The 113,932-nt window shown below is 71.4% G+C and carries 104 protein-coding genes and 2 pseudogenes (1 of these 106 cut by a window edge); 53 read left to right on the top strand and 53 right to left on the bottom strand.

Features of this window, described 5'->3' with window-relative positions:
- The 3 genes from G127AT_RS06485 to G127AT_RS06475 all read left to right on the top strand — a co-directional run.
- Positions 1-182: the 3' portion of a hypothetical protein gene (locus G127AT_RS06485; RefSeq protein ID WP_210901203.1), read on the top strand. Its footprint begins 64 nt before the window's first position; the window shows 182 of its 246 coding nt (coding positions 65-246); its start codon lies beyond the left edge, outside the window; the stop codon is at positions 180-182.
- A 97-nt stretch (positions 183-279) separates the two neighbouring features.
- Positions 280-1,050 (top strand): hypothetical protein, encoded by a 771-nt coding sequence (locus tag G127AT_RS06480; RefSeq protein WP_210901201.1) that lies wholly within the window; start codon positions 280-282, stop codon positions 1,048-1,050.
- Entirely contained in the window at positions 1,047-2,318 is a 1,272-nt protein-coding gene (locus G127AT_RS06475; RefSeq protein WP_210901199.1) for a hypothetical protein, read from the top strand. The genes G127AT_RS06480 and G127AT_RS06475 overlap by 4 nt, the downstream gene beginning before the upstream one ends.
- Here G127AT_RS06475 and lpdA read toward each other — a convergent pair.
- Complete coding sequence (gene lpdA, locus G127AT_RS06470; protein ID WP_210901197.1) at positions 2,308-3,705, bottom strand: dihydrolipoyl dehydrogenase; 1,398 nt, start codon at positions 3,703-3,705, stop codon at positions 2,308-2,310. The genes G127AT_RS06475 and lpdA overlap by 11 nt on opposite strands.
- Before the next feature lie 78 nt (positions 3,706-3,783).
- Here lpdA and G127AT_RS06465 point away from each other — a divergent pair, with 78 nt between their 5' ends.
- The 9 genes from G127AT_RS06465 (at position 3,784) to G127AT_RS06425 (ending at position 11,470) form a co-directional block, all read left to right on the top strand.
- On the top strand, positions 3,784-4,143 hold the full coding sequence (locus G127AT_RS06465; RefSeq protein WP_210901195.1) for a GntR family transcriptional regulator: 360 nt from the start codon (positions 3,784-3,786) through the stop codon (positions 4,141-4,143).
- On the top strand, positions 4,140-5,045 hold the full coding sequence (locus G127AT_RS06460) for an ABC transporter ATP-binding protein (protein WP_210901194.1): 906 nt from the start codon (positions 4,140-4,142) through the stop codon (positions 5,043-5,045). Before G127AT_RS06465 ends, G127AT_RS06460 begins: the two co-directional genes overlap by 4 nt.
- Positions 5,042-5,809: a hypothetical protein gene (locus G127AT_RS06455; protein WP_210901192.1), complete on the top strand. Its 768-nt coding sequence runs from the start codon at positions 5,042-5,044 to the stop codon at positions 5,807-5,809. Before G127AT_RS06460 ends, G127AT_RS06455 begins: the two co-directional genes overlap by 4 nt.
- Positions 5,810-6,136: 327 nt before the next feature.
- Complete coding sequence (locus tag G127AT_RS06450; protein ID WP_210901190.1) at positions 6,137-6,508, top strand: chorismate mutase; 372 nt, start codon at positions 6,137-6,139, stop codon at positions 6,506-6,508.
- On the top strand, positions 6,505-7,434 hold the full coding sequence (locus tag G127AT_RS06445; RefSeq protein ID WP_210901188.1) for an SDR family NAD(P)-dependent oxidoreductase: 930 nt from the start codon (positions 6,505-6,507) through the stop codon (positions 7,432-7,434). Before G127AT_RS06450 ends, G127AT_RS06445 begins: the two co-directional genes overlap by 4 nt.
- A complete protein-coding gene (locus G127AT_RS06440) occupies positions 7,431-7,973 on the top strand; it encodes a hypothetical protein (RefSeq protein ID WP_244857785.1) in 543 nt (180 codons plus the stop codon). Before G127AT_RS06445 ends, G127AT_RS06440 begins: the two co-directional genes overlap by 4 nt.
- Before the next feature lie 117 nt (positions 7,974-8,090).
- Positions 8,091-8,747, top strand: coding sequence for a dihydrofolate reductase family protein (locus G127AT_RS06435; RefSeq protein WP_210901186.1), 657 nt, complete (start codon positions 8,091-8,093; stop codon positions 8,745-8,747).
- 864 nt (positions 8,748-9,611) lie between these two features.
- A complete protein-coding gene (gene erm, locus G127AT_RS06430; RefSeq protein ID WP_210901882.1) occupies positions 9,612-10,370 on the top strand; it encodes a 23S ribosomal RNA methyltransferase Erm in 759 nt (252 codons plus the stop codon).
- Positions 10,371-11,083: 713 nt separating this feature from the next.
- The gene (locus G127AT_RS06425) at positions 11,084-11,470 is read left to right on the top strand and encodes a DUF3021 domain-containing protein (RefSeq protein WP_244857781.1); all 387 of its coding nucleotides are present in this window, start codon (positions 11,084-11,086) and stop codon (positions 11,468-11,470) included.
- 60 nt (positions 11,471-11,530) lie between these two features.
- Here the strand turns inward: G127AT_RS06425 and G127AT_RS06420 are convergent, their stop codons facing one another.
- The 3 genes from G127AT_RS06420 to G127AT_RS06410 all read right to left on the bottom strand — a co-directional run bounded on the left by G127AT_RS06420 (position 11,531) and on the right by G127AT_RS06410 (position 14,568).
- Positions 11,531-11,785, bottom strand: a complete 255-nt coding sequence (locus tag G127AT_RS06420) for a hypothetical protein (RefSeq protein WP_210901184.1) — start codon at positions 11,783-11,785, stop codon at positions 11,531-11,533.
- 64 nt (positions 11,786-11,849) lie between these two features.
- Positions 11,850-14,132, bottom strand: a complete 2,283-nt coding sequence (gene purL, locus G127AT_RS06415; protein ID WP_244857924.1) for a phosphoribosylformylglycinamidine synthase subunit PurL — start codon at positions 14,130-14,132, stop codon at positions 11,850-11,852.
- A 163-nt stretch (positions 14,133-14,295) separates the two neighbouring features.
- Positions 14,296-14,568 carry a hypothetical protein gene (locus G127AT_RS06410; RefSeq protein WP_244857779.1) on the bottom strand — a complete coding sequence of 91 codons (273 nt, stop codon included), beginning with the start codon at positions 14,566-14,568 and terminating at the stop codon, positions 14,296-14,298.
- Between the two features lie 161 nt (positions 14,569-14,729).
- Here G127AT_RS06410 and G127AT_RS06405 point away from each other — a divergent pair, with 161 nt between their 5' ends.
- Positions 14,730-15,269, top strand: a complete 540-nt coding sequence (locus tag G127AT_RS06405) for a hypothetical protein (protein ID WP_210901179.1) — start codon at positions 14,730-14,732, stop codon at positions 15,267-15,269.
- A 40-nt stretch (positions 15,270-15,309) separates the two neighbouring features.
- On the opposite strand, the gene G127AT_RS06400 is transcribed toward G127AT_RS06405, so the two are convergent.
- Complete coding sequence (locus tag G127AT_RS06400; RefSeq protein WP_244857777.1) at positions 15,310-15,771, bottom strand: DUF3817 domain-containing protein; 462 nt, start codon at positions 15,769-15,771, stop codon at positions 15,310-15,312.
- A 377-nt stretch (positions 15,772-16,148) separates the two neighbouring features.
- On the opposite strand from G127AT_RS06400, the gene G127AT_RS06395 reads away from it, so the two are divergent.
- Positions 16,149-16,688: an adenine phosphoribosyltransferase gene (locus G127AT_RS06395; protein WP_244857776.1), complete on the top strand. Its 540-nt coding sequence runs from the start codon at positions 16,149-16,151 to the stop codon at positions 16,686-16,688.
- A 273-nt stretch (positions 16,689-16,961) separates the two neighbouring features.
- On the opposite strand, the gene G127AT_RS06390 is transcribed toward G127AT_RS06395, so the two are convergent.
- Genes G127AT_RS06390 through G127AT_RS06375 form a run of 4 tightly spaced genes read right to left on the bottom strand, consistent with a single transcriptional unit; the run spans position 16,962 to position 20,620 of the window.
- Positions 16,962-17,813, bottom strand: coding sequence for an ABC transporter permease (locus tag G127AT_RS06390; RefSeq protein ID WP_210901178.1), 852 nt, complete (start codon positions 17,811-17,813; stop codon positions 16,962-16,964).
- On the bottom strand, positions 17,810-18,610 hold the full coding sequence (locus tag G127AT_RS06385) for an ABC transporter permease (RefSeq protein ID WP_210901177.1): 801 nt from the start codon (positions 18,608-18,610) through the stop codon (positions 17,810-17,812). The genes G127AT_RS06390 and G127AT_RS06385 overlap by 4 nt, the downstream gene beginning before the upstream one ends.
- Complete coding sequence (locus G127AT_RS06380; RefSeq protein WP_210901176.1) at positions 18,610-19,419, bottom strand: ABC transporter ATP-binding protein; 810 nt, start codon at positions 19,417-19,419, stop codon at positions 18,610-18,612. The genes G127AT_RS06385 and G127AT_RS06380 overlap by 1 nt, the downstream gene beginning before the upstream one ends.
- A 19-nt stretch (positions 19,420-19,438) precedes the next feature.
- Entirely contained in the window at positions 19,439-20,620 is a 1,182-nt protein-coding gene (locus G127AT_RS06375) for an ABC transporter substrate-binding protein (protein WP_244857774.1), read from the bottom strand.
- Between the two features lie 159 nt (positions 20,621-20,779).
- On the opposite strand from G127AT_RS06375, the gene G127AT_RS06370 reads away from it, so the two are divergent.
- From G127AT_RS06370 to G127AT_RS06360, 3 genes are all read left to right on the top strand, one after another.
- Positions 20,780-21,280 (top strand): Fur family transcriptional regulator, encoded by a 501-nt coding sequence (locus G127AT_RS06370; RefSeq protein WP_210901175.1) that lies wholly within the window; start codon positions 20,780-20,782, stop codon positions 21,278-21,280.
- 44 nt (positions 21,281-21,324) lie between these two features.
- Positions 21,325-22,794: a catalase gene (locus G127AT_RS06365; RefSeq protein ID WP_210901174.1), complete on the top strand. Its 1,470-nt coding sequence runs from the start codon at positions 21,325-21,327 to the stop codon at positions 22,792-22,794.
- Between the two features lie 309 nt (positions 22,795-23,103).
- Complete coding sequence (locus tag G127AT_RS06360; RefSeq protein ID WP_210901173.1) at positions 23,104-23,619, top strand: hypothetical protein; 516 nt, start codon at positions 23,104-23,106, stop codon at positions 23,617-23,619.
- A 42-nt stretch (positions 23,620-23,661) separates the two neighbouring features.
- Here G127AT_RS06360 and purQ read toward each other — a convergent pair whose 3' ends face one another.
- From purQ to G127AT_RS06325, 7 genes and pseudogenes are all read right to left on the bottom strand, one after another.
- Positions 23,662-24,360 (bottom strand): phosphoribosylformylglycinamidine synthase subunit PurQ, encoded by a 699-nt coding sequence (purQ, locus tag G127AT_RS06355; RefSeq protein WP_210901171.1) that lies wholly within the window; start codon positions 24,358-24,360, stop codon positions 23,662-23,664.
- Between the two features lie 101 nt (positions 24,361-24,461).
- Positions 24,462-24,695 (bottom strand): annotated as a pseudogene (purS, locus tag G127AT_RS06350) (phosphoribosylformylglycinamidine synthase subunit PurS); the annotation flags it as partial.
- A gap of 92 nt (positions 24,696-24,787) precedes the next feature.
- Positions 24,788-26,047: a kynureninase gene (locus tag G127AT_RS06345; protein WP_210901167.1), complete on the bottom strand. Its 1,260-nt coding sequence runs from the start codon at positions 26,045-26,047 to the stop codon at positions 24,788-24,790.
- Entirely contained in the window at positions 26,044-26,802 is a 759-nt protein-coding gene (locus G127AT_RS06340) for an amidohydrolase family protein (RefSeq protein WP_210901165.1), read from the bottom strand. The genes G127AT_RS06345 and G127AT_RS06340 overlap by 4 nt, the downstream gene beginning before the upstream one ends.
- A 312-nt stretch (positions 26,803-27,114) precedes the next feature.
- Positions 27,115-27,984, bottom strand: a complete 870-nt coding sequence (kynA, locus tag G127AT_RS06335) for a tryptophan 2,3-dioxygenase (RefSeq protein ID WP_244857772.1) — start codon at positions 27,982-27,984, stop codon at positions 27,115-27,117.
- A 108-nt stretch (positions 27,985-28,092) separates the two neighbouring features.
- Positions 28,093-29,637, bottom strand: a complete 1,545-nt coding sequence (locus tag G127AT_RS06330) for a YncE family protein (RefSeq protein ID WP_210901161.1) — start codon at positions 29,635-29,637, stop codon at positions 28,093-28,095.
- A gap of 123 nt (positions 29,638-29,760) precedes the next feature.
- Entirely contained in the window at positions 29,761-30,702 is a 942-nt protein-coding gene (locus G127AT_RS06325) for a VOC family protein (RefSeq protein ID WP_210901872.1), read from the bottom strand.
- Between the two features lie 240 nt (positions 30,703-30,942).
- Here G127AT_RS06325 and G127AT_RS06320 point away from each other — a divergent pair, with 240 nt between their 5' ends.
- Complete coding sequence (locus tag G127AT_RS06320; protein ID WP_210901159.1) at positions 30,943-31,125, top strand: hypothetical protein; 183 nt, start codon at positions 30,943-30,945, stop codon at positions 31,123-31,125.
- Positions 31,126-31,135: 10 nt separating this feature from the next.
- Here G127AT_RS06320 and G127AT_RS06315 read toward each other — a convergent pair whose 3' ends face one another.
- Positions 31,136-31,924, bottom strand: a complete 789-nt coding sequence (locus tag G127AT_RS06315) for an Rv1352/Rv1906c domain-containing protein (RefSeq protein ID WP_210901157.1) — start codon at positions 31,922-31,924, stop codon at positions 31,136-31,138.
- A 197-nt stretch (positions 31,925-32,121) separates the two neighbouring features.
- On the opposite strand from G127AT_RS06315, the gene G127AT_RS06310 reads away from it, so the two are divergent.
- The 6 genes from G127AT_RS06310 to G127AT_RS06285 all read left to right on the top strand — a co-directional run bounded on the left by G127AT_RS06310 (position 32,122) and on the right by G127AT_RS06285 (position 40,331).
- Entirely contained in the window at positions 32,122-33,615 is a 1,494-nt protein-coding gene (locus G127AT_RS06310) for a type I restriction-modification system subunit M (protein ID WP_210901155.1), read from the top strand.
- Positions 33,616-34,093: 478 nt separating this feature from the next.
- The gene (locus G127AT_RS06305) at positions 34,094-34,756 is read left to right on the top strand and encodes a restriction endonuclease subunit S domain-containing protein (RefSeq protein WP_210901153.1); all 663 of its coding nucleotides are present in this window, start codon (positions 34,094-34,096) and stop codon (positions 34,754-34,756) included.
- A 106-nt stretch (positions 34,757-34,862) separates the two neighbouring features.
- Entirely contained in the window at positions 34,863-35,156 is a 294-nt protein-coding gene (locus G127AT_RS06300) for a type II toxin-antitoxin system RelE/ParE family toxin (RefSeq protein WP_210901151.1), read from the top strand.
- A 32-nt stretch (positions 35,157-35,188) separates the two neighbouring features.
- The gene (locus tag G127AT_RS06295) at positions 35,189-36,271 is read left to right on the top strand and encodes an ImmA/IrrE family metallo-endopeptidase (protein WP_210901149.1); all 1,083 of its coding nucleotides are present in this window, start codon (positions 35,189-35,191) and stop codon (positions 36,269-36,271) included.
- Positions 36,272-36,435: 164 nt separating this feature from the next.
- Positions 36,436-36,894 (top strand): hypothetical protein, encoded by a 459-nt coding sequence (locus G127AT_RS06290; protein ID WP_210901147.1) that lies wholly within the window; start codon positions 36,436-36,438, stop codon positions 36,892-36,894.
- A gap of 35 nt (positions 36,895-36,929) precedes the next feature.
- Positions 36,930-40,331 (top strand): DEAD/DEAH box helicase family protein, encoded by a 3,402-nt coding sequence (locus tag G127AT_RS06285; RefSeq protein ID WP_210901146.1) that lies wholly within the window; start codon positions 36,930-36,932, stop codon positions 40,329-40,331.
- A gap of 421 nt (positions 40,332-40,752) precedes the next feature.
- Here G127AT_RS06285 and G127AT_RS06280 read toward each other — a convergent pair whose 3' ends face one another.
- Both G127AT_RS06280 and purD read right to left on the bottom strand, forming a co-directional pair.
- The gene (locus tag G127AT_RS06280) at positions 40,753-41,691 is read right to left on the bottom strand and encodes a phosphoribosylaminoimidazolesuccinocarboxamide synthase (protein WP_210901144.1); all 939 of its coding nucleotides are present in this window, start codon (positions 41,689-41,691) and stop codon (positions 40,753-40,755) included.
- Positions 41,692-41,714: 23 nt separating this feature from the next.
- Positions 41,715-43,022 carry a phosphoribosylamine--glycine ligase gene (gene purD / locus G127AT_RS06275; RefSeq protein WP_210901142.1) on the bottom strand — a complete coding sequence of 436 codons (1,308 nt, stop codon included), beginning with the start codon at positions 43,020-43,022 and terminating at the stop codon, positions 41,715-41,717.
- A gap of 80 nt (positions 43,023-43,102) precedes the next feature.
- Here purD and G127AT_RS06270 point away from each other — a divergent pair, with 80 nt between their 5' ends.
- On the top strand, positions 43,103-43,525 hold the full coding sequence (locus G127AT_RS06270) for a sterol carrier family protein (protein ID WP_210901140.1): 423 nt from the start codon (positions 43,103-43,105) through the stop codon (positions 43,523-43,525).
- Between the two features lie 98 nt (positions 43,526-43,623).
- Positions 43,624-44,004, top strand: coding sequence for a hypothetical protein (locus G127AT_RS06265; RefSeq protein WP_210901138.1), 381 nt, complete (start codon positions 43,624-43,626; stop codon positions 44,002-44,004).
- A 30-nt stretch (positions 44,005-44,034) separates the two neighbouring features.
- Here the strand turns inward: G127AT_RS06265 and G127AT_RS06260 are convergent, their stop codons facing one another.
- The 3 genes from G127AT_RS06260 to G127AT_RS06250 are packed head-to-tail and all read right to left on the bottom strand — an operon-like array spanning position 44,035 to position 47,302.
- Entirely contained in the window at positions 44,035-44,928 is an 894-nt protein-coding gene (locus G127AT_RS06260) for a heme ABC transporter ATP-binding protein (protein ID WP_210901136.1), read from the bottom strand.
- Positions 44,925-46,106 (bottom strand): FecCD family ABC transporter permease, encoded by a 1,182-nt coding sequence (locus tag G127AT_RS06255; protein WP_210901134.1) that lies wholly within the window; start codon positions 46,104-46,106, stop codon positions 44,925-44,927. Before G127AT_RS06255 ends, G127AT_RS06260 begins: the two co-directional genes overlap by 4 nt.
- Positions 46,103-47,302: a heme/hemin ABC transporter substrate-binding protein gene (locus G127AT_RS06250; protein WP_210901132.1), complete on the bottom strand. Its 1,200-nt coding sequence runs from the start codon at positions 47,300-47,302 to the stop codon at positions 46,103-46,105. The genes G127AT_RS06255 and G127AT_RS06250 overlap by 4 nt, the downstream gene beginning before the upstream one ends.
- 126 nt (positions 47,303-47,428) lie before the next feature.
- Here G127AT_RS06250 and G127AT_RS06245 point away from each other — a divergent pair, with 126 nt between their 5' ends.
- Both G127AT_RS06245 and G127AT_RS06240 read left to right on the top strand, forming a co-directional pair.
- The gene (locus G127AT_RS06245) at positions 47,429-50,791 is read left to right on the top strand and encodes an HtaA domain-containing protein (protein WP_210901130.1); all 3,363 of its coding nucleotides are present in this window, start codon (positions 47,429-47,431) and stop codon (positions 50,789-50,791) included.
- Positions 50,792-50,944: 153 nt separating this feature from the next.
- Entirely contained in the window at positions 50,945-51,352 is a 408-nt protein-coding gene (locus tag G127AT_RS06240; RefSeq protein WP_210901128.1) for a hypothetical protein, read from the top strand.
- Between the two features lie 179 nt (positions 51,353-51,531).
- On the opposite strand, the gene purF is transcribed toward G127AT_RS06240, so the two are convergent.
- Positions 51,532-52,989 (bottom strand): amidophosphoribosyltransferase, encoded by a 1,458-nt coding sequence (gene purF / locus G127AT_RS06235; RefSeq protein WP_210901126.1) that lies wholly within the window; start codon positions 52,987-52,989, stop codon positions 51,532-51,534.
- Positions 52,990-53,161: 172 nt separating this feature from the next.
- Between purF and purM the strand changes: the two genes are divergently transcribed.
- Complete coding sequence (gene purM / locus G127AT_RS06230; protein WP_244857771.1) at positions 53,162-54,259, top strand: phosphoribosylformylglycinamidine cyclo-ligase; 1,098 nt, start codon at positions 53,162-53,164, stop codon at positions 54,257-54,259.
- 85 nt (positions 54,260-54,344) lie between these two features.
- Here purM and G127AT_RS06225 read toward each other — a convergent pair whose 3' ends face one another.
- A complete protein-coding gene (locus G127AT_RS06225; protein ID WP_210901868.1) occupies positions 54,345-54,545 on the bottom strand; it encodes a DUF3073 domain-containing protein in 201 nt (66 codons plus the stop codon).
- A 170-nt stretch (positions 54,546-54,715) separates the two neighbouring features.
- Between G127AT_RS06225 and G127AT_RS06220 the strand changes: the two genes are divergently transcribed.
- Positions 54,716-55,891 (top strand): FAD-dependent oxidoreductase, encoded by a 1,176-nt coding sequence (locus tag G127AT_RS06220; protein ID WP_244857770.1) that lies wholly within the window; start codon positions 54,716-54,718, stop codon positions 55,889-55,891.
- On the opposite strand, the gene G127AT_RS06215 is transcribed toward G127AT_RS06220, so the two are convergent.
- Entirely contained in the window at positions 55,875-56,381 is a 507-nt protein-coding gene (locus G127AT_RS06215) for a GNAT family N-acetyltransferase (protein WP_210901122.1), read from the bottom strand. The genes G127AT_RS06220 and G127AT_RS06215 overlap by 17 nt on opposite strands.
- 134 nt (positions 56,382-56,515) lie before the next feature.
- Between G127AT_RS06215 and G127AT_RS06210 the strand changes: the two genes are divergently transcribed.
- Both G127AT_RS06210 and G127AT_RS06205 read left to right on the top strand, forming a co-directional pair.
- Positions 56,516-56,989, top strand: coding sequence for a hypothetical protein (locus G127AT_RS06210; protein WP_210901120.1), 474 nt, complete (start codon positions 56,516-56,518; stop codon positions 56,987-56,989).
- A gap of 81 nt (positions 56,990-57,070) precedes the next feature.
- A complete protein-coding gene (locus G127AT_RS06205) occupies positions 57,071-57,382 on the top strand; it encodes a hypothetical protein (RefSeq protein ID WP_210901118.1) in 312 nt (103 codons plus the stop codon).
- 106 nt (positions 57,383-57,488) lie between these two features.
- Here G127AT_RS06205 and G127AT_RS06200 read toward each other — a convergent pair whose 3' ends face one another.
- Together G127AT_RS06200 and G127AT_RS06195 are read right to left on the bottom strand one after the other, a co-directional pair.
- Positions 57,489-58,100 (bottom strand): PadR family transcriptional regulator, encoded by a 612-nt coding sequence (locus G127AT_RS06200; protein ID WP_210901116.1) that lies wholly within the window; start codon positions 58,098-58,100, stop codon positions 57,489-57,491.
- Positions 58,097-59,002, bottom strand: a complete 906-nt coding sequence (locus G127AT_RS06195; RefSeq protein ID WP_210901114.1) for a DUF4097 family beta strand repeat-containing protein — start codon at positions 59,000-59,002, stop codon at positions 58,097-58,099. Before G127AT_RS06195 ends, G127AT_RS06200 begins: the two co-directional genes overlap by 4 nt.
- A 151-nt stretch (positions 59,003-59,153) precedes the next feature.
- Here G127AT_RS06195 and G127AT_RS16050 point away from each other — a divergent pair.
- Positions 59,154-59,501: pseudogene (locus tag G127AT_RS16050) on the top strand (TipAS antibiotic-recognition domain-containing protein); the annotation flags it as partial.
- A 53-nt stretch (positions 59,502-59,554) separates the two neighbouring features.
- Here the strand turns inward: G127AT_RS16050 and G127AT_RS06185 are convergent.
- From G127AT_RS06185 to yczE, 3 genes are read right to left on the bottom strand one after another with little or no spacing between them, the layout of a single operon-like run.
- Entirely contained in the window at positions 59,555-59,875 is a 321-nt protein-coding gene (locus G127AT_RS06185; RefSeq protein ID WP_425305888.1) for a type II toxin-antitoxin system PemK/MazF family toxin, read from the bottom strand.
- Positions 59,872-60,096 (bottom strand): hypothetical protein, encoded by a 225-nt coding sequence (locus G127AT_RS06180; RefSeq protein WP_210901108.1) that lies wholly within the window; start codon positions 60,094-60,096, stop codon positions 59,872-59,874. Before G127AT_RS06180 ends, G127AT_RS06185 begins: the two co-directional genes overlap by 4 nt.
- Positions 60,097-60,136: 40 nt before the next feature.
- Positions 60,137-60,775, bottom strand: a complete 639-nt coding sequence (gene yczE / locus G127AT_RS06175) for a membrane protein YczE (RefSeq protein WP_210901106.1) — start codon at positions 60,773-60,775, stop codon at positions 60,137-60,139.
- A 91-nt stretch (positions 60,776-60,866) separates the two neighbouring features.
- On the opposite strand from yczE, the gene G127AT_RS16045 reads away from it, so the two are divergent.
- Together G127AT_RS16045 and G127AT_RS16040 are read left to right on the top strand one after the other, a co-directional pair.
- A complete protein-coding gene (locus tag G127AT_RS16045) occupies positions 60,867-61,589 on the top strand; it encodes an aminotransferase class I/II-fold pyridoxal phosphate-dependent enzyme (protein WP_244857769.1) in 723 nt (240 codons plus the stop codon).
- Positions 61,507-62,349, top strand: a complete 843-nt coding sequence (locus G127AT_RS16040) for an aminotransferase class I/II-fold pyridoxal phosphate-dependent enzyme (RefSeq protein WP_244857768.1) — start codon at positions 61,507-61,509, stop codon at positions 62,347-62,349. Before G127AT_RS16045 ends, G127AT_RS16040 begins: the two co-directional genes overlap by 83 nt.
- Before the next feature lie 275 nt (positions 62,350-62,624).
- Here G127AT_RS16040 and G127AT_RS06165 read toward each other — a convergent pair whose 3' ends face one another.
- Positions 62,625-64,403: a hypothetical protein gene (locus G127AT_RS06165; protein ID WP_210901104.1), complete on the bottom strand. Its 1,779-nt coding sequence runs from the start codon at positions 64,401-64,403 to the stop codon at positions 62,625-62,627.
- Positions 64,404-64,536: 133 nt separating this feature from the next.
- Here G127AT_RS06165 and G127AT_RS06160 point away from each other — a divergent pair, with 133 nt between their 5' ends.
- From G127AT_RS06160 to G127AT_RS06145, 4 genes are all read left to right on the top strand, one after another.
- Positions 64,537-67,698 carry an efflux RND transporter permease subunit gene (locus tag G127AT_RS06160; RefSeq protein WP_210901102.1) on the top strand — a complete coding sequence of 1,054 codons (3,162 nt, stop codon included), beginning with the start codon at positions 64,537-64,539 and terminating at the stop codon, positions 67,696-67,698.
- A gap of 9 nt (positions 67,699-67,707) precedes the next feature.
- Positions 67,708-68,244 carry a YbaK/EbsC family protein gene (locus G127AT_RS06155; protein ID WP_210901100.1) on the top strand — a complete coding sequence of 179 codons (537 nt, stop codon included), beginning with the start codon at positions 67,708-67,710 and terminating at the stop codon, positions 68,242-68,244.
- Between the two features lie 73 nt (positions 68,245-68,317).
- Entirely contained in the window at positions 68,318-68,614 is a 297-nt protein-coding gene (locus G127AT_RS06150; RefSeq protein WP_210901098.1) for a helix-turn-helix domain-containing protein, read from the top strand.
- Positions 68,615-68,721: 107 nt separating this feature from the next.
- Entirely contained in the window at positions 68,722-69,102 is a 381-nt protein-coding gene (locus G127AT_RS06145) for a VOC family protein (RefSeq protein WP_210901096.1), read from the top strand.
- A 42-nt stretch (positions 69,103-69,144) separates the two neighbouring features.
- Here G127AT_RS06145 and G127AT_RS06140 read toward each other — a convergent pair whose 3' ends face one another.
- From G127AT_RS06140 to G127AT_RS06115, 6 genes are all read right to left on the bottom strand, one after another.
- Complete coding sequence (locus G127AT_RS06140) at positions 69,145-69,882, bottom strand: ABC transporter ATP-binding protein (RefSeq protein WP_210901094.1); 738 nt, start codon at positions 69,880-69,882, stop codon at positions 69,145-69,147.
- Complete coding sequence (locus tag G127AT_RS06135) at positions 69,879-71,717, bottom strand: branched-chain amino acid ABC transporter ATP-binding protein/permease (RefSeq protein WP_210901092.1); 1,839 nt, start codon at positions 71,715-71,717, stop codon at positions 69,879-69,881. The genes G127AT_RS06140 and G127AT_RS06135 overlap by 4 nt, the downstream gene beginning before the upstream one ends.
- A gap of 1 nt (position 71,718) precedes the next feature.
- Positions 71,719-72,594 (bottom strand): branched-chain amino acid ABC transporter permease, encoded by an 876-nt coding sequence (locus G127AT_RS06130; RefSeq protein WP_210901090.1) that lies wholly within the window; start codon positions 72,592-72,594, stop codon positions 71,719-71,721.
- Positions 72,595-72,680: 86 nt separating this feature from the next.
- A complete protein-coding gene (locus tag G127AT_RS06125; RefSeq protein ID WP_210901088.1) occupies positions 72,681-73,853 on the bottom strand; it encodes an ABC transporter substrate-binding protein in 1,173 nt (390 codons plus the stop codon).
- Positions 73,854-74,074: 221 nt separating this feature from the next.
- Positions 74,075-74,860 (bottom strand): alpha/beta fold hydrolase, encoded by a 786-nt coding sequence (locus G127AT_RS06120; protein ID WP_210901086.1) that lies wholly within the window; start codon positions 74,858-74,860, stop codon positions 74,075-74,077.
- Between the two features lie 12 nt (positions 74,861-74,872).
- On the bottom strand, positions 74,873-75,727 hold the full coding sequence (locus tag G127AT_RS06115) for a 3-hydroxyacyl-CoA dehydrogenase (RefSeq protein ID WP_210901084.1): 855 nt from the start codon (positions 75,725-75,727) through the stop codon (positions 74,873-74,875).
- 170 nt (positions 75,728-75,897) lie between these two features.
- Between G127AT_RS06115 and G127AT_RS06110 the strand changes: the two genes are divergently transcribed.
- Positions 75,898-76,224: a hypothetical protein gene (locus G127AT_RS06110; RefSeq protein WP_210901082.1), complete on the top strand. Its 327-nt coding sequence runs from the start codon at positions 75,898-75,900 to the stop codon at positions 76,222-76,224.
- 710 nt (positions 76,225-76,934) lie between these two features.
- Here G127AT_RS06110 and G127AT_RS06105 read toward each other — a convergent pair.
- A complete protein-coding gene (locus G127AT_RS06105) occupies positions 76,935-79,058 on the bottom strand; it encodes a heavy metal translocating P-type ATPase (RefSeq protein WP_210901866.1) in 2,124 nt (707 codons plus the stop codon).
- Positions 79,059-79,267: 209 nt separating this feature from the next.
- Positions 79,268-80,440 (bottom strand): ATP-binding protein, encoded by a 1,173-nt coding sequence (locus tag G127AT_RS06100; RefSeq protein WP_210901080.1) that lies wholly within the window; start codon positions 80,438-80,440, stop codon positions 79,268-79,270.
- A 141-nt stretch (positions 80,441-80,581) separates the two neighbouring features.
- Between G127AT_RS06100 and zapE (G127AT_RS06095) the strand changes: the two genes are divergently transcribed.
- Positions 80,582-81,580: a cell division protein ZapE gene (gene zapE / locus G127AT_RS06095; protein WP_210901078.1), complete on the top strand. Its 999-nt coding sequence runs from the start codon at positions 80,582-80,584 to the stop codon at positions 81,578-81,580.
- Positions 81,581-81,700: 120 nt separating this feature from the next.
- Here the strand turns inward: zapE (G127AT_RS06095) and G127AT_RS06090 are convergent, their stop codons facing one another.
- Positions 81,701-82,114: a hypothetical protein gene (locus G127AT_RS06090; protein ID WP_210901076.1), complete on the bottom strand. Its 414-nt coding sequence runs from the start codon at positions 82,112-82,114 to the stop codon at positions 81,701-81,703.
- Positions 82,115-82,353: 239 nt separating this feature from the next.
- On the opposite strand from G127AT_RS06090, the gene zapE (G127AT_RS06085) reads away from it, so the two are divergent.
- The 5 genes from zapE (G127AT_RS06085) (at position 82,354) to G127AT_RS06065 (ending at position 89,681) form a co-directional block, all read left to right on the top strand.
- Entirely contained in the window at positions 82,354-82,782 is a 429-nt protein-coding gene (gene zapE, locus G127AT_RS06085) for an AFG1/ZapE family ATPase (protein WP_210901074.1), read from the top strand.
- Positions 82,783-82,853: 71 nt separating this feature from the next.
- Complete coding sequence (locus G127AT_RS06080; RefSeq protein ID WP_210901072.1) at positions 82,854-84,125, top strand: ATP-binding protein; 1,272 nt, start codon at positions 82,854-82,856, stop codon at positions 84,123-84,125.
- Positions 84,126-84,233: 108 nt separating this feature from the next.
- Positions 84,234-87,224 (top strand): cation-translocating P-type ATPase, encoded by a 2,991-nt coding sequence (locus G127AT_RS06075; RefSeq protein WP_244857767.1) that lies wholly within the window; start codon positions 84,234-84,236, stop codon positions 87,222-87,224.
- Positions 87,225-87,304: 80 nt separating this feature from the next.
- Positions 87,305-88,417 (top strand): arginase family protein, encoded by a 1,113-nt coding sequence (locus tag G127AT_RS06070; protein ID WP_210901070.1) that lies wholly within the window; start codon positions 87,305-87,307, stop codon positions 88,415-88,417.
- A gap of 412 nt (positions 88,418-88,829) precedes the next feature.
- Positions 88,830-89,681, top strand: coding sequence for a VOC family protein (locus G127AT_RS06065; protein ID WP_210901068.1), 852 nt, complete (start codon positions 88,830-88,832; stop codon positions 89,679-89,681).
- Positions 89,682-89,840: 159 nt separating this feature from the next.
- Here the strand turns inward: G127AT_RS06065 and hutI are convergent, their stop codons facing one another.
- Positions 89,841-91,013: an imidazolonepropionase gene (gene hutI / locus G127AT_RS06060; RefSeq protein ID WP_210901066.1), complete on the bottom strand. Its 1,173-nt coding sequence runs from the start codon at positions 91,011-91,013 to the stop codon at positions 89,841-89,843.
- Positions 91,010-92,752, bottom strand: coding sequence for a urocanate hydratase (hutU, locus tag G127AT_RS06055; RefSeq protein ID WP_210901063.1), 1,743 nt, complete (start codon positions 92,750-92,752; stop codon positions 91,010-91,012). The genes hutI and hutU overlap by 4 nt, the downstream gene beginning before the upstream one ends.
- A 343-nt stretch (positions 92,753-93,095) precedes the next feature.
- Here hutU and G127AT_RS06050 point away from each other — a divergent pair, with 343 nt between their 5' ends.
- Together G127AT_RS06050 and G127AT_RS06045 are read left to right on the top strand one after the other, a co-directional pair.
- Entirely contained in the window at positions 93,096-94,055 is a 960-nt protein-coding gene (locus tag G127AT_RS06050; RefSeq protein WP_210901061.1) for a sugar kinase, read from the top strand.
- A gap of 33 nt (positions 94,056-94,088) precedes the next feature.
- Positions 94,089-95,453: an MFS transporter gene (locus G127AT_RS06045; RefSeq protein ID WP_210901059.1), complete on the top strand. Its 1,365-nt coding sequence runs from the start codon at positions 94,089-94,091 to the stop codon at positions 95,451-95,453.
- Between the two features lie 68 nt (positions 95,454-95,521).
- On the opposite strand, the gene G127AT_RS06040 is transcribed toward G127AT_RS06045, so the two are convergent.
- The gene (locus tag G127AT_RS06040; RefSeq protein ID WP_210901057.1) at positions 95,522-96,532 is read right to left on the bottom strand and encodes a sugar-binding transcriptional regulator; all 1,011 of its coding nucleotides are present in this window, start codon (positions 96,530-96,532) and stop codon (positions 95,522-95,524) included.
- A 195-nt stretch (positions 96,533-96,727) separates the two neighbouring features.
- On the opposite strand from G127AT_RS06040, the gene G127AT_RS06035 reads away from it, so the two are divergent.
- From G127AT_RS06035 to G127AT_RS06020, 4 genes are read left to right on the top strand one after another with little or no spacing between them, the layout of a single operon-like run.
- A complete protein-coding gene (locus G127AT_RS06035; protein WP_210901055.1) occupies positions 96,728-97,720 on the top strand; it encodes a phosphotriesterase family protein in 993 nt (330 codons plus the stop codon).
- Positions 97,720-98,382 carry an orotidine 5'-phosphate decarboxylase / HUMPS family protein gene (locus tag G127AT_RS06030; RefSeq protein ID WP_210901053.1) on the top strand — a complete coding sequence of 221 codons (663 nt, stop codon included), beginning with the start codon at positions 97,720-97,722 and terminating at the stop codon, positions 98,380-98,382. Before G127AT_RS06035 ends, G127AT_RS06030 begins: the two co-directional genes overlap by 1 nt.
- Positions 98,379-99,248, top strand: a complete 870-nt coding sequence (locus G127AT_RS06025) for an L-ribulose-5-phosphate 3-epimerase (protein WP_210901051.1) — start codon at positions 98,379-98,381, stop codon at positions 99,246-99,248. The genes G127AT_RS06030 and G127AT_RS06025 overlap by 4 nt, the downstream gene beginning before the upstream one ends.
- A gap of 20 nt (positions 99,249-99,268) precedes the next feature.
- Positions 99,269-99,937 carry an L-ribulose-5-phosphate 4-epimerase gene (locus G127AT_RS06020; protein WP_210901049.1) on the top strand — a complete coding sequence of 223 codons (669 nt, stop codon included), beginning with the start codon at positions 99,269-99,271 and terminating at the stop codon, positions 99,935-99,937.
- 34 nt (positions 99,938-99,971) lie between these two features.
- Here the strand turns inward: G127AT_RS06020 and G127AT_RS06015 are convergent, their stop codons facing one another.
- The 3 genes from G127AT_RS06015 to hutH form a co-directional block, all read right to left on the bottom strand.
- Positions 99,972-100,592, bottom strand: coding sequence for a hypothetical protein (locus G127AT_RS06015; RefSeq protein ID WP_210901047.1), 621 nt, complete (start codon positions 100,590-100,592; stop codon positions 99,972-99,974).
- 353 nt (positions 100,593-100,945) lie between these two features.
- Positions 100,946-102,370 carry a peptidoglycan DD-metalloendopeptidase family protein gene (locus G127AT_RS06010; RefSeq protein WP_210901045.1) on the bottom strand — a complete coding sequence of 475 codons (1,425 nt, stop codon included), beginning with the start codon at positions 102,368-102,370 and terminating at the stop codon, positions 100,946-100,948.
- 205 nt (positions 102,371-102,575) lie between these two features.
- The gene (gene hutH, locus G127AT_RS06005; protein ID WP_210901044.1) at positions 102,576-104,207 is read right to left on the bottom strand and encodes a histidine ammonia-lyase; all 1,632 of its coding nucleotides are present in this window, start codon (positions 104,205-104,207) and stop codon (positions 102,576-102,578) included.
- A gap of 187 nt (positions 104,208-104,394) precedes the next feature.
- Between hutH and G127AT_RS06000 the strand changes: the two genes are divergently transcribed.
- Positions 104,395-105,156 (top strand): IclR family transcriptional regulator, encoded by a 762-nt coding sequence (locus G127AT_RS06000; RefSeq protein WP_210901042.1) that lies wholly within the window; start codon positions 104,395-104,397, stop codon positions 105,154-105,156.
- 24 nt (positions 105,157-105,180) lie between these two features.
- On the opposite strand, the gene G127AT_RS05995 is transcribed toward G127AT_RS06000, so the two are convergent.
- The 7 genes from G127AT_RS05995 to G127AT_RS05965 all read right to left on the bottom strand — a co-directional run bounded on the left by G127AT_RS05995 (position 105,181) and on the right by G127AT_RS05965 (position 113,881).
- Positions 105,181-107,145: a collagen-binding domain-containing protein gene (locus tag G127AT_RS05995; RefSeq protein WP_210901040.1), complete on the bottom strand. Its 1,965-nt coding sequence runs from the start codon at positions 107,143-107,145 to the stop codon at positions 105,181-105,183.
- A gap of 23 nt (positions 107,146-107,168) precedes the next feature.
- On the bottom strand, positions 107,169-108,530 hold the full coding sequence (locus tag G127AT_RS05990) for an acyltransferase family protein (RefSeq protein ID WP_210901038.1): 1,362 nt from the start codon (positions 108,528-108,530) through the stop codon (positions 107,169-107,171).
- A gap of 167 nt (positions 108,531-108,697) precedes the next feature.
- A complete protein-coding gene (locus G127AT_RS05985) occupies positions 108,698-109,369 on the bottom strand; it encodes a response regulator (RefSeq protein WP_210901036.1) in 672 nt (223 codons plus the stop codon).
- Positions 109,366-110,598 carry a sensor histidine kinase gene (locus tag G127AT_RS05980; RefSeq protein ID WP_210901035.1) on the bottom strand — a complete coding sequence of 411 codons (1,233 nt, stop codon included), beginning with the start codon at positions 110,596-110,598 and terminating at the stop codon, positions 109,366-109,368. The genes G127AT_RS05985 and G127AT_RS05980 overlap by 4 nt, the downstream gene beginning before the upstream one ends.
- A gap of 631 nt (positions 110,599-111,229) precedes the next feature.
- Positions 111,230-112,372 carry an alpha/beta hydrolase gene (locus tag G127AT_RS05975; protein ID WP_210901033.1) on the bottom strand — a complete coding sequence of 381 codons (1,143 nt, stop codon included), beginning with the start codon at positions 112,370-112,372 and terminating at the stop codon, positions 111,230-111,232.
- Positions 112,373-112,449: 77 nt separating this feature from the next.
- Positions 112,450-112,881 (bottom strand): hypothetical protein, encoded by a 432-nt coding sequence (locus G127AT_RS05970; RefSeq protein WP_210901031.1) that lies wholly within the window; start codon positions 112,879-112,881, stop codon positions 112,450-112,452.
- A gap of 505 nt (positions 112,882-113,386) precedes the next feature.
- Entirely contained in the window at positions 113,387-113,881 is a 495-nt protein-coding gene (locus G127AT_RS05965) for a GNAT family N-acetyltransferase (protein ID WP_210901029.1), read from the bottom strand.
- Positions 113,882-113,932: the final 51 nt, after the last annotated feature.

The raw sequence follows: 113,932 nt of genomic DNA, 5'->3' as shown, positions 1-113,932 counted from the left end.
GGCGCGCCCTGCAGGCCCTCTACGATCGCTTCGCCGAGCTCGGCGTGGGCGCCGCGACCTTCGAGGTGGCGGATGCCGGGCCCGCCCGCCTCTACATCAAGCACCGCGAGTCCGTCGCCCCCGACACCGGCGAGATCGCCGCCGCCCTGGCCCGCGCCGGCGACTTCCGCCTCGTCGGCTGAGGGGCCCCCGCGCCGCGCGCTTGCCGCCGCCGCGCCGCGCGCTTGCCGCCGCCGCGCCGCGCGCTTGCCGCCGCCCCGTGCCGCTCCGCCGCACCCTGTGAGTGCCGCGTGTCCCGAAAGCAGGCCACGCGGGCACCACGCATGCCGATTCGGCCTGCTTTCGGCGACGCGCGGTCGCTTCGGCCTGCTTTCGGTGCGGGCGGCCGGCGGATGCCGCGGCACGCCACACAGTTTTCTGGCGCGAACTCTCGCTCGGCGTCGCGCGGGCTGCCATGATGTCCACACCATGATTCGACTGTCCCCGCCGGTGCTGCCAAAATCCATCGGACTCATCATCCTGATGTCGCTGATGACCGGTCTGCTGCTCAGCCGCTTCGTCGCGCCGCTGTTCGCAGCGCGACCGCTGCCGTGGTTATGGGCGGCGCTCACTGTTGCCATGTGCGAGGGCCTGATGCTCTCGGCGATCACCGTGGTGACCTTCCCGCGTGTCATGTGGGTTGAACCCGGCTGCACGGTGCACGTGCGCGGTCGGACGGTTCCGGTGCTCCAGCTCACCCGCATCCACCGCAAGCTCTCGGGCAAAGGCTCGTCGCAATACCTCACGTACACGTTCGTGCCAGAAGGCGGCCCGAAGTTTCGGATGCTTATGACCGGCGAGCCGTTCACTGCGCTGGATGCAGACGGAGTCGCCACGCTCCGCCGGTTCGCCGGCAGCCTCGCGGGTGCGTTCGCTTCGGATTCGGCGGATGCGCCGCTGCACTCCGGTCTTGCCGGGAAGCGAGGGACGACCGAGGCGGGGCCACGCGAGCTGATCGCCGACCTCGCAACGCTCGACGTCCGATCCGCGGCGAGCGGGTCGGCCGCGTGAGCGGACAGACGTCGACCGCGCACAGCGCCGAAGCCGGCGCACATGCGGTCGTCACCAGATTGTCGGGGCCGGGCCTTCGGGGATCCCTGGCAGCGGTGTGGGCCCTCGCGGCGTCGGCCTCCCTGGCGTCCAGTTCATTCGCCGGGCCGATGCTCGCCGCAGGCGGGGTCCCGACGCCATGGCTCTGGTCTCTGTTCGGCGGGGCCATCGTCTGGGCCGCGGTCATTTCGGTCGTCCTTGTGCGCAGGTACCCGCGGGTCGAGTGGAACGAGACCGCGTGCATCGTGCGGGTTCGGGGCCGGGAGGTTCCTGCCGACGAAATCATCGAACTCCGCCGGAGGTACTCGGGCTGGGCGTTCGCTCACGCGCTCGAGTATGCGTTCGCCTCGGAGAGCGGTACCGCATTCCGGTTGCTCGTTTCAGCGAAGCCGCTCCCATCGATGACGCCGGATGGCCTGGCCGGTCTGGCCCGCTTCGTGCTCGCGCTGCAGGTGTCGGGGCATGCCCGGCTCCCGATCGAGCGGAACGCTTCGAACGTCGATCGGGAAGTGCTCCTGTACGAGGTTCGATGCCTGGGGATCCTTCCCTCGATCACCGGAATCCGAGATCCGGAACAACTGGCCTTCGAAGAGAAGTGCCGTGTCGACGACGAGGCCGCAACTCGGCTTCTCGAACCGGTGTCCGAACGCTATCGACGTATCGATTCCCTCTCGCGCGCCGTGATCGCAACGGCGACCGCGGCGGGGTTGCTGTGCGTGCTCGGGTCGATGGTCGCAGAAGCCGCCCACATTGCCGCGCGGCACGTGTTGGGGCCGGCTCTGCTGACGGCGATCGGGGTCGGATTGCTTGCACAACTCGTTCGGGCATCCGCTGTTCGGCGGGCTGACCGTGCGGTCATGCGCATGAGCGATACCTGGTGGGATGAGGCGGATGATCTCGCCCGTCACCGAGGGCAACCGGTGGTGTACACGATGCGAGATGCACGGCATCTCGGTCTCGGCCCGGCGCTTCGGGCGTTGTCCCTCAGCGTCCTGGGTGCAGGAGCCGTCACCGCCATGTTCTTCCTCGGGGACGGTGCTCCGTGGCTCGCGGCCTGGCTGTGGCCGCCTGGGCTCATCGCGGTTTATGCGGGATTCCTGGGAGCCGTCGCGAGTCTCCGTCGCCGGTCGACGGCGTTCGACCGGATACGCCGACGTGCCGGCCGGCGATCCGACCCGCCAGGGCTGCAAGGGCAGGTATCCGCCCTTGCAGATCCCCCTACAGGTTGATCATGTGCCCCGCGAGGCCGTGGATCGCGTCCTGCAGCGCTTCGGAGAGCGTGGGGTGCGTGTGCACGTTGCGGCCGAGTTCGAGGGCGCCGAGGTCCCATTTCTGGGCGAGGGTGAGTTCGGGGAGCAGTTCCGAGACGTCGGGGCCGATGAGGTGGCCGCCGAGGAGTTCGAGGTATTTCGCGTCGGCGATGAGTTTCACGAAGCCGGTGGTGTCGCCGAGGCCGGCGGCTTTGCCGTTGGCCGAGAAGGGGAACTTGGAGACGACGACGTCGTAGCCGGCATCCCGGGCCTGCTGCTCGGTGAGTCCGAAGCTCGCGACCTGCGGCTGGCAGAAGGTCGCGCGGGGCATCATCCGGTAGTCGCCGAGGTCCATCGTCTCGGCGCCGGCGATGGTCTCTGCGGCGACGACGCCCTGGGCCTCTGCGACGTGGGCGAGCATGAGTTTGGCGGTGACGTCGCCGATGGCGAAGATGTGCGGCACGCTGGTGCGCATGTACTCGTCGATGCCGATCGCGCCGCGGTCGGTGAGGGCGACGCCGGTGTGCTCGAGGCCGAAACCGTCGACGTTGGGGGCGAAGCCGACGGCCATCAGCACGCGGTCGACCTCGAGGCTGCCGGTCTGGCCGTCGGAGCCCGTGTAGTCGACGGTGACGGACGAGCCGCGGTCGGTGACGGCATCCACCCGGGTCGAGGTGAGGATCGGCACCCCGAGCTTGCGGTACTGCTTCTGGATCTCCTTCGAGACCTCGACGTCTTCGTTCGGCAGGGCGCGGTCCATGAACTCGACGATGGTGACGTCGACGCCGTAGTTCTTCAGCACGTAGGCGAATTCCATGCCGATGGCGCCGGCGCCGACGATGGCGATGGATCGGGGGAGTTCGCGGGTGAGGATCTGCGATTCGTAGGTGACGACGTTCTCGGAGAGCTCGACGCCCGGCAGCAGCCGCACCTGCGAGCCGGTGGCGATGATCGCGTGGTCGAAGGTGACGGTCTGGGCGACGCCTTCCGGGCCGGTGACGTCGATGGTGCGGTCGTCGCGGAAGACGCCGCGGCCGTCGATCTCGGTGATGGCGTTCTTCTTCATCAGGTAGTGGATGCCTTTGACGCGCCCGGCTGCGACCTCGCGGCTGCGGTCGAAGGCGGCGCCGAAGTCGAAGCTCGCCTCGCCGGTGATGCCGAAGGTGGATGCGTCTTCGCGGAAGAGGTGGGCGAGTTCGGCGTTCCGCAGCAGTGCTTTCGAGGGGATGCACCCGACGTTCAGGCAGACGCCGCCCCAGTAGCGCTCTTCGATGACGGCGGTCTTCAGGCCGAGCTGTGCGGCGCGGACGGCGGCGACGTAGCCGCCGGGGCCGGCGCCGAGGATGACGAGGTCGAAGTGGCTCATGACGTCAGCCTAGGGCTTGACAGACCCCCGGTTAGGTGGTTAGTTAGTCGAGCAACTAACTAATGAACTAAGGCCGGTATGGACGAATCACGACCGATCTTCCAGCAGATCGCCGAGTTGATCGAGAACGACATCATCGAGGGCTCCCTCGCCGAAGGCGCGCAGATCCCCTCGATCAACGAGTTCGCTGCCTTCTATCGCATCAACCCGGCGACGGCGCTGAAGGGCGTCAATCGCCTCGTCGACGACGGATTCGTCGAGAAACGGAGAGGAATCGGCATGTTCGTGGCCATCGGAGCGCGAGGGGCGCTCATCGAACGGCGTCGCGCGGAATTCACCGAACAGTACATCAGGCCCCTCCTGGTCGAAGCCGACAAGCTCGGCATCGACATCGAAGAACTCGCGGCACTCGTCCGCGCGGAAAGGATCGAATCATGAGCCAGATCGTCGTCAAGGCGACCGGCCTCACCAAGCGATACGGGCAGTTCACGGCCGTCGACGCCGTCGACTTCACCCTCGCCGAGAACCGCATCTACGGCCTCCTCGGCCGCAACGGAGCAGGCAAGACCACCATCATGCAGCTGCTGACCGGCCAGCTCTTCCCGAATGCCGGGGAGGCGGAGGTCTTCGGCCGCACGCCCGCCGAGCACTCCGACGTGCTGCGGAACCTCTGCTTCATCGCCGAGTCGCAACGCTACCCCGAGGACTTCGCGCCCCGGCACGTGTTCAAGGCAGCCCCGTGGTTCTTCGAGAACTGGGACCAGGCCTTCGCCGAGCGCCTCATCGCCGACTTCCGGCTGCCGCTGAAGCGCCCCATCAAGAAACTCAGCCGCGGGCAGCTCTCGGCCGTCGGCGTCATCGTCGGGCTCGCCAGCCGTGCCCCGCTGACGTTCTTCGACGAGCCCTACCTCGGCCTCGACGCCGTCGCCCGGCACATCTTCTACGACCGGCTCCTCGAGGACTACGCCGAGCATCCGCGCACGATCGTGCTCTCCACGCACCTGATCGATGAGGTCGCCAACCTGCTCGAGCACATCATCCTCATCGACCAGGGCCGCATCCTCCTCGACCGCGATGCGGAAGAGGTGCGCGGATCGGCGACCACCATCGCCGGCCCCCGCGCCGTCGTCGACCAGTTCGTCGCCGACCGCCCCGTGATCGGCACGGAGGGCATCGGCGGGCTCGCCTCGGTCACGATCGACGGCCGCCTCGAGCAGCCCGATCGCATCCGCGCCGCCGAACTCGGCCTGGAGCTCGCACCCGTCTCGCTCCAGCAGCTCATCGTCCACCTGACCGGCGCAGACCTCGCCGGCTCCACCGAAGGGGAGGCCGCAGCATGACCGCCGTCGCCGACACCCGCGTCGTCACCGACCACCGCCGATTCCGCGTCGGCGAGATCTGGCGCATCGCCCGCCTGCACACCGTGAATTCCAACGTCCTGTTCGGGGTGCCGTGGATGATCCTCGGCGTTGCCTTCGCCGTCAGCGCCGTCATCGCGCTCATCGTCCAGGGCGCAGGCGTTCCGCGCACCGAGATCCAGGAGGGCATGCGCTACAGCTGGGCCGTCATCTCGCCCCAGTGGTACCTCGTCGCCGTGGGCGTGCAGGCCATCGCCTACACCTTCTCCTTCGCGCTCGGCTTCGGCGCGACCCGCCGCGACTACTGGCTCGGCACCGCCCTCATCTTCACGATCGTCGCCACCGAGATGGCCGTCGGCATCGCCACGCTCGTGCAGATCGAGAAGGCCACCGACGGCTGGGGCATCGGTCTGTCGATGTTCAATGCCCTCTGGTACGGGCAGCAGGGCTGGCTCGTCGACTTCTACACGACGTTCGCGTTCCAGTTGCTCGTGCTCTTCATCGGGGCGAGCGTGACCACGGTCTACATGCGCTGGCGCATCAAGGGCATGATGGTCCTGCTGTTCTCGGCGGTCGCGCTGCTGCTCGGCTTCGTCGCCTGGATGACCCTCGCCGACCTCTGGCCCCAGGTGATCGCCTGGCTCGCCTCGATCGGCATCGTCGGCGGCTTCTCGCTCCTGCTGGCCCTCGCGGTCGTGTTCGCGATCACCGGGTACCTCGTGATCCGCTGGGCCACTCCGCGCTGATCGGGCCGCGCCCGGCGGCAGGCCGGGTGCGTGCCGGGCCCCGGCGCCGGCCGGGTCAGCGGGCCGCGGCATCCATTCGGGCGGATGCCGCGGCCCGCCGCATGCCTGGCGGAATCATCCTCTCGGATGACGCCGATGGCCCTCGCGGCCGATGCGCGGGCCGGGGGCCTGCGCGAGACTCGAGGGCAGGGCGGGGGTGGATGCCCGGTACGGAATCGGGTGCCGTGCCGGCATCCGCCCCCGCACACCTTCGTGCCCCGCGGTGGATGCCCCGGCCCGCGCGATCCGGGCTGCCGCCCCGCCGGCGGTCGCCGGTAGGCTCGTCGCATGACCGAACCGGGCGAGAGCTTCGACGAACGTGACGCGGCGATGACCGAGCTGCTCGGCATCCGCTCGAGCATCGACAACATCGACGCCGCCCTCATCCACTTGCTCGCCGAACGCTTCAAGTTCACCCAGCAGGTCGGCCGGCTGAAGGCCGCGCACGGCCTGCCGCCGAGCGATCCCGAGCGGGAGCGGCGCCAGATCGCCCGCCTGCGTGCGCTCGCCGAGGAGGCCCACCTCGACCCGGCGTTCGCCGAGAAGTGGTTCAACTTCGTCGTCGCCGAGGTCATCCAGCACCACGAGGAGATCGCCGGTTCCGCGAACGGCGATGCCCCCGCCCCGGCGGCCGACGGCGGGGCGCCCGCCGCGCCATGACCGCGACGGCGCCCGAGCCGCCCGACCAGACCGGGCGCCGCATCATCGTCACCGGCGCGAGCCGCGGCATCGGCTTCTTCACCGCCGCACGCCTGGCCGCAGCCGGAGCGACCGTCGTGCTGAGCGGCCGCGACGCTGGCCGAGTGGATGCCGCAGCGCGCGCCATCCGCGCCCGCCACCCCGCAGCCGCCCTCGAACCCCACCTCATGGACATCTCCTCACTCGCCTCGGTGCGCGCCGGAGCGGAGCGGCTGGCATCCACCCCCGTCGACGGTCTCATCGCGAACGCCGGCATCGTGCACACCCCCGCCCGCAGGCAGACGAGCCCCGACGTCAACGAACTCGTGCTCGCCACGAACCTCATCGGCCACGCCCTCTTCATCGCCCGGCTGCTGCCGGCGCTCGCCGACTCGCTCGGCGCGGCACCGGCCCGGGTGGTGTCGCTCGGTTCGCTGTCGAGCCGCCTGTCGACCTTCCGTGTCGGCGATCTGCAGCTCGAGCACGGCTACGATGCTTGGCGCGCCTACGCGCAGTCGAAGATCGCCGTGCAGGCCTTCGCCTTCGAACTCGACCGGCGGCTGCGCGCCGCCGGCGTCCCCGTCGCGAGCCTCGTCGCCCACCCCGGGTACTCGATCAGCGGGCGCACGCCCCGCGTGCCGGGCGTCAACGAGCCCGGCCGTGCCGACCGCTTCGCCGACGCACTGCAGGCCCCCATCGCGCAGGGCAAAGACGTCGGCGCGCTGCCCGTCGTGCACGCCGCGACCGCGGCCGGGGTGCGCGGCGGCGACTTCTGGGGGCCGAGGTTCCTGACGCGCGGCACCCCGCAACGCCAGCGCCCGACCCGCACGAGCGCCTCGCCCGAGACCGGCGCCCGCGTGTGGGGGTTCCTGGACGGGGTGCTCGGCGGAGAGCTGCGCCTGCCGTGAGCGGGGCGAGGGAGGGCGCCGGGGGTGCTGGCGGTGGGCCGGATGCCGCGGCCGCGCTCGAGCACGTGCGCGCGGCAGGGGTGCGCGCGGCCGCGGCACTCGCCGAGGCCGGCGCCCGCGACGAAGCGCTCGCCGAGTTCGTGCCCGAGCGGCGCCGCTACAGCATCCGCCGCCGGGCGAAGATGCGCCCGATCGGCCGCGTGTGGCGGCTCGGCGTGTTCCTGCTCGCCCGCGACGGAACGCTCCTCGCGGCCGGGCCGACGACCCGGGCCGTGCCGCCGGGCCACCCGAACTACCAGTCCGCCTCGGGTGAAGAACGCCGTGCCTATCGCGCCGCCGCGTTCCAGGGCCCCTTCGAGCGCGGCGAGGTCGTGAACTTCGCGGCCCGGCCCCTCGAGCCGGTGGATGCCGCGAGCCCCCTCACCATCGTCGGCGGCGAGCCCCTGGTGCGCTGGAGCCCCGGTGCCGCGCCGGCCCCCTTCGACGCCTACCTCGCCGAACGCGTCGATCTGCTCGTGCACCCGCCCGACGGGGCGTGAACTCGGCGCCGCATCGCGGCATCCACACCCGCCGGCGTGCCGCCGCGCGTCCCCGAATAGGTGACGACCGACCCGCGCGACGGTAGCGTCGGGGCATCCACTCGCCTCGGAGGCCCCATGTCGCGCGTTCTGGTCCACAACTTCTCGATCTCCCTCGACGGTTTCGGCACGGGCGAGGGGCTGAGCTTCGACGCGCCGTTCGGGCACGCCGGCCAGCGCATGCACGAGTGGATGTTCGAGACCCGCATGTGGCACACCATGAACGGCGAGCCGGGCGGCGGCGAGGGCGTCGACAACGCCTTCGCCGAGCGGCACGAGCATGGCGTCGGCGCCGAGATCATGGGGCGCGGCAAGTTCAGCCCGGAGCACGGGCCGTGGGTGGATCTCGGCACCGACGCCGAATGGCGCGGCTGGTGGGGGCCGAATCCGCCGTTCCACACGCCCGTGTTCGTGCTCACCCATCACCCGCGGCCCGACCTCGAGATGGAGGGCGGCACCGTGTTCCGCTTCATCGACGCGAGCCCGCGCGAAGCGCTCGAGCTCGCCCGCGAAGCCGTCGGCGGGCTCGACGTGCGCATCGGCGGCGGCCCGACCGTCGTGCGCGACTTCCTCGCCGAAGGCCTCATCGACGTCGCCCACATCGTGCAGGCGCCGATCCTCCTCGGCCGCGGCGTGCGGCTCTGGGACGGGCTGGAGGGCCTCGAATCCCGCTACGATATCGAGGCCGTCGCCGCCCCGAGCGGCGTCGTCCACCTCACCCTCACCCGGCGCTGACGCGCCGCCGATCCTGCGCTGAGGCGCCGCGCGCCCGGTGCGCGCCGCCTGCGCCGGGCGACCCGCGCGCCCGCTGCGCGCCCGCCGCGCGCCGCCCGCTGCGCGCCGCCAGCTGCGCGATGTCTGCGCCGAGTGACCCGCGCGCGCTCATCCGCCCACGCGCACTCGCGCGCCCTCATCCGCCCACGCGCACTCGCGCGCAGCCCGCTTCCAACGTGCCGTTCACCCGTTGGGCACGTGCGTTGCGGCCTTCTGTGCGCGGTGCACGTCGTCCTCGGAGTGCCGATCTCCCGCAGGAGTGCCGCTCTCCCGGATGGAACGCGCTCGGAGTGCGGATCTCCCGTGGGGGTCGTGCTAGGAGTGCCGATCTCCCGTCAGAGTGCCGGGAAGTCGGCACTCCCACGGGAAGTCAGCACTCCTGAGGAGACGGCGGTGCGGGTCGGGGTTCGGCTGAGTCGCCGCGCGACCCTCGACGGGGCGCAGCCTGCTCTGGTAGTGTCGCTGCCTATGTCGTGCTTCGAGATGATCATTCGGCCCCGTACCGCCTGAGGCGGAGGGGCTTCTTCACGCACCGCTCCGCCCAGCGATGACCATCGCCGGGTGTCTGCTTCCACGACCCCGGCCGTCCATCTCGGCAAACGGAGTCTTCTCGTGCGCGCACGTTCCCGCATCCACTCATCGAACACGCCCGCCGCCCGGCGCGGCGCCGCCCCGCACCGGCCCGACCGCGGATCGGATGCGCGGCCCGGCCGCGTATCCGCCGCGTCCCGCCACGACCCGCCGCACAACGGTTCCGGCGGCCAGCGCGCCCGGCCCGGCGGCTCCGGCGCCCGCCACGACCCGCCGAGCGGCGACCCCCACGCGCTGCCCGGCGGCCGCCACGAACTCGGGCAGAACTTCCTCGTCGACCGCGCCGTGATCGACCGCGTCGTCGAACTCGCCGCGGCGACCGGCGGCCCCCTGCTCGAGCTCGGCGCCGGCGGCGGCGCCCTCACGCATCCGCTCGCCCGGCTCGGCCGGCCCCTCACCGCGGTCGAGATCGACCCGCACCGCGCCGCCGAACTGCGCCGCCGGCTCGGGCGCCGCGCAGACGTCGTCACCGCCGATGCGCTCGCCTGGCGGCATCCGCACACCCCGCACGCCGTCGTCTCGAACGTGCCGTTCCACATCACGACGGCGATGCTGCGCGGGCTGCTGGCCGCACCCGGCTGGACCGACGCGGTGCTGCTCACGCAGTGGGAGGTCGCCAGGCGCCGCACCGGCGTCGGCGGCTCGAGCCTGCTGACGGCGCAGTGGGCGCCATGGTTCGCGTTCCGGCTCGAGCGGCGGGTGCCGGCGCGGGCGTTCCGGCCGATCCCCTCGGTGGATGCCGGACTGTTCACCGTGCACCGGCGCACCGAACCGCTCGTTCCGTGGGGCGAACGCCGCGCGTACCAGGCGTATGTCGCGGCGGTGTTCCGCGGCCGCGGGCGCGGACTGGCACAGGTGCTCGCCCGCGCCCCGCGCCCGCTTCCGGATGCCCGCCGCCTCCTCGCCGCCCGCGGCCTCCCCGCCGACGCTCTCCCGGGCCGGCTCGCCCCCGAGGACTGGGCCGCGCTGTGGGCGGCGGTGCGTCGCCGCTAGCCACCGCCGCGAGTTGCCGCCGCTCGCGGCGCCGTATACCGCGGCCGTTTGCGGCGCCGTTTACCGCGCCCCAACCCGCCGCCCCTTGCGGCACCGTCTACCGCCGCCAATTGCAGTGCCGTCTGCCGCCGCCGCTTGCAGTGCCGTCTGCCGCTGCCGCTTGCAGCGCCGTTCCGTGTTCGCCGCATGGGTGGTGACGACGTCTGCGCGGCACCCGAGTCGGCGCCAGGCTCAGGGCCGGGCAGGCCGGGCAGCCACCCACCCACCCACCCACGTCGACGTAGGAGTGCCGATCTCCCGCAGGAGTGCGGATCTCCCGTGGGGGTCGTGCTAGGAGTGCCGATCTCCCGTGGGAGTGCCGGGAAGTCGGCACTCCCACGGGAAATCGGCACTCCTGCGGTGGGTGCGTCGGACGGCTGCCGGGCGCCCGGGCATCCATCGCACCCCGCACTGCCGCACCCCGGACCGGTGCAGCTTCGGGAAGCATCGCACCCGGCATCCGCCCGCTCGTCGGGGCACCGCACTTTCGGGCACCACCGCACTTTCGGGCACCACCGCGCCTTCGGGCGCCACCGCGCCTTCGGGCACCACCGCACCTTCGGTGCCACCGCGCCCCGCCTTGCACGGCCCCGCATCACCGCCCCTAGGGGAGCAGCGTCTCCGGCATCCGCCGCATCTGTCAGGATGGGGGCACCGCACGACGAAGGGGGCCCGTGGCACGCACCGCACCGCGTCTCGGAGTGCGCGCGCTCCTGCTCGCCGGCATCCCGCTGGTCGTGATGTCGGCGATCGCGATCGCGTTGCAGGCGAGCGGGGACGTCGCGCAGGCGCGGTCGACGTTCTGCGTCGGCATCATCGTCGCGGCGACGTGCGGGGCATCGGTGATCTACGGGATCGAGCGGTGGAGCCTCGCGAAGCAGACCGCGGTGCACTTCGCGGTCATGGTCTGCACGGTGCTGCCGGCGCTGCTGGCGAGCGGATGGTTCCCGCTCGACGACTTCTGGGGCGTCGCGCTCGTGGTCGCCGTGTTCCTCGGAACCGGCGCCGTGCTCTGGACGCTCTTCGCCCTGATCGGCCTGCGCACCCGCCGCCCGCGCTGACCGCGCCCGTGCGCTGACCGTGCCCGTGCGCTGACCGCGCCGGCCGCGCGGGCGTGACGTTCAGCGACCGGAACGGCCCTCTCGCCCGGCCGCGCCGGCCTCCTGCTCGGCGACGGCTTCGATCAACGACTCCTGCAGGCCGGCCTGCCCGGTGTGCAGGCGCTGGTAGGTCTCGCCGGCGGCGCCGATCGGGCTGAAGGCGTGCCGCAGGCGCGAGCGGATGCCGTGGGGCGCCCGCACGAAGCGCACGACGACGCCGATCGCGATCGCGGCGACGAGCGCGGCGCCGATCCACCCCGCGACGGCCCCGAGCACCTCGGCCCCTGCGCCGGCCCCAACGGGCCTGGAACCCGCGCCCCCGACCGCCCTGTCCACGACGTCAGCTGACGAGTTCGCCGAAGGTCTCGAACGGCGCGCGGCGGCCGGCGACGATCTCGGCGACGGGCAGCGCGAAGGAGCCCTGGATGTCGAGGGCGCCCGACTCGGCATCGGTCACGCCGATGCGGCGCACGGGGCATCCGCGCGCCGCGCAGAACGCCTGGAAGCGCACGTCGTCTTCGCGGGGCACGGTCACGATCGCCCGGCCCTGCGATTCGCTGAACAGCACCGTCGCCAGGTCGAGCCCGGCGTCGGCGGCGACCTCGTCGAGGAAGACGCGCGCGCCGACGCCGAAGCGCGAGACGGCGTCGGCGAGGGCGACGGCCAGGCCGCCGTCGGAGAGGTCGTGGGCCGAGTCGACGAGTCCGTCGTAGGCAGCCGCGACGAGCAGTTCGGCCAGGCGCCGCTCGGCGGCGAGGTCGACGGCCGGGGGCCGCCCGCCGAGGTGGTCGTGCACGACGCCGGCCCAGGCCGAGCCGTCGAGTTCGGCACGGGTGTCGCCGAGCAGGTAGATGTTGTGGCCGTCATCCTGCCAGCCGCTCGGCACGCGGCGGCCGACGTCGTCGATGACGCCCATGACGGCGACGACGGGGGTGGGGTGGATCGGCACGTCCCCGGTCTGGTTGTAGAAGGAGACGTTGCCGCCGGTGACGGGGATGCCGAGTTCGAGGCAGCCGTCCGAGAGGCCTTCGACGGCCTCGGAGAACTGCCACATGACCTCGGGGTTCTCGGGGCTGCCGAAGTTCAGGCAGTCGCTGACGGCGACGGGCTTCGCGCCGGTCGCGGCGACGTTTCGGTACGCCTCGGCGAGGGCGAGCTTCGCGCCTTCGCGTGGGTCGAGCTGGCAGTAACGGCCGTTGGCGTCGGTGGCGAGCGAGACGCCGAGCCCGGATGCTTCGTCGACGCGGATCATGCCGCCGTCGTCGGGGGTGGCGAGCGCGGTATTGCCGAGCACATAGGTGTCGTATTGGTCGGTGATCCAGCTCGCGTCGGCCTGGTCGGGGCTGCCGATGAGGGCGCGGAACTGCGTTTCGAGCTCGCCGGCCTCCGCAGGTCGGGGCAGGTTCGCGGCGGTGTCGGCGTTCAGGGCGTCGATCCATTCGGGGCGGGCGACGGGCCGTTCGTAGACGGGGCCGTCGACGGCGACGGTGGCGGGGTCGACGTTGACGATCTCCTGCCCGCGCCAGGTGATCGAGAGGCGGCCGGTGTCGGTGACCTCGCCGAGCACGCTGGTCTCGACGTCCCACTTCTTCACGACCTCGAGGAAGCCGTCGAGTTTCTCTGGGCGCACGATGGCCATCATGCGCTCCTGCGACTCCGACATGAGGATCTCCTCGGGGGTGAGGGAGGGGTCCCGCAGCAGCACCTGGTCGAGCACGATCGACATGCCGCCGTCGCCGTTGGAGGCCAGCTCCGACGTCGCGCACGAGATGCCGGCCGCGCCGAGATCCTGGATGCCCTCGACGAGGTCGCCGGCGAACAGTTCGAGGCAGCACTCGATGAGCACCTTCTCGGCGAAGGGGTCGCCGACCTGTACTGCGGGCCGTTTCGTCGGGCCGCCCTCGCTGAACGTGTCGGAGGCGAGGATGGATGCCCCGCCGATGCCGTCGCCGCCGGTGCGGGCGCCGAACAGCACCACCTGGTTGCCGGCGCCGCGGGCATTGGCGAGGTGCAGGTCTTCGTGCCGCAGCACGCCGACGGCGAGCGCGTTGACGAGGGGGTTGGCCTGGTACACCGGGTCGAACCAGGTCTCGCCGCCGATGTTCGGCAGGCCGAGGCAGTTGCCGTAGAAGGAGATGCCGCCGACGACGCCGTGCACGACGCGGGCGGTGTCGGGGTCGTCGACGCGGCCGAAGCGCAGCGCGTCCATGACGGCGACGGGGCGTGCGCCCATCGAGATGATGTCGCGGACGATGCCGCCGACGCCGGTCGCAGCCCCCTGGAACGGTTCGATGTAGCTCGGGTGGTTGTGCGATTCGATCTTGAAGGTGACGGCCCAGCCCTCGCCGATGTCGACGACGCCGGCGTTCTCGCCCATGCCGACCATGAGGTCCCGCTTCATCTCGGGCGTGACCTTCTTGCCGAACTGTTTGAGGTAGACCTTCGACGACTTGTAGGAGCAGTGCTCGCTCCACATCACCGAGTACATCGCGAGCTCGGCGGAGGTGGGCCGGCGGCCGAGGATGTTGCGGATGCGCTCGTACTCGTCGGGCTTCAGCCCGAGGGCGGCGTACGGCTGCTCCTTCTCGGGGGTGGCGGCGGCGACGTCGACGGTGTCGAGCACGGGGGCCGTGCCGGGTGCGGATGCCGCGTCGCGCTCGTGCGCGGGCGTCTCGGCGGGTGTGGATGCGGTCACAGGGCGAGCTCCAGAAGAGGGCGGCGATCGGGTGCCGCGGGCGGATGCCGGACCTCTCGAGTCTACCGGCGCGGCCTCGCAGGCCGCGCCGTCACTCGATGCCGAAGGTGCGCTTCATGAGCGCCTGCACGTCGCCGTCGAGCGCGCGCACTTCGCCGCGTAGCGCCGCGATGTCGCCTTTGAGTTCGCTTCGGAGGCCGGTGATCTTCGCGTCGAGTTCGCCGTGCATGCCGCCGATCCGCGCGTCGAGCCTGGCGATCTCGGCGCGGATCACCCGCACGAAAAGGGTCGAGACGATCGTGATCGTTCCGAGCATGCCGGCGGCGAAGACCCCGATGAGGGTCCACACCTGAGGTTCGGTCATGGTCAGCACCTTTCCATTGTCGCGGTGGATGCCCCGAGAATGCCAGACCCGAACGGGCGCGGGGCGGCATCCGCTCGAGACCGTGGACGACGCGTGCACGTACGGCGCCTGTGGAGGAGCGGTACCCGCCGACGAGCGCTACCTGCGGATACGATGACGGCATGGGGGCCAGCGACGAGCCGCCTCGCGCAGCGGATGCCGTGCGGGCGCTCGGACCGATCGAACCGTTCGCGCGCGCGTACCGCAGCGAGTCGGCCGTGTACGGCGTCATCCTCGTGAGCGCGCTCATCGCCGTCCACGGGGAGGACGACAGCGATCTCGAGGTCCTGCTGTTCACGGTGGGCACGGTCGGGGTGCTGTGGGTTGCGCACGTCTTCGCGGGCGCCGTCGCGCGCGAGCACGAACGCCGGGCGACGTTCCGCGGCGTCATGCGGGCGCTGCGCGCGGCGGCGGCCGACTCGGTCGGGCTGCTGGTGGCGATGATCGTGCCGACGCTCCTGCTGCTGACCGGGGTGCTCGGGATCCTGGGCGAGGACCTCGCCTACGACCTCGCGCTGTGGGCGGGCGTCGCGGTGCTCGCGATCATCGGCTTCACGGGGGCCGCGCACCGCGGCCGGCCGTGGTGGGCGCGCCTGCTGGCGGCGGCGGTGACGGCGAGCCTCGGGCTGATCGTCATGCTGCTGAGCGCGATCGTGCACTGAGCGACCGCTGGCAGAAGACGGGCCGAGTGGATGCCGGGGCTCACGCCTCCCGGCCGCCGGGCGGACCGATGACGAGCAGTGCCGCGAAGATCGCCACGACCGCCACGACGAAGACCGCACCGAAGACGAGGGGGCGGGCCAGCATCCAGTACATGACGCGGTTCGCCCAGCCCCGGTCGCCGGGCGCTTCGCCGGGCCCGCGCCGCCAGTCCCCGTCGAGGCGGCCGCGGCGAATCAGCCACAGCTCGAACGGCACCGTCGCGTACGGCACGATCGCGGTGAGCACGGCGAAGGCGATCGCGCCGACGTTCCAGCGCTGGTTCACGCCGACGAGGATCGAGATGCCCGCGTAGGCGAGGAACACCAATCCGTGGATCGACCCGCCGACGAGCACGGCCGCATCCCACCCGGCCCCGTACTTCAGGATCATCGCGGCGATCAGGATGGTCCACGTCACCGCCTCGGCGAAGGCGAGCGAACGGAACAGGCGTTTCGGTGACACGGGGGAACTCCAGGGGTCGGGGATGCTTCCATCCTCCCGGCCGAGCCTGCGCATCCGCATCGAACGAACGGTTGATCCCGAGCGGATGCCGGATCGCCCTGCCGTCGCTCCCGCTCCCGCTCCCGTTCCGGTGCTCGCTCCCGCTCCCGCTCCCGCACCCGCTCCCGCACCCGCTCTCCGCCCCGCGCGCTCTCTTCTCCGTTCCGGGGGTCATTTCCTGCCACGTTTCCGCGGAGTTCCCCGTGCATGTGGCGGGAATCGACCCCCGGAAGCGGATATCGCCGAGTGCGGCGTCTCGGCAAGCACCCGCGCACCGGCGGAGAGGCGGAGGCTGCGATCCCCGGCGATCCCCAGGCCGCCCGCGATATCCTCGGACGGTGAATTCGCCCCTTGCCGATGCCCGTTCCCTGGTCGAGAGCCACCTCGCGGTGATCCCCGACTTCCCCGAGCCGGGCGTCCTGTTCCGCGATCTCACCCCGGTCTTCGCCGACGGCCCCGCGTTCCATGCGCTCGCCGAGGCGCTCACGGCGCCCTTCGCCGGTCGCTTCGACCACCTCGGCGGCGTCGAGGCGCGCGGGTTCCTGCTCGCCGGCGCGGCGTCGGCGCTGTGCGGTGCGGGCGTGCTGACGGTCCGCAAGCAGGGCAAGCTGCCGCGCGCGGTGCTCACCGAGGAGTACGACCTCGAGTACGGCACGGCCGCCCTCGAAGTGCACGAGGGCGAACTGCCGCCGGGTTCGCGCGTGCTCATCGTCGACGACGTGCTCGCCACCGGCGGCACGGTCGGTGCCGCTGCGCGCCTGGTCGAGCGCGCCGGCTGGGTCGTCGCCGGCATCTCGGTCGCGATCGAGCTCGAGGACCTCGGCGGCCGCGCCGCCCTCGGCGACCGCTACGAGGTCTTCAGCCTCCTGCAGTACTAACGGGGCCGCGGCACCGCGGCATCCATCGGCCCCGGGCATCCATCGGCCCCCGGCATCCGCCCGCCGCCCCATCTCGCCTCGACCCGGTTCTGAAAACAGGCCGAATCGACTGCGGCGCACCGAGAACAGGCCGAATCGACGCGTGCGGCCCCGCCGTGGCCTGTTTTCGTGACGCGGGCGGATGCCGGGACGCACCGGCGGCCCCGCCGTCGCCCGCTCGTGCGAACAGCGGCGGATGCCGGACGGATGCCGGACGGATGCCGGCACGCCCGCTCACGACCGCCGCTTCAGCACCGCCGTCTCGACCACGAGGGCCAGGTTGTAGAGCACGATCGAGACGAGCGTGATCGCGACGACGTCGGCCCAGACCTCGCTGATGCGGGCGCGGCCGATGGCCGAGACGATGCCGTAGCCGAGGCCGCGGCCGGTCGCGAGCCATTCGGCGAGGAGGGCTCCGGTGATCGCGCCGGGGATCGAGATGCGCACCGCCGCGAAGAACGACGGCAGGCTCGACGGGAAGGCGACGAGCCTGAGCTGCTTCCAGGTGCCGCCGCCGTAGACGGTGACGACGTCGGTCATCGCCTTCGACGCGCTGCGGAGGCCGGTGACGATCGTCACGAGCGCCGGGAAGAGGACGACGATCGCGCCCATCGCCGCGACGGTCGCACCCTGGCGGCCGAAGATGAGGATGAGCACGGGCGCCATCGCGATGAGCGGAACGCTGCGGAAGAGCATCGCCACCGGCATGAGCGCCGCTTCGACGCCGCGCGAGAGCATGAACAGGGCGGCGATGACGATCGCGAGCGCGAGGCCGGTGACGAAGCCGATCGCGGCGTCGACGAGGGTTTCGCCGAGGAGGGTGCCGAGGGCGCCGAGGTGCTCGCCGGCATCCTCGTCGAGGAAGAGGTACGCGAACACGTCGAGCGGCCCCTTGCCGACGTAGGGGGAGACGTCGAAGGCCCACAGCAGCACCCACCACAGCACGAGCACGATCGCCAGCGACACGAGGCCGGTCGCGAGGTTGCGCCATACGCCGCCGAAGGCCGCGGCGCGAGAGGCGAACGACTGCGCGTCGGCGCCGGCTTCTTCGGGCGTCTCGACGGGTTCGTCGACGGATGCCGTCATGCGCTCCTCCGTTCGCGGTGCACCCACGGGTTCACGATGCGGCCGGCGAGGCCGATGAGCGCGTACGCGCCGCCGGCGACGAGGCCGGAGACGAGGGCGATGCCCCAGAGGCGGGCGGCGTCGAGGTTCTGCATGGCGTAGGTCATCGCCGGCCCGAGGCCGACGTCGACGCCGCCGAAGTATTCCCCGAGGATGGCGCCGAGGAACGCGGCGGGCGCGGCGATCTGCAGCGAGGCGAAGATGCCGGGCAGTGCCGAGCGCAGGCGGACGAAACGCAGCTGCGCAAAGGATCCGCCGCCGTAGGCGCGTACGAGGTCGAGCGAGGCGCGGTCGGCGGATTTGAAGCCGAGCACCGAGCCGACCATGGTCGTGAAGAAGACGCTGAGGCCGGCGAGCACGACGGCGGTGCCGGATGCTTCGCCGGTCTTCGGCGCGCCGATGACGATGAAGATGATGGGCCCGATGGCGACGATGGGGATGCAGTAGCTGACGACGGCGACCTGCATCGCGACGGTTTCGGCGCGCGGGAAGACGAGCACGACGGCGGCGATGAGCAGGGCGAGCACGTTGCCGAAGAGGTAGCCGATGCCGGCTTCGCCGAGGGTGACGGCGAGGTTCGCGGAGTAGAACGCCCAGCCGTCTTCGATGAGCCGGGTGACGACGTCGGGCGGGGTGGGCACGGCCCCGGTGCCGTCGCCGCGCTGGAAGAACAGGGCGGCCCCGATCCACCAGACGGCGATCAGAGCCACGACCCCGATGAGGCCGCTGACGACCGGGTGGGTGCGGACGGCGCGCATCAGACCTCCGGGTCGGGGCCGCCGAAGAGCAGCTCCTGCGCGTGGTCGACGTAGGCGTGGAACTCGGGGGTGCGCATCATCTCGGGGGTGCGCGGGCGCGGCAGGTCGATCGTCATGATCTCGCGGATGCGGCCGGGCCGGGGCGTCATGACGGCGACCTGGTCGGAGAGGAAGATCGCTTCGGAGATGCCGTGGGTGACCATGAGGGTCGTCGCCGGCTTCTCGGTCCAGATGCGCAGCAGCTCGAGGTTCAGCCGCTGCCTGGTCATGTCGTCGAGGGCGCCGAAGGGTTCGTCGAGGAGCAGCACGGAGGGCTTCAGCACGAGCGACCGGGCGATGGATGCCCGCTGCCGCATGCCGCCGGAGAGCTGGCCGGGCTTGGCGTCCTCGAATCCGCGGAGGCCGACGAGTTCGATGAGGTCGTCGACGAGTCGGGCGTCGACGGGCAGGCCTGCGACCTCGAAGGGGAGGCGGATGTTGGCGCGGACGCTGCGCCAGGGCAGCAGCGCCGAATCCTGGAACGCGATGCCGAGTTCGTGGGCGTCGCGGAGCTGTTCGGGGGTCTTGCCGTCGACGGCGGCGGTGCCGCCGGTGGCGGATTCGAGGCCTGCGAGGATGCGCAGGATCGTCGACTTGCCGCAGCCGGAGGGGCCGAGCAGCGACAGGAAGCTGCCCTGCTCGGTGTGCAGGGTCACGTCCTGCAGGGCGGTGACGGTCTTGCGGCCGGACGCGAAGGTCTTGCCGAGCCCGTCGATGGCGATGCCGCTGCCCGGGGCGGTGCCCCGGGCAGCGGCGGTGTTCGCGTTCACGGCGATGGTCGTTCCTTGTTTACTCGAGCAGTTCGGGGTGCTCGTCGTAGACCTCGGCGAGCAGGCTCATGTCGAAGAGCTGCTCGGCGTCGATCTCGTAGCCGGCGGCGGCGAGCGAGGCGATCGACTGCTTCTGCAGCTCGTCGCTGATCGTCAGCAGGCCGTTGGCATCGGTCTCGTCGGTGACGATGAGCAGTTCGTTCTGGGCCTTGGCCTGGGCGATCTCCTTGGCTGCGTCGAGGCCGAGGTCCTTGCCGTAGACCTCGACGGCGAGGCGGGCGGACTCGTCGGCGTCGGCGACGGCGTCCTTCCAGCCGAGCACTTCGGCGTAGAGGAAGGCCTTGAGGGCTTCGCGGTTCTCGGCGATGGACTGGTCGGTGACGACGAAGCTCTCGGCGACGAACGGCAGGCCGTTGTCGGCGAGGAGCAGGTTCACGACCTCGTTGCCGAGGTTCTCGACGGTGATGGACTCGTTGGTGACGAAGGCGAAGAAGCCGTCGACCTCGCCGTTGACGAGGGGCGCCGGGTCGTACTCGACGGGGACCTTGGTGACCTCGGACGGGTCGATCTCGTTGACGGCGAGGAGGGCGTCGAAGAGGGTCTCGTTCGGGCCGGCCTGCACGCCGATCTTCTTGCCGACGAGGTCGGCGGGGGTCTTGATGTCGCCCTTGCCGGCGATCGAGAGGATCGTGTACGGGTTCTTCTGGTAGGTCGTGCCGATGATCTTCAGCGGCGCGTCTTCCTCGAGGATGACCGGCGCGGTCGAGACCGGGTTCGAGACGCCGACGAGCGCGGTGCCCGACAGCACGGTCGCCTCGGTCGCGGTGGGGCCGGCGGTGAGGGTGACGTCGTCGAAGCCGGCGTCGGCGAAGTAGCCGTTCTCGATGGCGAAGTACTCGCCGGCGAATTCGGCGTTCTTCACCCAGGAGAGCTGGATGTTCAGCTCGCCGAAGCTCTCGGCGTCGCCGCCCTCGCTGTCGGAGCCGCCCGAGGAGCAGGCGGCGAGGGTGAGGGCTGCGGCGGCGGCGACCGCTGCGGCGGCGGCCCGGGCGGGGCGGGAACGGAATCTCATCGGGTGGATGACCTCTCGGCGGGGCGTCGCGGATGCTGTGGTGCGGCGCGGGGTGGGGGTGCGGTGGGCGCGGCCCCGTCCGTCGGTGGCACGGACGATGTACCGGATGAGGCCGACGTTGAGCATCATTCTCTCATGTTGTTGCGGGCGCGTTTCACGTGCTCATCTGCGCATGAGGCGGGCCGCGCGGCGCCGGGTGCGGATGCCTCGGCGCGACGCTGAGCGATCCTCGATGTCTTGAGTCGTTCATTGTCTTGAATGCCTCAAAACAACTGCTACGATCGGGGCATGCCCGAGCAGTACGACGCCCCGCACGCCCGCGTGCTGCGCGACGCCGGGCTCAAGGTCACCGCGCCCCGGCTCGCCGTGCTCGACGCCCTCGAAGACCACCCACACGAGGGTGCCGAGGCCGTCTACGCCCGCGTCGCCGAAACCCTCCCGTCCACCTCGCTGCAGGCCGTCTACGGGGTGCTCGGCGCCCTCGCCGACGCCGGCATCCTGCGCCGCATCGAACCGGCCGGCTCACCCGCCCGCTACGAGCGCCGCGTCGGAGACAACCACCACCACCTCGTCTGCACCGGCTGCGGCCGCGTCGAAGACGTCGACTGCCTCGTCGGCGCCTCCCCGTGCCTCACCCCCGGCCACGATCACGGCTTCCGCATCGAGCGCGCCGAGGTCACCTTCTGGGGCGTGTGCGCCGACTGTCGTGCAGTGGATGCCGTGGCCCACGGCGACGGGGCCGCGCCCGAGGGCCGGCCCACGGCATCCACCCCCGAACCCATCGTCTGACCCCACGCCCGGGAGAGTCCCGGGCGACGACAGAGAAGGAACCCATGGCGGAGAACACCACCACCCAGACCGGCACCCCCGTGCCGAGCGACGCGCACTCCCTCACGACCGGCGCCGACGGCACCACCGCGCTGCACGACCGCTACCTCGTCGAGAAGCTCGCGCAGTTCAACCGCGAGCGCATCCCCGAGCGCATCGTCCACGCCAAGGGCGGCGGCGCGTTCGGCGAGTTCGTCGCGACGGAGGACGTCTCGCAGTACACGCGCGCCGCGGTCTTCCAGAAGGGCGCGAAGAGCGAGACGCTGCTGCGCTTCTCCTCCGTCGCCGGCGAGATGGGCTCGCCCGACACGTGGCGCGACGTTCGCGGCTTCGCGCTGCGCTTCTACACGACCGAGGGCAACTACGACATCGTCGGCAACAACACCCCGGTGTTCTTCATCCGCGACGGCATCAAGTTCCCCGACTTCATCCACTCGCAGAAGCGCCTGCCGGGTTCCGGCCTCCGCGACTCGGACATGCAGTGGGACTTCTGGACCCTCTCGCCCGAGTCGGCCCACCAGGTCACCTATCTCATGGGCGACCGCGGCCTGCCGCAGTCGTGGCGCACGATGAACGGCTACGGCTCGCACACCTACCAGTGGATCAACGCCGCCGGCGAGCGCTTCTGGGTCAAGTACCACTTCAAGACCCGCCAGGGCGACCTGTACCTCTCGGGCGAGGAGGCCGAGGCCATCGCCGGCGCCGACGCCGACTACTACCGCCGCGACCTCTACGAGGCCATCGAGCGGGGCGAGCACCCCACGTGGGACGTCTTCGTGCAGGTGATGCCGTACGCCGACGCCGCCGGCTACCGCTTCAACCCGTTCGACCTCACCAAGGTGTGGCCGCACGCCGACTACCCGCTCATCCCGGTCGGCCACTTCACGCTGAACCGCAACCCGAAGAACTTCTTCGCCGAGATCGAGCAGGCCGCCCTGTCGCCCGCGAACACCGTGCCCGGCATCGACATCAGCCCCGACAAGATGCTCATGGCCCGCGTGTTCAGCTACCCCGACGCGCAGCGCTACCGCGTCGGCACCAACTACAACCAGATCCCGGTGAACGCCCCGCACGCCGCCGAGGTGCACAACTACTCGCAGGACGGCGCGCAGCGCCACGGCTTCAACGACCCGAGCGTGCCCGTGTACGCGCCGAACTCATTCGGCGGGCCCACGGCATCCGCCGAGGCCGCCGGCGCCGGCTCCTGGGAATCGGACGGGGAGCTCACCCGAACCGCCGCCACCCTGCACGCCGAGGACGACGACTTCGGCCAGCCCGGCACCCTCTACCGCGAGGTGTACTCCGCCGAGACGAAGGAGCGCTTCCACGCGACCCTGCTCGGCCAGGCCCAGGCGATCACGATCGACGACATCCGCGAGCGCTTCTTCCAGTACTGGACGAACGTGGATGCCGGACTCGGCGAGCTGCTCCGCGCCGCGTATGCGCAGGCCGCCGTCGAAGACGGCGCGGCGTAACGCACCGCACCGGGGGCGGGGATGCTGCGGCATCCCCGCCCCTTCCGTATGCGCCGGCGCCGTGCTGCGCGCCGTCATGCCGCCACCGTTCCGGAGATCGCCACCGTTTCGGATGGATCCGGGCCTATCCATCCGAAACCGTGGCGATCTCCGAATCCATGGCGCGCGTGAGCGCCGGACAGCGTTCTGGATGGCGGGCGCGGGCGGCGAGCGCGGGCGGCGGGCGCGGGAGGCGGGCGCGGCGGCGGGCGCGACACGGCCGCCGGGCTGGGCGCGGCAACGGCCCGTGGTGGTTAGCCTGGAACGGCTATGCCGCTCATCCTCGGATACGACCCCGAAACGCTCCGCGAGCAGGTCGACCTGCTCGAAGTCGGGCGCCGCATCGATGCCCTCGGGCAGCTCCGCAGCCGCGACGCGATCTGCGAACGCGCCTGGCTGTTCAAGGTCTCCGGCCAGCTCGACGAGGCCCTCGACCAGGCCAACCAGGCCCTCCGCCTCGCCCGGTTCACGGGGGAGCGGCGCGACATCCAGCGCCCGCGCCTGCTCCGCGCGACCATCCTGCAGGCGCACGGCCGCTACGACGAGGCGCTCTCGGAGTTCACGGCCTGCATCGCAGACGCCCGCACCCACGAGTGGCGGGTGCACGAGGCCATCGGCCTGCAGCACCGCGGCAAGACCCGCTTCGAAATCGGTGAGCTGGATGCCGCGCTCGCCGACTTCCGTGCCGCCCTCGCCCTCCGCGAGGCCGCCGGCGCCCCCGAAGACCAGCTCGAGAGCACCCGCTTCGCGATCCGCGCCGTCGAAGCCGCCCGGCAGCGCGCCTGAGCGGGCCGCGCAGCAGCCGCGTCCGAGCGGCGCGGCCGCGCCCTACGCCCGGGCGAGGGAGCGTTCGATGACGCTCGCGAAGAAACCGAGGCCGTCGACGCCCGAGCGCATCGCCGCAGGCGTGTCGGGGCCGAAGCCCGGTTCGACGGCGTGCTCGGGGTGCGGCATGAGGCCGACGACGTTGCCGCGCTCGTTCGTGAGCCCGGCGATGTCGCGCAGCGAACCGTTCGGGTTCGCGCCCGCGTAGCGGAACGCGACGAGGCCCTCGCCCTCGAGTCGATCGAGCGTCTCCTCCGAGGCGATGAAACCGCCCTCGCCGTTCTTCAACGGGATGATGATCTCCTGCCCGGCCTCGAAGGCGTTCGTCCAGGCGGTGTCGGCGTTCTCGACGACGAGCCGCTGATCGCGGCGGATGAAGGTGCCGTGCGCGTTGCGGATCAGGCCGCCCTCGAGAAGGTGCGCCTCGACGAGCATCTGAAAGCCGTTGCAGATGCCGAGCACCGGCATACCGCGCCCCGCGGCATCCACCACCTCGGTCATGATCGGCGACAGCGAGGCGATCGCCCCGCAGCGCAGGTAGTCGCCGTAGCTGAAACCGCCGGGCAGGATGAGCGCGTCGACCCCCTCGAGATCGTGCGAACCGTGCCACAGCGCGACCGGTTCGGCGCCGGCGAGCCGCACGGCCCGCTGCGCGTCGCGGTCGTCGAGGGAACCGGGGAAGGTGATGACGCCGATGCGCATGGCCGGCCTCAGTGCGTCTCGCCGGCGGGCGCGTCGTAGCCCTCGGCGGCGGGGGCGGATGCCGCCGCCTCGGCGAGTTCCGCGTTCGACTGCTCGTAGTGGATGCCGACGACGTCTTCGATGACGGAGTTCGACAGGATCTCCTCCGCGATCCGCTGCACCTCGGCCCGCAGTGCGTCGTCGATCGGGCCGGCGACCGTGAGCTCGAAACGCTTGCCGATGCGCACACCGTCGATGCCGGCGGCACCGATGCGCGCGAGCGCACCGGCCACGGCCTTGCCCTGGGGGTCGAGGAGTTCGGCCTTGGGCATGACGTCGACGACGATTGTTGGCACGTGGTGCTCCGTCCGGTGGCGAGAATGGATGCCTCGAGTCTACCGGCGGGAGGCGGCGCGCCCCGGCATCCACTGCGGCGACACGGCACGCGTCAGGCGAGCCCCGTGCGCTCCAGCAGCACCGCCTTCAGGGTGTCGCGGACGGCGGCCATGCCGGCGTGCACCTCCTCGAACGAGGTCGACAGCGGCGAGAGGCCGATGCGGAGGCCCCCGGGGTCGCGGTAGTCGGGGATGACATCCTGCTGCCAGAGACGGGCGGTGACCTCGCGCATCGACGGATGGGCGAAGGTGACGTGGCCGCCGCGTTCGGCGGGATCGGCGGGGGAGGCGAGGGTCGCGCCGAGCGGGGCGAGCCATTCCTCGGCGAGGGCGACCGCGAACGCGGTCAGGTGCACCGACTTCTGACGGATCGCAGGCATGCCCGCATCCTCGATCATCGCGAGCGTGTCCTGCATGGGCAGCATGCCGAGCACCGGCGACGTGCCGCTGAGGAAGCGGCGGATGCCGGCGGCCGGCACGTACTCGGGGCCCATCGCGAACTGATCCGCGGCCCCCCACCAGCCCTGGATCGGTTGCGCGAGCGCCGACTGCAGGTCCTCGCGCACGAACGCGAACGCCGGCGAGCCCGGCCCGCCGTTCAGGTACTTGTAGGTGCAGCCGACGGCGAGGTCGAAGCCCCAGAGGTCGGCCTGCACCGGAACCGAGCCGGCCGAATGGCAGAGGTCCCAGAGGGTGAGCGCGCCGGCGTCGTGGGCGATGCGGGTCAGCTCGGGCGCATCGGCGAGGTGCCCGGAACGGTACGCGACGTGCGAGAGCACGACGAGGGCCGTCTCGGGGCCGGCGACCTGGGCGAGTTCGGCCGGGGTGACGCCGCCGGCCGGGTCGGACCGGATCCACCTGAGCCTCGCCCCGCGCTCTCGGGCGATGCCGTCCAGCACATAGCGGTCGGTGGGGAAGTCGTCGGTGCCGACGACGATTTCCACGCGGCGCGGATCCCGGGCCATCTGCGCGTCCAGCGCCGCCCGCGCGAGCTTGTACAGCAGCACCGTCGTCGAGTCGCCGATCGCGGTCTGCCCCGGCTTCGCGCCGATCACGGCCCGGCCGATGCGGTCGCCGATCTCGAGCGCGAGCCCGAGCCACGACTCGTCCCAGCCGCGGATCAGCCGCCCGGTCCATTCCTCGCGGAGGAACCGTTCGACGCGTTCGATGGCGGCGATCGGCGGCCTGCCGAGCGAATTGCCGTCGAAGTACACGAGCGGGGTCTCGGCGCCGGCGAACCGCTTGCGGTAGTGCGCGAGCCCGTCGGCACGGTCGGCGCGGCGGGCGTAGGCGAGCTGCGAGTCGAGGGTCACGGGCGCTCCGCGGGGGTCTCGGGCCGGGTGGATGCCGCGTCGGCCGTGCTGCGGGCGGCGCTCGCCTCAGCCGGCGGCCCCCACGCATCCGGGTCGAGGTCGAGCCCCTCGCTCGGCACGACGACCGCGCTCGCGAGCCACGCCGGCAGCTCCTCGAGCGAGGCCGGCACCTCGCCCGGCACGAACGTCGACACCCCGCGGGGTGCGGATGCCGCCGGCCACGGGTCCGTGAGCGCCGCGACGATCCCCGGCGCTTCGAGGCCGGCCGCGACGAGCGCGGCGATCTCGCGCGGGTTCACGCCCGCCGGCAGTTCGCCGTTGCCGAGGTCGGTGCCGTAGAGCACGGTGCCGCCCGCCGCCCGGAACCGGGCGAGGTTGTCGATCGCGCATGCGAGCTCCGGGGTGGATGCCCCGCGGCCCTGGATGTCGAGGGTCGACACCCAGCGCTGCCCGGCCGCGGCGGCGGCTGCGAGGAGCGCGTCGGGCACGGCTTCGGTCCAGGGGGTGTGCACGAGGGCATCCACACCCGCCTCGATCGCCAGGGCCGCCATGCCCGCGCCCTCGGCGTGCACCGCGACCGGCAGCCCCGCCCGGCGGGCCGCGGCGACGACCGCCGCGAGCGTCGCCGCGTCGAACACCGGCCCGGCATCCGCGTTCAGCACGACCTTCACGGCCGAGGCGCCGAACGCCGCCTGCTCGTCGACGGCGGCCTCGGCGGGCGACGGCAGCGCCGAGGGGCGCGCCGCGGCATCCACTCGGGGATCTCGCGCAACGCCCCTCGGGCAGCCATGCCCGCCCGCCCGGGTACCCGCCGACCGCCGCCAGGAACGCCCCCGCGTACACGACGCGAGGCGAACCCAGCTCGCGCGCGAGCCGCGCGACGACCGCCGGATTCGCGCCGAAGTCGACGACGCCGGCGATGCCGGCCGCCGCCGGCGCATGCGGATCGGCGAGCTGCAGATGCACGTGATGGTCGATGAGGGGCGGCAGCCGCGTGCCCGTCTCGCCCGGGCGCTCGCCGGAGAGCGAACGGCGCGCGGGCCGGGCGGCCGGGCCGAGGTCGAGGGTCATCGCGGCTCCGGGATCTCGGTGCGGACGGCGTACAGCTCCGGGAAGAAGGTGAGCTTCAGCGCGCGTTCCAGGAACGGGGCGCCGCTCGAACCGCCCGTGCCGGGCTTGTGGCCGATGATGCGCTCGACCGTCTTCAGATGCCGGAACCGCCACAGCTGGAAGTTCTCCTCGAGGTCGACGAGCTCCTCGCACGTCTCGTACGCCGCCCAATGATGCTCCGGGTCGGCGTAGATCGACGCGAACACGGGCACGAGCTCGGGCCGGTACGTCCACGCCTCGGTGACGTCGCGATCCAGCACCTCAACAGGGATCGGGTAGCCGGCGCGCGCGAGCATCCGCAGGAACTCGTCGTACAGGCTCGGCGACTCGAGCGCCTCGGTGAGCATCGCCGTGGATGCCGGGTCGTGCTCGAACACGCCGAGCATCTTGCGATGCTTGTTGCCCAGCATGAACTCCACCGCCCGGTACTGCGCCGACTGGAATCCGCTCGCATTGCCGAGGAAGCCGCGGAACTGCAGGTACTCCGTCGGCGTGAGCGTCGCGAGCACCGACCACTGCTCGGTCAGGGTGCGCTGGATGTGCTTGACGCGCGCGATGCGCTTCAACGCCTGCGCGAGCTCATCGCCGCGCAGCAGGTCGCGCGCCGACTCCAGCTCGTGCAGGACGAGCTTCAGCCACAGCTCCGTCGTCTGATGCTGCACGATGAACAGCAGTTCGTCGTGGTGCGGCGGATCGCTGATCGGGCGCTGCGCCGACAGCAGCGTCGGCAGATCCAGATACCCGCCGTAGCTCATCCGCTCGCTGAAGTCGGTGACGACGCTCTCCTCGATCGCGCGAGTGTTCGGGGCGTCGTCTCGTTGCTCCACCTTCCTCAGGCTAGTGGGGCGGCGCCTCGGGCGGGGTGTGGATGCCGGGGCGCGCCGCGCGGGCCGGAACGCCCGCCTCCTCGAAAGCGCCGACATCCACGGTCGCGTCTATGCGGCGCGGCGCCGTCGCATCGCCAGACCCAGTAGCGCAACGCCGGCCAGGAGTGCGGCGACCCCGCCGCCGGCGGATGCGCCGTCCACGCCGGTCTCGGCAAGCACCGGCTGCGGACAGTCGGTCGGGGCCGGCCCAGGAGACGGAGTCGGCGGAGTCGGGCACGGCGTCGGCCCCGGCGTCGGAGCGGGCGTCGGAGTGGGCGTCGGAGTGGGCGTCGGCGTCGGGGTCGGCTGCAGCGGGCCGACGAGCGCCGGGTCACCGGCGACGTCGCCGAAGATCAGGGACCTGGCGACGAGGCGGTACTGGACGGGGCCGTCCTCGACTTCGACCTCGAGCGAGGTTCCGCTCGCCCCCGGGATGTCCGTCCAGGTCCCGCCCGGATCCATTCGCTGCCACTGCATGGTTTCGAAGGCTGCGCCCGCGACGTCGCTCGTCAGGGTGAGGGGCTCGCCGACCGGCGCCTCGGTCTCGGCCGGCACAGCCGGCTCGACGACGGGCCGGAGGAATCGGTCGACGGCGACGAATCCTGCGCTCTGGATGTATCCGACATACGCAGCGGATCCGTCTTGGGCGACGGTCATGGCGGACGGGAAGTATCCGCTCGCTACTTCGATCTGGCCGAGCTCCTCGCCGGTGTGCGCATCCAAGACGGAGAATGCCGGGCCGTTCGACTGCGATCCGACGAGCAGGCGGTCGCCATCGGCGGTGATCGCCAGTTGTCCGGCCCGTTCCGCACCCGGCAGGTTCTGCGTCTCACCGCTCAGCGTGTCGATCCGGATGATCTGGTTCGCACCGGAGGCATACAGGGTCGAACCGTCGGGAGCGAGGGCGACGCTGACCGGGCGAGGTATCGGATAGGTGGTGATGACGGTGCCATCGGCGATGTCGACGGCGGCGATCAAGGCCCCGGATCCGTCGATGGCACCGTAGACGCTCATGTACAGCACATCGCCGACGATCACGCCCGACTGGAGGCCCACGGCGATCGCGCTCCCCCCGAGCGACAGACCGTCGGACTCCCAGAGGATCGTGCCCGTTTCGGCGTCGATCGCCTTGATGTGGCCGGCTGTCGCGGTGTTGTTGGCGTAGTCGCCGACGATCAGCGTCGTCCCGTCGGGGGACAGGGCGTTCAGGCGCCACTGTCCGCCTTCGGGGATCGCCCAGTCGCTGGTGAATACGCCGTCTCGGAGGGTGTACCCCTCGATGGATCCGGTTCGGGTGACATAGACGGGTCGGCCGTCTGCGGTCTCCGCCCCCGTCGAAACGCCCATGCTCGTGCCGACCGGCGACGAGACCGCGACCGGATCCTCCAGCAGGTTCACGGTGTACCCGTCGCCCAGGAAGTCGGAGCTGAACAGCAGCGATGCGTCGTCCGTGAGCGTGAGACCCAACGGGGCGAATCCCACCCCGAGGTCTATCGTCTGGTCGGCATCGTCGGCGTACGCGGCAGGTCCGGCGCCCGCCAGCACGAGCCCGAGGGCGATCGCGCTGCCTCCGACGATCGCCCCCGCCCGCCGCGCTCGCATCCATGCGTGCATGTTGGTTCCGCCTTTCCCCCTCAGGCTCCTGTGCGAAGAGTACCGGGATTCTGCTCTTCCTCACAACGGGGCTCGCGGGCGGCGTTCGGGCCGGGCCGCAGCGCGCCGGGTTCCGCAACCCGCCTACGCCGCGCGCACCTCGACGAGGTTCGCCCACGGGTCGTCGAAGGCGAGCGTGCGGCCGTCGTCGCGGCCGCGCACACCGTGGTGCGCCATGCGCTCGGCGAGGGCGCCCAGGTCATCCGCACCCGGCACGACGATCTCGACCTTGCCGAGGCCGAGGGTCGGCTGCCGGCGCCCCGCGCCGCGGCTGTTCCACACGTTCATCGCCATGTGGTGGTGGTAGCCGCCGGCCGACACGAACAGCGCCTGCCCCGGCATCTCGGTCGTGACCTCGAACCCGAGGCGGTTCACGTAGAACTCGCGGGCGGATGCCGTGTCGCCGACCGACAGGTGCACATGGCCGACGCGGGCGTCGGCGGGGGCCGCCGGGGCCGCGGTGCCGGGCGGGGCGGGATGCGCCGGGTCGGCGGTGCCCGTTGGGGCGGTGCCCGCGGGGGTTCGGTGCGCCGGGGCATCCACTGCGGAACCGCCCGCGACCACGCGCGCGATCGCCGCCTCGCTCAAGTGCTCGGACAGGTACGCGTTCGGGTCGAGGTACAGGGTCGCCATCTCGACGCGGCCGTGCACCCAGCTCCACGAGGAACGCTCGCGGTCGAAGTACAGCTCGACCCCGTTGCCCTCGGGATCGGTGAAGTAGAAGGCCTCGCTCACGAGATGGTCGGCGCTGCCCGTGAACGTGCCCGGGTATCGATGCGCGACCGACGCGATCGCCGCCGCCAACCCCTCGCGGGTGTCGAACACGATCGCCGTGTGGAACAGTCCCGCCGCGCCCGGGCTCGCCAGCCGCAGCTCGGGCGCATGCTGCAGGATGACCGCCGGCACGCCGCCGCGGCCGAGCACCGCGACCGGCCCGTCGTGCGCGATGAGATCGAGCGTCACGCCGTCGCGGTAGTACGCGATCATGCGGTCCAGATCGGCGACGCGAAGCGTCACCGCGCCCATGCCGGTGTCGGCCGCGAGGAGGTCCGCCGCCGCGTTCTGCCCGGGGTGGATGCCCTGGGCCCCCGCCGCGTTCGTGTCGATGCTCATGCAGGTATCCAACGCCTGTGGGGCATCCGGCATTCCGCGGGGCACTCCTGCGAAGCCGGTCGCGCCGCCGGCGCCGGCGAACGCCCGAGGGGGCGCGCTGCGGGCGCCGAATCGCCCCTCGCGGTGCGCGCCGAGCACAGCTAGCGTGGCGCCATGAACTACCTCGGGCTCGCCCTGGTCGTCGCCGTCGTGCTCGCCGCGATCAGCGTCATCGCCGCGCTGCGCCGCATGGCCGCGGCTGCGGAACGCACCGCGATCGCCGCCGAGCGGCAGGCCACCGCGACCGAGCGGCTGCTCGCGCACACCGCCGGGCGGGCGGGCGCCACCGCCGAATAGCGAGCGACGGCTACCCGATCTTCGTCCAGGCGCCGCAGCGATTCGACGAGAAATCCTGCCCGTCCGAGACGGTCACCTGCAGCGTGCCCATCTTGCCGAGGTCGTTCTCGATGATGTCGGAGTAGTTGCTGCCGGTCGCGGTGATCGACCAGTAGCACCGATCGCCCGTGACCTCGGCCTGATACGTTCCGGCTTCCATCGTCGTGCCGACGGTGTAGGCGTGGCCCGCTTGCAGCGTCGTCTCCTGCTTGTGCTGCTCGGCGGCCGAGACCTTCTTCTCGCGTTCGGCGAGGGCGCTCTCCTGCTCGGCGACGGCCGCCTCGCGCTCGCCGAGGTCGTCGACGCGCTCCTTGTAGGAGTCTCGCGAACTGCGCATGGCGTCGAGGTCGGACTCGGTTCGGGTGAGCGTTTCGTGTGCTTTCTCGAGATCGCCGGCGAGTTCGTCGCGGGCCTCCGCGGTCTCGGCGGCCTCGTCTGCCGAGCGCGAGGCGGCGGCGACGGCGATGCCGAATGCGCCCCAGCCGACGACCGCGATGGCGACGGCGACGAGCAGGCTGCGGCTGATGCGACGCGGCTTCGATACCGGGGCGGGTTCGCTGTCGGCGCGCGCCTCGGTCTCGGTCTCGGGCTCGGGCTCGGACTCGGGCTCGGGCTCGGCCTCCGCCTCGGCCTCCTGCCCGGCTTCGCCGCCTGCTGCCGGTTCGGCGGCGGGTGCGGAGTCGGGCGCGCCGACGGGTTCGTTCTCGGCCGATTCGGCATCGATGACGGGTTCGGTGCCGGGTTCGGTGACGGGCTCCATGCGGGTTCCTTTCGGTTCGGCTGCGGTGGATGCAGCAGCCGATCAGGTTCTCGCCGAAGCGGCCCGCCGTGCGAGTCCCACAAATGGGATGCCGTGTTCGGGGGGCGGCGCTCGGGGCATCCACGTCGGAGGGTCGCGGGTAGGCTCTGACGGGCCCGGCCTCGGTCGGCGGGGCGTGCGCCGTGGAGAGGATTCGGATGGTCGCGAGTGAGCTGCGCCCGCAGGTCGATCGGGTGTGGAACGCGTTCTGGTCGGGTGGCATCGCGAACCCGGTCGAGGTGATCGAGCAGATCACGTACCTGCTGTTCGTTCGCCGGCTCGATGAGGTCTACACGAGCCAGCTGCGCGCGATGGGCCGGGGCATCGCGGTCGGTCAGCCGGTGTTCCCCGACGGGGTGGATGAGCGCGGCCGGCCCTACAACGACTATCGCTGGCGCGAGTTCACGAACCGGTCGCCGCAGGAGATGTACGAGATCGTCGGCGAGCACGTGTTCCCGTATCTGCGGCGGCTGGGCGCCGAGGGTTCGAGTTACGCGCGCAACATGAAGGACGTGCGGTTCACGATTCCGACGCCGGCGCTGCTGGCGAAGGTGGTGGATCTGCTGCACGACATCCCGATGGAGGATCGGGATACGAAGGGCGACATCTACGAGTACATGCTCGGCAAGCTCGCCACGAGCGGCACCAACGGGCAGTTCCGCACGAGCCGGCACATCATCAGGTTCATGGTGGAGCTCATGCGGCCGACGCCCGAGGATCGCATCGTGGATCCCGCGGCCGGCACGGCGGGCTTCCTGGTCGCGGCGGGCGAGTACCTGCGCGAGCACCACCCCGAGATCCAGGTGGATGCCGGGTTGCGCCGTCATTTCGACACGGCGGCGTTCACCGGTTTCGACTCGGATGCCTCGATGGCACGCATCGCGAGCATGAACCTGCTGCTGCACGGGGTCGAGAACCCGACGATGGAACGAGCCGACGCGCTCGCCGAGGGCCATCTCGGGGGCGGGGACTACACGCTCGTGCTCGCGAACCCGCCGTTCGCCGGCAGCCTCGACTACGAGACGACGGCGAACGAGCTGCTCAGGGTCGTGAAGACGAAGAAGACGGAGCTGCTGTTCCTGGCGCGGATGCTGCAGCTGCTGCAGAACGGCGGGCGCGCTGCGGTGATCGTGCCGGACGGGGTGCTCTTCGGGTCGAGCAAGGCGCACAAGGAGCTTCGGCGCATCCTCGTCGAGGATCACAAACTCGACGGAGTCGTGAAGCTGCCGAGCGGAGTGTTCAAACCGTATACGGGGGTTTCGACGGCGATCCTGCTGTTCACGAAGACTTCGAGCGGCGGCACCGACGAGGTGTGGTTCTACGATGTGCGCGCCGACGGGTTCACCCTCGACGACAAGCGCACCGCGATCGAGGCGAACGACCTGCCCGACGCGCTGACCCGCTGGTTGAGCCTGTCGAAACCCGCTTCTCCGGAGCTCGACCGCCCCCGCACCGCGCAGAGCTTCACCGTGCCGAAGTCCGAGATCGAGGCGAACGGCTACGACCTGTCGATCAACCGCTACAGGGAGATCGAGCACGAAGAGGTCGAGCACCGCAGCCCCGAGGAGATCCTCGACGAACTGGATGCGCTCGAACTCGAGATCGCCGAGGGGCTGCGCGGGCTCCGCGCGAAGCTGCGGGGCGCGGCGTGACCCGCCTTAGCGACCTGATCAAGCCGGCAGGGAGTCGTGCAGGCGAGCGATCGGCTCCCGTGTACTCGGTGACAAAGCACCGCGGATTCGTCCGGAGTGATGCGTACTTCACGAAGCGTGTTTTTAGCGAAGATCTCTCTAGGTACAAACTCGTCGAGCCCGGTGACTTCGCGTACGCGACGATTCACCTCGACGAAGGATCGATCGGACGGGCACCTGAACGTGCGCTCATCAGCCCGATGTATACGGTTTTCGCTGTCAACGAGTCTCTTGTGGAGCCCGCTTTTCTCTTGCGCATGCTGAAGTCGCCCTTCGCGTTAGCACGATACGCAGCACTCGGACGTGGCACTGCGGAACGGCGAAAGTCGATCACGCTTGAAGCTCTTGGCAGGCTCGAATTCCCCTCCCGCCCCTCCCCGAGCAGCGTCGCATCGCCGCCATCCTCGACGAGGCCGACGCCCTCCGGCGAACCTCTGCAATGTGGGCCGCGACGCTTGACGAGTTGCTTTCGGCCGAGTTTGAAAGGCGATTCGAGACTCCTGCGCGAGCTGTGGCGGCGCGGAGAGTTAGCGAACTCGTAGCGAAACCGCTTCGGAACGGCATTTCTCCGGCATCCAATGGATTGATTCCCGGCGAGGTCCTGACACTCAGTGCGATCTCGGGCGTCCGCTTCGATCCCTCACAACGGAAGACGGCGATGTTCGCAGCGCAGCACGACATGAACAGGACGGTCGCTGCACGCGACCTGCTTGTGACGCGAGGGAACGGTAACCGCAATCTCGTCGGCAGGGGGCAACTCGTCGGTACGTCTGCGCCGAGTGTCGCTTTCCCCGACACGGTGATCGGAGTGACCTTCGACGAGCAGAAGGTCCTGCCGGAATACGCCGCGTTCGCCTGGAACCGTCCATCAGTGCGCCGTCAGATCGAAGCCGGAGCCAAAACCACGAACGGCACGTTCAAGATTAACCAGCAACTCGTTGAGTCTCTTGAGATTCCATGTCCGGCGTTCGACGAGCAGAAGCGATTCGCCGAACTGGCATTGTCTGTGGCAGAGCGTCGCATAGACGGAGAGCGAAGGGCATCCGCTCTCGACTCCCTCTTCGCCTCTTTGCAGCATCGGGCATTCGCCGGACAGCTGTGAGCGCATCGTGAAGCGCAAGACATGCGTCCGGCCTCCGTCGCGAACGACCGAGCGGGGAACTCTTCGCGGTTCGCATGATCTGTTACGATATAGGTAACATACTTCCATGCAGCTTGAGTTCGCGACGCGAGACCTCGAGAGAGTCTGCACCGATCCGCGGAGGATGCAGGCCAGGTTCAGGGCGGATGTCGCACGCGCACTCAAGCGGCGCCTTGCGGAGCTGAGCTACGTCGATGAACCGGCCGATCTGCTCCTCGGCACCGGAAGGTGGGAGGAGCTGCACGGAGATCGCTCCGGGCAATGGTCGGCCCGCCTCACCCGGAATTGGCGATTGATCGTGCGGCCTGTCGACCGGGCCGTCGTCACGGTGGAGATCATAGAGATCGTCGACTATCACTGAGCACCCCAGCGAGAGCAGGAGAGGAGAGAACCGTGGCTGCAACACTCGACTACGCCGTACCGACCGGCGAGTTCATCGCAGAGTGGATGGACGATGCAGGCATCAATGCTGCTGAGCTGTCTCGCCGACTCGGCGTCACGCCCAAGCACGTGAGCGAACTCCTGAGCGGCAAGGCTCCGCTCTCGCACGCTCTCGCGCTCGCGCTCGAACGCGTCACGGGCGTGCCCGCGCGAATCTGGAACCTCTACGAGTCCGGGTATCGCGACGCACTCGCGCGCGAGGCGACGACCAAAGACCTCGAAGCGCAGTACGAAGCGGCGAAGGCCTTCCCCCTCGGCTATCTGCGGAAGTGGCGCTTGATCGATGCGCCGGCGCGGGATCATGCTTCGACAGTTCGACAGCTCCTCGAGTTCCTCCGGGTCGCGAGTCTCGAGGCGTTCGAGACGAGCTGGAGCCGCGGAAACGTCGCCTATCGACGCTCGGCGGTCGGCCGCGAGAAGGCCGAGGCCCTCGCGACCTGGCTCGTACTCGCCGAGCGACAGCTCGACGGGCTCCGTGACATCCCGAGCTTCGATCGTCAGGGACTCACGGAACTGCTGCCGCGTCTTCGTAGCATGACGCGCGAGAACCCGGACGTGGCCATCGAGCAGGCGATCGAAGCGCTGGAATCCGTGGGGGTCGTCCTCCGGCTCGTGCCCGCGGTTCCCGGGCTCGGCCTCCACGGCGCCACACGGTGGGTCGACGGGCGCCCGGTCATCCAGCTGTCATTGCTCTGGAAGACCGATGACCAGCTCTGGTTCACCCTGTTCCACGAGCTCGGGCATGTGCTCCTGCACAGTGAACGCTCCCTCTTCGTGGCCGGCGCCGGGGCCGGAGTCGACGGTGAGACCGAAGCCGAAGCCGAAGCCGATCGATTCGCGGCCGAAACCCTCATCCCCACCGGCTATGAAGACAGGCTGCCACGTACTCGCGACGTGTCCGCCATCGAGTCCCTGGCCGCCGAACTCGGTATCGCACCCAGCATCGTCCTCGGGCGAGCCCAGCGGCTGACCCTCGACTACGCATGGGGACAGGCGCTTCGGCACCGGCTGGAATTCACCCCTCCCGAAGCCTGACGCGAACCAGGAAGGAGCGCGACTCTGGAGCGTTGAGCTCTGCGGGTTCGGCCACCCCAGATCGGGGGAGCAACGCCGGGATGCGGGGATCCCGGAGCTACCGTCGAAGCATCTCGAGAATCCTCGAACGTCTGACAGAGCCCCTCAAACCCGAAAGCGCCGCATTGCCTCTCACCACGAAAACCGCCCTCGTCCTCGTCGCCGCTTCGCTGCTGACGCTGACCTCGTGCTCGTCCGCCGCAGACACCGCCGGTGGCAGCGCACAGGGCTCCGTCGCAGCCGAACAGCAGGAACCGCTCGACCTCTCGGGACAGTGGACGCAGATGAACTCGGAGAGCGCCGACAGCTACCAGGCCGCGATCATCGATGGCGACACCATCACCGTCAACTGGGTGAACGAGGCAGACTCGTCGGCCGCGCTCTACTGGGCCGGAAGCTATGCGGCCCCCGGTGAAGCTGCCGATACGTACTCCTGGACGTCCGAGGGCGACACCGAACAGATGTCCAGTGCATTGCTCGCATCCGGGGACGACACGAAGGAATTCGCATACGCCGACGGCGTACTGTCGTACGAGCTGACCGCGATGGGCGTCACTATGACCGTCGAAATGAGTCAGGACTGACGTCGGGCCACCCACCCGCTACCGTGAGCGGTGAGATGAGCAACTTCCAGTTCTTCGCCGCTGAGTGGCCCGATATCGCCGCCGAGGCGCGCCGTGCCGAGCACTACTGCGCCGGCGACCCTCGCGGAGCGCTCTTCTACGCGCGTCGCACCGCGGAACTCGCCGTCACCTGGATGTACCGCGCCGACGGAGCGCTCAGCTGGCCGTACAAGAACGACTTCGTCGCCCTCATCCACGAGCCCGGGTTCAAGGCTCTCGTGGGTGAGGCCGTCTTCGTCAAGCTCAACCTGATCCGCAAGCGCGGCAACGACGCCGTGCACAAGACCGTGCGCTTCACGCCCGACGAAGCGCTGCGCATCGTCCGCGAGCTCTGGCACGTCCTCGTCTTCATCGCGAGCCGATACGCCGTCGACCCCGCGAACCGCCCGCCCGCCGGCATCCGCTTCGATGCCGCCCTCGTGCCGAAACCGAAGCCCGGGCTCATCCAGAAGACCCGAGCCGAACTCGCCGCCGCGCAGGCGGCGAACGAGGAGAAGGACCGCGAGCTCGCCGAGACCCGCGCCGCCAATGCGGAGCTCCTCGCCGAACTCGAAGCGCTCCGCGCCGAACGCACGCAGGCGGCCGAACGCAACGAGGCCGAACCCATCCCGCACGACCTCGACGAGGCATCCACTCGCAGCCTCTACGTCGACGTGCTGCTCCGCGAGGCCGGGTGGGACCCGCACGGAACCGACGTCGCCGAATACCCCGTCACCTTCGACGACGGCCGGGCCGGCCGTGTCGACTACGTGCTCTGGGGCGACGACGGCCGCCCGCTCGGACTCGTCGAAGCGAAGCGCACGAGGCTCGACGCCCGCGTCGGGCAGGAGCAGGCCCGGCGGTATGCGGATGCCCTCGAGGCGCGCTTCGGGCAGCGCCCCGTCATCTACACCTCCAACGGCTACGAGACGTGGATGTGGGACGACCTCGATGCCCCGCCCCGCCAGGTGCAGGGCCTCCGCACCCGGGACGAGCTCGAGCTGCTCGTGCAGCGCCGGGCGTCACGCAAGAAGTTGGCGTCCATCCCCATCGACGACGACATCGCCGGCCGGCCCTACCAGCACGAAGCGATCCGCGCCGTCACCGAAGCACTCGAACAGGGCGAACGCCGCGCGCTGGTCGTCATGGCGACCGGCAGCGGCAAGACGCGCACCGCGATCGCGCTCGTCGAACTCCTGCAGCAGGCCGGCTGGGTCAAACGCGTGCTCTTCCTCGCCGACCGCCGTGCGCTCGTGCGGCAGGCCGCCGCAGCTTTCAGGGCGCAGCTGCCCGACACCCCGGTCGCGACCCTGCTCGACGGAACCGGCGACGCCGCCGACGGGCGCATCGTCGTCTCGACGTACCCGACGATGCTGAACCTCATCGATCGCGGCACGGGCGATGGCGAGGCCGCGGGGCGTCTCGGGCCCGGCGCGTTCGATCTCGTCATCGTCGACGAGGCGCACCGCTCCGTCTACCGCAAGTACGGGGCGATCTTCGGATACTTCGACGCCCTGCTCATCGGCCTCACCGCGACCCCCGTCGACGAGGTCGACCGCAACACCTACCACCTCTTCCGCCTCGAAGACGGCGTGCCGACGTACGCGTACGAGCTCGAGAAGGCCATCGAGCAGGGCTACCTCATGCCGCCGGCCGCCACCGAGATCGCCAGCGAGTTCCTGCACCGCGGTATCCGCTACGACGAACGTTCCGCCGAGGAACGCGAGCTCTGGGACCTCACCGACTGGGGCGACGACGGCGACGTGCCCGATGCGGTGGATGCCGGTGCCTTCAACGCCTGGCTGTTCAACGAGAGCACGGTCGACGGAGTGCTCTCCACCCTCATGACGCAGGGTCGCACCGTCGCCGGCGGGGACCGACTCGGCAAGACGATCGTCTTCGCCCGGAACGAGGCGCACGCCCGATACATCCAGCAGCGCTTCGACGAGAACTACCCCGAATACCGCGGCACCTTCGCGCGCGTCATCACGCACCGCACCGAGCAGGCCGACCGCCTCATCGACCAGTTCTCGCGCCCCGACGAAGCGCCGCACATCGCGATCTCGGTCGACATGCTCGACACCGGCATCGACGTGCCCGAAGTCGTCAACCTCGTCTTCTTCAAATCGGTGTTCTCGAAGACGAAGTTCTGGCAGATGCTCGGCCGGGGCACCCGCCTGCGACCCGACCTCTACGGGCCGGGCCGCGACAAGGAGGACTTCGCCGTCTTCGACGTCGGCGGCAACATCGCCTTCTTCAACCAGGACCTCGGCAGGCTCGAACCGGGCACGAGCGCCTCGTTGCAGGAGCGCCTGTTCACCGCTCGTGTGCGCCTCGTCGAAGCGCTCGACGCCGGTGCTTCGGGTGTGGATGCCGCGAGCGCCGACCTCGAAGTGCGCCAGTCCGTGGTCGAGCACCTGCATCGCATCGTCGCCGGCATCCACCCGCGGAACGTGCTCGCCCGCCCCCACCTGCGCGCGATCGAGCGGTTCGTCGATGCCGCCGCCTGGCAGCCCGGCGCAGGCCCGCTCCGCGACGCCCTTGAACTCGCCTCGTTGCCCTCGGCCGCCCTCGCCGAAGACACCGACGAGCAGGCCAAACGGTTCGATGCGCTGCTGCTGCGGGCGCAGATCGCAGTCGCCGAAGGCGGCGCGGTGCCCGATGCGATCCGCGACCGCGTCCGAGCTCTCGCGCAGGCCATGGGGCAGCAACGGGCGATCCCGCTCGTCGCGGCGCAGGGCGAACTCATCGAAGCCGTCGCCTCGCCCGAGTGGTGGCAGGACGTCACGGTGCCGCTGCTCGAACTGGCCCGCACGCGCCTGCGCAGCCTCGTGCGGCTCGTGCCGGCCGCCCGCCAGAAACCCGTCTACGCCGACTTCGCCGACACGATCGAAATCGCCGACGCCGAGCTCACGCTGCGCCAGCCGGGCGTCGACCAGGCGAGGTTCGCCGACAAGGTGCGCGCGTTCCTCGCCGAATACGAGAGCACGACCCTCTTCAAGGTGCGCAGCGGCCGGCAGCTCACCGATACCGACCTCGCCGAACTCGAACGCATCCTCATCGACATCGGCGGGTTCTCGGCCGACGAAGTGGATGCCCAAGCCGGTCTCGCCGGCGGGCTCGGCCGCCTCATCCGCTCGATCGTCGGCCTCGACGGTGCCGCCGCCCGCTCATTCCTCGAGGACTACCTCGCCGCCTCCCTGCCGTTCAATGCCCGGCAGATCGGCTACCTCGACCTCGTCGTCGACCACCTCGCCAAAGACGGCCGTGTCGACGTGGAACTGCTGTATTCAGCGCCGTTCCGCGAACGCGGATCCGGCGACCCCGAAGACCTCTTCGGCGACGACGGGGCAGACGCGCTCACGACCGCGCTGCGCGACCTCGACGAGGCCGCCGCGCCGCCGCAGCTCGCCGGCTGACAGCCCCGGGCATCCACTCGCCGGCTCCGCGCCCCGCGCTCGCCGCGCGCTGCGCAACCCCGCGCCCGCGCTGCATCCACGTTGGAGGTCGACTCTCCCGTTGGAGGCGGCGGATCCACGCCCTCCAGCGGGAGAACCGACTTCCTTCGCGCCGGCCGCGCGCACCGGGAGCACCGGATTCCCGCAGGAGTGCCGATCTCCCGTCCGCGACGGGCTAGGAGTGCCGATCTCCCGCGGGAGTACCCGGATCCCGGCACTCCGGCGGGAGATCGGCACTCCTGCGGAGCCGGATGTGCAGGCGGCGCGCAGACGGGCCCGCGCGCGAACGGCGCGCACACGGATGGCGCGCGCACCAACGCCGCGCGCACGAACGGCACGCGTGCGAACGGGTCCGCGCGAAACGCGCGAGGGTGCCCCCCCCCTACACCCCCGTCAGCCGGTCCACGAGCGCGCGGTAGCGCTCCACGGTCTGCTCGACAATCTCGTGGGGCAGCGTCGGCGGGGGAGTGCCGGTGCCTTCGTCCCAGTTGGCGGCGAGCCAGTTGCGCACGATCTGCTTGTCGAAGCTCGCGAGCCGGAGTTCGGGGCTCGGCGCGGCGACGTAGGCCTCCGCATCCCAGTACCGGCTGGAGTCGCTGGTGAGCACCTCGTCGGCGAGGGTGACGATGCCGGTGGCGCGGTCGGCGCCGAATTCGAACTTGGTGTCGGCGAGGATGATGCCGCGCGATTCGGCGACCTCGGAGGCGTGCCGGAAGATCTCGAGCGAGATGCCGCGGAGTTGTTCGGCGACGGTTTCTCCGACGAGTTCGACGGTGCGGGCATAGTCGATGTTGACGTCGTGGCCGCCGGCGGGCGCCTTCCAGGCGGGGGTGTAGATCGGTTCGGGCAGACGGTCGCCCTCGGTGAGGCCGGCGGGCAGCGGCAGGCCGCCGATCGCGCCGGTCTCGAGGTATTCGCGGTAGCCGGAGCCGGCGAGGTAGCCGCGCACGACGCATTCGATCGGGAACATGTCGAGGGTGCGGCAGAGCATCGCCCGCCCGGCGATCTCCTCGGGGATCGGCGGCACGTCGAGGCGGTCGTCTTCGGCGTAGGCGAGGTGGTTCGGCACCTCGGGCAGCTGCTCGAACCACCAGCGGCTGAGCCGGGTGAGCAGTTCCCCCTTGCCGGGGATCGCGGGCTCGAGCACATGGTCGAAGGCGCTGACGCGGTCGCTTGCGATGACGAGGACGACGGGGGAGAGTTCGAGCGGGTTGCCGCTCCAGGTCTCGTCGGCGTCGAGCACGCGCTGCGGCACGTAGAGGTCGCGCACCTTCCCCGAATACACGTGGCGCCATCCGGCATCCACCAGCTGCTGGCTCATGCGATCCCCTTTCGAACGAACGGTCAGTCCGCGACGCGCGCGGCGATATCGGTGCGGAACTGCCCGCCGTCCAGCCCGATGCGATCGATCGCCTCGTAGGCGCGCGTGCGGGCCTCGATGAAGTCGGCTCCGGTGGCGACGACGCTCAGCACCCGGCCGCCGGTCGCGACGAGGCCGCCGTCCGGGGCGGCGGCGGTCGCGGCATGGTCGAGGTGCACGCCGGGAGTGGATGCCGCGGCCTCCAGCCCCGTCAGCGCACGGCCCGTTTCGGGCGCTGCCGGGTAGCCCTCGCTCGCGAGCACGACGGTGATCGCGACTTGGTCGCGGAAGACGGGCGCGGGCCGCCCGCCGAGGCCGCCGGTGGATGCCGCGAGCAGCAGCCCCGACAGCGGCGTCGCCAGGCGCGCAAGCACGACCTGCGTTTCGGGGTCGCCGAAGCGGGCGTTGAACTCGATGACGCGGATGCCGCGTTCGGTGAGGATGAGGCCGGCGTACAGCAGGCCGATGAACGGCGTCTGCGCTACGGCGAGGCGCCGCACGGTGGGCAGTGCGATCGTCTCGGTGACCTCGTCGACGAAGGCCTGCTCGCTGCCGAAGCGTTCGGCGAGCCACGGCAGCGGCGAGTACGCGCCCATGCCGCCCGTGTTCGGGCCTTCGTCGCCGTCGAGGAGGCGCTTGTAGTCCTGCGCGGGCGACAGCGGCAGCACGTTCGTGCCGTCGGAGAGGAAGAACAGCGACACCTCGGGCCCCGACAGGAACTCCTCGATCAGCACCGGCCCGAGCTGCAGATACTGGGCGGCGTGGGCGAGCGCCGCGTCGCGGTCGTCGGTGACGAGCACGCCCTTGCCGGCGGCGAGCCCGTCGGCCTTCACGACGTACGGGGCGCCGTATTCGTCGAGGGTCGCGGCGACGTCGTCCAGGGTCGCGGCCAGGCGTGCACCGCCCGTCGGAACGCCGGCTTCTTCCATGATCTGCTTCGCGAACGACTTCGACCCCTCGAGGCGGGCGGCCTCGCGGCCGGGCCCGAAGACGGCGATGCCGCGGGTGCGGACGGCGTCGGCGACGCCGGCGACGAGGGGCGCCTCGGGGCCGACGACGACGAGCTGCACGTTCTCGTCGGTCGCGAAGTCGGCGACGATCACGGGGTCGTTCGCGTCGAGCGCGACGGTCGTGACGGTGCCGGACGCGGGGTCCGCATCGGGGCCCGCAGTGGATGCCGCGATACCGGCATTGCCGGGGGCGACGATGATCTCGTGGCCGGCCCCCTCGGCGAGCAGGGCGAGGACGATGGCATGCTCCCGGGCGCCGGAGCCGAGCACGAGGATTCTCACGCCCTCAGGCTACCGGGCGCGCACACCCTCCCGCGGGCGCGGGCGCACTGTTCGAGACCGACCGATGGAAGGATGAGGGCATGGCTCGGGCGAGGATCGCGGACGTGGAGGGGCGCGACGCCGTGCGCGCGTGGGCGCGCGCGGGCGCGGATACGGCGCCGGCCGGCGGTGTGGATGCCGGGGCGCAGCGCCCCACGGCATCCATCGACCGGAACACGCTCGCCCTCGCCGTGCGGTACACCCTGCAGCTGCTCGCCGAGATCGCCCCCGGGCACACCGTCGAGGTGCGCGTGCCGCCGTTCGGCGCCGTGCAGTGCGTCGAGGGGCCCCGCCACACCCGCGGCACGCCGCCGAACGTCGTCGAGACCGATGCGGAGACGTGGCTCGCGCTCGCCGTCGGCGACGCGTCGTGGCAACAGGCTCGGGATGCCGGGCGCATCCACGCATCCGGCTCGCGCGCCGACCTCACGGGGCTCGTGCCGGTCGTCGACCGCGTGCGCTGAGCCCCGCGCCGACCGGGCGCCCTGAATCAGCGCCGACCGGGCGCGCTGATCGTCCCGAATCCGTGCCGCGCGAGACGACTGCGCGCTAGCTTGAGCCCATGACGACCGCGGCCGCCATCATCCTCCTCGCCATCCTCGCCCTGTTCACCGTGCTGCAGATCGCCCTCATCGCGGGCGCGCCGCTCGGCTCGCTCGCCTGGGGCGGCGCCGACCGGGTGCTGCCCGCCCGCAAACGCGTCGGCAGCGTCGTCGCGATCGTGCTGTACGTGCTCTTCGCCTGGTTCTTCGCGATGCGCGCCGGGCTGCTGCCGCTCGTGCTGCCCGAGATCGTCGTGGTCGTCGGATGCTGGATCGTCACCGTCTACCTCGCGCTCGGCACCGTGATGAACGCGCTGTCGAAGAGCAAGCCGGAGCGCTACGCCTCGGGCGCGGCGAGCCTCGTCCTCTTCGTGTGCGCCCTCATCGTCTCGCTCGGCTGAGCGCGGGGCGCATGGTTCCTCCGCCGGCGCTCAACGCACGGGCAGCACCAGCGGGGCGCCCGTGCGCGGGTGGGGGGTGACGTCGACGGCCTGACCGTAGACCTCCTCGATGCGTTCGGCCGTGAGGACCTCGGCGGGCGACCCGGTCGCGACGACGCGGCCGCGGCGGAGCAGCGTGATGTCGTCGGCATAGGCGGCGGCGACGTTCAGCTCGTGCAGCACGACGACGACGGTGCGCCCGGCGGCCGCATGGGCGCGCGCGAGCCGCATGACGTCCTCCTGATGCTTCAGGTCGAGGGCGGCCGTCGGCTCGTCGAGCAGCAGCACCTCCGCCTGCTGGGCGACGACGCGGGCCAGGGCGACGCGCGCCCGCTCCCCGCCCGAGAGCGAGGGAACGGTGCGCTCGCCGAGGTGCGCGACGTCGGCATCCGCCATCGCCCGCTCGACCTCGGCATCGTCGTCGTCGGCGGCGGGGGTGCGGGCCCACGGATGCCGCCCCATCGCGACGACCTCGCGCACCGGGAACGGGAAGCTCACCTGATGCTCCTGGGTGAGCACCGCCCGCTGCCGGGCCAGCTCCTTCAGCGACCATGCGCCGACCGGCCGGCCGAGCATGGCCACCGTGCCGGCCGCGACGGCCCCGGTGTCGCCGGCGAGCACGCCGAGCAGGGTGGACTTGCCGGCGCCGTTCGGCCCGATGAGGGCGTGCACGCGGCCGGTGGATGCCGTGAAGTCGACCCCGTCGAGCAGGGTCGCCCCGTCGATGCGCACCGTGAGGCCGCGGGCGGCGAGCACCGGGCCTGCTCCGGCCGGTGCGGCGGCTCCGGAAGCCGCGGCGAGTACCGGGCCTGCGGCGGCGCCCGACGCGGCTGGCGGCACGGCCGGGGCGGGCGCGCTCACGGCATCCACTCGCGAATCGCTCATCCCCAGCCTCCGGAACGCTTGCGGGTGCGACGCAGCAACCAGAAGAAGAAGGGGCCGCCGACGATCGAGGTGAGCATGCCGATCGGCAGGTCCGCCATCGGCATCGCCGTGCGCGCGACGAGGTCGGCGACGACGAGCAGCAGGGCGCCGCCGAGGGCGCTGGCGACGATGAGCGCCCGGTGCGAGGGGCCGATGATCATCCGCATGAGATGGGGCACGATGAGCCCCACGAACGCGATGATGCCCGCGAACGCGACCGCCGAGCAGACCAGCACGGCGACGATGACGATCGCGATGATCCGCACCCGTTCGACGTTCACGCCGAGGTGGCGGGCTCCGCGCTCGCCGAGGGAGAACAGGTCGAGCCGGCGGCCGAGCACGAGCGCGGCGACGAGGGCGACCACGATGAGCGGCAGCATGACCGCAGCCTCCTGCCAGCGGGCGCCGTTCAGCGAACCGAGCTGCCAGAACACGATCTCCTCGCGGCTCGCGTTGTCGCCGATGAAGGTCATGAATGCGAGCGCCCCCGAGGTGAACGCGTTGATCGCGATGCCGGTGAGCACCAGGGTGACGATCTCGGTGCGGCCCCCGGCGCGGCTCGCGAAGTAGACGAGCAGCGTCGTCGCGAGCCCGGCGACGAACGCGGAGCCGGCCGTGGCCCAGTCGCCCGCGGCCGTCCAGCCGAACACGATCGCCGCCGCGGCCCCGAGCGCGGCGCCCGAGGAGACGCCGACGACCCCGGGCTCGGCGAGGGGGTTCGCGAACACGGCCTGCATGACGGTGCCGGCGACGGCGAGGGCCGCGCCGATGAGCAGGGCCATGACGATGCGCGGGAAGCGGATGTTCCAGAGCGCCGAGTCGGTGTTCGGCACCGCCTCGGGGGCGGTTTCGAGGCCGATGGCGCGCATGAGGCTCGCCCACACCTCGCCGGGGGCGATCTGCAGCTGACCGCTGCCGGCCGACCACAGCATCGCCGCGACGAGGGCCGCGCCGAGCGCGGTGAAGAGAATCGTACGACGGGTGCGGATGCCCCGGGCCGGCTCGGGCGTGCCGGGGTGGATGCCGGAGCGCGCCGCCCCCGTGGGGGCTGCGTTCGAGGACGCCGCGCCGGAGGGCGCCGCCCCCGGGGTCGGGCGCGACCCGGCATCCGCACCCGAATGCTCGGCGACCGTGCTCATTCGCTGCTGCCCTCGGGGACGTAGATCGCACGCGCGAGGGCGTCGACGACGGCCGGGGTGCGGGGGCCGAAGCCGAGGATCTCGGTGTCGGCCATGTCGATGAAGCGGCGGTGCTCGCCGGCGGGCGTCGAGGCCAGGGCCGGCAGGCGTTCGAGCAGGCCGTCGACGCCGCCGGCGGATTCGAGGCCGCCCGTCATGAGCAGCACGACGTCGGGGGCCGCTTCGACGAGGGCTTCGGCGGTGATGGGGCGCATGCCCGTCCAGCCGATCTCGCCGGCGACGTCGCGCCCGCCGGCGGCCTCGATGAGGGAATCGGCGCCCGACTCCTCGCCGAACAGGTAGTAGACGTTCGCATTGCCGCGCACGTAGAGGAAGAGGGTGCGCGGGCGGTCGGCCTCCGCCGGGATCGCCGCCCGGATGCCGGCCGTCACCTCGTCGAGGCCGCCCTGCACCTGTTCGGTCAGCAGCCGGCCGCGCTCGGGCACGCCGAGGGCCGCGGCGACCTCGCCGATGACCTCGGCGACGTTGTCGACCGTGCGCTCCTGCGTCGTCGTGACGACGGGGATGCCGGCGTCGCGGAGCTGGCCGAGCACGTCGCGCGGTCCGAGCGTGGTGTCGGTGATGACGACGTCGGGGTCGAGGGAGAGGATCGCCTCGGCCGTGAGGCTGTGGCCGCCGTGGGTGACGACGGGCAGCTCGGCGGCGGCGGCGAACCCGGTCGAGGAGTCGCGGCCGACGACCCGGTCGCCGAGCCCGAGGGCGAAGACGGTCGCGGCGAGGGTGCCCGAGATGTCGAGCGCGAGGATGCGGTCGGCGCTTTCGACGGTGACCTCGGTTCCGGATGCGTCGGTGACGGTCACGGGCATCGCCGGCTGTTCGTCGGAGTCGACCTCGGGCAGCGCGGTGTCGGCGAGACAGGCCGTGGCCGGCCCGGTGAGCTCGCGCGGGGTCTGCGAGACGGCGAGTTCGGCGAAGGGCGTCGCGCCGCCGGGGCATTCGGGTTCGCCGGGGGTGGATGCCGCGGCACCCCCGTTCGGGGAGGGGGCCCCGCATGCGGTGAGCACGACCGTCGCGGCGAGCAGGAGAGCGACGGCCGCCGGGCGGCGCGCGGCGGCCGTGGGCCGAACCGGGCGGTGCTCGCCCCCCGCGGATTCGCGGGCGGGGCGCTTCGCGGGGCGGCGCGTGATCGGGTTCATGCGGGCTCGGATCTCTCGGACTGGTGCATCTGGGATTAGCTGAGGCTAAGCTTACTTGGCGAAACCCGCTTTCCAACCCGGCCCGCACCGACGAGGTGCGAACGCCCCTGCCCGAAGGACCGCGTCGTGAAGACACCGTCGACCACCCCACCCCGCTCGCGTCGCCGCTGGCTCGCGGGCCTGCTCGCCGCAGCGCTCGCCCTCGGCGGCTCGCTCACCGCGGCCGCGCCCGCGCTCGCCGCCGACGCGGCCGTGCCGACGGTCACGGCGACCGAAGCGCCGCGTGAGGGCGGGACGGTCACCGTCACCGGCACCGGGTTCTCGCCGGCCGCGCCCGGCGTGTACGTCGGACTCGCCCCGGCGGCCGCGACGAGCTTCTACCTGAGCAGCAGCCTCCTCATCGACACGGTCTGGGTCGGCCCCGGCAATGCCGACGAGCTCGGCGACTCGGGCCGCACTGCCCCGCTCGAAGCCGACGGCTCCTTCAGCATCGAATTCACCGTGCCCGCATTCTCCGACGAGACGCCCGAGTACGTCGTGCTCACCTCCAAGGCGCACGGGCAGGGCTTCGGGGACCCGAGCCAGAACACCCGCACGGCTGTTCCGTTCGCCGAGCCCGAGCTGGAGCCGGTCGCCGACCCGCAGCTCACGGTGACGCCGGCGACGGGTATCGACCCGGCCGTCGAGAACACCTTCACGATCTCGGGGACGGGATACGTCGGTGCGGGCGCGGCGAGCGGCGCGTACGTGCTGCTCGGCGATGCCGGCATCTGGGACGGATCGGGTCCGCTCGCGTCCGCCGGCTGGCTGGCGCAGGGCTGGGTGATGCCGCAGCAGATCCAGGGCGGCGCGTTCACGACGATCCTGACCGTTCCGGCCGATTCCTTCGACCCCGCCGGCGACTACGTCGTGGCGACCTCGGCCGCGCACGGCCTCTCGGTCACCGACCGCACCCTCGACGCCTTCCAGCCGCTCACGATCGCGCAGCCGGAACCCGAGCCGTCCACCCCGACCGTCACCGTCTCCAAGACGAGCGGGCTCGACCCCGAGGGCGAGACCGTGACCGTGCGAGGCGCGGGCTTCGCTCCCGTCGCTCCCGAAACCACCGGCACGCGCCCGCCGCTCGCGGGCTCCTTCGGCGGCGCGTACGTCGTCTTCGGGTCGTTCCTCGAAGACTGGAAGCCCTCGGCCGGCGCCCCGTCGTCGGCGCGCAAGGTCGACCAGCAGAAGTGGGTCGTCGACGCCGCCGACGCCGCCAAGATCGGCGGCGCGGCCGCCGGTGCCGTTCCGATCGCCGCCGACGGATCGTTCGAGGTCGAGCTCGAGGTCTCCGCGTTCGACGCCGCCCTCGAAGACGGCCGCTTCGGCATCTACACGTACCCCGGCAGCGGGGCGAAGTACGCGCCGTTCGAGACCGAGACCCTCATCTCCTTTGCCGACGAGACCGACCCGGGCACGGACCCCGGAACCGACCCCGGCACCGATCCCGCCGCCCAGGTGAAGCTCTCCGTCACCCCCTCGAAGAACCTCGACGGCACCAAGGCCAACACCCTCACCGTGACCGGCGCGGGCTACACCGGCCCGGGTGCCGCGCAGGGCGTCTACGTGCTCTTCGGCGAGTCGAAGGTGTGGAACGGGTCCGGCCCGCTCGTCGCCGACGGCTGGATCGCCCAGGCATGGGTGCAGCCGTCGCGCATCGTCGACGGCTCCTTCACCACCACGTTCGACGTCCCCGCCGGCACGCTGAGCCCCGCCGGCGACTACGTCGTCGCGACCTCCGCCGCGCACGGGCTGTCGGCCACCGACCGCAGCCTCGACGCCTTCGCCCCGGTCACCGTCGCGAGCGGCGCCGCCGAGCCCGGCACGCCGACCGCGCCCAAGCCGCCCGTGCAGCATCCGCAACCGGCGGCACCGGCCCCCTCGGCCGTCGGAGGCTCCCTGAGCTGGGGCGTCTCGGCGTCGTTCACCGACTACATCACCGACCGCATCGCGAAGGGCAGCATCACCCTCGACGGGGCGACCCGCGGAGCCGACGGCGCGTTCCAGTTCGGCCAGTCCGGCGGCAGCTTCGACCAGGCCACGGGCCGCGGCACGGCGGAATACGCCGGCGCCGTGCGGTTCTGGGGCCACGGCGGGCAGCTCGACGTGACCTTCGCCGACCCGGCTCTGCGCATCGTCTCCGGCAGCGAGGGCATCCTCTCCGTCGTCTCCGGCGGCACCCGCATCGACCTCGCGAGCGTCGACCTCGCCGAAGCGGGCGTCTCCCGCTCCGGCGGCGCGACGAGCTTCGCCGGCGCCCCGGTCACCCTCCTCGAGAGCGGCGAGCCCGCCTTCGCCGGCTACTACAACGCCGGTCAGGCGCTCGCACCGCTCACCGCGACCATCGGATCGCCGGCCGCCGCGCCGGCCGGTGACACCGGAACCGTCGCCTCCGCGGCATCCACCGCCGGCACCGCGGCTCGCGACGTGCCGGCCGCCCCGCCCGCCACGACCGGCATCGAACTCGACGACGCCACCCTCGCCAAGCTCGTCGCCGGCGAGGTCGTCACGATCTCGGCCGACGGCTTCGAGCCGAACGAGACCGGCATCCACGTCGTCGTCTACTCCGACCCGATCGTGCTCGACCGCGATGTGCGGGCGGACGCCGACGGCGTCGCCACCTGGACGGGTGCACTGCCCGCCGGGCTCGAACCCGGCATCCACACCCTGACCTTCCAGGGGTCGATCACGAAGGGCGTGCAGTTCACGATCGCCGCCGACGACCGATGCGCGGTGGATGCCGCGACGCTCGACTGGGCGTTCAAGGAGTCCTTCACCTCGTACCTCACGAGCGGCATCGCGAACGGCGACTGGGTGCTCGGCGGCGGGGCGAAGGAAGACGGCGGGCTGTTCACGTTCGCCGGCGGATCGGGCGCATTCGACCCCGAGCGCGAACGCGGCCTCGTCTCCTTCGGCGGCAGCATCGAGTTCACCGGCCATGACGGAGCCCTCGACACCACCATCGCGAACCCCGGCCTCGAGTTCGACGGCACGGGTGCGGCCTACCTGACGCTCGATGTCACCGGCACGACGCAGGAAGGCCAGACGGTCGCCGCCGACGGCATCCGCTTCGCCGTGCTCGACCTCGCGGCCGCCGCCATCACCCGCGACGGCTCAGGGCTCACCGCGAGCGGCGTGCCCGCCGAGCTCACCGCGGAGGGCGCGGCCGCCTTCGGCACCTACGACGCCGGCGAAGCGCTCGACCCCGTGGGCTTCGCGATCCCCGTCGCGGCCGACTGCGGGCTCGCGCTCGCCGCGGCATCCGACGTCGACGTCGAGGCGGCCGGGGCCGGCATCGGGGCGGATGCCTCGACCTCCGTCGTCAGCGGATCCACGTTCCCGTGGGCGCTGATCTGGGCGATCGTCGCACTCGCCGTCGTGCTCGCCGCCCTCGCGGTCGTCTTCGAGATGCGTCGCCGCCGTCGGCTCGCCGCGGCCAGCGCCGAGTAGGGCACCGCACGCGGCTCACGAAGGGCGCTCCGGCTTCGCCGGGGCGCCCTTTCGTGTGCCTGCCCTTTCGTGTGCCTGCCCTTTTCGCGGGCGCGGAGCGGGCTGCGTCACACGACGGGCGGCGCTCCCAGGAGGGTGCGCGACAATGGAGGGGTGAGCCAGACACCGAGTGAGTCCGCGCCGGAGCCGGAAGCCGCGGCATCCGCACCCGACACGCCCGAGGCCGCCCAGCATGCCGCCGAGGCGCCCGTCGAGGCGAACCGTGCCGAGCCGGAGCTCGTGACCGAGACCGTGCGCGACGAGGTCGTGGTGCGCAAGGCGCCGCGGGTCGGCGTGTTCCTGGTGCTCGGCGTGGCGGTCGGGGTGCTCGCGGCGCTCGTGCTGACGTTCGCGTTCCCCGAGAACGCGGAATTCGATCGCGGGCAGGTCTTCGGCTTCCTGCTGCTCGGCTGCGGCGCCGTCGGCGCGGCGCTCGGCGGGCTCGTCGCCGTCGTCCTCGACCGCACCTCGACCAAGCGTGCGAGAACCGTCATCGCGGAGCACGACGAAACCCACCGCTGACCCGCGACCCGGCTCCGCCCGGGCGCCCTGCGTCCCCTGCGCAATGCAGGAACCCACTCGGCGTGTCGCCCTGCGCGACCGGCGACGCGCCGCCGCGACACGATTCCGTTCCTGCATTGCGCAAGAGGGCGGCCGGCGGCGCTCAGCGGCACAGCCGGCACAGGCCGGCGACGCACAACTCAACTCAGCTGCGTGCGCTCCAGCCAGCCGAGGTATTCGTCGGTGACGGTTCCGGTGATGTATTCGCCGGTGAAGCACGACAGGTCGAGGGCATCGATCGAGGTGCCCTCGGTGATGGCGGCCTGGAGGTCTTCGACCTCCTGGTAGATCATGTGGTCGGCGCCGAGGGCCTCGGCGATCTCGGGGATCTTGCGGCCGTGGGCGATGAGTTCCTGCCGGGAGGGCATGTTGATGCCGTAGACGTGGGGGTAGCGCACGGGCGGGGCGGCGGAGCAGAAGGTGACTTTGTTGGCGCCGGCATCCCGGGCCATCTGCACGATCTGCTGCGAGGTGGTGCCGCGCACGATCGAGTCGTCGACGATGAGGATGTTCTTGCCCTTGAACTCGGTGCCCATGGCGTTCAGCTTCTGCCGGACGGAGCGTTTGCGTTCGGCCTGCCCGGGCATGATGAAGGTGCGGCCGACGTAGCGGTTCTTGTAGAAGCCTTCGCGGTATTCGATGCCGAGGCGCTGGGCGACCTGCATGGCGGAGGGGCGCGAGGAGTCGGGGATGGGCATGACGACGTCGACATCGCCGAGCGGCATGTGGGTGGCCACGGTGGATGCGAGGCGGTCGCCCATGCGCAGGCGCGCCTCGTAGACCGAGATGCCGTTCATGACGGAGTCGGGGCGGGCGAGGTAGACGTATTCGAAGGAGCAGGGCACGAGGCGGGGGTCGCGTGCGCACTGGCGTGAGAAGAGTTCGCCGTCGGTGCCGATGAAGACGGCTTCGCCGGGTTCGACGTCGCGGACGATCTCGTAGTCGCCGTTCTCGAGGACGAGGGATTCGCTGGCGACGATCCATTCGTCCGTGCCGGCGTCGGTCTGCCGTCGGCCGAGGATGAGCGGGCGGATGCCCCAGGGGTCGCGGAAGGCGAGCAGCCCGTAGCCGGCGATGAGGGCGATGCAGGCGTAGGCGCCTTCGACGCGCTCGTGGACCTGCGAGACGGCGTTGAAGATCTGGCCGGGGTCGAGTTCGAGGCCGCCGATCTGGCCTTGGAGTTCGGTGGCGAGGACGTTCAGGAGCATTTCGGTGTCGCTCGTGGAGTTCACGTGGCGGCGGTCGATGCGGAAGAGGTCTTCGGAGAGTTCGCGCGTGTTGGTGAGGTTGCCGTTGTGCACGAGCACGATGCCGTAGGGGGCGTTGACGTAGAACGGCTGGGCTTCTTCTTCGCGTTCGGCGGCGCCGCGGGTGGTGTAGCGGACGTGCCCCAGGCCGACGTTGCCGATGAGGGCGCGCATGTCGCGGGTGCGGAACGCTTCGCGGACCTGGCCGCTGGCCTTCGCGAGGTGGAAGACGGGGCCGTCGGCGGTCGCGATGCCCGTCGAGTCCTGGCCGCGGTGCTGCAGCAGGAGGAGGCTGTCGTAGATCTGCTGGTTGACGGGTTCTGTGGAGACGATGCCGACGATGCCGCACATGCGAGCGATGGCTCCTCATGGGTGGGTGTGAAGCGCCCGAGCTGGACGGGTCGATTCTCGCACACGCGCGCGGGGGGTTGGCTGCGAGGCGGGGTGGATGCCGGGCGCGGCCGAGTGGATGCCCGGCCGCGCCCGGGCCGCCGCTCGGCCCGGCCGCGGGTACCCTTGGAGGGTGACCCCCTCATACGCAGATGCCGGAGTCGACACCGCCGCCGGAGACCGCGCGGTGGAACTCATGAAGGGCGCGGTCGCCGCCACGCACGGGCCGAATGTGCTGGGCGGCGTCGGGGGGTTCGCGGGCCTGTACGACGTCGGCTTCCTGAAGGCGTTCGAACGGCCGCTGCTGGCGACGTCGACCGACGGGGTGGGCACGAAGGTCGCGATCGCGCAGGCGATCGGCAAGCACGACACGATCGGGCAGGATCTCGTCGGCATGGTCGTCGACGACATCGTCGTGGTGGGTGCGAAGCCGATGTTCATGACGGATTACATCGCGTGCGGCAAGGTCGTGCCGGAGCGCATCGCGGCGATCGTGACGGGTATCGCGCGGGCGTGCGAGGCGACGGGCACGGCGCTCGTCGGCGGCGAGACGGCGGAGCATCCGGGCCTGCTCGGGCCGGACGAGTACGACGTGGCGGGTGCTGCGGTCGGTGCGGTGGAGGCGGATCGCGCGCTCGGCGCGGAGCGGGTGCGGGCGGGCGATGTGGTGCTCGGGGTCGCCTCCAGCGGCCTGCATTCGAACGGGTTCTCGCTGGTGCGGCACATCCTCGCCGGCCGCGGCATCGGCTATGCGGATGCGAGCGCGGAGCTCGGCGCGAGCTGGGGCGAGGCGCTGCTGGAACCGACCCGCCTGTACGCCGGACCGCTCGTGGAGTTGCTCGAGGGCCCGCACGGCGGTGCGGTGCACGCGCTGTCGCATGTGACGGGCGGGGGGCTGGCGGCGAATCTCGCGCGGGTGCTGCCGAAGGGTTCGTGGGCCGAGGTGGATCGGTCGACGTGGTCGCCGCAGCCGGTCTTCCGGGTGCTGTCGGATCTTGCCGGGTCGTCGCTCGAGAGCGCCGAGGGCACGTGGAACCTCGGCATCGGGTTCTTCGCGGTGGTCGCGGCGGATGCCGCCGGCGATGTCGTCGCCGCGCTCGACGGTCTCGGACTGCCGGCGTGGCCGGTCGGCGAGGTGTCGACCGGGGCCTACGACCCGGCCGGTTTCGAGCAGGGTGCGAAGGGCGTCGACGGGGGTGCGGTGCGGCTCGTGGGCGCGTACCGCGCCTGAGGGTCGCGAGTGGATGCCGTGACGCGCCGCATCGCAGGATCAGCGTGCGGCGCTCACGCGCTGCGTATCGGCCCGGTCGCGGTGCTTATGCCCGCTTCTGGCCGTCCTCCGCGACGTAGTCCTCGTCGGAGGCGTACTCGGACCACTTCGACATCTCTTCGTCGTAGTGGTCGTGCTGAGCACCGGTCAGCTCCCGCTCGAGAGCACCGTAGTCGGTGTCAGGGCTGAAGTACTTCAGCTCGCGAGCAACCTTGGTGTGCTTGGCTTTCTGACGGCCGCGCCCCATGCGTGACCCCCTCACGAATACCGGCCGGGTGGTAATGGTCGCACCCGGCACTCATCTGATAAGAACAATCCTGGTCACAGTTTAGCATCGACCGCCTGTGTGCCGGCCGGTCGCGGATGGGGGTCACCGGCTTCGGGCGGCGTCCAGTCAGACGTGCTGAGATAGAGGGCGTGACGATCGATGCCGGGCGTGTGAAGGTGGTGGTGATCGGCGCCGGGCAGGCCGGCTTGTCGGTCGCCTTCTATCTGCGCCGGTTCCAGCTCGTCGCCGATGAGGACTTCGTGATGCTCGACCGCAGCCCGGGCCCGGGCGGTGCCTGGCAGCATCGCTGGTCGTCCCTGAAGCTCGGTTCCGCGCACAAGGTCAACGATCTGCCGGGCATGGGCGAACTGGGCCTCAGCTTCGAGACCGCCGACCGCCGGTTGCCGGCCAAGGAGGTCGTCGCCGACTACTACGGGCGCTACGAGGAGTATTTCGACCTCCGGGTGCGTCGGCCGATGGATGTGCGCCGTGTCGAGAACCGCGGGGTGGATCTCGTGGTGCAGTATCAGGACCTCTCACCGCAACCGGTCGAGGAGCATCGCGGCCGCGGCCTCTTCACGCGCCGCCGTCGCAGCTTCCGCGAGCCGGAGCCCGAGCCGGTCGGCCCGCCCGAGATCGAACTGACGACCCAGTTCCTCGTGAACGCGACGGGCACTTGGGGGTCGCCGTTCGTGCCGTACTACCCGGGCATGACGGAGTTCGCCGGGCGGCACGTGCACACCGCCGACTACGACGACGCCGAGCATTTCCGCGACAAGCACGTCGTCGTCGTCGGCGGCGGCACGAGCGCGATCGGCTTCATGCTCGAGCTCGAGCACATCGCCGCCGGCCTCACTTGGGTGTCACGCCGCCCGATCGACTGGGTGGACGGCGAGTCCCTCGATCTCGAGGGGGCCTCGGCGGCCGTCGCCGCGCAGGACGAAGCGGCCCGCTCGGGTCGCGCCCTGCCCTCGATCGTGAGCGGCACGGGGGTGCCCCGCAGTCGTCGCATCGCGGCCGGCATCGAGCGCGGGCTGCTCGTCGCACGCCCCATGTTCGACCGCATCGAGGCCGACCGCGTCGTCTGGGAGGACGGCGCGACGGCCCGCGCCGACGCGATCATCTGGGCGACGGGTTTCCGCCCCGAGCTCCGCCATCTCGCCCCGCTGAAGCTCCGCGAGAAGGAGGGCGGCGTCGCCGTCGGCCAGGGTGCATCCTGGAGCGATCCGCGCGTCTTCCTCGCCGGCTACGGCCCGCAGGCCTCGACCGTCGGCGCCAGCCGCGCCGGACGCATGATCGCCCGCCAGATCATGGCGATGCTGTAGGCAGCGCGACCCAGTCGTTGACGTGCAGGGTGTGCCCGTTGGCGTCGAACTCGGCTTCGCCGAGGAGGGTGAAGCCCGCCTTGCGGCAGACCGCGTTCGACGCGGCGTTGTCGATGCGCGGGTACGCGTGCACGGGCAGCGTCTCGCCGGCCGCAGCGGCCGCCGCGAGGGCGAGGCGTGCGGCCTCCGGCGCGTACCCGTGGCCGCGATGCTCGGCCTGGATCGACCACCCGGTCTCGAGCGCCGGCGATCCGTCGTGCTCGTGGTGCCAATAGCCGACGATGCCGATGCCCTCGGGATGCTCCTCGGTCGCGACGCGGAACTGCTGCCCGGCGCCGTCGCGGGCGAGCGCGAGATAGCGTCCGTGGCGGATGCGCACCTGCTCGTCGCTCTCGACCCCGCCGAGCTGGTCCATCAGCTCGGGGGTGTTCGCGCGGCGCAGCAGATCGAGATCGCCGGGCGACCAGGGGATCAACGTGAGACGAGCCATCCGCTCATGCTCGCATCCACCGCCGACCCCGCTCCCAGGTGCGCACCGCCCGGGCGATGCGACATCATGTGTCCAGGTCGGGTGGCCCGGCCCGGGATCGTGCCGTACGGCCGCCGTGGAGAGGATGGTCGCAGGTGGGTATCGTCTCCGGCCTGTTCGGGCTGACGCTCGGCGTGTTGCTGGTGGTGCTGCATCGTCCGCTCGGGCGCTGGTACCACCGGATCTTCCGGGCGCTTCTGGGAGATGACCGCCTGCCCGGCCCTCGATCCATCGCGATCCAGGTCTTGCTCGTCGGCCTCTTCGCCGTCGTCGCGGCGATCGTCGACCTCGCGGGTCGGGTTCCCGCGGGAGAGCAGGATTCCGCCGGGGCGTCGGAACCGGGTCCGGCCCTCGTCGTCGCGGCGATCGTGTTCGGGGCGGCGGGGCTGGCCGCCGGAACACTGTTGGTCCTCAACCGCTCGAAGATCGCGCTCTGGGCAGGCCGGCGGTTCGAGAAAGCCGGGATGCAGATGAACGCGGCGGCCTCGCGGGTCTTCTTCGCCGTGGTCGGTGCCGGCGCGATCGTGGTCGGCCTGGTGGCGTTCGCGGTGGTGGCGACCATTGCATGATGGGTCGAGGTGCGGCCGCTTGCCGGAGGCCGATCCGCCGTGTCGGGCCGTCGGCCGTGGATCGTGATGAGAGTGTGGGGCATGAGCAAGCGGGCTGCGTGGGTGTTCGAGTCGGCCGTTACCGCGCTCGTGGTGCTCGGCCTCGTCTACGTTGCGAACGTCCGATACGCCCGACCGCTCGTCGACCCTGCACCTCCGCCCCCGGACTACGCCCTCCAGGAGGTCATCGCATTCATCGGCGCCGGGATCGTCTCCATCCTGGCCGTGCTGCTGACGCTGTTGCTCACACGGCGGCCCAGGCCGCGGTTCTCATCGGTGCTCGGCGTCGCGGCGATCATCGCGGCGTGCGGAATCGGCGTCGCAGTCGTCGCGTTCGTGGTCCCCACGGCGTGAAGATGCATGCGCCTGCCTCGTCAGCGTCGTCGGGGCCTTCTCGTTCAGCTGAGCCGGGTAGCGCGCCGCGGCACCGGCACCGGCACCGGCGCCGCCGCGGCGGCCCCTACGCGCGCAGGGAGGCGCGGACCTCGTCGGCGGTGCGGGCGAGGCCGGCGCGGAGGATGGCGACGGTGTCGGCGCCGAGGCGGGTGCGGGCCTCGTGGGAGCGGAGTTCGGTGCGCATCGCCTGGCGGAACTCGCTGAGGGCGAGTTCGGCTTCGTGGAGGGCGCGGCCGGCGTCGGGCTGAGCGGGGGCGGGGTCGACGCGGGTCTTCGTCGCGGTGCGTTTGGCTTCGCGGGCGGCGCTAGCGAGTTCTGCGCGGAGCGAGCGCATCGCCTCGCCGACCTCGGCGCGCACCCCGTCGGCGAGGCGGCGCACCGAGTCGGTGACCTGGTCTTCGATGGCGTCGAGTTCGTGGCGGCGGCCGTCGAGTTCGGTGCGGCCGGCATCCGTGATCGCGTAGACCGTTTTGCGGCCGTCGGCGGTTTTGGTAACGAGGCCCTCCTCCTCGAGCTTGGCGAGCCGGGGGTAGATCGTGCCGGCGCTCGGGGAGTAGGTGCCGCCGAAGCGGTCCGAGAGGGCCTGGATGAGCTCGTAGCCGTGGCGGGGCTCCTCTTCGAGGAGCGCGAGCAGGTAGAGGCGGAGCGTGCCGTGGGCGAAGACCGGGGGCGTCACGCGTCGGCTCCGGCGGTGGTGGATGCCTCGGGGGTGGATGCCGTGGGCGCGCCCGAGGCGGATGCGCCGGGGGTCGCGGTGCTCGCGGCATCCACTCGCGGCTCGCGGCGGATGACCGAGATGTCGCCCGACACCGAGTTCGCGTTCAGGTCGAGCCAGTCGCCGTCGAGGGTGCCGATGATGCGTTCGAAGCCCTTGCCGAAGATGCTGCGGACGCTCGCGTCTTCGAGCAGCACCGTGCCGCTGACCGAGTTGACGCGTACGCGTGCGCCGTCGCCGCCCGTGTAGCGGACCGTGAGGTCGCCCGACACGGTGTTCGTGTCGATGCGCCTGGGGGTGCCGACCGAGTCGACGATCATGTTGCCCGAGACGCCGTCGGCGGTGAACTTCGTGAGGTCGCCGCTGGCGATGACGTCGCCCGAGACGGTGTTGGCGTTCACGCCGCCGACATGGTTGCCGGCGGACAGTTCGCCTGAGACGCCGTTCAGTTCGAGGTCGCCGACGTGGCGGTCGACGGTGAGCTCGCCCGAGACGGTCGACAGTTTCGCGTCGCCGACGAACCCGGAGACGAGGGCGTCGCCCGAGACCATGCCGAGCTTCAGCAGCACATGCCTGGGGGCGAGGATCGAGACCTCCGCCTTCGCGTTGCCGCGGAAGCCGCGGAAGACGTCCAGCCAGTTCTCCCAGCGCAATTGCGGGTGGTCGACGATCAGCCGGTCGCCGTCGATCTCGACCTTCAGGTCTTTGCCGGTGACGCCGGCGACCTCGACGCGGGCGCCGGGCTCGTCGTGGGCGATGACGTCGACCTTGCCGCCGATGAGGCTGACCTTGAGGCTGCGGACGAGTTCGATGTCGATCACCTTGCTCTGCCCGGGGGCGATGATCCAGTGTTCGAGAGCCATGAGTGTTCCCCTTCGCATGTGACGCGATATATCGCGTTCGATGAGATTCACGATATATCGCGTTTCGCGATCGCGCAAGGGGGGTGTGGATGCCGGGTCGCGCGCGCTCCGGCATCCACCCTTGACATTGACGCGGCGTCAACTCGTAGCGTGGGGGCATGACGCAGGACTGGAGCATCCAAGAGGTCGCGCGGCTCACCGGAACCACGAGCCTCAGGAACGGCTCCGGCGGCTGAACGCCGACTGGATCGCGGCGGCCGAATCGGGCGCCGACCCGGCATCCGCCGAGGCCCAGGCCCTCGCCGCCCGGCATGTGGACTGGCTCACCGGCATCCCCGGCACCCCGGCATCCGCCCCCGGAGCCGACCTCACCGGCTACGTGCTCGGCCTCGCCGACATGTACGTCGCCGACCCCCGCTTCGCCGCCAACTACGGCGGGCAGGTCGGCGCCGAATTCGTGCGCGACGCCCTGCGCGCCTACGCGGCCGCCGGCTCCTGAGCGGATGCCGGCGGCTCGGGCGCGCGGGCGGCATCCGCACCCGACCGGCTCGGTCAGACCCCGATCAGCAGCGCCACCACGTCACGAACCGCCCGCAGCCTGTCCGGCTCGACGGCTCCGTCCCGTTTCGTGATGCGCTGCACGTCGACCGAGCGCACCTGTTCGCACAGCGCCGTCGAGACCCGGTCCCGCGTCTCGACCTCCACATGGGAGCCCACCTTCGGCCGGCTGCTCGTCAGCGGCACGACGATCACCAGCGCCCCGAGCTGTGCGCTGATCGCGATGCACGGGCGGTGCTTCTGCTGCTCATGGCCGACCGTCGGGTCCCATTCCACCCACACGATCTGACCGGCCTGGATCCGGGGCCGTCTCATCCCGCTGCCGTACCGAGGTCGGCGCGATCCCACTCCTCGCGTTCGGCGAGATACTCCTCATCGGGTTCCCACTCGTTCAGCTCCCGGATGAGCCTGCTGCGTTCGTGCTCGCGGATCAGGGCGCGCAGCGCGTCGCCGAGGGTCACGCCCGATTCGGCGGCGATGCTTTTCAGCGCATCGCGGTCACCGACGGCGACCTTGATCGTGGTCATATCCGACATACTTCGAGTATACGGCTCGTGCGCGCGACGCCCTGCGCGTCTACGCGGCCGCCGGCTCCTGAGCGGATGCCGGCGGCTCGGGCGCGCGGTCGGCATCCACACCCGAGACTCCGCGCACCGCGAACCACGGGATCGTGAACCCGCAGATCGGGCCGATCAGCACGGCGAAGGCGACCGTGCCGAGCCCGGCGACACCGCCGAGCAGCCAGCCGATCGCGAGCACCACGAGTTCGATCGCGGTGCGTGCGATCCAGATCTTCACCCCCGTGCGCCGGTGGATGCCGGTCATCAGCCCGTCGCGCGGGCCCGGCCCGAAATGCGCGCCGATGTACAGGCCCGTCGCCGCACCCAGCACCAGGATGCCCGCCGCGAGATAGACGATGCGGATCCACAGCACCTCGGTCTCGGGCACGATCAGGAACCCGAGGTCGGCGAACGGGCCCACGAGCACCGCGTTCGCGATCGTGCCGAAGCCCGGCTTCTGCCGAAGCGGGATCCAGAACAGCAGCACCACGGCGCTCGTCATGATCGTGATGAGCCCGAAACTCAGACCCGTCTGCTTCGACAGACCCTGCGTCAGCACATCCCACGGGGCGCCGCCGAGATTGCCGCTCACGATGAGCGAAATGCCGAAGCCGTACAGGAACAGGCCGACGAAGAGCTGGACGGTGCGGCGCACGAGGCGACGGGAAGGAACACGCGAGGACACCCTCATATCCAATGCGAGAAGTGGCCTTTCGGCAAGTGGCCAATCCGCATACAGTGGCCTTATGTCCGGCACGATGACGGCCCGCGCCCTCGAAGCCCTCCTCGGCGACTGGCGCGGCGGCGACCGCACCGCCTACCGAGCGCTCGCCGAACGCATCCGCCTCCTCGTGCTCGACGGCCGCATCGCCGCCGAAACCCGCCTGCCCGCCGAACGCGAACTCGCCGACCGTCTCGCCCTCAGCCGCACGACCGTGAGCGCCGCCTACGCCGCCCTCCGCGAGCTCGGCTACCTGCAGAGCATCCGCGGATCGGGCAGTGCGGTGCGCCTGCCGGTAGCCGCACCCGCCGCCCCGGCCCGGCCCGACGCATCCACCGTCATCGACTTCGGCAAAGCCGCCCCGCCCGCCCTGCCCTGGATCGCCGAATGCGCCCGCGCCGCCGCCGACGAACTGCCCGCGAGCCTCGGCACCCATGGCTTCGAACTCCTCGGCCTGCCCGCCCTGCGCGAAGCCATCGCCGAACGCTACGCCGCCCGCGGGCTGCCCACCGTGCCCGACCAGATCATGGTCACCATCGGCGCCCAGCACGCCATCGCCCTCATCGCCCGCACCCTGCTCACCCGCGGCGACCGGGCGCTCATCGAAGCGCCCACCTACCCGCACGCCTACGGCGCTGCGCGGGGCGGGGGCGAGGCTCGCGACTGTGCCCGTCGTGCCGGTGGATGCCGCGGGCGGCGGGGCCGGTGGTGCGGCGGGCGGGGCGGCACCGGGAGATGCGCCGGGTGAGGCCGACGAAGGGGAGGCGCTCGCGCAGGCCGTCCGTGCGACGAACCCGACCCTCGGATACCTCATGCCCGACTTCCAGAACCCCACGGGGCGATCGCTCACGGCATCCGCCCGCGAACGCCTCGTCGACGCCGCCGCCCGGCAGGGCACCGTGCTCATCGCCGACGAGACCACCGCCGAACTCGACATCGACCGCCCCGGCGGGCCGTACCCGCCGCTGGCCGCTTTCGGGCCCGCCGTGCTCGTCGGCTCGCTCGGCAAACTCGCCTGGGGCGGCGTGCGCATCGGATGGATCCGCGCCGACCCCGCCCTCATCGCCCGCCTCGTCGCGGCCCGCTCGCCCGGCGACCTCGGCACCCCCGTCTTCGAACAACTCCTCGCCGTACAGCTGCTCGAACGGCACGACGACGCCGTCGCCCTCCGCCGCACCCGGCTCGCCGCAGGTCGCGCGCTCGTCGAGGAGCTGCTCGCGGCATCGTTCCCGAGCTGGCGCGTGCCGCACGTCGACGGCGGCATCGCGACCTGGGTGCACCTCGGCGCCCCGGTCAGCTCGCAGCTCGCCCTCGCCGCCCGCGCCCGGGGACTCCTCATCGCCGCCGGGCCACGCTTCGGCGTCGACGGCGCCTTCGAACGGCACCTGCGGATGCCGATCTGCCAGTCCGAGGACGAGACCCGCGAGGCCGTGCGGCTGCTGGAGCTCGCCTGGGCATCGCTCGGCGACGTCGGCGCCGTCGAGCCCGGCTTCGCCGCGCTCGTGTAGGCGCGCGGCAGTGTTCACCCGGTTGCCGCGATGCGTTCACTCGGACGCCACCCGGACGGGTGACGCTGGTGGCGTCCGCCGGGGAGCGGATCGACCGGCGGGGCCGGGGCGTGGGGGCGCTCCGGCCCGCGCCGTGCCGGGGCTCGGGCGTGCGTCAGCGTGCCCGACACCGTGCGATCGCGGGTGTGCGTCACGCGCATTACGCCGATCAGGGCGCGTGATCGTGCGGACGGGTACGGCCCGCGCGACCTGGGCCGCATTTGCGGGTGCAGCGATCAGCGGGCGTGCCAGTCTTCGCGGGGTCGTTTCCTGCCACCGGGATGCGGTTTCGAGCGCGATGGTGGCGGGATTCGACCCCCGCAAGCGTTTTCGAGGCGCTCAGCGGGTGCGGGGGCGGCGGAGACGGACCCGCGCGAGCGCGAGCGCGAGGGCGCCGGCCGCGAGGAGGGCGAGGGCCGGGATGACGCTGCCCGCCGGGTCGGTGCCGGTCGCCGGGAGGGCGTGGCCGCCGGCGGGGCCGGGCGGCGGGGTCGGGCCGGGCGTCGGACCGGGGGAGCGACGACCTCGATGACGACGTCTGCGGTGAGCGTGCCGGCGGCGCCGGGGTACGTCGCGGTGATGGTGTGCGGGGATGCCGTCGGGAAGGCGACGCGGTTGCCGTCGACGATGTCGGTGGGCACGGAACTGGTGAAGACGGTGTCGGCGGTGACGTCGCCGAGGTCGCGGCCTCCGGCGGTCCAGGCGTGAGCGGTGAGGTCGACGCTGCCGCCCTGGTCGACGCGTGTGGCCGAGGCGGTGACTTCGAGGGTGCCGGCGGACTGCTGGTAGAGCGGGGTGCGTTCGCCGAAGCCGGTGAGGTCGGTTTCGGCATCCACCGTTTGCCCCGAACCGTCTTCGGCGGTGTTCCACACGCCCGGCGGCAGCGTGCGTGCGCCCTCCGCGAAGGTGGTTGCGTAGACGTGCTCGGATCCGACCGGGTCGACATCGACGTAGTCGAAGGCGAAGTTCCGGCCGGAAACGAAGCTCCGGTCGGACGGCTGGATGTTCGCCGTCGGCAGGGTGATCGTGCCCCCGTTGTCGACGGTGCCGGTGCCGGAGCGAAGGAGGGTTCCGGCGCCGGAGATCAGGCCGGTCTCCCTGAGCTCGAGCTCGCCGGCGACGGTGCACACGGCATCCATCGTGATGGTCGACGAGATCGGCACCCAGCGGTCGGCCGGCATGAGCTGGTCGCCGCCGTCGGCCGGGAAGACGATCGTGGCGCCGGCGCCGAAGCCGATGAAGCCGAAGGCCGCGCCGTCCTCATGCAGCCCGAGTCCGGGGCCGATCGCCGAGACTTCCGGGTGCATGGCGCGCGGCGTCGTGGTGCCGCCGCCGAAGACGATCTCGTCGCCCGCGCCGCCCGCGCCGCCGCCGATGCCGGCGCCGCCGCCGCCGTCGGCGGTCGCGGTGAGGGTGCCGCCGTTCACGATGACGGTTCCGCTGTCGCCGGCTGCGCCGCCGCCGATGGCTGCACCGCCGCCGTCGGCGTTCGCCATGACGTTGCCGCCGTTCATGGTGAAGCTTCCGCCGCTGCCGCCGACCCCGCCGCCGATGGCCGCGCCGCCCTCGGAGCCGGTCGCGAAGATCGTGCCCGACTGCAGGACGAGGGCCCCCTCCGAGGTGTCGATACCGGCACTCCCCGCGAACGCCGACGAAGCATCGGCGATGAGCGTGCCGGTTCCGCCGGCCGCGTCGAGGACGGTCAAGGTCGAGCCGGCTCCGACGGCGATGGTGCCGGCCGTCAGTGCGTGACCGCTGAGGTCGAGCGTGAGCTCCTTGCCGTCGACGAGGGTGAGCTGCATGGCGATCTCGCCCATATCCTCTGCGAGCTCGACCTCGGTCGGCCCGTCGGGATTCTCGAACGCGTCGATCAGGCCCCCGATATCCACAGGCTCCGCCGAAGCGGGAGCCGCCCCGAAGACCAGCCCGGCGCCCGTCAGGGCGGTGACCGCACCGGCGGCGGCGGCGAGCATCCTCATCCGCCCCCGGATTCCGTGCACCTTCGTCGTCGGCATTGCCGCTCCTTCCCCAGCGGTTCCTTCGTCACGGTATCGGTGCAGGGGTGTGCCGTCCAGCATTTCGGCGCGCACGGGCATCCACTCCGGCATGCCCGTATCGCCGACCGGCCGACGCTGCAAGAATCGAGGAATGTCGCTGCTCGCGAAGCTCAGCATGAAGAACCGGGCGCTCATCGCGCTCATCACGATCGTCGTCGCAGTCTTCGGCGGGCTCGCGCTCACCGGGCTGAAACAGGAGCTCGCACCCTCGGTCGAGTTCCCGCAGCTGTCGATCGTGTCGAGCTACCCGGGAGCCTCGCCCGACATCGTCAACGACGAGGTCTCGACGCCGATCGAGACCGCCATCCAGGGCGTCACAGGTCTCGAATCGACCACGACGACCAGTTCGACCGGATCCTCGATCGTGTCGGCGACCTTCACCTACGGCACCGACCTCGCCTTCGCCGAGCAGAAACTGCTCTCGGCCGTCAATCGCATCCAGCAGAACCTGCCCGACGACGTCGACCCGCAGGTGCTCGCGCTCAGCCTCGACGACATCCCCATCATCCAGCTCGCCGTCGCCGGCTCCGAGGACGAAAGCGCCCTCTCCGACGAACTGAAACGCACCACCGTCGGCGCCCTCGAAGACATCGACGGGGTGCGCGAAGCGGCCCTCGTCGGCGACCTCGGCCAGCGCGTCGTCATCACCCCCGACGACGCCGAGCTCGCCGCGCGCGGGCTCACCGCCCAGGCCATCCGCGACGCGCTGCAGCAGAACGGCGTGCTCATCCCCGCCGGCGAGATCACCGAGGACGACCGCACGCTCGCGGTGCAGATCGGCGACAAGCTCGGCTCCGTCGACGACATCGCCGGCCTGCCGCTGCCGGGTGCCACGGCGGATGCCGGAAGCGGCGCCCCCGTCGACCCGGCGAACCCGGCGGTGCCGACCGAAGCGGCCGAGGCACCGGCATCCACACACATCGGCGACGTCGCCGACGTCGAACTGGACGACAACCCGCGCACCAGCATCTCCCGCGTGAACGGCGAAGCCGCGCTCGCGATCTCGATCACGAAACTGCCCGCCGCCAATACCGTCGAGGTCTCGCACGCCGTGCAGGAGCTGCTGCCCGAGCTGCAGGCCGGCCTCGACTCGACGAACCCGGGCGCCGAGTTCACGATCGTGTTCGACCAGGCCCCCTACATCGAACAGTCCATCGAAGCGCTCGCGACCGAGGGGCTGCTCGGGCTCGCGTTCGCGGTGCTCGTGATCCTCGTGTTCCTGCTGTCGGTGCGGGCCACGATCGTCACCGCGATCTCGATCCCGACGTCGCTGCTCATCACCTTCATCGGGCTGCAGTTCGCCGAATACACCCTGAACATCCTCACCCTCGGCGCCCTCACGATCTCTATCGGGCGCGTGGTCGACGACTCCATCGTCGTCATCGAGAACATCAAACGGCACCTCGTGGAGGGCGTCGACAAGGCCGCGACGATCGTGCGCGCCGTGCGCGAGGTCGCCGCCGCGATCACCGCCGCGACCGTCACCACCGTCGCCGTGTTCCTGCCGCTCGCCTTCGTCGAGGGCATCACGGGAGAGCTGTTCCGGCCGTTCGCACTGACGGTGACGCTCGCCCTGGCCGCATCCCTCCTCGTGTCGCTGACGATCGTGCCCGTGCTCGCATACTGGTTCCTGAAACCGGCGAAGGTTCCCGCAGCGGATGCCGGTGCCGCATCCTTCGCGGCCGAAACCGACACCGAAGGCGGCCCCGACGAACTCGAGCACCCCTCCCGCCTGCAGCGCGGCTACCTGCCCGTCATCCGCTGGACCCTGAAGCACGGCGTCGTCACCATCGTCGTCGCCGTGCTCGTGCTCGGCGGCACCGTCGCCCTCGCACCGTTCATGAAGACGAACTTCCTCGGCTCCAGCGGGCAGAACACCTTCCAGGTCACCCAGACCCTGCCGGTCGGCACCAGCCTCGACGCCCTCGACGACGCATCCACCGCCGTCGAAGCCGAGATCCGCGACACCGACGGCGTCGAGACCGTGCAGACCTCCATCGGCGGCGGCGGCATCATGGCGCTCTTCGGCGGCGGCGGCAACCGCATCGACTACTCCGTCACCACCGACGAGGGCGCCGATCAGGATGCGCTGCAGGCCGGCCTCCGCGGGCGCCTCGACGACATCGACGACGCCGGCGAGATCGTGCTCGCGGCATCCAGCGGATTCGGCACCTCGAACGACGTCGAGATCGAGATCAGCGCCTCGAACCAGGCAGACCTCGAAGACGCCGCGAACGCCGTGCTCGACGAGGTCCGCGGCCTCGACTCCGTCGAGCAGGCCACGACGAACCTCAGCGAATCGCGCCCCTACCTCGGCATCGTCGTCGATCGCGACGCTGCGGCCGCCGTCGGCCTCAGCGAGGTCGCCCTCGGCACGATCGTCTCGCAGGCGATGCAGCCGCAGCAGGCCGGGTCCGTCGTCATCGACGAGACCACCCTCACCGTCTACGTCGCAGGCTCCGAACCTCCGCCCGTCACCGTCGACGAGGTGCGCGCCCTGCAGGTGCCGACGCCGGCGGGGCCGATGCGCCTCGACGAGCTCGCCGACGTCGAGGAGACCGACGGGCCGGCGACGATCACCACCCAGCAGGGCCTCCGCAGCGCCACCGTCACGGCGACGCCCGGCGTCGACGACCTCGGCACGGCGACGGCCGAGATCCAGTCCGCAGTGGATGCCGCGGCGCTGCCGGCCGGCACGAGCGCATCCCTCGGCGGGGTCGCCGCCGACCAGTCCGACGCGTTCAGCCAGCTCGGCCTCGCCCTGCTCGCCGCGATCCTCATCGTCTACATCGTCATGGTCGCGACCTTCAAATCGCTGCTGCAGCCCGTGCTGCTGCTCGTCTCGGTGCCGTTCGCCGCGACCGGGGCCATCCTGCTGCAGATCGCCACCGGCATCCCGCTCGGCGTTGCCTCGCTCGTCGGCGTGCTCATGCTCATCGGCATCGTCGTCACCAACGCGATCGTGCTCGTCGACCTCGTGAACCAGTACCGGACCCGCGGGATGACCGTGCACGATGCCGTCGTGCACGGCACCTCCAGGCGCCTCCGGCCCATCCTCATGACGGCGCTCGCGACGATCTTCGCGCTGCTGCCGATGGCGCTCGGCATCACCGGGCACGGCGGGTTCATCTCGCAGCCGCTCGCGCTCGTCGTCATCGGCGGTCTCGTCTCGTCGACGGTGCTGACGCTCATCGTCCTGCCCGTGCTGTACGCGCTGGTGGAGGCTGCGCGGGAACGTCGGCGCACCCGGTAGCGTCGTTCCATGCGCTTCGGTTCCCTCGACTTCGCCCCCGCCGCCGACCACCCCGAACTGCTCGCCCCGCCGGTGGCGGCCGCGGTCGCCGAGTTGCCCCGCGAGGCCGTGCTCGTCTCGGCGATCGACCCCGAGGCCGCCGACACGGCGGTGTTCTGCGAGCGCTACGGCATCGGCATGGACGAGGGGGCGAACTGCGTGATCGTCGAGGGGCGGCGCGGCGAACGCGTCGTGCACGCCGCCGTCATGGTGCGCGGCGCCGACCGGGCCGACGTCAACGGCGCCGTGCGGCGCTTCCTCGACGTGCGCAAGGTCTCCTTCGCGGCCTTCGAGCTCGCCCCCGTGCTCACCGGTATGGTCTCCGGCGGCATCACCCCGGTCGGGCTGCCCGACGGCTGGCCGATCCTCGTCGACGAGGCGGTCGCCGCCGCGCCGAACCTCATCATCGGCAGCGGCGTCCGCGGCTCGAAGCTGCTCGTCTCGGGCGCGACCCTCGCGGCGCTCCGCGGGGCGGCGGTGCTGCCGCTCGCGCGCGTCGCGGCGTGAAGTTCTGTAAAGATCACTTCCCTGGACATTATCCGGTATAGTGGGTGTTGTCGGTACCATTACGGAGGCGGAGATGACGCGTGAGCACCCCGCGGCGATCCAGCGCTCCGCCACCGAGATCGGCCAGCACATCGCCGGCTGGCGGAAGGTGCTCGGCCTGACCGCAGCGCAGGTCGCCGACCGGGCGGACATCACGCGAAGCACCCTGCGCAAGCTCGAGCACGGCGACCCGAGCGTGGGCTTCCATGTCGTCCTGCGCGTCGCACGGGCGCTCGGCATCCTCGAACCGATCACCGCCGCCCTCGACCCGCTCGACACCGACCTCGGGCGCGCGCGTGCGGCCCAGCTCGACCGGAAGCGCGTGCGATGACGCTCCACGCCGGCCTCGACACGCTCCGCCGCGCTGCACAGTAGCGGTCGCGGCGTGAACGGTGCGGCGCGCGCGGCGATGTCGGCGGGGCGCTGCAGACTCGGGGCATGACGAAGACGCATGCGCATCGCATCCCGAACTCGATCGACTACCTCGAACTGACCGTCACCGATCTGCCGGAGGCCAAGGCGTTCTACGCGGCCGCGTTCGGCTGGGAGTTCACCGACTACGGCGAGGCCTACGCCGGCATCCGCACCTCGGCCGAAGCCGAGGGCGAAGAAGCCGGCGGCCTGCTGCTCGCCGACGAGGCACGCCCGGCGGGCGGGCCGTTCCCGCTCCTCTACTCCGACGAGCTCGAAGCGACGCTCACCGCGGTCACTGCCGCCGGCGGCGAGATCGTCGAACCGCCGTACCCGTTCCCCGGCGGCCGCCGCTTCCACTTCCGCGACCCGAGCGGCAACGAGCTCGGGGTGTGGTCGACGGTGTGAGAGACGGTCGCGGGGGCCGCGCGCAACGCGGACCCCGCGCGATCAGGCCAGGCCGAGGTAGGCCTCGATGACGCGCTCGTCGGCGAGGAGCTCGTGGGCGGGGCCGGAGTGGGTGATCTCGCCGGTCTCGAGCACGTAGCCGACATCGGCGGCCGCGAGCGCCCGGCGCGCGTTCTGCTCGACGAGCAGGACGGTCGTGCCCGTGTCGCGGATCTCGCCGATGACGCGGAACACCTCGTCGACGATCATCGGTGCCAGACCCATCGAGGGCTCGTCGAGCAGCAGCAGCTCCGGCTTCGCGATCAGCGCGCGGGCGATCGCGAGCATCTGCTGCTCGCCGCCCGAAAGCGCGCCGGCCGCGAGCTTGCGGCGCTCCGCGAGGATCGGGAAGCGCTCGTAGACCGCCGCGATCTCGTCGTTCATGCCGCGCGAACGGTGCCACCCGCCGAGGGTGAGGTTCTCGTGCACCGTGAGGGTCGCGAGGACCTCGCGGCCCTCCGGCACCTGCACGAGGCCGTCCTTGACGAGACGGTGCGCGGGGCGGCGCGTGATGTCTTCGCCGCGGAAACGCACCGTGCCCTTCTTCGGCCGCACGAGACCGGCGATCGCGTTCAGCACCGAGGTCTTCCCGGCGCCGTTGGCGCCGATGAGGGTGACGATCTGCCCTCGGGCGACCGTGAGGGAGACGTCGCGCACGGCATCCACACGCCCGTAGCCGACGTGCAGGCCCTCGACGCTCAGCACGGTCTCGGCCGCGGCGCCGCTCGTCGTCTCGCTCATCGGGTCTCCTCGGGGTTCTGCTCGGCCGGGCCGTCCGTCGTGCCCGCGCCGGCCGTGTTCGGCGTGTTCGCCGCCTCGACGGATGCGGCCTCCGCCTCCGCCTCCTCGGCGACCTCGACGAGCTCCTCCATCGCCTCGGCCAGGTCCTCGGCGACCGCCGGATCGGCGTCGTCGCCCTCGGAACCGAGGTAGGCCTCGAGCACCTTCGGGTCGCGGGCGACCTCGGTTGGCGTGCCGGCGGCGATGACCTCGCCGAAGTTCAGCACCGTGATGCGGTCGCACGTGGCGAGCATCATCCGAACATTGTGCTCGATGATGAGCACCGCGACGCCGTCGGCGGCCAGCGAGCGGATCAGCTCGGAGAGCCGCTCCGCCTCCACGTGGTTCATGCCCGCGGCCGGCTCGTCGAGCACCAGGAGCGACGGGTGGGCGGCCAGCGCACGGGCGATCTCGAGACGGCGCTGGTCGCCGTACGAGAGATCCCCGGCGGCCGTCGCTGCCTTCTCGCCGAGCCCGACGCGCACGAGCTGCGCAGAGGCGACGGCACGCGCCCCACGTTCCTTGCGGCGAGCCGACGGCAGGAAGACGAGGCGTCGGAGGAGCGTGTCGTCGGTGATGCGGTAGGCGCCGACGAGCACGTTCTCGAGCGCCGAGAGGCGGCCGAAGAGCTTGATCTGCTGGAAGGTGCGGGCCACGCCGGCGCGGGCGACCCGATGCGCGCGGGTGCGGCCGCCGAGGGTCACGCCGAGCACGGTGCCCGTGCCCGCCGTCGGCGGCGTGACACCCGTGACCATGTTCACCAGTGTCGTCTTGCCGGCGCCGTTCGGGCCGATCAGCCCGTGCACCTCGCCCGCCGCGACCGCCAGGTCGATGCCGTGCACCGCGCGCACGCCGCCGTACGACTTGCCGAGGCCGTGGAGTTCGAGCAGACCCGTGCCGCGCGCCGGCAGCGGGGGCAGCGCCGCCACGGCATCCGCACCCTCGACGAGCCGGCTCGCCGACTTGCGACGCGGGATGAGACCGGCAAGGCCCCCCGGCAGGAACAGGATGACGAGGAGGAGCAGCACACCCGAGATGGTCGGGCGGATCCACCCCGCGTCGATGCCGAGCGTGCGCTGAAGCTCCGGCAGGGCCGACAAGAACACGGAGCCGAACAGCGGTCCGAGGAACATCGTCGTGCCGCCGACGACCGCCGTCACCAGGCCGTCGACCGCGGCCTGGAACGAGAACTCGTTCGGGTCGGCGAAGCGCGTGAAGTGGGCGAACATGACGCCGTAGAGGCCCGCGACCGCACCGGCGATGACGAACGACGTCATCCGGTACCGGGTCACGTTGATGCCCATCGACGTCGCGGCCAGCTCGTCCTCGCGGATCGCGGCGAAGGCGCGGCCCATGCGCGAGCCCGACATCCGCCAGAACCAGTACGCGACGACCGCGAGCGCGATCCACGCGATCGCCGGCGTCACGAGCTTCGGGAAGCTGAGGCCCTGCGCGCCGTTCGTCCACGACTGGTTGATGAGGAAGATCCGCACCATCTCGGCGAAGGCGAGCGTCGCGATCGCGAGGAACACGCCCCGCAAGCGGATGACCGGCAGGCCGAGCACGAACGCGGCGAGCCCACCGACCGCCATGCCGAACACGATGCCGACGATGAGCGGCGGGATGACCCCGAACAGCGGATCGGCCGGCACCACCAGGGAGGAGGTGAACGCCGCGAGCGAGGCGAGGCCGACCTGCGCGAGGCTCAGCTGGCCGGCGATCAGCACCGCGTAGAACGAGAACGCGAGGATGCCCGTCAGGGCGATGAAGGTGAGCAGGGATGCGTACTCTTGCATGTCAGACCTCACGCACCTTGCGGGCGCCGAAGATGCCCTGCGGGCGGATGATCAGGACCAGGAAGAGCAGGGCGAAGGCGACCATGTCGCGCCACGAGCTGCCGACCGTGTTGACGGCGAAGACCTCGGCCAGGCCGAGGATGAGGCCGCCGATGAGGGCGCCGGGCAGCGAGCCGAGGCCGCCGACGATGATGATCGCGAGGGCCTTCAGCTCCACGGCGTGGCCTGTGCCGAGGCTCGCCGCGTTCACGTTCAGCGTGAACAGCACGCCGGCGACGGCGCCGAGGGCGGAGGAGATCGCGAAGGTGAGGCTCGAGATCCGCCCCACGTTCAGGCCGAGCACGGCGGCGGCGTGCGGGTTCTCGGCGATCGTGCGCATGCCGCGTCCGAGCTTCGACTTCGCCACGAGCCAGGTGAGCACGACCATGAGGGTGATGCTGATGACGAGGATGATGAGCTGCAACAGCGAGAAGGTCGCGCCGAAGAAGTCGATGCGCACCGACGGGAACGCGTCGGCGGGGAAGCGGTGCGTGTCGGGGCCGTAGAGGGCCTGCAGGATCGCGAGGATGATCGTGCCGAGCGCGATCGAGGAGATGAGCCCGGCGAAGTGGGAGTCGTGTCGGCCCGCGAGGGGACGGAAGGCGATGCGCTCGATGAGCACGCCGAGGATCGCGCCGAGCACGAAGACGAGGGGGATCGCGATCCAGATCGACAGGCCGAAGCGTGTGACGATGTCGATGCCGACGAGCGCGCCGGCCGAGAAGACGGCGGCGTGCGCGAGGTTCAGGCGGTCGAGGATGCCGAAGACGAGGGTGAAGCCGATCGCGAAGAGCGCGTAGATCGAGCCGAGGAAGATTCCGTCGACGAAGAGTTGCATGATGTCATCCCTGCTCGGGCCGTGCGTCGCCCGGGGGTTCCGGGTGACGCACGGCCGCTAGCGAATGGTGGGGTCCGGCCCGCGGGTCAGCTCAGGATGGCGAACTTGCCGCCCTCGACGATCTGGACGAGCGCCTCGTGGACGGCGTCGCGGTTCTCGTCGAGCGAGACGTCGCCGAGCACCGTCGGCACGTCGGAGATGCCCGTCAGGCCGTCCTTGATGTCGTCTCGCTCGCCCGAGCAGTTCGCACGCACGGCGGCGTCGATGATCTGCAGGCCCGCGTACGCCTGCGCGGCGAACTGGTCGGGCGCCTTGCCGAACTTCTCGGTGTAGGCGTCGATGAAGGCGAGGTTCTGCTCGTTGTCGGAGGCCGAGTTCCAGGCCGCGCCGACGACGACGCCCTCGGCCGCGTCGCCCGCACCCTCGATGAGGGCCGGGGCGTTGAAACCGTTGCCGCCGATGATCGGCTGCTCGATGCCGAGCTCGCGGGCCTGCGTGACGAGCGGCACGGCCGCCTCGACGAGCGCCGAGACGACGATCGCGTCGGGGTTGTGACCCTTCGCCTTGTCGAGCAGCGCACGGAAGTCGGTGTCGGCCTTCGAGAAGGTGATGGTCTCGGCGACCTCGACGCCCTCGGACTCGAGCGCGTCGGCGAACGCCTGGTAGCCCGACTCGGTGAAGGCGTCGTCGTTCGAGTACATGACGACGACGTTCTTCAGGCCGTACTTCTCGGTCGCCGCAGCGACCGTCTGCGGGATGACGGCCTCTTCGGTGAGCGAGTCGCGGAAGATGTAGTCGCCGATCTCGGTGATGCCGCCGGCCGTGTTCGAGATGCCGAGCACGGGCAGCCCGCCGTCTTGGGCGACCGGGTCGGCCTGCTTGGCGGTGTTCGAGAGGGTCGGGCCGAGGACGATGCTCGTGCCGTCGGCGACGAAGCCGTCGAAGAGCTGGATGGCCTGCTTCGGGTCGGTCTCGTCGTCCTCGATCGCGAGCTCGTAGGTGACGCCGCCGGTGGCGTTCAGCTCGTCGGCCGCGAGCTCGAGGGCGTTCTTCTGGCTCTCGCCGTACTGCGCGGCAGCGCCCGTGAGGCTGAAGGCCGCACCGATCGGCACGGCGGCCTCGATGGTGCACTCGGCACCGGTGCCGCTGCCGACGAGCTCGCCGCCGCCGCCACCGTCGCCGCCGTCGGAAGAGCACGCCGCGAGGGCGAGCAGGAGGATGGAGCCGCCGGCGATGGCGGTCAGGCGCTTGGCACTCATCGATGAGACCTCTCTGTCTGTGAGGTGCGGCCTCGCGGGCCGCGGAGAACGCCGGCGCGGGGGACGTTCGGGTTCGCGCCGGAGGTGAGGACATCTTATTCCGGTGCGCGCGGGCGCATCGCTGCGGGTCGGCCGCCCCGGCGAATCGTTACCGAACCGCGAAATGCCGCCGTCCCCTGTCCGGGGGCGAGGGATGCGTCCGGGGGCGAGGGATGGGCCGCTCAGGCGGCGAAGAAGCGCGTGAGGGGCTCGCGGAGCGCCTCGGGATGCGCCAGCACCGCGTGGTCCTGCCCCGGGACGACCTCGGTGCGCGCGTCCGGCATGCGCGCCGCGATGCGTTCGGCGGCGTCCCGCCACCACGGTGCACTCTCGCCGCCGGTGAGCACGAGCGCCGGCTGCCGCACCTCGTCGAGGAACGCCGGGATGCCCTCGCCCGTCGCGCTGAGCGCCAGCTCGTACGGCAGGGTGTGCGCCATCGCCGTCATCGCAGCCCAGCCGGGCCCGACGGCCATGCCGTCGACGACGGGCGCCGGCACGCCGACGGCGCCGGTGAGGAATGCGCGCGTCGCGGCATCCGCATCCCCGGCGTCGAGGGCGGCGGCGACCCGTTCCGGGGTGTCGTCCGGCATCGGTTCTGCGCGGTACGGCACCTCGTAGACGGCGACCGAGGTCGCCTCGGGCAGGGCGCGGGCCGCGTGCAGGGCCAGCCCGGCGCCCGAGGAATGGCCGAAGAGGGCGGCGGATCCACCCCCGGCACCCGGGTCTGCGATGAGGGCCGCGACGTCCTCCACCTCGCGGTCGACCGACCACGGGCCCGCCTCGGTGCTCGCCCCGCGGCCGCGCCGGTCGAAGACGACGGCGGCGAAGCCGGCGAGGGCGAGCATGTCGCCGACGCCGCGGACGCTGTCGCGGTCGTTGAACGCACCGCCCATGAGGATGACGGCGGGGCCGTCGCCGATGCGCTCGTAGCCGATGCGCGATCCATCGGCGGAAATCGTCTCGGGCATGGATGCCCTCCTTCAGCCGTAGCGGTAGAAGCCCTCGCCGGTGGCGACGCCGAGCTTGCCCCGGTCGATGTACTGCTCCTTCAGGAGCTTCGCGAAGGCCTGCTGCTTCGGCCCGCCCATCGCGGAGATGTTGTACGCGGTCGTCAGCCCGACGACGTCGAAGATCTGGAACGGGCCGGCCGGGGCGCCGGTGCCGATCCGCCACGTCTTGTCGATCGTCTCCGGCTCGGCGATGCCGTCGACGAGCAGGTCGCTCGCCGCGGTCAGCAGCGGCACCAGCAGGGAGTTCAGCAGGTAGCCGGCCTTCTCCTTCTTGATCTCGATCGGCACCATCCCGGTCGATTCGGCGAAGGCGACGACCTGCCGGTACACCGCCGGGTCGGTCTGCTCGGTGCCCATGATCTCGGCCGTGTTGTGCTCCCACACGTGGTTCGCGTAGTGCAGGGCGAGGAAGCGGTCGGGCCGCCCGGTCGCCGGCGCGAGCTGCGAGGGCAGCAGCGTCGAGGAGTTCGTCGCGAACACCGTCTTCTCGGGGGCGACCTTCGCGAGCCGTTCGTAGGTGTCGCGTTTGATGTCCGGGTTCTCGGGCACGGCCTCGATGACGAGGTCGGCGTCCTTCACGGCGTCGGCCAGATCGCTCGACAGGCGGATGCGGGCGAGTGCGGCATCCGCCCCGCCGTCCGCGGCGCCGTCGACCTCGACCCGGTACGTCTCGGCGAGCTTCGCGAAGCGGACCTCGGCGGCGGCGAGCGCCTCGTCGCCGATGTCGTAGGCGACGACGGGATGCCCGTGGTACGCGGTCTGGAAGGCGATCTGCGAACCGAGCACGCCGGTGCCGAGCACGGTCACGTTCTGCAGTGCGGTCATGGTGTCCCCCTTCGTTTCATCGTGTCACGGTGCGGTGCGCCCGGCTACTGCCGATCCTGCGGCCTCGCCCGGCCGAGCACGGCCGAGCACGGCCCGCACGGAGGCTTCCGGCTGGAGCTGCAAACGCCAACCGCACCCCGAAGGCGTGAAGAGCCGGGTAACCTCAGGGAATGGAAATCCTCGAAGTCTCGCCAGAGGACGCAGTCGGCGCACCCGACGTGCCTGCCGGCTATCGAGTGCGAATCTGGGTACCGCCGGTCCATCGGGAGTATTCGTGGCATGTGGAGGAATTCGACCTAATCGGCGTCACCGAGGCTACCGAGGCCATCGAATGGGCGGGAGTACGAGCCGAGGGGCGTTGGCATGAGGTTTTTGTCATGTGGGTGGACAGTGCGCTTGACGGTACTGGCCGAGCCGTGCAGCGATCAAGATTCATTCGCCTTTCTGGGAAATCGCCAGAAATCGCCGCTTCTGAGACGATCATTCTGTCATATTGATGGCTCTTCGGACATCTGGTGAGGCCATGGGGTGAGGCCGCTTGCGGCGAGGGGATTCTGCGCTTCATCCAAGAGAGACCTCGACTTGCTCAACGCTGCCTTCGGGCCGCCGGATCTGACGGTCTTCGCCCGCCTCGACGAACTCGGCCTGATCGCGGTCGGGTTGACGATGGGACCTGACCAAGCGGTGCCGGTGTGCCGGGTCGCCCCACCCTGTGAACGCCCGAGGCGAACGGGTCCCTCCGTTGAGCCGTCAATTCTGAAAGGAGAAGGTCTCGGTGATGCTGCTCGATACTGCTGCGCCGGCCGGTGAGTCAAGCACATCCGGGGGCAAGAGTGCTGCGCCGCATGCGACGGGCTTCCATGGTGAATAGATGGTGTTGGCGGTATAGCGAGGATTGACGCCGACTGGAGCGTGGATGGTGTAGCTCACACGTGTTCGAAACGTCCCAGGGCCATTGGAGCAGCTAGTGGCAGCATTTGTGTTCTCGTAGGTTGAATTGAAGTAATCATGTGGAGTTCCGCCCCAAACTTCTCCAGTTGACTTCTCGAGATATGTCCTGACGTAGATCTCATCCATCACGAGGGAGCAAGAGACCGTGCCCACGGAGTTGATGCTCCCGCTCACATGAACCGATGCATGGTGCGAGAGCCACGGTAGGGGGGTCCTGTCGCCTGCTCAATACCCCCAAACGGGTGTAGTACGTTCGTCAAGTTACCGGAGCCCGGCCGAGCACGGCCCGTACGGAGGCCTCCGGCCGCAGGTCGAGGCGCCGCAGCAGTTGCGCGTTCAGGGCGACGACGATGGTCGACAGGCTCATCAGGATCGCCCCGACCGACATCGGCAGCACGAAGCCGACGGGTGCGAGCACGCCGGCCGCCAGCGGCACCGAGACGAGGTTGTAGCCGGCCGCCCACCACAGGTTCTGCAGCATCTTGCGGTACGTGGCGCGCGAGAGCTCGATGACCGAGACGACCGAGCGCGGGTCGGAGCTTGCGAGCACGACGCCCGCCGACGCGATCGCGACATCGGTGCCGGCGCCGATCGCGATGCCGACGTCGGCCTGCGCGAGGGCGGGGGCGTCGTTCACGCCGTCGCCGACCATCGCGACCGTGCGGCCCTCGCCCTGCAGCTCGCGCACCTTCGCCGCCTTATCCTCGGGCCGCACCTCGGCGAAGACGCGGTCGATGCCGAGGTCGGCGGCGACGGCCCTCGCGACGGGTTCGGCGTCGCCGGTGATCATGACGACCTGCCGGTCGAGGGCGTGCAGGGCATCCACTGCGTCGCGGGACTCGGGGCGGACCTCGTCGGCGAGCGCGAGCGCGCCGGCCACGCGTTCGCCTGCGAGCACGTGCAGCACGGTCGCGCCGGCCTCGGCCCAGGGTGTGGATGCCGGAAGCGCCGCCAGCCCGGCATCCGCCAGCAGCCGGGGGCCGCCGACGCGCACGCGCGTGCCGTCGACGTCGGCCGTGACGCCGACCGCGGCGGATGCCTCGAACCCGCTCGCGTGCGGGACGCGGATGCCGCGGCGTTCGGCTTCGGCGACGATCGCCTTGGCGAGCGGATGCTCGCTGTCGGCTTCGGCGCCGGCGGCGAGGGCCAGCACGGCGTCGAGCTCGAACCCGTCGGCGGCCGCAGCCTCGGTGACGGCCGGCTCGCCCTTGGTGAGGGTGCCCGTCTTGTCGAAGAGGATCGTGTCGACCGTGCGCATCGTCTCGAGCGCGAGACGGTCGGTGATGAGCACCCCGCCCTTCGCGGCGCGTTCGGTGGCGATCTGCACGACGAGCGGGATCGCGAGACCGAGCGCGTGCGGGCAGGCGATGACGAGCACCGTGATGGTGCGGGTGACGGCGTCGTCGGGGCTGCCGAGCAGCGTCCACACGATCGCCGTGGCGACGCCCGCGCCGAGGGCGAACCAGAACAGCCAGCCGGCGGCGGTGTCGGCGAGGCGCTGGGCGCGCGAACTCGACGACTGGGCTTCGGCGACGAGGCGCTGGATGCCGGCGAGCGCCGTGTCATCGCCGACGGCCGTGACCCGCACCCGGATCGCCGTGTCGGTCGCGACGGTTCCGGCGACGACGTGCTCGCCGGGGCCGCGTTCGACGGCGCGCGACTCGCCCGTGATCATCGACTCGTCGAGGGCGGCCGTGCCCTCGGTGATCTCGCCGTCGGCGGGCACCCGGCCGCCGGGCCGGACGATGACGACGTCGCCGGCGGCGAGTTCGGCCGGCGCCACCCGCTCGGTGCGCGGACCATCGGCGGAGCCCGCGGCATCCACCACCCGCTCCGCCTCGTCGGGCAGCAGCGCCGCGAGCGCATCGAGCGCGCTGGAGGCCTGCATGACGGACTTCATCTCGATCCAGTGCCCGAGCAGCATGATGACGATGAGGAGCGCGAGCTCCCACCAGAAGTCGAGGTGGTGGTCGAGGATGCCGAGGCTCGCTCCGAGCGACGCGAAATACGCGACTGTGATCGCCAGGCCGATGAGCAGCATCATGCCCGGTTTGCGGGCCTTCAGTTCGCCCCAGGCGCCGGTGAGGAACGGGGCGCCGCCCCACACGTACATGACCGTGCCGAGCACGGGGGAGATCCAAGGCACGATGCCGTCGTGCGGCAGCGGGTAGCCGAGGATCAACGCGAACATGGGGCTCAGCGCGATCGTCGGGATCGCGATGACGAGCATGATCCAGAACAGGCGGCGGTACCGGGCGACGTGGTCGCCGCGGCCGGCGTGGTTCGCGTGGGCGGCGTGTTCGTGACCGGTGTGGTCGCCGTGTGCGTGGCCGGCGTGCGCTTCGCCCCCGCGATGCTCGTGCTGCTCGTCGCGAGTCATGCTCACGATCCTCCTCCTTCGTCGGCCTATTCGCGATAATACCCCCTAGGGGTATTAGTGCCAACGGAGGCGCGCGCATCCGTATTCCCGGAAGCGGTTCAATCCGCGGCGAGCCGCATGAGCAGTCGGGCGACGCCGAAACGCGTCCGCCCGAGCGGGGTCCGTGGGCCGTAGTCGAGCCGCTCGGCACGGGGCTGTGCTGATTCCCGTTACGGAAGGGTCGGTGCGGGGTACGCGCCCCATCCGCCGTCACCGGAGTCTTCGGACTCCGCGCCGGCCATCTGCCTCTGAATGTACGCGCCGAGGTACGGCAATGAGAACGAAACGAAGCCGTGCCCGTCCGGCCGCACGTACCCGCTGTTGATGAGGCGTTGCTTGTAGACCTGCACGTACTGGGGGGATACGCCCATCCGCTTGACGATGTCGGCGACTCTGGTGCGGTCGTCGTCTTCGGCCATCGCCTGCAGGAACTCCTGGTCCCGATCCGAGAGGTCGCGATAGACGCGGCTGATCACACGGTCTTCCACCGCTCGAATCGCCTTCGTGTGGGCAACGGTGGCGTCTTCGAGCGTGATCCGGGGTGCTGTGCCGTTATTCCGCCAGGCATAGTCGCCTGCCAGCTGCACCAGGTACGGGTACCCCTGTGAGAGGGCGACGAGCAGATTGAGCGCATCGTCTTCGATTTCACGCCCGCCGATGCGTGCGGTGTCGACGAAGACACGCCGCGTCTCATGGGCGCTCAGTCGCTGGAACTGCACCTCCCGTGAGCGGCGCAGAAAGGTGACGTGTTCTTGTTCGAGCAATGCGTCGAGGCTGACTTTCACGCCGGCGAATACGACCATGACCTGCGCCCCGTCCGTCAGGGCGTGCGAAACCTGGAGTGCGAACTTCGAAAGCTCCCGCAAGCGGACCTTGGAGGAAGATACCTCGTCGATGGTGATCAGGATTCCGCGCTGCCCGAGTGCCTCGGAGAGAGCGACCAGGTCAGTGCGCAACTGCGGTTTCACCTCCCGGTGCCGGTCGACATATTCGATCTGCGCATTGAACTGCCAGATGCCGAGCGAGATCAGACGCGAACGGATATCCGGCTCCAACTCATTGAGGGCACCCGGGATCGCCGAGTCCATCAGTCGTCCCATGAGGCCGGCGCTCGCGTCGTCCGAGATGACCACCCAGCCGGAGGCGCGGGCGTCGTCCTGCAGGGTCGTCAGAAAGGACGTCTTGCCGGAGCCTCGCAGACCGGACGCGAGGACGGAATGGTTCTCACCGAAGTCGAGTGTTTCGAAGACCTCGCGGAGCTCATCGAGTTCGGTCAGATGCCCGCCGAAGACGACGGGTTTCCTGCCGTATCCTGGCGTGAACGGGCTTGGAGCACTGCCCACCTGCTGCCTCCGAATCGTATTTATTCTGTTTATTTCGGTTCAGCGTAGCGAGCGGCACGAACGCGGTCAATGCTGCGTTCACGCTTCTGAGACGGGTCGATTCGGCGGCTGCGATGCGACGTGCGGGGGAGAATGGATGCCGTGCCCGCCCCCGCTTCCGCTGCGTCCCGACTCGCGGCGGCGACGGCGGCGAACCTGCCGGCGCGACTCGCGCGGACCGGGCTCGTGCTCGACGACGCGCAGGCGGCGGCGGTCGACCGGTTGACCGCGCCCGGCATCCACTCGGGGAGCTATCTGCACGGCCCCGTCGGCCGGGGCAAGACGGTCATCGCCGACGCGTACTTCGCCGCGATCCCCACCCGCGCGAAGCGGCGCGTGCACGTGCACGCGTTCTTCCGCGAACTGCACGCGCGCCTGTTCCGGTCGCGGCGGCCGCTCGATCGGGTGCTTCGGATGATGCTCGGCGGGTCGCGGGCGGTCATGTTCGACGAGTTCCACGTGCACGACGTCGCCGACGCCGTCTACCTCACCCGGCTGCTCGAACTCCTCGTCGAACGCGACGTCCTCGTCGTCGCGACTTCGAACTATGCGCCGGCCGAGCTCTTGCCCGATCCGCTGTTCCACGACCGCTTCGTTCCGGCGATCCGCCTCATCGAAACGGAATTCGACGTCATCGACCTCGGCGAGGGCATCGACTACCGCACCCTCGGCGGCGACGGAACCGGCTTCGCGGCCGGCGCGTGGGTCGTCGACGCGGGGGTCACGGTCGCGGCGGCATCCGCACGCCTCGTCGTGAACGGCTTGCCGGTGGATGCCATCCGCGTCGAGCCCGGACGGGCGGTCTTCACCTTCGACGACCTCTGTCGGCGGCCCCTCGGTACCCGCGAATACCTCGAACTCGCCCGCCGGTTCGCACGCATCGAGCTCATCGGCGTGCCCGACCTCGCCCGCGCCGACCGCGAAGCCGCCCAGCGCTTCGCCGACCTCGTCGACGTGCTCCACGACGGCGCCGTGCCCACCCGCATCACCTCGGCCGCCGGCCCCGAACGCCTCCTCGACGCCGCCTTCGTGCCGCGGGATGCCGCCCGCACCGTCAGCCGCCTGTCGCTGCTGCCGGCGCAGCCGCCCGCCGCGGGCTGAGCGAGCGCCCGCTGAGCGGCGCTTGCGCGCGGCACTAGCCGCGCTCGGCGAGCGACCGGTGCGGGCGCGGAGCTGGCTTGGGGGAGGGCGGCGTCCGAGGGGCGACGCCGGCCGCTGGGGTCAGCTCTCGCCGTCCGCCTGCCAGAGCCACTCGCCGCGCTCGACCCAATCGCCCTCGGGGGCACGCTCCGAGAATGCGAACACGCCACCGCCCGGCATCTCGACGGTGAACGGCGTTTCGGGGCTGCAAGCGGCCTCGATCGCGTCGGCCTCGATGACGAGGCACAGTGATTCCCGGTCCCCCTCGACCAGGAAGACGCGGGTCGTGTCATCCGACCACAGCAGGCGCGAACTGGCGGCATCGATGCCCTCGGAGAGTGCTTCTTCATATCCGGCCGGCAGGGCATCGTCATCTCCGCGCGGGCCGTCGAACGCCGGCGGCTGTGCGGCCGCGCACGAAGCCAGGGCGAAGATGCCGAGAAACGCGACCGCGGCGGCTGCTGCGCGAGGGACTGCTCGTCGTGGGCGGGGCATCTCTCTCCGTTCGTCGGGGCGCCGTCGGCGCGGAAGGCGGCTCGCATGCACTGAACCACACGGCGACGCACCGGCGCAACCACGGCGGAGGGCGACTCAGGCGCGGGGCTCCACGGGGGCGGCAGGGAGGCCGTCGGGGCGGCCTCGATCACTCCGGCGTCGATCTCGGCCTGTGGCGTCGGAGCGGGCACCGGAGGCCGGGTCGCGCGCGGCGCGGCGCTTGAATCGAGCGGCCGGCCGTGCGTGAAACGGCATCCGCACGCCTCGTCGTGAACGGCTTGCCGGTGGATGCCATCCGCGCCGAGCCCGGACGGGCGGTCTTCACCTTCGACGACCTCTGCCGGCGGCCCCTCGGTACCCGCGAATACCTCGAACTCGCCCGCCGGTTCGCACGCATCGAGCTCATCGGCGTGCCCGACCTCTCCCGCGCCGATCGCGAAGCCGCCCAGCGCTTCGCCGACCTCGTCGACGTGCTCCACGACGGCGCCGTGCCCACCCGCATCACCTCGGCCGCCGGCCCCGAACGCCTCCTCGACGCCGCCTTCGTGCCGCGGGATGCCGCCCGCACCGTCAGCCGCCTGTCGCTGCTGCCGGCGCTGTCGCCGCCCGCTGACCGCCCGCCCGCTGAGTGGAGTCTTCTGCCGGTGCGGCCGAGCGTCGACCTGTAGGGTGTCCATCCGTGAGATGAAGTCACGTCCAAATGTTAGACGAAATGTCGTCCGTTTGTTAGATTCAGAACATGGTCTATACCCGACGGATTCTGGATCAGACCCTGGACGACTTGATGCCGGGACTTGCCGCGATCGCACTGGAGGGGGCCAAGGGTGTCGGGAAGACAGCGACCGCACTCCAACGCGCGAGCACCGTGTATTCGCTCGATGATCCGTTCGAGCGTACGACCATCGAAGCCGATCTGAGTCTGATCGAGCATGCGCCAGCCCCTGTCTTCATCGATGAGTGGCAGCTATATCCGCCGGTGTGGGACCGAGTGCGACGCGCTGTAGACGCCGACAACTCCGGGGGACGATTCCTGCTTGCCGGCTCTGCAGATGTTGCACCCGGCACGCGCATCCACTCCGGAGCGGGCCGCATCGTGAGCCTGGTGATGCGCCCACTGTCCTTCGCCGAACGGGGCCTTGCAGAACCGACGGTTTCGCTGTCGGCTCTTCTCGAAGGACGCGAGCAACGGATCTCGGGTGAGACCTCGCTCACGCTCGCGGACTACACCGAGGAGATCCTTCGCTCAGGATTCCCTGGCATCCGTGACCTACCGGAACGACTCAGAGTCCAGCAGCTCGACAGCTATCTGACCCGAATCGTCGATCACGAACTCCCTGAAAACGGCATGCTTGTGCGGCATCCCGCGGCTCTTCGAGCCTGGCTCGCCGCATACGGGGCGGCAACGGCCACAGATGCGTCGTACACAGCGATCCTCGATGCGGCGACGCCGGGTGAAGCCGAGAAACCGGCCAGACAAACGATCGCGAGCTATCGGGAGCATCTCAGCAGGATTTTCGTACTCGACCCGATCGAGGCGTGGGTTCCGGTGCTTGCGCCACTGAGACGGTTGACGAAGAGCTCGAAGCACTTCCTCGTGGACACGGCGCTCGCGGCCCGACTCACCGGGGTGGACCGTGACGATCTGTTGCACGGTAAAGGCCCGCGGATCGGGGCAGGTGCCGACACGTGGCTCGGGTCCTTGTTCGAGTCCTTGGCGGCTCAGTCGGTGCGGGTCTACGCAGACGCCGCGCAGGCATCTGTCGGTCACCTGCGAACCAAGAACACGGAACACGAAATCGACCTCATCGTGTACCGCGGGATGCAACGCACCGTTGCTATCGAGGTGAAGCTAAAGGGAGCGGCAGATGATCGCGACGTGCGACACCTCAACTGGTTGAAAGACCAACTCGGGGATCGCATCACCGATCGACTCGTCATCACGACGGGCCGGTTCGCCTACCGGCGACCGGATGGCGTCGCCGTGGTGCCGCTTGCGCTTCTGGGACCGTGAACACTCCCGGCGTCGATCTCGGCCTGTGGCGTCGGAGCGGGCACCGGAGGCCGGGTCGCGCGCGGCGCGGCGCTTGAGCGGCGGGCGCCGCCCCAGCAGACTGGGAAGGTGGCGCGCGAGGGGAACGCACGGCCGCATCCGTCGGGGGCGGATGCCGGCGGCGGTGTGCCCGCAGGCGGGGCACCGCCAGGCGCAGCGCCCGACCCCTCCGTGCCCGACCCCTCCGTGCTCGACGCGGAGGAGGTCGCCCGGGCGCACCGCGTCGATCCGGCCGCCGGTCTGAGCGACGCCGAGGCATCCGCACGCCTCGTCGAGCACGGGCCCAACGAATTGCGGGCCGCCCGCACGCATCCGCTCTGGAAGCGCATCGTCGCCCAGTTCGCCGATCCGCTCATCATCCTGCTGCTCGCCGCCGTCGTGATCTCGATCGCCGCCTGGATCATCGAAGGCGCCCACGGCGCCCCCGTCGACGCGATCGTCATCGCCGTCATCATCGTCGCCAACGCCGTGCTCGGCCTCGTGCAGGAGGCCCGCGCCGAGCATGCCGTCGCCGCGCTCGCCGAGATGACCGAAGCCCGATCCCAGGTGTTGCGGGCCGGTCGCATCGTCACCGTCCCCGCCGCCGAACTCGTGCCGGGCGACGTGCTCGTCCTCGCCGAAGGCGACCAGGTCGGCGCCGACGGGCGGCTGCTGCGCGCGAACTCGCTGCACATCGCCGAGGCCTCGCTCACGGGTGAGAGCCAGCCCGTCGAGAAGGATGCGGCGACGCTGAGCGCACCGGCATCCATCGGCGACCGGAACGACATGGTCTTCAAAGGCACCGCCGTCACCCGCGGAACCGGCCGGGCGATCGTCACCGCGACCGGCATGCGCACCGAGATGGGCGCCATCGCGACCATGCTCGACGAGACCGAATCCGAGGCGTCGCCGCTGCAGACCGAGGTCGGGCGGCTCGGGCGGATGCTCGGGCGCGTCGTCATCGTCATCGCCCTCGTCGTCATGGTCACCCTCGCGCTCGTCGAGGGCATCCACTCGCTCGCCGACGTCGTCACGATCCTGCTGCTCGGCGTCTCCCTCGCCGTCGCCGCCGTGCCCGAGGGGCTGCCGGCGGTCTTGTCGGTCGTCCTCGCTCTCGGCGTGCAGCGGATGGCGAAGCGGAACGCCGTCGTCAAATCACTCTCGAGCGTCGAGACGCTCGGTTCGGCATCGGTCATCTGCACCGACAAGACCGGCACCCTGACCCAGAACCAGATGACGATCGAACGCGTCGTCACCGCGAGCGGAACCGTCGAGCTCGGCGGCGTGGGCTACCGCCCCGTCGGGTCCGCGACGGTCGGCGGGCGGCCGCTCGAGGCCGGGCCGCTGCGTGAGGAGGCCGAGCTCGTGCTCGGCGCCGGATCGCTCGCCAACGACGCCCAGCTCGCCGAGGTCGACGGCACCTGGCGCATCGAGGGCGACCCGACGGAGGCCGCGTTCCTCGTCGCCGCTCGCAAACTCGACGGGGTGCCCGAGCGGGCGGCCGGCTTCGAACGCACCGGCGAGGTGCCGTTCAGCTCCGAACGCAAGATGATGTCGACCGTGCACCGCCGGGGCGACGGCACCGCCTACGTCCTCAGCAAGGGCGCCCCCGACGTGCTCCTCGGCCGGTGCACCCGCGTGCGGGTCGGCGACGGCAGCGCCGTGCTCGACGACGCCGGCCGCGAGCGGATCCTCGGCGAGGTCGAGGCGCTCTCGGCCAACGCGTTCCGCACGCTCGGGGTCGCCTACCGCGAGGCGCCCGAGTTCGATGCGGTGCCGGCGGTCTCGGGGGTGGATGCCGGTCGCGCGGCCGCCCCGGAAGACGGCGCCACGGCATCCGCTGCGGGGCAGCCGGGCCGCGCCGCGGCATCCGCACCCGACGACGTCGACGAAACCCACGAACGCGACCTCGTCTTCGCCGGCGTCGTCGGCATCATCGACCCGCCCCGCCCCGAGGTGCGGCCGGCCGTCGCCGAAGCGCACGCCGCCGGCATCCGCATCATCATGATCACCGGCGACCACCCCGCCACCGCGGCGCGCATCGCCGCCGACCTCGGCATCATCGAACCCGGCGGGCCGGCCCGCACCGGCGCCGAGCTCGACGCGATGGACGACCGGGAGTTCCGGGATGCCGTGCGGAACGTCTCCGTCTTCGCGCGCGTCTCGCCCGCGCACAAACTGCGCATCGTCGACGTGCTGCAGGCCGACGGGCAGGTCGTCGCGATGACCGGCGACGGCGTGAACGACGCGCCCGCGCTGAAATCCGCCGACATCGGCATCGCGATGGGCATCACCGGAACCGAGGTCACGAAGGAGGCGGCGCGCATGGTGCTCGCCGACGACGACTTCGCGACCATCGTCGAGGCCGTGCGCGAGGGCCGGGTCATCTTCGACAACATCCGCAAATTCCTGCGCTACCTGCTGTATTCCAACATGGGCGAGGTGCTCACCGTGTTCCTCGGCGTCGTGTTCGCCGGTGTGCTCGGTCTCTCGCAGGCATCCGGCGACGCGATCGTCGTGCCGCTGCTGGCGACGCAGATCCTGTGGATCAACCTCGTCACCGACTCGGCGCCCGCGCTCGCGATGGGCGTCGACCCCGAGATCGACGACGTCATGGCCAGGCCGCCCCGCGGCATCCACGACCGCGTCATCGACGGCCGGATGTGGGCCGGCATCGCCTCGACGGGGCTCACGATGTCGATCGCGACGCTGCTCGTCATCGACGTGTTCCTGCCCGGCGGGCTCATCCCGGGCGGCACCGACGGCATCGACGTCGCGCGCACCGCCGGCTTCACGACCCTCGTCTTCATGGCGTTGCTCGCACCGTTCAACGCCCGGTCGGAATACTCCAGTGCGTTCCGAGGGCTGCTTTCGAACCGGTGGCTGCTCGCCGCCGTCGGCCTCGGCATCGTGCTGCAGGTGCTCGTCGTCACCCTGCCGCCGCTGCAGACCGCATTCGGCACCGCACCGCTCGACTGGGCGCACTGGCTCGTCGCGATCACCGCGGCGACCCTCGTCATCTGGGTCGAGGAGCTGCGGAAGGCGTGGATGCGGTGGCGGCGGTCTTCGCGGCGTAAGTGATCGTTCGGGGGTCGTTGGTATCACTTCGCTGTGGGGGCGGCCGCGGACGGCGGTGCGGGTGATCGCGCTAGCGTCGGGGGATGGGCACCGCCGAAGACGGGGCGCCGCGGGCGCCGTTGCACGATGATCCGCTCTGGCCGCGGGCGGGTGGATGGCCGCCGCCGGGCGGTTCGCGGGCGGCGCTCGCCCTGCTCGGAGTGCCGACCTGGCGCACCTCGCTGTCGCCGACCGGCGCCCATGCGACGCCCGCGGCGGTGCGGGATGCGCTGCGGCGGTACAGTCCGGCGCTCATGCCCGACGCGGGTGCGGATGCGCGGCGGGGGCCGGGCGGTGCGGCCGGGCACGGCGGCCGCGGCGTCGTCGACCTCGGGCTCCTGCCCGTCGTGGATGCCGGCGATGTCGCCGACCCCGACGGCGCCGCAGGCGAGGCGCGCACGCGCGCGGCCGTCGAGGCGGCGCTCGCCGCCGCGGAGAGGCTGATCGCGGTCGGCGGCGACAACTCGCTGACGGTGCCGGTCGCGCTCGGGGCGTGGGCGGCGTGGACGGCGGGCGTGGGATCGCAGGGCGCGGTCCCGGCGGGGGATCGCGCCACGGCATCCGCTGCGCCGGGAGACGATCGCGCCCCGGCATCCACCGCCGGGCAGGACGACCGCGCCGCGGCATCCACCGCCGGCCTCATCACGATCGACGCGCATTTCGACCTGCGCGACGGCGTCTCCAACGGCTCGCCCGTGCGGCGGCTGCTCGAGGCGGGGCTGGACGGACGCCGGGTCGTGCAGATCGGCATCCAGGATTTCGCGAATTCGGCCGAGTATGCGGCCAGGGCGGCGGATGCCGGCATCACCGTCGTCCACCGCGACGCGCTGCACCGCCGCCCGCCCGCCGACGTCATGGCCGAGGCGCTCGAGATCGCCGGGGCGGCCGGCGGCCCGGTGCACCTGGACATCGATGTGGATGCGTGCGACCGTTCCGTCGCGCCGGGCTGCCCGGCGTCGGTGCCCGGCGGTCTCGCCGCGTGGGAGTTGCGTGCACTCGTGCGCGCGGCCGCCGCCGACCGGCGGGTGAGGTCGGCCGATATCGCCGAAGTGGATGCCATGGCCGACGCCCCCGACGGGCGCACCGTGCGCCTGGCCGCTCTCTGCGTGCTCGAGTTCGCGGCCGGCATCGCAGGCATCGCAGGCATCGCCGACTGAGCCGCCTCGCCGACCGGAGGCGCTGCCCGCCCGCGCGCCCGCGCCGGCCTGGCCCGGCGAGATGACGCAAACGGCTGCTCGCATCGCCGGTGAACCGCACTTCGCGTCACCTCGCCGGCCGGAGGCGCCGCCCGCCCGCGCGCGCCGCCCTGGCCCGGCGAGATGACGCAAACGGCTGCTTGCATCGCCGGTGAACCGCACTTCGCGTCACCTCGCCGCCCGGAGGCGCTGCCTGCCTGCCCGCCCGCGCCCCGCGGCGCCCACCCCGTTTCACAGGGGATTCGCCAGAACTGAGGGGGCGGATGCCGGGTCCGTCGCGTACAGTGACGGGACCTGCAGCGGAAACCGGGCACAATGCGAACCGGAATCCGCAGGGCGCATCCGGTGGGGGCCGGAGAAGGGGGACGGGCTCATGAGCGGAGTGCGTGACGACGTCATCGGGGCGCCGTGCTGGACCGACCTGGGCACGAGCGACCTCGCCAAGGCGGTGCATTTCTACACGGAGCTCTTCGGCTGGCAGGCCGACCGGGGCGATGAGGATCTCGCGGGCGGATACGTCACCTTCCGCTCGGGCGGGGCGCGTGTGGCCGGCGCCGTGCAGTACGACGCGAGCGCCCATGCGCCGGATGCCTGGAACGTCTACCTGCGCACCGATGACGCCGACACGACGCATGAGCGCATCGCCGAGGCCGGCGGGGTCAACACGGCCGGCCCGAGCGAGATCGGCAGCACCGGTGTGGCGGGTCTGGCCGAGGATGTCGGCGGGGCGCAGGTCGGCTACTGGGAGCCGGATGCCTTCGCCGGGTTCACCGAGCTCGCCGAGCCGGGCGAGGCGGCCTGGTTCGAGTTGTACACGCGCGACTTCGAGCGCGCCGTCGAGTTCTACGAGCGCGCGTTCGACTGGCACACGGAGCGCATCGGCGACGACGACGTGTTCCGGTACGCGGTGCTGAGCGACGGCGGCGAACGCCTCGCGGGCATCATGGATGCGTCGCGGTGGATGCCGCATGAGATCCCCTCCCACTGGGAGGTGTACTTCGACACCGCCGATGTGGATGCGGCCGTCGGCCGGGTCGAAGAGCTCGGCGGCACGGTGCTCGCCCAGCCGGAGGCGTCGACGCAGGGCCGCACCGCGTGGGTCACCGATCCCACGGGGGCATCGTTCCGGCTCATCGACCCGCGCACGATCGAGCCGCACGACGGCGACCCGGTCGACGCCGATTCGCAGAGGGCTTCGGGTGAGGGCATGCCTGAAGTCGAATAGACGGGGAGCCGGATGATGAGCTCGGACGACCCGAACCACATCGTCCGGCCCCCTCCGACCGCCGAGGGGCGGCGCTCCTCCCACCCCGGTGCCGTCCCTCGGCATCCACCGTCGTGTTCGCGAGTGGATGCCCCGGCGCGCCGGCCTCGCGGAACCAGGTCAGACGGGCACGCCGCCGATCCACACCGTGTCGACGAGCGGCACCCCGGGCCGGTAGGCGAGATGCACATACGACGGCGCCCGAAGCCGCACGAGGTCGGCGCGGGAACCCGGCCGCAGCACGCCCACGTCGTCGCGGCGCAGCGCCCGCGCCCCGCCGGCGGTCGCCGCCCGCACCGCCTCGGCCGGGGTCAGCCCCATATCGCGCACCGCGACGGCGATGCAGAACGCCATCGAACTCGTGAAGCTCGACCCCGGATTGCAGTCGCTTGCGAGGGCGACTGTCGCGCCGGCATCCACGAGCCGCCGGCCCGAAGGGTACGGCTGCCGGGTCGAGAACTCGACCCCGGGCAGCAGCGTCGCGACCGTGTCGGAGCCGGCGAGGGCGGCCACATCCGCATCGGTGAGGAAGGTGCAGTGGTCCACGGAGGCCGCACCGAGCTCCACGGCGAGCCGCACCCCCTCGCCCGGCCCGAGCTGGCCGGCGTGCACGCGCACCCCGAGCCCCGCATCCGCCCCCGCCTGCAGCACCCGCCGCGACTGCCCCACGGTGAACGCGCCGCGCTCGCAGAAGACGTCGATCCAGCGCGCGAACGGGGCGCACGCCGTCAGCATGGGCCCGATGACGCGCTCGACATAGGCGTCGGCATCGCCGTCGAACTCGGGCGGCACGACGTGCGCGCCGAGGAACGTGACCTCGGCGGTGACCTCCCGGGCGAGGCGGACGAGCCGCTCCTCCTCGGCGACGCCCAGGCCGTACCCCGATTTCACCTCGAACGTCGTCGTGCCCTGCGCGTGCAATTCGCGCACGAAGCCGGCCAGGCGCGAACGCAACTCGGCGTCGGAGGCCGCGCGCGTGGCGGCGACGGTGGTGCGGATGCCGCCCGCGGTGTACGGGCGGCCCGCCATGCGCGCCTCGAACTCCGCCGAACGGTCGCCGGCGAACACGAGATGCGTGTGACTGTCGACGAAGCCCGGGATGACGGCGGAGCCGCCGGCATCCACCGCGGAATCGGCGGCCGGGGCCCGGGCGGCCGGCCCGGCCCACGCGACCCGCTCGCCCTCGATGAGCACGGCCGCGTCGCGCACGAGGCCGAGCGGGCCGGGCTCCGCACCGGGCGTCGACGGCTCGTTCGTGACGAGCTCGCCGATGCCGGTGACGAGGAGGCTCATCGTCCCTCCATCGGCAGCCGCACCCCGCGCTCGCGGGCGACGTCGACGGCGCGCGCGTAGCCGGCGTCGGCGTGGCGCATGACGCCCGTGCCCGGGTCGTTCACGAGCACGCGGGCGATCTTCTCGGCCGCGAGCGGCGTGCCGTCGGCGACGACGACCTGCCCGGCGTGGATCGACCGGCCGATGCCGACGCCGCCGCCGTGGTGGATCGACACCCATGTCGCCCCCGAGGCGGTGTTCAGCAGGGCGTTCAGCAGCGGCCAGTCGGCGATCGCATCCGAACCGTCGGCCATCGCCTCGGTCTCGCGGTAGGGCGAGGCGACGCTGCCCGAGTCGAGGTGGTCGCGGCCGATCACGACCGGCGCGCTGAGCTCGCCCGAGGCGACCATCTCGTTGAACCGCAGCCCCGCGAGGTGTCGTTCGCCGTAGCCGAGCCAGCAGATCCGCGCCGGCAGCCCCTCGAAGCGCACCTTCTCGCCGGCCTGCTCGATCCACCGGCGAAGCTTCGCATCGTGCGGGAACAGCTCGAGGATGGCCCGGTCGGTCGCGGCGATATCGGCGGGGTCGCCCGACAAGGCCGCCCAGCGGAACGGCCCCTTGCCCTCGGCGAACAGGGGCCGGATGTACGCGGGCACGAAGCCGGGGAACGCGAAGGCGCGCTCGTGCGCGAGCCCGCCGAGCTCGGCCTCGCGGCGGATCGAGTTGCCGTAGTCGAAGACGGCCGCCCCGGCATCCCGGAACCCCGCCATCGCCTCGACGTGCCGCGCCATCGACGCCCGGGCGCGGGCCGTGAAGTCCTCGGGTGCGGATGCCGCCAGTTCCGCCCATTCGCCGACCGGCACCCCCTCGGGCAGGTACGAGAGCGGGTCGTGGGCGCTCGTCTGATCGGTGACGACATCCACCGGCACGCCCCGGGCGAGCAGTTCGGGGAACACGCTCGCCGCATTGCCGACGACGCCGACGCTCAGCGCCCGGCCCTCCGCCTTCGCCGCGAGCACCCGCTCGAGCCCCTCCTCGAGCGAAGCGGCGAGCTCGTCGAGGTAGCCGTGCGCGACCCGGCGCTCGAGGCGCGAGGCATCCACGTCGACGATGAGCACCGCACCGCCGTTCATCGTCACCGCCAGCGGCTGCGCCCCGCCCATGCCGCCGCAGCCCGCGGTCAGCGTCAGGGTGCCGGCGAGCGAGTCGCGCCCGAGCGATTCGGCGACCGCCGCGAAGGTCTCGAAGGTGCCCTGCAGGATGCCCTGCGTGCCGATGTAGATCCACGACCCCGCCGTCATCTGCCCGTACATCGTGAGGCCCTCGTGCTCGAGGCGGCGGAACTCCGGCCACGTCGCCCAGTCGGGCACGAGGTTCGAGTTCGCGATCAGCACCCGCGGCGCCCACTCGTGCGTGCGGAACACCCCAACCGGTTTGCCCGACTGCACCAGCAGCGTCTCGTCGCCCTCGAGCTCCCGCAGGCTTGCGACGATCGCGTCGAACGCCGCCCAGCTGCGCGCGGCCCGCCCTGTGCCGCCGTAGACGACGAGATCGTCGGGGCGTTCGGCGACCGCGGGGTCGAGGTTGTTCATCAGCATCCGCAGCGGCGCCTCGGTCTGCCAGCTGCGCGCGGTGCGCTCGGTGCCGCGCGGGGCGCGCACGGGCCGCGGGCCGGGGGTGGATGCTGCGGGCCGGCCGTCGGCGGCGTCGCTCGTGCCGGTGTCGCTCGTGCCGGCGTCGTTCGTGCTGGGGTCGCTCATGCTCCGATGCTCGCGCACGCGGTGCGGGCGGGCAACGACGGTGCGGGCGGCGGCGTCCGGGATGCCGGACGGCGGGCGCGCCTGGCACGAGCCGCACTCGGCCCCCGACGGGGGACTGGACGCGAAGGCCCGACGCAGGCATCGCGCGGCCGGGCGATGCGCGTGAGCATGCACATACGTGCAAGGTCTCGCCGGTACAGCGATGAGGTGCGGTATTCGGTCGCTGCTTCTCGAGCCCAGGTGAACGTGTGTTCACGATGGGGGTCGAATTCGTGGGCCGCGGCTGGTTTGAATGATCGCACGGAGGGCGGCGATGCCGCGGCCCTCGGAGGAGGCTTCATTCATGGGTGATCACAAGGGCTACGACCTCACCACCATCGGCGAGGGGCAGATCCGGCTCACCGTCGATCCGGGCGACCGGCTCTCGACCTGCCGGAGCCTGCACCTGTCACCGGCCGGCTCCGAAGCCAACGTCGCGGGACTCCTGACGCAACTCGGGCGCTCGGCCGCATGGGCCTCGGTTCTGCCCGAGGGCGACCTCGCCACGCGCTTCACCCAGGAGTACTCCTCGGTCGGCGTGGACCTCTTGCACGTCGTCCGTGTACCCGAGGGACGGATGGCGCTGTACTTCCTCGAACCCGGAGATCCGCCGATGCCGGCCCGCGTCACCTACGATCGCCTGCACACGCCGTTCCGCGAGATCACGCCCGAGCTCTTTGACTGGAACGCCCTGCTCGACACGCGGGTGCTCTTCGTCACCGGCATCACCGCCGCCCTCACGGAGCACACCGCCGAGACCGTCGCCTACGCCGTGCGCTCGGCGGCCGAGCGCGGCATCCATGTCGCCCTCGACGTCAACTACCGCTCCCTGCTGTGGGGTCCCGACCGGGCCCGCGAGGTACTCGAACCGTTGCTGGAGCACGTGTCGATCCTGTTCTGCTCCCGGCTGGACGGCATCAAGGTGTTCGAGCTCGAAGGCGATGGCCCTTCCGTCAATCGGCAGTTGCAGGAGCGGTACGGGCTCGAGCACGTCGTCTCGACCGACGGCACCCTCGGCGTCTCCTACAGCGGTCGCGAAGGAGCCCGCGTCTACGAGGTGGAACGCGTGCCGGTCACCGACCGACCCGGCGCCGGCGACGCGTTCGTGGCAGGGACCCTGCACGGCTACCTGGGCGGCTCGGTCCACCAGGGCATCGCGTGGGGCCAGCAGGCCTCGAAGTTCGCCCTCACCCACTACGGAGATCTCACCCGTATCTCGCCTGCCGAGCTGGAGACCCCCATCTCGAACGACATTCTGCGCTGACGCAGGCAGCGAATCCGAACATTGGAGTCCACGATGACGTTGAATACCTCTTCGCCTACGACGGCGCTCGAACAGATCGATTCGAGACCGCTCACCAAGAACCAGAAGAAACTGATCTCGCTGGCGATCGTCGGCAACATCTCGGAGTTCTTCGACATGTTCCTGATCGGCTTCGCCGTGAACGTGCTGTTGAGCGACCCGAACTGGAACCTCCGCGGCGACGAGGCGGGCATCATCCTGGCGATGTCCGGGCTCGGCACCGTGATCGGCGCGATCCTCTGGGGCAGGTTCGCCGACTCGATCGGCCGCAAGCGCTCCTTCTTCTGGTGCGTGCTGCTGTTCACGGTCTTCACGATCGCCTCGGTCTTCACCCCGAACAACGCCTGGGTTCTCCTGGCGCTCCTGCGGATCCTGGTCGGGATCGGCGTCGGCGGCTTGAACATCGTCTCCATCCCCTATGTGCAGGAGTTCGTGCCTGCCAAGCAGCGCGGCCTGCTCTCGGGCCTCACGGCCGTGTTCATCCCGCTCGGGCTCTTCCTCGGTTCGGTCGCGTCGAGCGCGACCGGGTCGAACTGGCGCCTGCTCATCGCCCTCGGCGGCATTCCGATCCTGCTGCTGATCTGGCTGCGGTTCGTGCCGGAGTCGCCGCGGTTCCTCCAGGCTCAGGGGCGCACGAAAGAGGCCCGCGAGTCGCTCGCGTGGGCCCTGGAGATCCCCGTCGATGAGCTGGGCACCCTGCCGGAGGCTACGACCACGTCGAAGCCCGCGTCCTACTCGCTGATCTTCCGCAAGTACTTCAAGAGCCTGGTGATCGTCTCGATCGGATCGTTCAGCTTCATCTTCGGAGCCTCCGTCATCCAGTCCTGGGGGCAGTCGATCCTCGGCGCCGCATACGAGTTCGACGCGCGCATGGTCGCCAACCTGTTCATCCTCGTTTCGCTCGGCGATCTGTTGGGCCGCTTGTCGTCGGCCTGGCTCGCCGACCGCATCGGCCGCCGCTTCGTGATGCTCGGCTACGGCCTGGTCGGAGCCGTGGGCCTGCTGATCGCCGCGGCGTCGACGATGCTGGGCGGGACGGGGGAGGATGCCGGGTGGATATTCTTCGTCGGCATCCTGATCGCGATGACCTTCGGCGATGGGGCGTTCGGGGTGCTGAACCCCTTCGGAGCCGAGCAGTTCCCGAACGAGGCCCGCTCGACCGGGCTCGGCCTCGGGTACGGCATCGGCGCGACCGCGAAGATCTTCGGGCCCGCCCTTCTGGGCGTCATGTTCGGTGCGAAGGTGACGACCGACATCATCCCGCCGGCCTTCCTCTTCTTCGCCGTGCTGCTCATCATCGGCGGCGTCACCTATCTGTTCGCGAAGGAGACGAAGGGGACGTCGCTCGACGCGATCTGACCTGCATGGAGGCGAAGGGTGCGGTGGCTGCGGCCACCGCACCCTTTTGACCGGCGCGTCGCTCCGGGTCAGGTATCGACGGTTTCGAGCAGCGCGAGAGCAGTGGTCCGATCGGTGACGAGCGCGGAGATGAATCCCCCGCGCATGGCGGCAGCGAGCGGAGCGACCTTCTCCTCGCCCCAGGCGACGCCGACGACGAGCGGGATGCGCTTCATGCGTTCGGGCTCCACCGCGATCGTCCGGTCGCACAGCACCGTGCGAACATGATCGCCGGCCGCCGAGATGTGGTGCCCGCAGATGTGGGCGACCGCACCCGTCTGCTGCAGATCCTCCGTGAGCTCGGAGCTCTCGTACTCGCGGAAGATCAATCCCGACTGCCCGTCGCGCACCGCCCCGACGCCGACGAGGGCGATATCGGCTCGCCCGCCGAGTTCCAGCGTCGTCGCGATCTGGTTCTCGTCGCGAAGCGCTGCAGCGACACGCGCGTCGCCGACCACGAGCGGGGCGGGGAGCGGATGGAAGGAGCCGCCGAGCTTCCGGGCCATTCTGCGGCCCGTTTCGGGCGAATCGAGCAGCGTGTCGGAGGAGCCGACACTGCCGATCATCTGCACCACGCGCGATCTCGGCCATACGAGCTCTGGCATCGCATCCACGGTCGCCGTCACGGCCAGGCCGTTCGAGACGGTGAGCACGAGGTCTTCCGAGGCCGCTTCGACGATCAGGTCGGCCGCGCACCGGGCTACGTCGTCTTGGACCGCCGAACCGTCTTCGGGGTCGGCGACGCGCGCCTGATGCAGGCCGAATGCTTCGACGAGCGCCCGCTCGATCCCGAGGACCCGCTCGAGCGGATGCCCGATGCGTATCTGCACCATCCCGCGTCGACGGGCTTCCGCGAGCATGCGGGAGACCGTCGGGCGCGAGAAGCTCACCGACCGGGCGATCTCCGCCTGGCTCTCGCCGTCGATGTGGTAGCGGCGTGCGACCTCGAGCAGGAGCGCGGTATGGGCGCGGGCGTCAGAGGTGCGCGAGCGGTGCAGCGGAGCGGGACGGCCGGATGCAGCTGGATCTTCGTTGATCATATGTGCATGTTAGTCGGATTGGCAGGTGACAGGTGTGTGAATGATGCCTGTGTTCTCAAGTCGGTGCGCAAGGCGTCGTCTTCTTCGTGAACAAATGTGCAAACGGGTGCTGGCGGGGTGTCGTTGGCCGCCATAGCGTGAGGACTGTCGCACCCCGAACGGCCCGCCCGGGCCGGCGTTCAGAAGGAGACTGAGATGGCATTCGCTCGCACACTGCGCGGAGACGTCGCCCCCGAGACCCTCGGCGTGGTCAACGCCCACGACCACCTCATCCGCGTCGGGGCCGGCGAGGTCTACCTCGACCCCGACCACCAGCTCGACGACGTCGACAAAGCCGTCGAAGAGGGCGGCTTCTTCGTGTCGGCGTCGAAGAACTGGACGCCGAACGGCGGCACCGTCGTCGACATGTGCCCGATCAACTGCGGTCGCGATGTCGAGAAGCTCGCCGAGGTCGAAAGCCGCGTCGACGGCCTCCAAGTGATCCTGGCCACCGGATTCCACCAGCAGAAGGTCTATCTCGAGACCCAGTCCCACTGGGTGAGCCGCTACTCCGTCAGCCGGATCGCCGACCTGATCATCGCCGACATCACCGAGGGCATCGACGCGTACGACTACTCCGGCCCGATCATCGAGCGCACACCGTACAAGGCCGGCGTCATCAAGGTCGCGACCGCATACGGCAAGATCACGGCCTTCGAGCGCAAATGCATCGAAGCAGCCTCGATCGCCGCCATCGAGACCGGCTGCCCGATCAACACCCACACCTCCGCCGGAACCTGCGGTCTCGAGCAGGCCGAACTGATGATCTCTCTGGGCGTGCCCGCCGACCAGATCGCCATCGGCCACATCCAGCGAAATGCCGACATCTGGTACCTCACCCAGATCCTGAAGACGGGCGTCTACCTCGAACTCGACGGCACCGCCAGGCTCAAGTACCAGCCGGAATCCAACCGAATCATGGAGTTCCGCGAACTCGGCGCCGCCGGGTACGGCGACCGCCTGCTGCTCGGCACCGACTCGGGCAAGCGCTCGTACCAGAAGGCCTACGGGGCCACCACCGGGGTCGACTACAACCCTGCCGTGGACGGGCCGCGCATGCTCGACGAAGGATTCGACCGCGCCTACGTCGAGCAGCTCCTCATGCAGAACGGCCAGCGCTTCTTCAGCTTCCACAAGGATGCCGCGTGATGTCCGACGCGAAGCGGCCCAGACTCCAGATCGCACTCGACACCACCGACCTCGCCGGTGCCCTTCGACCGCTGAACCGGGCGATCGAGGAGATCGACATCATCGAGTGCGGCACCATCCTCATCATCGCCGAGGGGCTGCGCGCCGTCCGCGAGATCCGCGCGCTCTACCCCGACAAGACGATCCTCGCCGACGTCCGCATCGCCGAAGCCGGCACGCTCATCGCCCGCAACTGCTTCGAAGCCGGAGCATCGTGGGTGAGCGTCGTCGCCGGTGCGTCGCTGACGACCGTCGAGCAAGTGGTCAAGGTGGCCGACGAGTACGGCGGCGAGGTGCAGATCGAACTCGGGGAAGGGTACGACGCCGAACGGGCACGGACCTGGCGGCGACTCGGTGCGCGGCACGTCATCGTCAAACGATCCCGCGATCGGGAGGCAGCCGGCGACCTCAGCTGGGGCCCCGACGACCTGACCCGCATCCGGCAGCTGGCCGACATGGGGTTCACCGTGACCGTCACCGGCGGTGTCTCGGCTGCCGACCTCCGCGCTTTCGCCGACGCCCCAGTCGGGATCGTGATCGCGGGCCGCGCCATCGTGCAGGCCGACGACCCGCTCGAGGCCGCAGCCGAACTGCAGCAGGCCATCGCCGAGGTCTGGCCGTGAACGGGGCATCCGCCGCTCCCCAGATCGCCCTGGGGATCTACGAGAAGGCCCTGCCCTGGCGGGGGGACTGGGACACCCTGTTCTCCGATGCCCGGCGGGCGGGTTTCTCGTTCGTCGACCTCTCCGTCGATGAGACGCCCGCCCGTCGCGCCCGCCTCGACTGGTCGCCCGAGACGCGGTCGGCCGTCCGTGACGCCGCCGCGCGGCAGGGAGTGCGGCTCGGGGGACTGTGCTTGTCCGTCCATCGCGCGATCGGTCCGGGGGCCGCCGACGCGCAGACGCGCGCAGAAGCCGATCGCATCTTCACCCAGGGCATCGGACTGTGCCGCGACCTCGGCATCCCCGTGCTGCAGGTGGCCGGATACTACGCGTACTACGAGCCGGCCGACGACGGTCAGCGCGATCGCTACGTCGCATCCCTCAGACGGGCCGCGTCGATCGCAGCGCGAGCCGGCGTGCTGCTCGGCATCGAGAACGTCGACGGCAGCGACGTCACCTCGGTCAGCCGGGGCATGAACATCGTGCGGGAGATCGACTCGCCATGGGTGCAGCTGTACCCCGACATCGGCAACATCGCCGAGCAGCAGCTCGACGAACTGGAAGAGCTGCGCTCCGGCGAAGGGCACATGCTCGCCATCCACATCAAAGACGTCCGTGTCGGGGAACCCCGGCGCGTGCCGCTGGGGGAGGGCATCGCGGACTTCTCCCGAGCGTTCGGCGAGCTGTCGCGCCAGGGCTGGAGCGGCCGGATGATGATCGAGATGTGGAACGACGACGCCCCCGATTCCGTCGAGCGGTGCGTGCACGCCAGGACCATCGTCGAGCGCTGGCTCGGCCAAGCGGGCTTCGACATCGTCGCCGCCTGAACGAACGAAGGGACCGAACGGTGCTCGAAGAACTCAAGGAACGGGTGTGCGAGGGCAACCTCGCGCTGGCGCGCGCCGGGCTGGTCGCATGGACCGGGGGGAACCTCTCGGCCCGCGACGAGGAGCACGGAGTGATCGTGATCAAGCCCTCGGGAGTGCGGTACGAGGAGATGACCCCCTCCGACATGGTCGTGGTCGCCCTCGACGGCCGGATCGTCGAGGGCGAGCGCGGCCCGTCCTCCGACACCCGATCGCACCTCGGCATCTACGCGAACCGGGCCGACATCCACTCGGTGGTGCACACCCACTCCCGCTATGCGACGGCGTTCGCCGCGGTGGGCAAGCCCATCCCGTGCGTGCTGACCGCGATCGCCGACGAGTTCGGCGGGCCGGTGCCGTGCGGCGACTACGCCCCGATCGGCGGCGACGCCATCGGAACAGAGGTCGTCGCGAAGATCGGGCGCTCGCCGGCGATCCTCATGCGCCAGCACGGCGTCTTCACGATCGGCCCGACGATCGACAAGGCGCTGCAAGCCGCGGTCATGGTCGAGGACGTCGCGCACACCGTCGCGATCGCGATGGGAATCGGCGAGGTGGCCGTGCTGCCGGACGCGGAGATCGAGGCCAACTTCGACCGCTACCGCAATCGCTACGGGACGGAGGCCGCCAGTCACGGCGTGAGTCGCTGAACCGGGCGAGCGGGCCGTTGTGCGAAGCGCCGGCTCAGCGGGCCGGGAACGCCCGCCCGCCGCCGGCCGCGAGGGCCTCGGCGACGATGCGGTTGTTCGTCTCGGCGAGCTCGGGCTCCAGCGGCGGCAGCACCTCGTCCCAGAACGCGAGCATCGCCCCCCGGCCCTGCATCATGCCGGCCGGGCGGGCGAGCGCCCACAGATGCAGGTGGGCGGATCCGTCGTTCCAGCGGCCGAAGTGGCACCTGGCGACGCCCGGCACCAGCTTGACCGCCTCCGAGATCCGCTGCATGAGGGGGCCGAGGCCGGCGAGGAGCTCGACCGGGGCATCCTCCAGCAGCACATGCGCGCGCGGCGCGATGGCGCCGATGAACGGCAGGCCGGTCTCGTCGAAGCCCGACTTCACCTGCCAGTCCTCGTCGGCCCAGAGCGTGTGCTCGGTGACCCGGCAGGTGCCGCATTCGCCGGGGTCGAGCTCGCCGCGGCGCGGCAGCTCGGGCACGAGCATCTCGTCGAGCGGCAGCATCGTCATCGACTCGATGCTTGGCACCGGGCCGCCGTCGACGGCGCTCGCATCGAGGCGCTGCCCGATCGGCAGGCGGCGGTGGTACGGGGAATCGGCGGGGTGGCGTTCGGGCGCGGGCGTGTCGGGCATGAGGGTATGCAACCACATGCGGCGGTCGAGTAGCCCCGCGAGGGGCGTAACGAGACCTTCGAGCGGTTTCGAGACGGCGCTGGCGCGCCTCCTCAACCGGCGGAGAGGGGCGCCGCTCGGGGCGGCCGCCGGCGGTCGAGTAGCACCGAGGGACGAGGGGCGTATCGAGGCCCGCGAGTGGTTTCGAGACGGCGCTGGCGCGCCTCCTCAACCGGCGGCGAGGGTCAGCCGAGCGAGACGCCGCGCGCGGCGACCACCCGGCGGTCGAGTAGCACCGAGGGACGAGGGGCGTATCGAGGCCCGCGAGTGGTTTCGAGACGGCGCTGGCGCGCCTCCTCAACCGGCGGCGAGGGTCAGCCGAGCGAGACGCCGCTCGCGGCGAGGAAGGGCAGCGCATCCACGGCGACGCCGCCGAGGCGCACCTCGAAGTGCAGGTGGCAGCCGGTCGATGCGCCGGTCGAGCCGGCCCGGCCGATGAGGCCCCCGGCTTCGACCTCGTCGCCGATCTCGACGAGGATGCCGGCGTCGGTGGCGAGGTGCGCATACCCGGTGCTCACCCCCGAACCGTGGTCGATGAGCACCCAGTTGCCGTAGCTGCCGTTCGGGCCGGCGGCCACGACGGTGCCGGCGGTCGCCGCGAAGACGGGCGAGCCGCATTCGGTGCCGATGTCGGTGCCGCGGTGGAACTCGTTCACGCCGGCGATCGGCAGATCCGGCCTCGGCCCGTAGCCGTCGGTGATCCGCCCCGTCACCGGCCACGACCAGCCCTGCGTGCTCAGTTGCCCCGAGTCCGCCGGGAGCGAGAGCACCGTGGCGGATGCCGCGGACGCCACCGAGCTCTGCAACTCGGTGAGGCTCGTCTTCGCCGTCGCGAACGCCCGCTGGGCGGTCGCGGCGGCCGCCTCGTAGCGCGTCACGCCGACGTCCTGCGTCTTCTGCCAGGCGGCGGCGGCGCGTGCTTCGAGGTCTGCGGCTTCGTCCTCGCGGTCGGCGGCGCGGGCGAGCAGTTCGGAGACGTCGCCGGTGCGGCCGTTCAGCCGGTCGACGGCGGCCAGACCGTCGAGCAGGTCGCCGCTGCCGGTCATCACGTCGAGCGCGTTCGCACCGGCGGCCGGCCCGCGGGCGGCGCGCAGGTAGAGGCGTGCGGCGGTGTCGGCGGTTTCGCGAGCACGGCCGGCGGCCTCCTCGACCTGCTCGGCGAGGCGTTCGTTGGCCTGTTCGGCACGCTTGGCGGCCTCGAGCTCGTCCTTCGTCGTCTGCAGCTTCTGCTGCGCCTTCGCGAGCCGGGTGCGGGCGGTCAGGAGCTTGGCGACATCGCGGTCGGCGGATGCCGTGATGCGCACGATCGGGGCGTCCGTCGTGAGCAGGGGGCCCTCGACGACCGTCTCGCCGGAGGACTCCGCTCCGGGCTTCGGCGTCGGGGTCTGCGTGGGCGTCGGCGTGGGCGTCGGAGTGGGTGTCGGAGTGGCCGGGTCGGTGGGATCGGGCGTCGGCGTCGGGGTGGGCGTCGGGGTGCCCGGATCGGTCGGGTCCGGGGTCTCGCCCGGGTCGGTCGGGTCCGGGGTCTCGCCCGGGTCCGTCGGGTCGGGGGTCTCGCCCGGTTCGCTCGGCGCGGGCGTACCGCCGGGATCCGTCGGCGCCGGGTCGGTCGGCGCGGCCGATCCTTCCACGGGCGTCTCCTCGACCGCCGTCGCCGCCGGCACGGTCGTCGATGCCGCGACGAGCGCCGCGAGACCGAGGGCCGCGATCCACCGGCCGAGTCCGCGAGCACCGAGCATCGTCGAGCCGCCGGAAACAGGCCGCAGGGCATCCACTCGTCGTCCCCGACTCCAGGTGGAACAGTCGAACCGCATATGCGCCCTCACTGTGCCGCGGCGTCGGTCCCCCCGAACGGCCGCGATCGTCACCAGTCTGTTGGGTTCCTCCGAATCCGCACAAGCAGACCCACGCGCTTCACGGCCGACGTTCAGGTACGAACCGGCCTCATTCGAGCGGGCCCACGGCATCCACCACCGCGCCGAGCACCGCCCCCGAAGTCACGAGCCGCACCGTCTCCTCGATCTCGGTCGACACGACGCGGTCGGGCCCCGGGCGCGAACCGACCAGCGCGAGCACCGCGCCCGACGCGACGGCAGGCTCGAGGGGTTCCCGCAGACGGATGCCGCGGGCCGCCGTCATGATCTCGATCGCCAGCACCCGGGCGAGCCCGTCGATCGCACGCCGCAGCTTCCGGGCCGCCGCCCACCCCATCGACACATGGTCCTCCTGCATCGCCGACGACGGAATCGAATCGACCGACGCCGGCACCGCGAGCCGCTTCAGCTCGCTGACGATGCCCGCCGCCGTGTACTGGGCGATCATGAGGCCCGAATCGACGCCGACCTCGTGCGCGAGGAACGGCGGCAGGCCGTGATTGCGGGCCGGATCCAGGAACCGGTCCGTGCGCCGCTCGCTCATCGACGCCACGTCCGCGACCGCGATCGCCAGGAAGTCGAGCACGTACGCGACCGGCGCACCGTGGAAATTACCGTTCGACTCGATCCGCCCGTCGGGCGTCAGCACCGGATTGTCGATCGCGCTCGCCAACTCCGCCTCGGCGACCCCGCGGGCATGCTCGAGCGTGTCGCGGGCAGCACCGTGCACCTGCGGCGCGCACCGCAGCGAATACGCATCCTGCACCCGGCCGTCCTCGGGGCCCTTGTGGCTCGCGACGATCGGCGAACCGCCGAGCACGCGGCGGATGTTCGCCGCCGCCGACCGCTGCCCCCGCTGCGGCCGCAAGCGCTGCAGGTCGTCGGCGAACACGCGGTCGGTTCCGAGCAGCCCCTCCACGCTCATCGCCGCCGCAATATCGGCCGTCCGCAGCAGCCGGGCGAGGTCGTCGGCGGCGAGCGCGAGCATCCCGAGCATGCCGTCGGTGCCGTTGATGAGGGCGAGCCCCTCCTTCTCCACGAGGCGCAGGGGGCGGATGCCGGCGGCTGCGAGGGCATCGGCGGCGGGCATGCGGGTGCTCGGGTCGGCGCTCGTCGGAGGGTTGTCCTGTCCGAGGTCTTCCGCGGGACGCGGCTCGGAGCGGTGCTCCTCGCTCGCTGGGGCTGCCGCCTTGCGAGGCCCGCTGACGCGGACCTCGCCTTCGGCCATCGCCGCGAGCGCCACATGCGCCAACGGGGCGAGGTCGCCCGAGCAGCCGAGGGAGCCGTACTCCCGCACGATCGGCGCGATGCCGGCGTTCAGCATCGCCGCGTACGTCTCGGCGGTGACCGCGCGCACGCCCGTGCGGCCCGTCATCAGGGTCGACAGCCGCAGCAGCATGAGGGCGCGCACCACCTCGGTCTCGACTTCGGCGCCGCTGCCGGCCGCGTGCGAGCGGATGAGGCTCGCCTGCAGTTGCGCGCGCCGGTCGGCGGCGATGAACGTGGTCGCCAGGGCGCCGAAGCCGGTCGAGATGCCGTAGTGCGGGTCGGGGTCGCCGGCGAGGGCCTCGACGATCGCGCGGCTCGCGGTGACGCCGGCGAGCGCGTCGGGGTCGATGCGCACCTCGGCGCCGTGGCGGGCGACGGCGACCACCTCGTCGATCGTGAGGGGGCCGGTGCCGACGGTGACGGGAGTGCTCATCCTCCGATCGTCGCGCGGGGTCGTGCGCGGCGGGGCGTTCGGCGCGTGGATGCCGTCCGGGATCCCGGACCGGCCGACGAGTGGATGCCGCTGCGCGCGCCCCGGGTGCGGCACCGTTGCGCGGCGCGCCCGGCGGTGCCGGGCGGCGCGCCGCCGACGCCCTACACTCGCTGCGACGGGAGGGGCGATGCGCGCATCCGAGAAGGCACCGGCCGCGGCGGCGACCCTCGGCATCCTCACCCACCTCGCCGGCCAGCGCGGCCCCGTGCCCGCCGCGACGATCGCCGCAGCCCTCGACCTGCCGCGTTCGACCGTCTACCAGCTGCTCGCGGTGCTCGCCGAGCACGGCTTCGTCGTGCACCTGCCCGAGGAGCGCCGGTACGGTCTCGGGGTCGCCGCCTTCGAGCTGTCGAGCGGCTTCTCGCGCCAGGAACCGCTTGCCAGGCTCGGCCGCCCCCTCGTCGCCCAGCTCGTCGACCGGGTCGCCGAGAGCGGGCATCTCGCCGTGCTGCACGGGCGCGATGTCGTCTACCTCGTCGAGGAGCGCGCCCCGCGTCGCCCCTCGCTCGTCACCGACGTCGGCGTGCGGCTGCCCGCGCATCTGACGGCGACCGGTCGGGCGATGCTCGCCCTCCTGCCGGCGGCGCAACTGCGGGCGCTCTACCCGGATCGTGCGGCGTTCGAGGGGCGCGGATCCGCCGACTGGACGTACCGCCGCCTGAAACAGGAACTCGCCGAAACCCGCGAGCGCGGCTGGTCCACCGAGCACGGCGAGGTCACCGACGGGCTCGCCTCGGTCGGGGCGGCCGTCGTCGACCATCTCGGGTGGCCCGCCGCGGCCGTCGCGGTGACCTTTCCGGCGGGCCGCGGCGAACCCGACGGACTGCCCGCCCTCGTGCGCGGCACTGCGCGCACCCTCTCCGAGCGCATCCACGGCACCGGGCGCTGAGCGCCCCCGAGTGAGCGCCCCCGCTCAGTCGTGCGTGGACGGGCGGCGGCGGAGGGCGAAGCCGAGTCCGGCGGCCAGGAGGATCGCGGCGAGTCCGGCGAGCGGCCACGGGTCGACGCCGGTTCCGGCGACGCCGCCGGGCCCGGGCGAGGGCGTCGCCGGGGCGGGGGCGGGCGTCTCGGGCTCGGTCGAGCCGGGGGCCGGTGCGCTCGTCTCGGGCGCCGTCGTCTCGGGCGCGCTCGTCTCGGGAGCCGTCGTCTCGGGAGCCGTCGTTTCCGGCGCCGTGGTCTCGGGCTCGGTCGTCTCCGGAGCGTTCGTCTCGGGCGCCGGCCCCGGGGTGGTCGGCCCAGGCGTGGTCGGCTCCGGCTCCGTCGGCTCCGGCTCCGTAGGCGTCGGCGTAGGCGTCACCGGCGGCGTGGGCGTGGGCGCGGGCTCCGGAGTCTCCGTCGGCCCCGGCGTAGGCGAGGGCTCCGGAGTCTCCGTCGGCCCCGGCGTAGGCGAGGGCCCCGGCTCCGGCGTAGGCGTGGGCGTCGGCTCCGGCGTCGGCGGCGCGTACGTGTTCACGATGGTGCACACGATGTCGCCTCCCGGCGGCACGGTCACGACGCCGCCCTCCATGACGAGCGAGCCCTCCTCGCCCCGCGGTCCGCACATCCACCCGCCGACGACGTAGTCGTCGACGTCGGCCGGGCCGCCGGATTCTTCGAGCACGTGCTGCCCGGCGGGCACTTCGGCGCCGGTGACGGCGGGGTCTCCGGTCGAGCCGGAGATCGTCTCGCCGTCGGCGGCGGTGCCGGTGAGGGTCCAGGAGCGGGGATCCTCGTCGGAGCCGAGGACTTCTTTGACGAGGGTGAGGCGTCCGGTGTTCTCGTCGCAGGAGAGTTCGGCGTCGAAGGGGAGTTCGTGCAGTTCCCGCGAGTGGCCGGCGAGGCCTGCGGCCCGGTCGAGCCCGTGCACGAACTCGGCGGCGATGACGTTGCCGGAGATGTTCTGGGTGGCCTGCCAGGCGACGCGTGCGGCGGGCGCGTAGAGGGTGCCGTTCAGTTCCGCGGTGTTGGCGGTGACGTGCACGCGGGATGCGTCGGGGAAGTTGAAGAGCACGTAGGGTGCCTGGGAGGCATCCCACCCCTGACGCGGGATCGGGCCTTCGAAGTCGCCGCCGACGATGTTGATGAGCACGGGCGTGTCGCGGGTGGCGCGCTGGCCGTTGAGGAATCCGATCTGGTCGATGTTGGCCAGTTCCGCCCCGGTCATGGTGACGACGTTCGTCCGGCCGGGGATGAGGTCGAGGTAGACCTGCGAGACGTGCCGGTCGATGGGGCGGGGCACGGGCAGGGCGTTCTCGCCGGGCCCGTCGAGGAGTTCGTTGCTCGGGGTGCACTGGCCGAACCCGCTCGACAGCTCGGTGTAGCGGGCGAAGGCGGCGTCGAAGTCGGGGGCGCCGGTGGTGTCGGCGACGGATGCCGCGGGCTGGGCGATGCGGTCGTTGAAGATGCGCGGGCTCGCGTCGGGGCTCGTCTCGCCGGGGCGGACGATCTCGGTCGAGTTGGGGTTCTTGTGCAGCACGTCGAAGTCGCCGCCGGCGATCTTGACGTATCCGCCGTTGTGGATGCTGAGGGCGCTGCTGCTCGCGCCCCATGAGACGCGGCCGCCGACGTAGAGGTAGGTGTCGGCGTCGTCGCCCGGGGAGCGGAACGTGGATGCGGGCGGTCGCCCGGCGGCCACGTTGTACGCCTGGTGGAACCGCAGGTCGCCGCCGGCGGCGATGGTGCCCTCGGCTTCGTCGCTGCTCGGGCCGAGCTGCACGTCGCCGCGCACGAACACGAGGAAGCCGGAGTTGGCGCGTTCGCCGAGCGTCACCGGGTTGACGGCGGCGATCGGTGCGGCTTCTGCGGTCGGCGGCACGAGGCCGGGCAAGGCGATGAGCCCGCCGAGCGCGAGCGCTCCGAGTGCGCCGATGGTGCGGTTCCGGGTGCGAGTTCGGGTCACGTGGCATCCCCCCTGCCGGGATGCTACCCCCTCGTACGGGGTTCGCGGGCAGACCCGCGGCCGGCGGTGAGGGCGATGCCGTAGAGGGCGAGCGCGAGCGAGGCGGGCAGCGCCCCGAACCCGAAGACGAGGACCACGCCGGTGCCGACGGTGCCGCTCGCGGCGGCGAGGGCCGAGCGTGCGGGGGTCGCGGTGCGTTCCCGAGTGGATGCCGGCGCACCCTCGAACCGCCGCGTCGCCCGCACCACGGGCGCGAGCGCGAGCCCGACGGCGACGAGCCACAGGGGCCGGCTGATCCACCATTCCGCCGACAGCGGGTCGGGCACGGGCAGGCCGTAGGCGCTGTGGCCGGCGAGGATGAGCCCGGCCACGAGCACCATGACGGGCAGGTGCCAGAGGTAGACGGTCATCGAGCTCGCCCCGAGGGTGCGCACGGCGCGGGCGATGCGGGGCCGTGCGGCGACGCGGGCGATGGCGGGCCGGGCGAGGCTGACGAGCGCGAGCTGGGCGACACCGAGCAGCACGAGCGTCACGTTCGGCGGGTTCAGATTCTCGTACATGTCGGGCGAGTAGGCGCCGGTGGCGAAGCAGACGGCGAGCGCGGCGACGGCGGCGGCCGCGGCGGCGATGCGGGTGGATGCCGGCAGGCGATCCACGAACCCGTCGGCGAGGAGGAAGCCGAGCTGCCGCATCAGCAGCCAGACGAAGAGGAGGTTCAGGAACCCGAGGCCTTCGAGGCCGGTGGCCAGGCGTGCGGCATCCACACCCGAGGCGGCCGCGGCGAGCACGAGCGGCGCCCGGAACGGCGCGCGTTCGTGCCACCGGGTCATGAGCGGCACGAGCGCCGAGCAGGCGATGTACACGGCGAGGAACCACAGCGGCTGCCCGATGCGGAAGCCGGCCTCAGCGACGAGTTCGCCCGGCAGGCCGGCGACGGCGGCGGTCGCGAGGAGGGCGGCGACGATGCCGACCATCCACACGGCCGGCCGCACGAGCCGTTCGACGCGGGCGCGCACATACGCGGCGGGCGTGTCGCCGCGGCCGCGCATCGACCGCCAGTGGTGGAGGCTCGCGAAGCCGCCGACGACGAAGAACAGCGGCATGATCTGCACGAACCAGCTCGCCGGCGCGAAACCCGGCCGGTGCTCGAGGGCGTTGCCGAGCGCGGGGGATCCGTCGGCGGCGAGGCCGACGCCGACCATGACGGCGTGCAGGGCGACGACCACGATGAGCAGGCCGGCCCGGACCGCGTCGATCGAACGGTCGCGTGCGGGTGCGGTGGATGCCGGGGCGCTGCCGGTCAGGCCGGGCGCGGTGCCGGGCGCGCCGCCGGGCGCCGTGCCGGGCGCGGGCCGCGTTGCGCGGCGTTCGTCTGCGAGGGTCATCGCTTCCTCCCTGCGGCCGGGGTCTCCGGCGTTGCAGGCAGGTTAGGAAGACGGATGCCGGCGGGGCATCGCCCTGCGGAGCGGTTCGACCCCCTACCGGCGTACGGTGCGGCGGCTCGCCGGCCCCGGCTGCGCCCCGGCATCCACTCGCCGCCGCCCGCCGCGCCCTATTCGCCGGGCCGCACGAGCCCCGTGTCGTAGGCGAGGACGACGGCCTGCACCCGGTCGCGCAGGCCGAGCTTCTGCAGGATCTTGCTCACATGCGTCTTCGTCGTCTGCTCGGCGATGAAGAGTTCCTTGGCGATCTCGGCGTTGGAGCGGCCGCGGCCGACGAGGGTGAGCACCTCGCGTTCACGATCGGTGAGGCCGTTCAGGCGCGATGGATCGGGTTTCGGGGCGGCATCCGCCCGCGCGAACTCCTCGATGAGGCGCCGGGTCACGCTCGGCGCGAGCAGCGCCTCGCCGCCGGCGACGACGCGCACCGCGTTCGTGAGCTCGTCGGGCGTCGCATCCTTCAGCAGGAACCCGCTCGCGCCGGCCCGGAGCGCCTCGTGCACGTAGTCGTCGATGTCGAAGGTCGTGAGCATGAGGATGCGCGGCCGGTAGTCGGTGCCGCGCGGCGGCGTCTGCAGGGCGCGCGTGGCCTCGATGCCGTTCATCTCCGGCATCCGCACATCCATGACGACGACGTCGGGCCGCAGCTCGCGCGCGAGCCGCACCGCCTCGGCGCCGTCGGCGGCCTGCCCGAGCACCTCGATGCCGGGCTGGGCGCCGAGGACGGCGGCGAACCCGGCGCGCACCATCGCCTGATCGTCGGCGATGAGGATCGAGATCGTCACGGGCGCTCCTCGTCGTCGGGCCGTTCGCCGGCCGGCAGCACCGCGAGCACCCGGAACCCGCCGTCGGCGGTCTCACCGTACTCCACCTGCCCGCCGAGCGCGGTCGCCCGCTCGCGCATCCCGATGAGGCCGTGGCCGCCGCCCGTCTCCCGCTCGGCGCGCGCGGTGACGCGGGCATCGCCCTGCGGTGCGGGGCCGTTCACGACGCGCACCGTGATCCGGCCGTCGCGGCGGTCGACGTCGACGGATGCCGCGGCGCCCGGCGCATGCCGCACGGTGTTGCTGAGCGACTCCTGCACGATCCGGTACACCGTCGTCGACAGGATCCCGGCATCCGGCAGGCCCGCGCCGATGCTGCGTTCGACGGGCACGCCGGCGCTCTCGACCGAGTCGATGAGGGCGTCGAGCTCGGGGATGCCCGGCTGCGGCGCCGACTCGGCCACCGTCTCTTCGCTGCGGAGCACCGCGAGCAGTTGCCGCATCTCGCCGAGCGCGGTGCGCGCCGACGCGGCGATCTCGCCGAACTCGGCGGTCGCTTCGGGCGGCAGGCCCTCGACTCGGTACGGAGCGCTCGTCGCCCGCACATGGATGAGGGAGAGGCCGTGCGCGACGACGTCGTGCAGTTCGCGGGCGATGCGGTTGCGTTCCTCGACGAGCACCCGGCGTTCGTCGATCTCGGCGGCGTGCTCGCGCTCCTGGAACAGTTCGCGGGCGATCGTGCGACGCGCGGCGATGGCGATCGCCGCCGCGAGGGCGAGGAGCGCGATGGCGGCCGCGGCGATCGCGTCGGCGGCGGCACCGGCATCCCGGAACCCCCACGGCACGAGCGGCAGCGCGACGATCGCCCACGAGCCGAGCCCCGTCCACCACGGGCGGGTCAGGCCGGCCACGATGAGCATCGCGGCGGCGGCGATGATCGTCGTCACCGGCCACGGCCAGGGCGCATCGGCGGAACCGGCCGACAGGCCCGTGAACACGTTCGCGGAGACGGATGCCGCCACGGCGGCGACCCACGGCATCCGCACCGCCAACGGAATCGCCCCGCACGTCAGCAGCGCCAGCGCGAACATCGCCGCCACGTTCACCCCGTACACGGCGGCACCGATCGGCACCGACACCGCGTACAGCACGACGGCGACCCCCACCGCCGCCGCCAGCAGCCGCGCACGGAACCGCCGTTCGGGGGTGGATGCCGGCGCGCGCCCGGCCGCCGCCTCGTTCTCGTTCATGACACCCGCAACTCTTCCACCGCCCGCCCCCGCGCGCATCACCCCGCGGAGCGATCCGCCCCGCTACCGCAGTACGGCGCGGGTTCGGCCTGCTCCGAAGGGTGAGTGGACGAGAACGCAGGGTGTGGATGCCCTCGCACCCTGCATTCGTGTCCACTCACCGCGCGGACGCGGCCTCCGCCCCCTTTGTGCCCGCTCTCCGCTTCCCGGGGTCGAATTCCGCCACGAATCCGAGCATCCCCGCGTGAATCTGGCGGGAAACGACCCCGGAACGGAAGGTGGCGGGTGCGGGCACCGGGGCGGGCGGCGGAGGTGCGGCGGTGGATGCGGGGCGGGCGGTGCACCGAGCGCGGCACCGCGCCCCGGCATCCACTGCGGGCGGTCTGTGCCGCCGTCGCGGTATCGGAAGCAGGCAGCCCCGCCGCCGTACCGGTCGATTCGGCCTGCGTTCGGTGCCGGGCGGGCAGTCCGGCCTGTTTTCGCGAGGCTGTCGGGCGGCGAGGCGAGGGGCAGCGAGTGCATATGCCCCGAGTGGATGCCCCGGCACCCTGCATCCGCGGCGCCTCAGCGCGACGAGGCCGAGGCGCGCATACCCGGTGTGGATGCCGTCGCACCCTGCATTTGTGTCCACTCACCGCGCGGAGGTGGCCTCCGCCTCCGAAGCCGGCACGGGGGCGAGGTGCGCGTGCAGGAACGCGGCGACCTTCGCGCGCAGCTCCTCGCCGAGGATGCCGATGGAATGCCCGCCGCCCTGCACGACCGCGAGCTCGACGACGACCCCGGCCTCGCGCAGTTCGCGGGCGAGGCGTTCGGCCTGCGCGAGCGGGATGATCTCGTCGGTCGCGTGCCCGATGAAGACGGGCGGATCGCTCGCATCCGCATGGCCGGCCGGTGTCGCCTCGGCGCGCGCCTCCGTGCAGGCGGCGCGGTCCGCACCCCGCTGCTCGGGCTCGCAGCCGAGGTAGGCGTCGACGATGCCGCGCAGCCAGTCCGAGGCGCCGTCGCTCTCGAGCTCGGGCTCGCGCAGCCCGACCGGCCCCGAGAGTTCGACGACGGCGGCGACGCGCGACCCGGCATCCGTCGCCCCCTCGCCGCGGGTGCCGAGCAGGGTCGCGAGCTGCCCGCCCGCCGAACCGCCGAGCACGCCGATGCGCGACGGATCGGCGCCGAAGTCGGCGGCGTGCTCCCGCATCCACTCGACGGCGAGGGACACGTCGTCGATCTGCGCGGGGAACACCGCATCGGGCACCAGCCGATAGTCGACGGCGGCGGCCACGAACCCCTCGCTCGCGAGCCACAGGCACACGCGGCGCCAGTCGGGGTCGTCCTTCGCGCCGCGCTGCCAGCTGCCGCCGTGGATCGCGACGACCGCCGCCCGTGCCGTCGCCGCCCCGCCCTCGGGGCGGCACACGTCGAGGGTGAGGAGCGTGCCGTCGGGCTGCGTTCCGTACTCGAGGTCGGCGTCGACGGTCAGGCCGTCGGGGGTCGTGAAGGTGCGGATGCCGAGGCGCGCGCCCGCCGGCACCTCGCCCGAGGCGCCGTCGGCGTCGACTGTGGCGAGCGGCAGATGGAAGCCCGAGAGCGCGGCGACCGCCGCGAGGGCGAGCGTCGCACCCGCGGCCGCGAAGGCGGTGCGCCGTCGGGTGCGGATGCCGCGCTCGCCGCGCCCGGTGCGGGCGCTGTTCGGGGCGGCGTCGCCGTGCGGTGTACGGGGGAGGAGGCGCGGGCCCTCGCCGCTCGGATGCGACCGGCCCGCCTGACGGGTCGGGTGCATGCGGGCTCCGGGGATGTCGCGGGTGCAGCGATGCTACCCCGCACCGCCCCCGCCGCCAAGCCGAACCCGAGAAAACGTCACCGCGCCGCGGCGTCGCACTCCAGCATCAGCGCATCGAACTCGCCTGCCCGCGCCTGCTCGGTGATCTCCGGGGTCACGGCTTCGGTCGGGATGACGGCGATCGGCACGGTCTCGAGGTCGTCGTCCAGCGTCCGGCCGCAGGCCGCGATGATCCGGAAGTCGGCCGCGTCCAGCGGGGCATAGGTGGCCGGCTCGTCAAGCACGGGAACCGAAACGTCGTACACGGTGAGCCCCGCCTCCGGAGCGAGGTCGAGCAGCCCGCCGACGGTGAGGCCGGTGACCGGCCGCGGATCCGATGCGGGCGCGCAACCGGAGAGCCCGGCCGCAAGCGCGACGCCCGCCGCGAGCACGACGCCGACCGCGCTGCTCGTGCTGCTCGTGCTGCTCGTGCTGCTCGTGCTGCTTGCAATCCGTCGGTCCGGGCCCACGGCACGAGCGTATCCCCACTGCCACTCCTATCCTTCCGGGGGTCATTTCCTGCCACCTGCAGGCGCTCGATCGCAGAAATGTGGCGGGATTCGACCCCCGGAAGGGAACCGGAGATTCCTGGGCTGCGAGCGCCCCCTCCGGAGCGGGGGCGACCTTCGCCGCGGCCGAATGCGTTCCGGGGGTCATTTCCTGCCACCTGCAGGTGCTCGATCGCAGAAGTGTGGCGGGATTTGACCCCGGAAGCGTTTGGGTGGGCGAAGAGCGCGTGCGGATGCGCCTGGGCGAGTGGATGCGTCGGGGTGCGGATGCGTGAAGGCGGCGGATGCGCGGGCTGCGTCGAGCGGGTTGCGCGGGGTGTGCGAGCGGGTGCGCGGGGTGCACGGAGCGCCGTGCGCGCGAGCGGGTGCGGGTGCGCGGGGTTCGCGGGGTCCGGATGCGCGGGTGTGCGCGAGCGGGGTGCGGTTGAGCGGGGCGCCCCCGCCCGCGGCGCGCCCGCGCCTGCGCTCAGCGCTCCGGGGAGACCGCTTTCGCGAAGCAGACGGAGTGGGCCTCGCCCACGTATTGGCCGAACTGCGGGATGGGGCGATAGCCCGCGCGCTCGTAGAGGGCCTGCGCGGCGGTGTGCAGGTCGCCCGTTTCGAGGACGATCTCGTGGATGCCGTGCGCCGCGGCATCCGCTTCGAGGTGCTCGAGCAGGCCGCGGGCGACGCCGAGGCGGCGGGCGGAGGGCTCGACGTACATGCGCTTGAGCTCGGCGCGGGCCGGCCGGGCGGCGTCCGCGACGAGGGCCGCGGTGCCGATCGCCTCGCCCGCGGCATCCCGAGCCACGTAGAAGCGAACCCCGGGCGCCTCGAGTTCGGAGACGTCGAGCAGGAAGTTCGACTCCGGCGGGTACAGGCTCTGCGCGAAGGCGGCGCCGGCCCCGAGCATCGCCTCGACCGCCGGCTGCCGGGGCGGTTCGAGGGAGACGGTGAAGGCGGGCGTCGCGGTGGTGCTCATGCCGGCACCGTATGCGACACCTGTTACGGCGGTGTTGCGCGCGGCTCGGGG

This window comes from Agromyces archimandritae (assembly GCF_018024495.1).
Classification (GTDB): Bacteria; Actinomycetota; Actinomycetes; order Actinomycetales; family Microbacteriaceae; genus Agromyces; species Agromyces archimandritae.
The sequence above is the reverse complement of the archived record's forward strand: the minus strand, read 5'-3'. Positions and strand labels throughout refer to the sequence as shown.

Bases quoted from the DNA above. Each gene is read 5' to 3' on its own strand.
- G127AT_RS06320 (WP_210901159.1), top strand. From the start codon at position 30,943: ATGAACTACCTCGGGCTCGCCCTGGTCGTCGCCGTCGTGCTCGCCGCG.
- lpdA (WP_210901197.1), bottom strand. From the start codon at position 3,705: ATGAGCCACTTCGACCTCGTCATCCTCGGCGCCGGCCCCGGCGGCTAC.
- G127AT_RS06250 (WP_210901132.1), bottom strand. From the start codon at position 47,302: ATGAACCCGATCACGCGCCGCCCCGCGAAGCGCCCCGCCCGCGAATCC.
- G127AT_RS06435 (WP_210901186.1), top strand. From the start codon at position 8,091: ATGTCGCGCGTTCTGGTCCACAACTTCTCGATCTCCCTCGACGGTTTC.
- G127AT_RS05980 (WP_210901035.1), bottom strand. From the start codon at position 110,598: ATGAACGAGAACGAGGCGGCGGCCGGGCGCGCGCCGGCATCCACCCCC.
- G127AT_RS06205 (WP_210901118.1), top strand. From the start codon at position 57,071: ATGAGCAAGCGGGCTGCGTGGGTGTTCGAGTCGGCCGTTACCGCGCTC.
- G127AT_RS06050 (WP_210901061.1), top strand. From the start codon at position 93,096: ATGGGTGATCACAAGGGCTACGACCTCACCACCATCGGCGAGGGGCAG.
- G127AT_RS06080 (WP_210901072.1), top strand. From the start codon at position 82,854: ATGGTCTATACCCGACGGATTCTGGATCAGACCCTGGACGACTTGATG.
- G127AT_RS06140 (WP_210901094.1), bottom strand. From the start codon at position 69,882: ATGAGCGAGACGACGAGCGGCGCCGCGGCCGAGACCGTGCTGAGCGTC.
- G127AT_RS06225 (WP_210901868.1), bottom strand. From the start codon at position 54,545: ATGGGGCGCGGCCGTCAGAAAGCCAAGCACACCAAGGTTGCTCGCGAG.
- G127AT_RS06090 (WP_210901076.1), bottom strand. From the start codon at position 82,114: ATGCCCCGCCCACGACGAGCAGTCCCTCGCGCAGCAGCCGCCGCGGTC.
- G127AT_RS06070 (WP_210901070.1), top strand. From the start codon at position 87,305: ATGGGCACCGCCGAAGACGGGGCGCCGCGGGCGCCGTTGCACGATGAT.
- G127AT_RS06000 (WP_210901042.1), top strand. From the start codon at position 104,395: ATGCGCGCATCCGAGAAGGCACCGGCCGCGGCGGCGACCCTCGGCATC.
- G127AT_RS06330 (WP_210901161.1), bottom strand. From the start codon at position 29,637: ATGCACGCATGGATGCGAGCGCGGCGGGCGGGGGCGATCGTCGGAGGC.
- G127AT_RS05965 (WP_210901029.1), bottom strand. From the start codon at position 113,881: ATGAGCACCACCGCGACGCCCGCCTTCACCGTCTCCCTCGAACCGCCC.
- G127AT_RS05990 (WP_210901038.1), bottom strand. From the start codon at position 108,530: ATGACCCTCGCAGACGAACGCCGCGCAACGCGGCCCGCGCCCGGCACG.
- G127AT_RS06105 (WP_210901866.1), bottom strand. From the start codon at position 79,058: ATGACTCGCGACGAGCAGCACGAGCATCGCGGGGGCGAAGCGCACGCC.
- G127AT_RS06065 (WP_210901068.1), top strand. From the start codon at position 88,830: ATGAGCGGAGTGCGTGACGACGTCATCGGGGCGCCGTGCTGGACCGAC.
- G127AT_RS06110 (WP_210901082.1), top strand. From the start codon at position 75,898: ATGGAAATCCTCGAAGTCTCGCCAGAGGACGCAGTCGGCGCACCCGAC.
- G127AT_RS06010 (WP_210901045.1), bottom strand. From the start codon at position 102,370: ATGCTCGGTGCTCGCGGACTCGGCCGGTGGATCGCGGCCCTCGGTCTC.
- G127AT_RS06185 (WP_425305888.1), bottom strand. From the start codon at position 59,875: ATGAGACGGCCCCGGATCCAGGCCGGTCAGATCGTGTGGGTGGAATGG.
- G127AT_RS06155 (WP_210901100.1), top strand. From the start codon at position 67,708: ATGCGCTTCGGTTCCCTCGACTTCGCCCCCGCCGCCGACCACCCCGAA.
- G127AT_RS06365 (WP_210901174.1), top strand. From the start codon at position 21,325: ATGGCGGAGAACACCACCACCCAGACCGGCACCCCCGTGCCGAGCGAC.
- G127AT_RS06280 (WP_210901144.1), bottom strand. From the start codon at position 41,691: ATGAGCCAGCAGCTGGTGGATGCCGGATGGCGCCACGTGTATTCGGGG.
- G127AT_RS06325 (WP_210901872.1), bottom strand. From the start codon at position 30,702: ATGGGCGCGGTGACGCTTCGCGTCGCCGATCTGGACCGCATGATCGCG.
- G127AT_RS06120 (WP_210901086.1), bottom strand. From the start codon at position 74,860: ATGCCCGAGACGATTTCCGCCGATGGATCGCGCATCGGCTACGAGCGC.
- G127AT_RS06040 (WP_210901057.1), bottom strand. From the start codon at position 96,532: ATGATCAACGAAGATCCAGCTGCATCCGGCCGTCCCGCTCCGCTGCAC.
- G127AT_RS06460 (WP_210901194.1), top strand. From the start codon at position 4,140: ATGAGCCAGATCGTCGTCAAGGCGACCGGCCTCACCAAGCGATACGGG.
- G127AT_RS06465 (WP_210901195.1), top strand. From the start codon at position 3,784: ATGGACGAATCACGACCGATCTTCCAGCAGATCGCCGAGTTGATCGAG.
- hutH (WP_210901044.1), bottom strand. From the start codon at position 104,207: ATGAGCACTCCCGTCACCGTCGGCACCGGCCCCCTCACGATCGACGAG.
- G127AT_RS06215 (WP_210901122.1), bottom strand. From the start codon at position 56,381: ATGGCTCGTCTCACGTTGATCCCCTGGTCGCCCGGCGATCTCGATCTG.
- G127AT_RS06375 (WP_244857774.1), bottom strand. From the start codon at position 20,620: ATGATGCTCAACGTCGGCCTCATCCGGTACATCGTCCGTGCCACCGAC.
- G127AT_RS06160 (WP_210901102.1), top strand. From the start codon at position 64,537: ATGTCGCTGCTCGCGAAGCTCAGCATGAAGAACCGGGCGCTCATCGCG.
- G127AT_RS06180 (WP_210901108.1), bottom strand. From the start codon at position 60,096: ATGTCGGATATGACCACGATCAAGGTCGCCGTCGGTGACCGCGATGCG.
- G127AT_RS06030 (WP_210901053.1), top strand. From the start codon at position 97,720: ATGTCCGACGCGAAGCGGCCCAGACTCCAGATCGCACTCGACACCACC.
- G127AT_RS06255 (WP_210901134.1), bottom strand. From the start codon at position 46,106: ATGAGCACGGTCGCCGAGCATTCGGGTGCGGATGCCGGGTCGCGCCCG.
- G127AT_RS06390 (WP_210901178.1), bottom strand. From the start codon at position 17,813: ATGACGGCATCCGTCGACGAACCCGTCGAGACGCCCGAAGAAGCCGGC.
- G127AT_RS06285 (WP_210901146.1), top strand. From the start codon at position 36,930: ATGAGCAACTTCCAGTTCTTCGCCGCTGAGTGGCCCGATATCGCCGCC.
- G127AT_RS06165 (WP_210901104.1), bottom strand. From the start codon at position 64,403: ATGCCGACGACGAAGGTGCACGGAATCCGGGGGCGGATGAGGATGCTC.
- G127AT_RS06130 (WP_210901090.1), bottom strand. From the start codon at position 72,594: ATGCAACTCTTCGTCGACGGAATCTTCCTCGGCTCGATCTACGCGCTC.
- G127AT_RS06410 (WP_244857779.1), bottom strand. From the start codon at position 14,568: ATGACCGAACCTCAGGTGTGGACCCTCATCGGGGTCTTCGCCGCCGGC.
- purF (WP_210901126.1), bottom strand. From the start codon at position 52,989: ATGTGCGGCATCGTCGGCATCGTCTCCACAGAACCCGTCAACCAGCAG.
- G127AT_RS06125 (WP_210901088.1), bottom strand. From the start codon at position 73,853: ATGAGTGCCAAGCGCCTGACCGCCATCGCCGGCGGCTCCATCCTCCTG.
- hutI (WP_210901066.1), bottom strand. From the start codon at position 91,013: ATGAGCCTCCTCGTCACCGGCATCGGCGAGCTCGTCACGAACGAGCCG.
- G127AT_RS06260 (WP_210901136.1), bottom strand. From the start codon at position 44,928: ATGAGCGATTCGCGAGTGGATGCCGTGAGCGCGCCCGCCCCGGCCGTG.
- G127AT_RS06385 (WP_210901177.1), bottom strand. From the start codon at position 18,610: ATGCGCGCCGTCCGCACCCACCCGGTCGTCAGCGGCCTCATCGGGGTC.
- G127AT_RS06015 (WP_210901047.1), bottom strand. From the start codon at position 100,592: ATGCCCGACACGCCCGCGCCCGAACGCCACCCCGCCGATTCCCCGTAC.
- G127AT_RS06115 (WP_210901084.1), bottom strand. From the start codon at position 75,727: ATGACCGCACTGCAGAACGTGACCGTGCTCGGCACCGGCGTGCTCGGT.
- G127AT_RS06150 (WP_210901098.1), top strand. From the start codon at position 68,318: ATGACGCGTGAGCACCCCGCGGCGATCCAGCGCTCCGCCACCGAGATC.
- G127AT_RS05975 (WP_210901033.1), bottom strand. From the start codon at position 112,372: ATGCACCCGACCCGTCAGGCGGGCCGGTCGCATCCGAGCGGCGAGGGC.
- G127AT_RS06265 (WP_210901138.1), top strand. From the start codon at position 43,624: ATGACGACCGCGGCCGCCATCATCCTCCTCGCCATCCTCGCCCTGTTC.
- G127AT_RS06305 (WP_210901153.1), top strand. From the start codon at position 34,094: ATGTGGGCCGCGACGCTTGACGAGTTGCTTTCGGCCGAGTTTGAAAGG.
- G127AT_RS06270 (WP_210901140.1), top strand. From the start codon at position 43,103: ATGGCTCGGGCGAGGATCGCGGACGTGGAGGGGCGCGACGCCGTGCGC.
- G127AT_RS06035 (WP_210901055.1), top strand. From the start codon at position 96,728: ATGGCATTCGCTCGCACACTGCGCGGAGACGTCGCCCCCGAGACCCTC.
- G127AT_RS06370 (WP_210901175.1), top strand. From the start codon at position 20,780: ATGCCCGAGCAGTACGACGCCCCGCACGCCCGCGTGCTGCGCGACGCC.
- G127AT_RS06300 (WP_210901151.1), top strand. From the start codon at position 34,863: ATGCAGCTTGAGTTCGCGACGCGAGACCTCGAGAGAGTCTGCACCGAT.
- G127AT_RS06405 (WP_210901179.1), top strand. From the start codon at position 14,730: ATGGGGGCCAGCGACGAGCCGCCTCGCGCAGCGGATGCCGTGCGGGCG.
- G127AT_RS06045 (WP_210901059.1), top strand. From the start codon at position 94,089: ATGACGTTGAATACCTCTTCGCCTACGACGGCGCTCGAACAGATCGAT.
- G127AT_RS06195 (WP_210901114.1), bottom strand. From the start codon at position 59,002: ATGGCTCTCGAACACTGGATCATCGCCCCCGGGCAGAGCAAGGTGATC.
- purQ (WP_210901171.1), bottom strand. From the start codon at position 24,360: ATGCGCATCGGCGTCATCACCTTCCCCGGTTCCCTCGACGACCGCGAC.
- G127AT_RS06360 (WP_210901173.1), top strand. From the start codon at position 23,104: ATGCCGCTCATCCTCGGATACGACCCCGAAACGCTCCGCGAGCAGGTC.
- G127AT_RS06135 (WP_210901092.1), bottom strand. From the start codon at position 71,717: ATGCAAGAGTACGCATCCCTGCTCACCTTCATCGCCCTGACGGGCATC.
- G127AT_RS06455 (WP_210901192.1), top strand. From the start codon at position 5,042: ATGACCGCCGTCGCCGACACCCGCGTCGTCACCGACCACCGCCGATTC.
- G127AT_RS06450 (WP_210901190.1), top strand. From the start codon at position 6,137: ATGACCGAACCGGGCGAGAGCTTCGACGAACGTGACGCGGCGATGACC.
- G127AT_RS06315 (WP_210901157.1), bottom strand. From the start codon at position 31,924: ATGGAGCCCGTCACCGAACCCGGCACCGAACCCGTCATCGATGCCGAA.
- G127AT_RS06445 (WP_210901188.1), top strand. From the start codon at position 6,505: ATGACCGCGACGGCGCCCGAGCCGCCCGACCAGACCGGGCGCCGCATC.
- G127AT_RS06145 (WP_210901096.1), top strand. From the start codon at position 68,722: ATGACGAAGACGCATGCGCATCGCATCCCGAACTCGATCGACTACCTC.
- G127AT_RS16045 (WP_244857769.1), top strand. From the start codon at position 60,867: ATGTCCGGCACGATGACGGCCCGCGCCCTCGAAGCCCTCCTCGGCGAC.
- G127AT_RS06310 (WP_210901155.1), top strand. From the start codon at position 32,122: ATGGTCGCGAGTGAGCTGCGCCCGCAGGTCGATCGGGTGTGGAACGCG.
- hutU (WP_210901063.1), bottom strand. From the start codon at position 92,752: ATGAGCGACCCCAGCACGAACGACGCCGGCACGAGCGACACCGGCACG.